Raw genomic sequence first — 88,789 nt, forward strand, 5'->3', positions numbered from 1 at the left:
GGACCCTGCGGACCGCGTGGGACCAGGCGCTCAAGCCGTTCCAGGACCCGCGCAACCCCCAGGCGAAGCGGCTGAAGGCGGCCGTCACCGTCTACGCCGACGAGCTGATCACGCTCATGGGGCAGGCGGGCGGCACCGGGCTGGCGGACCTGTCCGCCCAGTTCTCCCGGCCCCTGCCGCTGATGGTGGCCAGCCATCTGCTGGGCTTCCCCGGCTCGCAGGGCGACGACGCGCTGATGGACATGTGGCGGGTGCTGGACGCGGGGCCCGACGCGGGGCCCGCCCTGGACCGGCTGCTGGGCGCGCTGGCGGAGCTCGCCGAGCTGAAGCTGAAGACGCCGGGCGAGGACTTCCCGTCCTATCTGCTGGCCGCCCACCCGGACCTCTCGCTCGACGAGCTGGCCCGCGAACTGTTCATGCTGCTCGGCATGACCTCCGACCATGTCGGCATCCTCGTCTCCAACACGGTCGTCGAGGTCCTCTCCGGCGAGGACAGCGTGCGCGCCAGCCTCTCCGCCGGCATGGTCCGCGAGGCCATGAACCGGGTCGTCATGCGCAAGCCGCCGCTGGTGAACTTCGTGCCGAGGTTCGCCGCGGAGGACACGAAGCTCGGGGAGTACACCATCCGCGCGGGTGACCCGGTCTGGGTCTCCTCGGCGGCGGCCCACGCCGACCCGCTCTTCGCCGACCATGTGGCCCCCAGCACCACCGTCAGCACCCGGGCGCACCTGTCCTGGGGCGCCGGCCCGCGTCAGTGCCCCGCCCGTGAGCTGGCGTCGACGGTCGCGGCCGTCGGGGTGGGCCGGCTGTTCGAGCGGTTCGCCAACCTGGACCTCGCGCTGCCCGTCGACCAACTGCCGTGGCGTTCCTCGCCCTTCATGCGGGGCCTGCGCTCGCTGCCCGTACGGTACGAACTCGCGCCGACGGCGGCCCTGCCGGCGCCGGAGCCGACGCAGCCCGACACGGACACGACGACGCCGCCGGTGACACCGGACCCGTCCGCCCGCCAGCGCTCCTCCCTGTGGCGCTACCTCACCGACCTGATCCGCCCCGGCCGCTGACAGCCCCCCGTCCACGCCGAGGGGCAGGGGGGCGGGCGCGAGGCGCCGGCATTCGTCGGTCGGGCGCCTGGAGATGCTTGCCCGGCGCCGACGGGGGCTAGGGCGTGTTGCGAAAGTCCCGCTTGCCTCGCGACGCCATGCACGCACTCTCGCCGCGCCGGGCGAAAGCCCAAGTACATCCAGTACGAGGGCTTCCGCCCGGCACGCCGAGAGCACGCACCTGACGCCGCGAGGCCCGCCCTTCGGGCGAACGACGGGACTTTCACAACACGCCCTGGGGCCGAAGGCTGGGCGGGCGCGCCGGAGAGGCCTGCGTGCCTCCGACATCAAGGCGGTCAAGGGGCACGGGGCGTCGGAGCGCCGGGCACGTTCGGAGAGGGCGGCTCCCGGGGCCGTGACCTCGTCGACCCAGCTGTCCGTGCCGGCGACTTGGCCGGTCTCGCGCCTCCGCGTCGGCGGCCTCCTCGGCCGAAGCACCGCGCGCCGGTGACCACGCCTCGGCCGGTCTCACCCTCCCGCCGGGCCATGGGGCTGGTCGATCTCGGCCGACTGTGCTGTTCCGCCCCCCACCTCACCCCCGTGCCGTTCCGCCGACCGGTCTCAGTCCTTCGAGCCTCTCAGCAAGTGGCGTGGGTTCGTGATGCGGAAGGCGTACGCGGCTGCTCCGCCCAGGCCGAAGCCGGGCTGTTGGGGTGGTTCGGCGTAGGGGCGGTCGGAGCCCTGGACCACGGCGTCGACGCCCAGCGCGCGCACCACCGCCTCGACGGCCGTCGGCCCGTACGAGGACGTCTCCACGAACACGCCCGGGTCCACCCCGGCGTCGCGGCCGTCGCCGCGGGCCGCGAAGCGCTCGCCGTGGAGCGGGGCGAGGCCGGCCAGCAGGGCGAAGCAGACCCGCAACCGGGGGTGGCGGGGCCGGCCGAAGGCGCGGAAGGCGAACCAGGCGGCGTGCATCTGCTGGACGTAGGGGACCATCGCGGGCCACCAGCCGGGCCCCTCGGCACCGCCGGGCGCGGGGCCCGGATGGACGAACAGCGGGAGGTCGCGCTCTTCGAGGAGGTCGAGCAGCGGGGCGCAGCGCGCATGACCGGCCGCGTCGGCGAGGGCGTTCGCCGGGAGCTGGAGGCCGACGAAGCCCTGGTCGAGCGCCTCGGCGGTCGCCTTCGCGTCGATGTCACGTACACAGGCGGCGGCCCACGCGCCGAACGGCTCGGGGAGCGCCGCGGAGCCCTCGTGGTAGGCGTCGAGCAGGGGGCGTGCCTCCGCCGCGGGCAGCCACTCCACGCCGATCGGGGAGGAGAGCGACACCAGGGCCCGCCCCAGGCCGTCGCTCTCGGCCAGCGACGCACGGCGGGCGATGTCATGGTCGGCGGGCGGGAGCGCGTAGGGCGGCTCGCCGTCGAGGAAGAGGGTCCAGCCGTCCAGGAACGGCGGTTCGCGGCGTGACCTGAGGGCCGCCACCAGCGAGGGGGTCCACAGATGCTGGTGCACGTCGCAGTTGGTCATGACGCTCCTCCCACCAAGGCCGGCGCCTCCCTGGTCAGGGTGCGCGCGGGGACCGACCACCCGGTAGCGGGCTCGCGCCGAACGGTACCTCCCCGATGCCGTCGCCGTGGCCCCGCGCCCAGGGGAGCAAAGGCGCGGAAGGCGGGTGAATCGGTCACCCCGGGGCGCGGCCAGGTGTGAACGTAACGTGCCGTTCACGTAATCCCATTGACTGTCATTCAGGCACCGACAACTCTGCATGACCATATGCAGTCGGGTAAGGGGCAGTCTTGATCAGATTCGACACGGTGAGCAAAAAGTATCCCAACGGCACCACGGCGGTCGACGACCTGTCCCTGGAGCTGGCCGAGGGCGGCATCACGGTCCTGGTCGGTCCTTCCGGCTGCGGCAAGACCACCACCCTGCGCATGATCAACCGCATGGTGGAGCCGACCACCGGCACGGTCAGCCTGCGCGGCCGGGACATCCGGGAGGTCGACGCGCCCGAACTGCGCCGGGGCATCGGATACGTGATCCAGCACGCGGGTTTGTTCCCGCACCGCACCATCCTGGACAACATAGCCACGGTCCCGCTGCTGCTGGGCTGGGGCCGCAAGAAGGCACGCGCCCGGGCCGCCGAACTCCTCGAACTCGTGGGCCTGCCCGCCGAGATGGCCAAGCGCTACCCCAACCAGCTCTCCGGCGGGCAGCAACAGCGCGTGGGAGTGGCCCGGGCGCTGGGCGCCGACCCGCCGGTGCTGCTGATGGACGAGCCGTTCAGCGCGGTCGACCCGATCGTGCGGGCGGAGCTGCAGGCGGAGTTCGTCCGGCTGCAGAAGGAGCTGCACAAGACGATCGTGTTCGTCACCCACGACATCGACGAGGCGATCAAGCTCGGCGACAACATCGCGGTGTTCCGCACCGGCGGCAGACTCGCCCAGTTCGACACCCCCGAGCGGCTGCTCGGCAGCCCCGCCGACGACTTCGTGGCCGACTTCGTGGGCCAGGACCGGGGCATCCGGCGGCTCTCCTTCGTCGACGCGGCCCGACTGCCGCTGCGCGACGGCCCGGTGCTGCCGTCCGGGGCCGGCGTCGCCGAGGCACGGGCGGCGGACGCGCCCTGGGTGCTCGTCGTCGACGACGCGCGACGACCGCTCGGCTGGGCCGCCACCGCCGGCCTTCCGTCGTCCGGCACCCTCGCCGACGCCCCCCTGACCCCCCTCGGCCACACCTTCAGCCTGGACGGCGACTCCGCGCGGGCCGCCCTCGACTCGGCCCTCCTCTCACCCGCCCGCCTCGCCGTCGCCGTCGACGCGAGGGGCGCGGTCGCCGGAGTCGTGGACGCGCACGAACTCTCGAAGGCGGCGAGCACGGCGGCCGTGGAGAGCACGGCGACCGCTGCCACCGAGGAGAACACGGCGACCGCGACCGGTTCGGCCGGCACGGCGACGCGGAAGCCGAAGCCCCAGGCCGTGGCCGAGTCCGCGGCCGACACCCGGGGCGGTGGTGACCGATGACCGGTGACGAGCCACTCGTCCGGTGGCAGTGGATCGCCGACCACACCGGCGAACTCGCCGAGTACACCGGCATCCATCTCCGGCTCGGCCTGCTGCCCGTGCTGTTCGGACTGCTCGTCTCCGTGCCGCTCGGCGTGCTGTGCCACCGCTGGCGATGGCTCTACCCACCGGTGCTGACCGTGTCCAACATCCTGTACTCGATCCCGTCGCTCGCCCTGTTCATGATCTTCGTCCGGTACACGGGGCTGAGCGAACAGACCGTGATGATCCCGCTGACGCTCTACACCCTGTCGGTGCTGGTCCCCAACGTCGTCGACGGTCTCGCCTCGGTCCCCGAACCCGTACGGCTCGCCGCGACCGCGATGGGCTTCGGCGCCGTACGCAGGGTCGTCCAGGTCGAGCTGCCGATCGCCGTCCCCGTCGTCATCGCCGGTGTGCGCGTCGCCGCGGTCTCCTCCATCAGCCTCGTCGCCGTGGGACAGCTGATCGGGCAGGGCGGCCTCGGGTACTACATCACCCGCGGTCTCCAACTCGACTTCCCCACCCCGATCGTCACCGCGATCGTCCTGATCATGCTGCTGGCGCTCACCACCGACGCGTTGCTGGTCCTGGCGCAGCGGCTGCTCACCCCGTGGTCCCGGAACAAGGTGACGTCGGCATGAACGACTTCCTGAACCAGATGCGGCTCGTGGGGGACTGGCTGACCTCCTCGGCCCAGTGGCACGGCGACGACGGCATCCCCCGGCGGCTGCTGGAGCATCTCACCTACAGCGGACTGTCGTTGCTGTTCGCCGCCCTGGTCGGGCTGACCTTCGGACTGCTCGTCGGACACACCGGCCGGGGCGCCTTCGCCGTGGCCACCGTGGCGAACCTCGCCCGCGCGATCCCCACCTTCGGCCTGGTCGTCCTCGTCGTCACGCTCGCCGGGCTCAGCACCACGCCCGTCCTGGTCGCCCTCGTCGCGCTCGCGGTTCCGCCCATCCTCATCAACACCTTCGAGGGCGTACGGGGCGTGGACCCCGCCACACGGGACGCCGCGCGCGGTGTCGGCATGACCGAGTGGGAGGTCCTGACCCGGGTGGAGGTGCCGATGGCGCTGCCCCTGATCCTCCTGGGTCTGCGGGTCGCCGCGATCCAGGTCGTGGCCACCGCGACCGTCGCCGCGTATCCCGGTCTGGGCGGTCTGGGCCGCTACATCGTCGACGGACTCTCCCGCAACGACTACGAGTTGGTCATCGGCGGCTCCACGGTCGTCGTCGTCCTCGCGCTCGTCGTCCAGGTCGTGTTCACCGCGTTGCGACGCGTCGTAGTCTCGCCGGGCCTGCGGGCCTCGGCGTCGAAGTCCTGAACCAGAGAGGAACATCCATGCGAGGCACGTCCCGAGGCGCCGCGTTCGGCCTCATCACCGCGCTCACGCTCACGCTCACCGCCTGCGGCGGGGGCGGCGGCAGCGACGACAACCCGCTGACCGAGGGCGGCGGCAGTGGCGGAGGCAAGTCCATCGTCGTCGGCTCGGCGAACTTCCCCGAGAACCAGCTGCTCGCCGAAATCTACGCGCAGGCCCTGGAGAGCAAGGGCCTGAAGGTGACCCGCAAGTTCGACATCGGGGCCCGCGAGGTCTACTACGACCAGGTCGTCAAGGGCGGCATAGGCGTCTTCCCCGAGTACAACGGCGCCCTGCTGTCGGTGGCGGTCGACAAGAACAGCACCGCGACCACCACCGAGGACATCAATGCCGAACTGAAGGAGAAACTCCCCTCGTCGGTGGAGATCCTCGACTCCGCCGCCGCCGAGGACAAGGACTCGGTGACCGTCACCGCCGAGACCGCCGCCAAGTACAAGCTCAAGACGCTCGCCGACCTCGAGCCCGTCGCGGGCGACCTGACGCTCGGCGCCGGATCGGAGTTCAAGACCCGTACGCAGGGCGGCGTCGGCCTGGAGAAGGTCTACGGCGTCAAGTTCGGCAAGTTCCAGCCGCTCGACGCCGGTGCCCAGACCACCCTGGTGAAACTGCTCAAGGACGACAAGGTGCAGGCCGCCAACCTGTACACCACCGACCCCGCCATCGTCGCGGACAAGCTGGTGGTCCTGGAGGACCCGAAGAACCTCTTCTCCTCGCAGAACGTCACCCCGCTGGTCTACAAGGACGCCGTGGACGACAAGGCGAAGGAGGCGCTCAACGCCGTCTCCGCCAAGCTCACCACCGAGGACCTGCTGGAGATGATGAAGAAGCTCGTCAACGACAAGGAGGACGCCGACACCGTCGCCGAGGACTGGCTGACCTCCGCCGGCCTCGTCGGCTGAACCGGGGCGCGGCCGACCGGCTCGGCGGCGCCCGCACCGTCCGCCCCGCCCTGCCCGGCACCACGTACCCCGCCGGGCAGGGGGAGGGGACCGAGCACGACGACCGGCTGGAGGGCCGTATGACGGACGCCGACGGCGCGGCCGCGCGGCTTCAGCGGCTCTTCGAGGGCCGTCGGCTCACCCCGACCCAGCGTCGCATCGCGCGCTGCCTGGTCCGCCAGGCCGCGGACGTGCCCTATCTGTCCAGCGTGGAACTGGCCCGGCTGGCCGGGGTCAGCCAGCCGTCCGTGACCCGCCTCGCGGTCGCCCTCGGCTTCGACACCTATCCGGCCCTGCGCGACCACCTGCGGGCGGTCGCACCCCCCGGGCACACCGCCGACGAGCGGCCCGCCAACGTCTACCAGCGCGCCGTGCGGGCCGAGATCGACAATCTGCGGCATCTGGCGTCCCTGCTCACCGACCCCGCGCCCGTCCAGCGCGCCGGCCGTCTGCTCGCCGCCTCCCGGCCTCTCCCGGTCCTCGGCCTGCGCGCCTCCGCGGCCCACGCGCGCGGCTTCGCCCACGGCGCGGCGAAGATCCACCATGACGTACGCCTCCTCGACGAGGGCGGCTCCCTGCTCGCCGACCACGTCGACGCCGCCCGCCGGGCCGGCGCGAGCGCGCTGCTGTGCTTCGCGCTGCCCCGCCACCCGCGTGAACTCCTCGACACGCTCGCCCACGCCCGGGCCGTGGGCCTGACGGTCGTGACCGTCGCCGACGGCACCTTCGCCCCGGTGGCCGCCTACAGCGACCTGCTGCTCCCCGCCGCCGTCGGCACCGGACCGGTCTTCGACACCGCCGGTGCTCCGATGCTGCTGGGCCAGGTCCTCCTGGAGGCGATGTGCGACGCCCTCCCGGGCGCCCGGGCCCACCTGGAGGACTTCGACGCCCGGGCCGCCGCGCGCGGCCTGTTCGTCGACTGACGGGCCCGGCCGCGCCGGTGGACGGGCCCGGCACCGCGAGCGGCACGGCTCACTCGGTGGAGCGCAACGCCTTCCAGACGCGCGGTCGTACGACGCCGTCGGCGGCCAGGAGGCCCTTGTCCTGCTGGAAGCTCTGCACCGCGGCTTCGGTGTCGGCGTCGAAGTCGCCGTCGACGTCGACGACGTACCCGCGCTTGCTCAGCATGCACTGCGCCTGGAGGACGCGGTCGCCGCTGTCCCCGAGGCGGGTGCGGCCGTTGCCGTAGTAGTACGTGCAGTCCGTGAGCCAGGCCGGGGTCGAGGGCTCGGTGGACGTGTCGGTCGGCTCCTCGGCCGGCTCCGTGGGGGCGCCGCTCCCGGAGGCGGGCGCGGACGGGTCGGATCGCGGGTCGTCGTCCGTGCCCGCGCCCGTGCCCTTGCCGGGGTCGGAGGCCGTCGCGTCGGGGCGCTCGCGCTCGCCGTCGACGGAGGTCCGTTCGTCCTTGCCGGACACCTCCGAGTCGCTCGAACCGCCGTCCGGGGCGGCGTCCGCGCCGTCCCGGCGCGAGGCCGCCGACACCGGGGTGTCGTCGTCGGGGAGGGCGTCGGCGGACCGTGTCGTACCCCGCTGCGGTGAGGCGGTGGTCGTGGCGGGGCTCAGCAGGGTCAGGACGACGACCCCGGCGGTCGCCGTGCAGACGGCGACACCGGCGGCCCCGGCCAGCACCCGCTTGCTGCGCAGCCGGGAGCGGAGCGGTGCCGGAGCCGACGGCTGCGCCGAGGGGGCGGCGGGGGGACTCGGCGGTGCGTCGGTGACCGGAGCCTGTCCGGCGGCTCGCGCCGGGGCGGGCTGCTCCAGGGGGAGGCGGCGCAGGGTCTCGTAGGCCTGCTGGCGGGTGAGGACCCGGCCGGCCAGTGGTTCGGGCCAGTCGAACGCGTCGGGCGGGCGGGGGCCCTGGGCGGGCGGTGTGTCGGGCGCGGATTTTTCGCCCCCGCCGCCCCTACCCGTCCTGTCCTCAAGGGGCTGCGCCCCTTCGACCCCCCTGTGCGGGTTCGGTGGGGGCTGGTCGCGCAGTTCCCCGCGCCCCTCCGGGAGCGGGGGCTGCGCCCCGCTGCCCGCAGAGGCCATCGCCTCGATCAGCTGAATCGGGGTCGGGCGTTGGTCGGGTTCCTTGGCCAGGCACGCGGCGAGCAGGGCGGCGAGCGGGGCGTCGGCCTCCGCGATCTCGGCGAGGACCTTCGGGTTGGGCTCCTCGAACGCCACCCGGTGCATGACGTCGACGCCGGTGCCGTCACCGAACGGGGCGCTGCCGGTCGCCGCGAAGACCAGCGCGCAGGCCAGCGAGAACACGTCCGAGGCGGTGTCGCAGGCGCCCGTGCGCAGATACTCCGGCGACATGTAGGCCGGGGTGCCGACCCGGTTGCCCGTGCCGGTGATCGCGCTCGCGTCGGCCGCCTTCGCGATACCGAAGTCGATGACGTGCGCGCCCCACGCGGACAGCAGGATGTTGGACGGCTTCAGGTCCCGGTGCACGATCCCGGCGGCGGAGAGGTCGGCGAGAGCGCGTCCCAGCTCCGCCACCAGCCGCCGCACGGCGACGACGGGCAGCGGACCGTCCTCGTGCACGGCCACCGCCAGATCCAGCCCCGGCAGGAACTCGGTGGCCATCCACAGCAGTTCGTCCCGGAAGCCCGTCCCGGCCAGCCGCGGCATGCGCGGCGTGCGCACCCGGCTGTGGACCGACGCCTCCCGTTCGAACCGGCGGCGGAACCGCTCGTCCTCCGCGTACTCGGGCCGGATCACCTTCACCGCGAGGAGGTCGGGGCCGCCGTCGGCGGGACGCGCCAGATAGACGCGCCCCATACCGCCGCTGCCGAGCAGCCCCAGCGACACATACGGACCGATCCGGTCCGGGTCGCCGGGACGCAGAGGCAGCGCCCCCGCCTGCCGCAGCGCCGGAACCCTGTCCGCCGAACCCGGTGGCGGCACCGGCCGCTGGTCTGACACAACACCCCCGAATTAACTTTTGGCGTACGCCAGTTCGCCCCCAGAAGCTGAGGCTAGCTCAGCGACGGCTCGCGGTCCGGGTTTCGGTCACTTCCGGCCCCTCGACGGTTCAGGATCCCGTGCGTCGCACCTCCGTCGTGCCGGAGCCGACCGGACCGATCCGCAGCACCGTCCCCGTGAGATCGGTGAACGACTCGACCCGCACCCGGCCCCCTCCGCCCGGCGCGATGCCCTTCACCCGGTACGCCGCCGGGTCGGCGTCCCCGATCTCGACCTCCACGACGGCACGGGAGTTCGGCGGCACGGTCACCCGGGTGGTGTGCGTGTCCGCGGAGCGGCGCACCAGGACCGACACCGGTCCGCGCACGGAGGGCACCGTCCCCTCGACCTCCGTCAACGCCCCGGTCCTCGGCCGGACGTGGAACGCTGCCGCGCCCGGCTCGCTGACCTGGACGCCGAGGACGTGCCGGGCCACCGCGTTGGCGGGCGCGGAGGCCCAGGCGTGCGAGAGCGTCATGTTGGGCTTCAGCGCCGGGTCCCACGCCTCCGTGACGATCGTCGCCCCGAGCGCGTCCAGCATGTGCAGCCACGAGTTGGTCGCCTTGGAGGTGAGCAGGGCGAGGGCGGCGTCGGCGCGGCCCAGCCGGAACAGCGCGTCGAGCAGGAACTGCGCCCCGTAGACGCTCATCCTCATGCCGCCCGCGGCGAGGGTGTCGCCCAGCCCGGCCCGTACCTCCTCGTCCAGCGCGTCCGCGACACCGAGTGCCACCGGGAAGGCGGTCGCGTGCTGGGCGCTGTGCGTGGTCCCGACACCGTCGAGGAACCGTCCGCCCGCGCTGTCCAGCAGGGTGGTGCGCATGGCCGTGGCGAGGGTGTCGGCCCGGTCGCGCAGGGCGCTCGCGTCGGCGTCCTTGCCGAGGGCCGTCGCGCACGCGGCGAGGGCCACGAAGGCCGCGTACTGGAAGGCGTTGACGACCGTGTTGACGGGGGTGAACACATAGCCGTCACGGCTGGCGGCGGGCCAGTCGACCAGGTCGCCGAGGTCCTGACTGGTGCTGCCGGGCGCCTTGCGGACGAGTCCGGCGGAGTCCAGGAAGGAGGTGAGGTTCTTCGCGGTGAGCAGGTCGTAGTCCCTGGCGAGCTGCCGGTCGTCGCCGGTGGCGAGATGGTCCTCCCACGCGGAGATCGCACACATCAGCCGGTACTCGGTGGGCCAGGTGCCCTTGCGGACCAGATAGTCGTTCGAGAAGCGGGCGAGGGCGTAGGAGCGCTGGACGCCGTACTCCGAGAGCTGGTTGATCAGCGCGTCGCCCTCGTACGGGCCGCGCTCGCGGGTGGGGGTGTCCGTGTAGAGGTCGCCCCGGGTGGCCTCGATGGAGTAGCGGCACAGCTCCCAGACCCGGTCCAGGTCGGCGTCGGAGCTGCGGAACGAGGCGTGCGAGTCGTCCCAGTCGAGCTTCCAGGCGCGGCCGGTGACGACGGCCTTCGACAGGTCGAGCGTGGTGCGCAGTTCGGCCCAGCGGAAGCCGCGGTAACCCCAGTGCTCGAAGCGCTGCTCGCCGTCGCGCAGGGTCCACACCTCGCGGTAGGTGTTGGTGGCGCGCAGCTGGTACCGCACGGTGCCGTCCGTGTTCAGCTCCTCGCCGAGCCGCACCTCGACCGTGTCGCCCGCCGCACCGGTGATCTCCAGGGCCAGCCCGCCGACGATCTCCCGGCCCAGGTCGACCAGCCAGCGCCCGTCGGCGACCTGGGTGACGGAGGCGGGGGTGACGTCGTGCGGCCGTACCGCCTCGATCAGCGCGGGCACGAGACCGTCGATCGCCGTACGGACGGCGGGCGTCAGCCAGTCGCCGTCGTCGAAGCCGGGCCGCGTCCAGCCCACCGGCTCGCGCCGCAGGTCCCAGTACTCCTGCGGAACGGTGAAGTAGCTGCTGCCCGCACTGCCCTTCGCGGGCAGCAGCCCGGCCTGGCGGCGCGCTTTCCAGTGGTCCCCGGAGGCGACGGTCGACCGGCTGCCGTCGGTGTACGTGATCTCCAGCTGGGCCAGGAACTTCTGCTGTGAGGTGGTCCAGCACAGCGCGGCCAGCGCGTTGGACCTCCCGTCCGCCCGCAGCGTGGAGGTCACGTCGAAGGCCTGGTAGGCGGTTCCCTCGCCGGAGCGGACGGAGGCGTAGCCGACCGTGGTGCCGTTGCTCCACACCTTCGCGACGTACTGCCGGGCCGGATCGGGCGAGGTGGCCGCGACATAGAGGATCGCGGCGGCTATCTCCTTGCCGGCCTTCGTGTCGTACTCGTGGCGCAGCAGCGCCCAGGTGTCGTCGGCCCCGTAGGAGGAGAGCGAGGTCGCGCCGGTCGGGAAGGCCAGCACGCCGCCGGAGACGGTGCCGGCGGTGAAGGTGCCCTTGTCGGAGGCGAAGTCTTCGTCGAGGAGGACCGTGCCGTCGGCGGCCGTGAAGGTGACCCGGTCGTAGGTCTGGGACTCGGTGAGGCCGTTGCGCAGACCGATGTTGCCGGAGGCGTAGCGGCTGTCGGTGGTGGTGTCGACGACGGTGCCGTTCACGGAGGTGGTGAACGTCGAGCCGGTCATGGTGACGCTGAGGTCCACCCACTCCCCGGCGGTGACCGCGAACGGCAGCCGCACCTCGCCGAGCACGGTGTACGTGCCGCCCACGCAGACGTGCTTGCGCAACACACCGGTGGTGCCCGCGCGCAGCTGCCACAGGTAGTTGTTCGCGGTGTTCGTGGCCCGGAACCACAGCCCGGCGGCCACGGCGGTGATCTTCACGCGGACGGTGAGGGTGCCGTCGGTCATCACCGGCCCGGCCGGGGCCCAGATCGGCTTCGCCTCCCACTCGTCCTCGACCGAGGTGGCCAGCAGGGTCGGCTCCGACCAGGCGGACCGCTTCTCGCCCCAGCTGCTGACCCGCCACCAGTAGGCCGTACGGGGCTTCAGCGCCGGTCCGCCGTAGGGGACGGCCGTGGAGTCGGCGGACTTCCGCCTGCCGGAGTCCCACACCAGCTCGTCGTCCTCGAAACCGCCGGGGGTGGAAGCCAGTTGCAGCTGGTAGGCCCACTGTACGGTGCCGGCGCAGAAGTCGGGCACCTGCCAGCTGAAGCGGGGCTGCTGCCCGGCGCTCGTGCCGAGGGCCCGCGGCAGCAGATCGGTGAGCATCCCGGTGGGCGCGGGCGGCTTCCCTGCGGCCGTGGCCACGGCTCCCGGGCCGGGGGCGGCGACGGCCCGGGGCCCGGACAGGACGACGGAGGCGGCCACGGTGCCGCCGAGCTGGAGCAGTCTTCGTCGTGAGAAGTCCCGTGCCATGGTGCACCTTCGGATCGAGGGGTTCAATGAAAGGTTTCAGCGAGATTGCCCGGAGATTATGGTTCCGCGCGGAATCCGGTCAATGGGTGGGACGCGAGTGAACCCTGAGACTTGAAACGATTTAAATGGTCCGGCGGGGACGTCCGCCCGGCCGCGCCGCGACCAGTATCCGGACGAACCCGGCGTTCCGCTGTCACCGGGCTCGGCTAGAGTCTCGCCTCACCTCGGCCGGACGTCCTGGCCGGGGCTGTGCGCAGGGGGTACGGCACCATGGGGCCCGAAAGAACGGACCTGCCCGGCTACGAGATCCAGGAAGTCCTGGGCCAGGGCGGATTCGCCACGGTGTACCGGGCCCGGCAGTTGGCCGTGGGCCGGGAGGTCGCGCTCAAGGTGGACAGCAGGGTGCTCTCCACACCCCGCGACCGGCAACGCTTCCTGCGCGAGGTCACGGCCGCCGGACAGCTCTCCGGCCATCCGCACGTGGTCCCGGTGTACGACGCCGGGGTCCTCGCCGACAACCGCCCCTACATGGTGCTGGAGTTGTGCCCCGGCGGCTCCCTGGGCGACCGGCTGCACCGGCAGGGCGCGCTCCCCGCCAAGGAGGCGCGTGACATCGGCGTGGGCCTCGCCGACGCGGTGGCCGCCGCGCACGCCTCGGGGGTGCTGCACCGCGACATCAAGCCCGGCAACGTCATGGTCAACCGGTACGGGGGCGTCGCCCTCACCGACTTCGGCCTCGCCGCGATGCCCCGGCCGGGACGCGAACTGTCCGTCACCCGGGAGGCGTTGACTCCCGCGTACGCGCCGCCCGAGGCCTTCCACATGGCCGAACCCAGCCCGGCCGGTGATGTGTACTCCCTGGCCGCGACCGTCTATGCCCTGCTGTGCGGACGCCCGCCCCACTACCCGGAGGACGGCACCCAGCTCAGCCTCGCCGAGCTGATCGTCCGCCACACCTGGCCCTACGCCGACCTCCCCGGACTGCCGCCCGCCTTCAACACGGCGCTGCGCCACGCCCTCGCCGCCGATCCCGCCCACCGCCTGTCCGACGCCGGCGCGTTCCGCGACGCGCTCGCCGCGGTCGACCTCGACACCGTCGACCTGGGCGGTGGCGGTGTCGGTGGCGGCGGTGGCTTCGGCCCGGCGCCCGGCATGCCGACGGCTCCGGCGTACCGGGGCGGGCTGCCCACGACGATGCCGCCTTACTCGCTCACGCCGCCCACGACGATGCCGCCGTACGGGGTCACGCCGCCCACGACGATGCCGCCGTCGTACCGGGACGCGCCGACGGGCGGGGGAGGGGTGACCGTGGTTCCCGGGCCGGGCGGAGCCGGTGGGGCGGGAGGGACGACCGTCGTTCCCGGGCCCGGCGGCGACGGTGACGGCGGTGGGCGCAAGGGCGCGGCGCGACGCCGGCCGGTGCTGATCGCCGCGTTCGCGGCCGTGGCCGTCTCCGTGAGCGTGTCGGTCACCGTGGTGACGTACCAGGGCGACGACCAACGGGAAGGCGGCACGGACGCTCCCGCCTCGTCCGCCGCCGCGTCGCCGTCCGCCGGGACCGCCGACGACAAGGGCGCCGGGGGGTTCGGGGTGGCGACCACCACCGAGAACTGTCCCGCGACGGGGGTCGACGGCGTGGGCGGACGGTGCGTCGAGACCCCCGAGTGCTGGAGCGGCATCGTCGACATCTCCGGCATCGTCACGGTCAGCCGCGCCGACTGCCAGGCCAAGCACGTGTGGGAGACGTTCGCCATCGCCCCGCTGCCGAAGGACGGCCAGACCAACAACGCCCGCGACCTGATCAAGCACCCCGATGTGAAGGCGCTCTGCTCCCAGAAGGTCATGTCCGCTTCGATGGCCCCCGAGGGCCGCCGGGTCGCCGGGGAGTGGAGCGTCGACATCATTCCGCCCGGCTCCGCGGAGTGGGCCGAGGGCGTCCGCGTCTTCCGCTGTGTCGCGGCGGCGCGGACCGACGACGGCGAGAAGACGGGCAGCCAGTTCACGGTGGGGAGTTGACGGGAAAACGGCGCAAGGAGGCGACTCGTGTGGCACTGAGGGTCACACAAGGTGCAAGGCTGCGATGGCGCGATCGTCCCCGGGCGCGCCGACTGGGCGGAATGTCCGGCAGTCGTACAGTCTGGGCTTAGGAAGTGACTGGGCTCACATGGCACTGAGTGACACGATTCCTGCGGTGTGACGGCATCATTGCCGGAACCATGGTGTCCTCATGGCAGCTCGAAGGGATCAGGGATGCTCCGCAAGGTACTGGTCGCCAACCGCGGCGAGATCGCCATCCGCGCGTTCCGCGCGGGCTACGAAGTGGGCGCGCGGACGGTCGCCGTCTTCCCCCACGAAGACCGCAACTCGCTGCACCGGCTCAAGGCCGACGAGGCCTACGAGATCGGTGAACCGGGCCACCCCGTGCGGGCGTACCTCTCCGTCGAGGAGATCATGCGCGCCGCCCGGCTGGCGGGCGCCGACGCCGTCTACCCGGGCTACGGCTTCCTCTCCGAGAACCCCGAGCTGGCCCGCGCGTGCGAGGAGGCCGGCATCACCTTCGTCGGCCCCAGCGCCCACATCCTGGAGCTGACGGGCAACAAGGCGCGCGCGGTGGCCGCCGCCCGCGCCGCCGGCGTACCCGTTCTCGGCTCGTCCGAGCCCTCCACCGACGTCGACGAACTCGTCCGCGCCGCCGAGGAGATCGGCTTCCCCGTCTTCGTCAAGGCCGTCGCGGGCGGCGGCGGCCGCGGCATGCGCCGCGTCGAGGACCCGGCGACCCTGCGCGAGTCCATCGAGGCGGCGTCCCGCGAGGCGGCCTCCGCCTTCGGCGACCCGACCGTCTTCCTGGAGAAGGCCGTCGTCGAGCCCCGTCACATCGAGGTGCAGATCCTCGCCGACGGCCACGGCAACGTCATCCACCTCTTCGAACGCGACTGTTCGGTGCAGCGCCGCCACCAGAAGGTCATCGAGCTGGCCCCGGCCCCGAACCTCGACCCCGCCCTGCGCGACCGCATCTGCGCCGACGCCGTCCGGTTCGCCCGGGAGATCGGCTACCGCAACGCGGGCACCGTCGAGTTCCTCCTCGACCGCGAAGGCAACCACGTCTTCATCGAGATGAACCCCCGCATCCAGGTCGAGCACACGGTCACCGAGGAGGTCACCGACGTCGACCTCGTGCAGTCCCAGCTCCGTATCGCCGCCGGGGCCACCCTCGCCGACCTCGGGCTCTCCCAGGAGACCGTCACCCTGCGCGGCGCGGCCCTCCAGTGCCGCATCACCACCGAGGACCCCGCCAACGGCTTCCGCCCGGACACCGGCCGCATCAGCGCCTACCGTTCGCCCGGCGGCTCCGGCATCCGCCTCGACGGCGGCACCACCCACGCCGGTACGGAGATCAGCGCCCACTTCGACTCCATGCTGGTCAAACTGACCTGCCGGGGCCGGGACTTCACCACCGCCGTCAACCGGGCCCGCCGCGCCGTCGCCGAGTTCCGCATCCGGGGCGTCGCCACCAACATCCCGTTCCTCCAGGCCGTCCTCGACGACCCGGACTTCCAGGCGGGCCAGGTCACCACCTCGTTCATCGAGCAGCGCCCGCACCTGCTGACCTCCCGGCACTCCGCCGACCGGGGCACCAAGCTGCTCACCTATCTGGCCGACGTGACGGTCAACAAGCCGAACGGCCCCCGCCCCGACCTGATCGACCCCGCCACCAAGCTCCCGAGGCCCACCGCCGCCGAACCCCCGGCCGGCTCCAAGCAGAAGCTCGTCGAACTCGGCCCCGAGGGCTTCGCCCGCTGGCTGCGCGAGTCCCCGACCATCGGCGTCACCGACACCACCTTCCGCGACGCCCACCAGTCGCTGCTCGCCACCCGGGTCCGCACCAAGGACATGCTCGCCGTCGCCCCCGTGGTCGCCCGGACCCTGCCGCAGCTGCTCTCCCTGGAGTGCTGGGGCGGCGCCACCTACGACGTCGCCCTCCGCTTCCTCGCCGAGGACCCCTGGGAGCGGCTGGCCGCCTTCCGGGCCGCCGCCCCCAACATCTGCCTCCAGATGCTGCTGCGCGGCCGCAACACCGTCGGCTACACGCCGTACCCGACCGAGGTGACCGACGCCTTCGTCCAGGAGGCCACCGAGACCGGCATCGACATCTTCCGGATCTTCGACGCGCTCAACGACGTCGGCCAGATGCGGCCCGCCATCGACGCCGTACGCGCCACCGGAACGGCCGTCGCCGAGGTCGCCCTCTGCTACACGTCGGATCTCTCCAACCCCGCCGAGCAGCTCTACACCCTCGACTACTACCTCCGGCTCGCCGAGCAGATCGTCGAGGCGGGCGCCCACGTCCTCGCCGTCAAGGACATGGCGGGCCTGCTGCGCGCCCCGGCCGCCACCAAGCTCGTGACCGCCCTGCGCCGCGAGTTCGACCTGCCGGTGCACATCCACACCCACGACACCGCGGGCGGCCAGCTCGCCACCTACCTCGCCGCGATCCAGGCCGGCGCCGACGCGGTCGACGGGGCCGTGGCCTCCATGGCGGGCACCACCTCCCAGCCGTCGCTGTCGGCGATCGTCGCCGCCACCGACTACTCCGACCGCCCCACCGGCCTCGACCTGACGGCCGTCGGCGACCTGGAGCCGTACTGGGAGAGCGTCCGCCGTATCTACGCCCCCTTCGAGGCGGGCCTCGCCTCCCCGACCGGCCGCGTCTACGACCACGAGATCCCCGGCGGCCAGCTCTCCAACCTGCGCACCCAGGCCGTCGCGCTCGGCCTCGGCGACCGCTTCGAGGACATCGAGGCGATGTACACCGCCGCCGACCGCATCCTCGGCCACCTGGTGAAGGTCACCCCCTCCTCCAAGGTGGTCGGCGACCTCGCCCTGCACCTCGTCGGCGCCGGAGTGACCCCCGCCGACTTCGAGGCCACGCCCGACCGGTTCGACATCCCCGACTCCGTCATCGGCTTCCTGCGCGGCGAACTGGGCACCCCGCCCGGCGGCTGGCCCGAGCCGTTCCGCAGCAAGGCCCTCCAGGGCCGCGCCGACGCCAAGCCCGTCCAGGACCTCGGCGCCGAGGACCGCGCCGGGCTGGAGAAGGACCGTCGCGCCACCCTCAACCGGCTCCTCTTCCCCGGCCCCACACGCGAGTTCGAGACCCACCGCCAGACCTACGGCGACACCAGCGTCCTCGACAGCAAGGACTTCTTCTACGGTCTCGGCCCCGGCAAGGAGTACGCCGTCGACCTGGAGCCCGGTGTGCGCCTGCTCATCGGTCTGGAGGCCGTGGGCGAGGCCGACGAACGCGGGATGCGCACGGTGATGTCGACCCTGAACGGCCAGCTGCGGCCGATCCAGATCCGCGACAAGGCCGCCTCCTCCGACCTCCCCGTCACCGAGAAGGCCGACCGCTCCAACCCCGGGCATGTCGCCGCCCCGTTCGCCGGGGTGGTCACCCTCGTGGTCGCCGAGGGCGACGAGGTCGCGGCCGGCGCGACGGTCGCCACCATCGAGGCGATGAAGATGGAGGCCACCATCACCGTCCCGAAGGCCGGGCGGGTCTCCCGCCTCGCCATCAACAAGATCCAGCAGGTGGAGGGCGGCGATCTGCTCGTCGAGATCGTCTGACGCTCCGCGCGGTCGAGGCGCCCATGCCCTGGGCAGGGCATGGGCGCCTCCGCTGTTCGTCCGCGCCCGACCGATCAGACGCGGGGGAAGAACTCCAGCACCGCCGTGCCGGCCTTGAGGGACTTCACGCGGAAGCCGAGGCCGTTGAGACCGCCGGTGCCACCCTCGCCGATCGAGGAGCTGAGGTGCGTACCGGCTCCCGAGGACTGGAGCACGACGGTGTCGTCGGTGACCTCCGCGACGCGGAGATCGCCGACGCCGAAACGGCTGTCCACCTCGATGGACAGAGGCCCGGACACGGTGAGTTCACACCGGCCGTCGAAGCATGCCTCGGTGCCGGTGCCGGTGCCGGTGCCGGTGCCGGTGCCGGTGGCGTCGGCCGCGCCTCGGCCGCCGTCGGGGTCGCCCGTCTCGGCGGGGGCTTTGTCGCCGTCATCGGCTTCGGGCTCGGCGGCTGTCGCGGAGGCCGGGGTCGTTGTCGGCTGCGGTCGGGCCTCCGACGGTGGCCTGCCGCTGCCGTCGGAGCCGTCGTCCTGCACGCCGTCCCCGCCGCAGCCGGTGAGCGCCCACGCCAGGGACGCCGCCACCGCGACGCCGATCCGGCCCCTGCCCGTGCCCATACGTCAGCCCTTCAACTCGCACGCCCACACGCTCTGTTGATCCCCTTTGGCGGGACCCGTCCCTTTATACGGGGTACGCGGGCCCGCACGGTCCCTCGTCGTCGAACCTCACCCTTGGGCGTCGTCGAACCTCACCCTTGGGGGACGGGCGGCCGGGCCACGGTGGCGAGGAGCGAGGCCGTGAAGGGGTGCCGTGGTGCGGTGAGAAGCCGTCGGGCGGGGCCTTGCTCGACGATCTCCCCCGCGTCCATGACGGCGATGCGATCGGCGACGGAGGCGGTGTCCAGGTCGTGGGTGATCAGGACCAGCGCCGGTGCGGCGGGAGCCGTTGCGATGTCCGCGCCGGTGCCGAGCAGGCCCGTGAGGACGTCGAGGATGCCGCGTCGGCTGACCGTGTCCAGGCCGGAGGTGATCTCGTCGCAGATCAAAACACGGGGGTGGGCGAGGAGCGCGCGGGCCAGGGCGGCGCGCTGGAGTTCGCCGCCCGACAGTCGGCCGGGGTGGCGGTGGGCCAGTTCCGGGAGGAGGCCCAGGCGATCCAGCGTCGCCAGCGCCTCGGCCTCGGCGGTTCCGGCGTCGACTCCGCGCAGCCGGACCGCCGTGCGGGCGATCTGCCGCAGGACCGTGCGGTGCTCGTCGAACGCGGCGCGGGCGTCCTGGAAGACGTACTGCACGGCCGCCAACTGCCCCCGGGAGCGGTCGCGCAGGCTGCGGGGCAGTGGCGTGCCGTCGAGGAGGACCTCGCCGTCGTGGTCGCGGTGGAGCCCCGCGAGACAGCGGGCCAACGTGGTCTTGCCGCTGCCCGAGCGGCCGACGACGGCCAGCAACCGCCCGGCGTGCAGGTCCAGTTCGGGGGCGCGCACGGTCACCGGGGCGCCATGTGCGCCGTCGCGGTGGTGGGCGACGAGGTCACGTACGCGCAGCACCGGCCGGGTGTCGTGCGTGGTCGCCGTGCCGTCTCGACCGGCGGAGGCCGTCGGTGCCGTCGAGGCCGTGGAGGCCGTGGAGGCCGTGGAGGCCGTCGGCATGGTCGTCGCGGGGGCCGTTGTCGTCGCTGCCTCCGTGTCCCTCTCGCTGTCCGCCTGCCCGGCCGCCGCGCCCAGGTCGGTGAACGAGGCGTGTGCGTCCAGGAGTCGGCGGGTCCAGGGGTGCCGGGGCGCCGACCACACGTGCGTGGTCGGGCCCGACTCCACGACCCGTCCCGCACGCATGACATGGACCTCGTCGGCGAGCGCGCGGACGACGTCGAGGTCGTGGCTGAGCAGGACGACCGCGATGCCGCGCGCCGCGATCGTCGCCAGCTGCCCGACGACGAGCCCCTTGGTCAGCGCGTCCTGGCCGGTGGTGGGCTCGTCGGCGACGACGACCTCGGCACCGAGCAGGAGGGCCTGGGCGAGGACGACGCGCTGCTGCTGGCCGCCGGAGAGCTGGTGCGGGTGGCGGCGCAACAGGGTCTCGGCGTCCGGGAGCCGGGCGTCGGCCAGCGCTCGGAGCACCTGTGCCCGAGCTGCCGCCCGGCGTCGGCCGCGCGGCAGATGACGGACCTGTGGGCGGGCGATGTCCGTCAGGAGGGCGCTGATCCGGCGGGCGGGGTTGAGGACGGAGGCCGGGTGCTGCGGCACGTACCCGACGAGGCCCCCGGCCCCGCCGAGTCGCCCGGCGGCTCGGCGGACCTCGCCGGTGACGCGCGCGCCCGCCGGGAACTCGCCGAGCAGCGCCAGCCCGGTGGTGGTCTTCCCGCTGCCCGAGGCACCCACCAGCGCGGTGACCCTGCCGGGCAGCACCCGCAGACTCACCCCGTCCACGATCGCCCGCCCGCCCACCTCGACCCGGAGGTCCGTGAGTTCGGCCAAGGGCGCCGGGGCGAGTTCGGCCAGGGGTGCCGGGGCGGCCGTGCCGCTCCCGTCGTCGTACCGCGTCACGAGAGTCGTTCCTTCCGTGCCTGTCGCCCACCGGGCTTCTCCAGCGCCGCGTCGAAGAGGAGGTTCGTGCCCGTGGTGAGCGCGACGATCAGCAGGGCGGGCACGACCACGGCCCACGGCTGCACGAACAGGCCGGTGCGGTTGCGGTCGACCATCACCGCCCAGTCGGCCGCGTCCGGGGTCACCCCGACCCCGAGGAAGGCGGCCGTGGCGACCAGGTACAGCACCCCGGTCAGCCGGGTGCCGGCGTCGGCGCCCAAGGTGCGCAGGATCGTCCGGCCGACGTAGCCGACGGCCGTGCGCCACCAGCTCTCGCCCTGGAGGCGGAGCGCCTCGACGACCGGCCGGGCGGCGGCCTCCGTGGCGGCGGCGCGCACGAGGCGGGCCGCGTCGGGCACGTTGACCAGCGCGACGAGCAGGGCGAGGCCGACGGCTCCGGTGGTGAGCACCGACGCGACCAGCAGGATCAGCAGCAGCGACGGGACGGCGATCAGGATGTCCAGCGGACGCATCAGCAGCTCCTCCAGCCACCGCCGGTGCGTCAGCGCGGCGACCAGACCGACCGGCAGGGCGACGAGATAGGCCAGCGCTCCGGCGCCGAGCGCGGTCAGCACGACCGGCCGGCCGCCGTGGAGCACCTGCTGCCACACGTCCCGGCCCACGAAGTCCGTGCCGAGCCAGTGCCCGTCGCCGAGGGTGAAGGACGCGGCCCGTGCGGACGGTTCCCCCGCGAACACCGGTCCCAGCAGGGCGAGAAGGAGGGGGACCGCGACGACCGTGAGGCCGAGCACGAAACGGCCGGTGGGCCGCCACCGGGCGCGCGGGGCGGCGTCCGTGCCGGGCGGGCCGGTGTCCGTGGCCGTCGTCATGCCGCCACCTCCGCCCGGGGTGCCAGCCGTCGGGCGACCACGTCCGCGCCGAGGTTGAGCACGACGGTCAGGACGCCGAAGACCACGGCGAGGCCCTGGACCACGGGGACGTCGCGTTCGGCGACGGCGTTGAGGAGGACGGTGCCGAGTCCGGGAATCACGAAGAGGGCCTCCACGACGATGACGCCGCACAGCAACCAGTCGATGGTGCGGGCGAGTTGCTGGGCGGCGGGGGCGAGGGCGTTCGGGAGGGCGTGGGTGTAGCGGACGCGGGCGCCGGACACGCCGTACCGGCGGGCGTGGGCGACGTACGGGGAGGCGAGGGCGTCGACCATGCCGGCCCGGACCAGCCGGACGAGGGAGCAGACCGGCCGGGACAGCAGGACGAGGACGGGCAGGACGAGGGCGGCCGGGTGGGCCAGGAGGTCGGTGCCGTAGCCGACGGCGGTCGGCGGCAGCCAGCCCAGTCGCAGCGCGAACACGGTCACCAGCAGCACCCCGAGGGCGAACTCGGGGACCGCGTACACGGCGAGCGTCAGGGAGCTGACCAGCCGGTCGACCGGCCCGCCCTCGTGGCGGGCGGCCAGCACGCCGAGGCCGAAGCCGAGCGGGACGAGCAGTGCCACGGTGAGCGCGGCAAGCAGCAGCGTCGGCCCGAAACCGTCGGCGATGTACTGGGTGACCGGGCGGCCGGAGGTCAGCGAGGTGCCGAAGTCGCCGTGCAACAGGCCCGTCGCCCAGTCGGCCAGCCGTTCGTGCACCGGCCGGTCGAGGTGCATCGCCTCGCGGATGGCGGCGATGCGCGCCGGGTCGGGCTGGTCGCCGGCCAGCGCGACCGCGGCGTCGCCCGGCAGCGCCTCGGTGAGCGCGAAGACCAGCAGCACGACGGCCACGGTCTGGGCCGCGCCGAGCAGGAGGCGCCGGGCCACGAAGGAGAGGCGGGGCGTCGGACGAGTGCCGCGCCGTCGTGGCTGGTCGCGCAGTTCCCCGCGCCCCTTCGGGGCGCGGGCGAACCCTGGGATCACGTCAGCCACACCTTGTCGAAGCGGGCCCAGTCGAGGGTGTTGGCGGGGGCCTTGGTCTCCACTCCCTTCACCGTCTTGGCGGTGCCGAGGATCCAGTCGGCGAACCCCCAGATCAGGAAGCCGCCCTCGGCGTACAGCCGGCGCTGCATCCGCTCGTAGACGGCGGCCCGCTCCGTCTTGTCCCGGGTCGACTGGGCCTGCTGGTACAGGGCGTCGAAGTCCTTGTGGTGCCACTTGGTGGCGTTGGTGGTGGAGTCGGTGAGCAGCCGCTGCGAGATGTGGGCCTCGATGGGCATGGCACCGGACCGGTAGCAGGCGAGGGTGCCGGAGTCGAGGATGTCGCTCCAGTACGAGTCCTTGCTGCCCATCCGCACGTCGACGGTGACGCCCGCCTTCGCGGCCTGGTCCTTGAAGATGCTGGCGGCCTCGGTGAACCCGGCGGCCACGGCGGAGGTGTCCAGGGTGACCTTCAGCTTCTCCGCGCCGGCCTGCTTCAGCAGGGCCCTGGCCCGGTCGAGGTCCTGCTCGCGCTGCGGGAGGTCGGCGGCGTAGTACTCGTAGCCCTTGCCGAACAGGTCGTTGCCGACGACGCCCGCGCCGGACAGGGCGCCGTCGACGAGTTCCTGCCGGTCGGCGATCAGGAAGAACGCCTCCCGGACCCGCTTGTCGTCGAAGGGCGGCCGGTCGGTCTTCATGCAGAACCCCTGCATGGCGCTGCCCCGCAGCCGGACGATCTCGATCTGCCCCTTGCCCTCATGGGCGCGGGCGGTGGTGGGGTTCAGCTCGTGGGCGTACTCGACCTGGCCGCCGAGGAGCGCGTTGACCCGGGCCGACTCCTCGTTGGCGACGACGAACTCCAGTTCGTCGAGGTGCGGCGCGCCCTCCCAGTAGGCGTCGTGGCGGCGGAACACGGCCGAGCGGCCGGGGGAGAAGGAGACGAAGCGGAAGGGGCCGGAGCCGATCGGCTTCCTGTCGAAGTCGCCAGCGTTCTTCCCGGCGTTCTCCGGCACGATGTACGCGCCGAACGCGGCCAGCACATTGGGGAACTCGGCGGTCGGCCGCTTCAGCACGAACTCGATGGACCGCTCGCCGGTGGCCCGGCTCGCGTCGAGGTCGATGGGCTCCAGGGAAGCCTTCGCGCGGAACGCCTTCTCGGGGTCGGCGATCCGGCGGTAGCTGTAGAGGACGTCCTTCGCGGTGACCGGCCGGCCGTCGTGGAAGGCGGCCTCGCGCAGGGTGACCTGCCAGCGGTCCAGGGTCTTGTTCGACTCCCACTTGGTCGCCAGGCGGGGGCGGGCGGACAGATCGGCGCCGTAGTCGGCGAGCTTGTCGTAGAGGGCCTTGGCCCGGGCGACGTCGGCGAACAGGTTGGCCAGGTGCGGATCGAGGGTCTCGCTCGCGCCGCCGCCCGCGAACGCGGCCCGCAGCCGTCCGCCCCGCTTCGGGGCGCCGTCGTCGCCGCTCGGAGCGGAGTCGGTGCCGTCCGCGCCGCACGCGGTCAGGGCGAGAGCGCCGAGCGTGGCGGCGCCCGTGGCGGCGAGGAAGCCGCGTCGGCGCAGACCGGGGAAACGTTCGTCGTGCATGAGGGTTCCTTGGATGTCGAGGGGGAGGAGATGTGAGGAGGTATCGGCGGGTGGGACAGGGATCAGTGGGTGGAGGAGGCGAGGCGGGCCACGACGTGCAGCCGGTCCGCGTCCGCCGTCTCGCTCGGCAACCGGCCTTCCTGCCAAGCCGGTTCGGTGCGTGGGCCGGGCCCGTCGTGCAGTTCGAGGACCTCGAAACCGTGCGCGGTCAGGAGGTGGCGCAGCTCCTGCGGGAGCAACAGCCGCCAGGCGGACCGCTGTTCGACGGGGGGTGCGCCGTCGTCCGAGGTCCAGACGCGGACGCGGCGCAGCAGTTGGGCGGTGCGGTCCACGGTGAGGGTGGTGGTGGACCGGTAGGCGGTGCCCCGCCAGGTGAAGGCGTTCACGGCCGGGGTGTCGAGCAGGTCGGTACGGCCCAGGAAGTAGGCGCCGTTGCGCATCTCGGCGACCAGCAGTCCGCCGGGTGCCAGTGCCCGGCGGCAGGAGGAGAGGAAGCCGTCGAGTTCGGCGTTGGTGTGGCAGTACAGCGGGGAGCTGTCCAGGCAGACCACCGCGTCGAAGGCCGCTCGGCCCAGGTCGAAGCCGTGCAGATCGGCCCGTACGTAGGCCGGACCGGGATGCCGGGTGCGGGCGTGCGCGAGCATCGCCTCGGAGAGGTCGGCGCCGGTCACCGTACGGCCCACGGCGTGCAGGTGGGCGGCGTCGCGTCCGGTGCCGCAGCCCAGGTCCAGGACCCGTTGCCCGGCCCCGTGGCGCCGCAGACAGTCCTCGGCCCAGCGCCCGGCCAGCCGCTCGGGATCGGGGAAGCGGGCCTCGTACAGCTCCGGGTTGTCGGTGAGGAGGTTGGCGTCCGTCATGCGCTGCTCTTCTCGTCGGCCATGGCGGGGACGGCGGCTTCCGGGGGCGCGGGCAGCGCCCCCAGCCGGCGCAGCCAGCCGACACCGGCCGCCGACATCAGGCCGAACACGGCACAGCACACCCACGGCAGCCACGCGTGGCCGCCGCGCTCCCCGGTGTCCATGGCCCACCCGACGACGGTGTTGCCGACGGCGGCCGCTGCGCCGGAGACCACGTAGAAGATCCCGAAGTACGTGCCGGTCAGCTCCGGCCGGCCGAAGCGGGGGATCAGCTCCATCACGAACGGCGAGGCGATCATGAGGCCCAGGTAGAGGAGCAGCGCACCGAGGAGCACGGGTACGGCGGCGGTCCAGCCGGAGGCGCCGAGCCCGGTCCCCAGGGCCGGCGGCAGGAACGCCAGGCCGGTCACGGCGAGCCCGGCGCCGATCCAACGGGCCCGGTCGCCACGTGACTTGAGCGCCTTGGTGATGCGTAGTTGCAGCGCGAGGTTGGCGAGTGTCCCGACGAGGAAGACGAGACCGGCGGCCCCGTCCCAGCCGGTCGCCTCCCGGGCGCCGGCCGGCAGCAGCAGGTACAGCTGGTTCTCCAGGGTGAACATGCCGACCATGGCGAGCGCGAAGGCCAGGAAGGCCCGGTTGCCGAGCACCTCCCGCCAGTCCCCGAGGACACCGCCGCCGCTCGGCTCGGCCTTCCGCGCCGGCAGGACGAGGGCCTGGGCGACGGTGAGGACGGCGAAGATCCCGGCGGCCGTGAGCGCGGACGTACGGAAGTCCACCAGCAGCAGGACGCTGCCCAGCAGCGGCCCGATCAGCGCACCGGTCGTCGCGAAGACGTTGAACAGCGCGAACGCCTCCGCCTTGCGCTCCCCGGCCTCCTGCGAGAGATACGTCCGCACCGCCGGGTTGAACAGCGCCCCGGCGAGCCCGCTGAGCACCGATGCCGCGAGCAGCACCGCCAGTCCGTCACCGAGCGCGAACAGCGCGAACCCGACGCTCCGCAGGGCGCACCCGGCGATGATGACGCCCCGCGCGCCGAGCCGGTCCGAGGCGGAGCCGCCGATGATGAACAGGCCCTGCTGACTGAGGTTGCGGACACCCAGGACGATGCCGACGACGGCCGCCGACATGCCCAGGTTCTCGGTGAGGTGCGTGGCGAGGTACGGGATCAACAGGTAGAAGCCGATGTTGACGCCGAGCTGGTTGATCAGGAGCAGGCGGACCGCGAACGGGAAGCGGCGTATCTCATGCCACGTCTGCACGGCGTGCTCCTCCCGTCTCGTGGGCCGCGCGGAGCCGAACTCCGAGTCCGGGCGCGTCTGTTGTGCGGACGACGCCGTCGGTGCCGCCGATGCCGGTCCACGGGTCGTCGGCCAGCAGGAGATGTCCGTCGAGGTCCACCCAGCGGGCGCGGTCGACGAGGTGCACGGCCGGGGCGAGACCGAGGCTGCTGGCGGTGAGGCAGCCCAGCATCAGCTCCGTCCCGCTGCCCTCGATCAGCTCGGCGATCCGCAACGCCGCGTGGACACCGCCGCACTTGGCGAGCTTGACGTTGACCCCGTGCACCCGACCCGCGAGCCGCCGGACGTCCTCCAGTCCCACGGCGTCCTCGTCGGCGACGACCGGCAGCGGGGAGCGTTCGGCGAGGGCGGCCAGCGCGTCCGGGTCGCCCGGGGCCAGCGGCTGCTCGACGGCCTCCACGCCCAGCTCGGCGAAGCGCGGCAGCAGGGTGTCCGCCTGGGCCGGCGTCCAGGCGCCGTTGGGGTCGAGGAGGAGCCGGACCCGGGGCGCGGCCTCACGGACGGCCCGTACCCGTTCGATGTCGCTCTCGGGGTCGGGGGCCCCGGCCTTGACCTTGACGACCTGGAAGCCGCTCGCGGCGAGGCGGCGCGCCTCGGCCGCGGCCCGGGCCGGCGAGCTGATGCCGATGGTCCGGGCGGTCGCGGCCGCCGGCGCGCCCGGCGCGCCCAGCAGACGGTGCACCGGGGCCCCGGCCCGCTTGCCGACGAGATCGAGGAGCGCCGCGTCGACGGCGGCGGTCACGGCCGGGGGAGCGTCGGGAGGACCGACCGGTTCGCCGCCCCGCAGGGCCTCCAGGGCGCTCTCCGGATCGGGGTAGCGCCACAGGCCGGCGGCGGCGTCCGCGAGGAGCCGGTCCAGCGTGTCGGCGTCGAGGCCGTAGTAGACGCTGGTGACGGCCTCGCCGTGGCCCTGGACCCCGTCGTCGTCCCGCACGGTGAGCCACACCGCGTCCCGTGCGGCCATGGTGGAGCGGGAAATGCGCAACGGCTCGGTGAGTTCGAGGCGTACGGTGCGCCGGCTTGCCTTCACAGTCTCTCTTCCGAAGGGGGGACGTCGAGGGGGTCGGCGACCCTGCCGCACCGCACCCAGCCGACGGCCTCGGCCGCGCGGGGATGGGGGATCTCGACGGGCCGCGCGGCGGCGGAGGCCGGGTCGAGGCCGTGGGCGGCGGCGAAGTCGTCGTCGAAGACGCTGCCGAGGTAGCGGTGCGGGCCGTCCGGGAAGACGGTGGCGACGACGGCGCCCGGGTGGACGCGGGCCGCCCAGGCGGCGACGAGCGCGACGGCGCCGGTGCTCCAGCCGCCGCTGACGAAGCTGCCGCGGGCCAGCCGGCGACAGGAGTCGACGGCCTCCGCCGGGCCGACCCAGTGCACCTCGTCGAAGGCGTCGTAGGCGACATTGCGTGGATGGATGCTGCTGCCGAGGCCGCGCATCAGCCTGGGCCGGGCCGGCTGGCCGAAGATCGTCGAGCCGGTGGAGTCGACGCCGATGAGACGCAGCGCGGGCCAGTGCCGGCGCAGCGGGCCGATGATGCCCGCGCTGTGGCCGCCGGTACCGACACTGCACACCAGAATGTCCAAGTGGTCGAGCTGCACGGCGAGTTCGGCGGCGAGCGAGGCGTATCCGGCGGTGTTGTCGGGGTTGTTGTACTGGTCCGGCCAGTACGCCCCGGGCAGTACGGTGAGCAGTTCCCGCAGCCGGGCGAGGCGTGCCGCCTGCCAGCCGCCCCGTGCCGCCGGACGGTCCACCAGCTCCAGCCGGACGCCGTGCGAGCGCAGCAACTGCCGCATGGACGGCTCCAGTTCGCTGTCACCGACCAGCACGACCGGATGGCCGAGGGCCTGCCCGGCGAAGGCGAGCCCGATGCCCAGCGTGCCGGACGTCGACTCCACCACCGGTGCTCCGGGCCGCAGTTCACCACGCTCCCGGGCCCCCATCAGCATGGACACGGCGGCCCGCGCCTTCATTCCGCCGGCCGCGAGCCCTTCCAGCTTGGCCCAGAATCCCGGCTGCGGACCGGGCAGATCGGCGGTGATGCGCGCCAGCGGTGTCCGTCCGACGAGGGACAGCAGCTCCGGCCGGGCGACGGCGCGCAGGACGGTCGACGAGGTCACCGGCCCACCCCTGACACCGGACAGGACGCCGTACCGGCTGTCGCTGTGGAGCGCGGATCGTCCTGGTGGTAGCGGTGCAGGGTGCCCGCGCCCGCGTCCAGCCAGAAGAACGGATAGGGCTCCGCGCACACCGCGCTCACCCCGTGCCCGAGGAACCGGGGCAGCACCGCGCTGCCCGTCTGCGCGAACATCACCAACTGCTTGTCGTGGGACAGGGCGTGGCGCCGCAACGGTTCGAACGTGCCGTTGCTCAGTGTCATCCCGGAGACCAGCAGCGCGTCACAGCGCCCGGCCGCGCCCAGCGCGTCGGTGACGACCTCCTCGCCCCACTCGGTGACCCCGCCCTTCAGATCGCACGGCACATAACGCATTCCGCGCGAACGCAGCGCCTCCAGAAGGGAGTTGACGACGCCGACGACGAGCACGGTCGCGTCCGGCGGCAGGTCGAGCAGTTCGACGACGGCCCGCGCCCGCGCCCGCGACTTCTCCAGCGACGTACCGGCCGGCAGGGGGAACGGTCGTGCCCCGTTCTCGGTGGTGTGCGGGCCGATGTGCATCAGATAGGCGTCCAGCGCGGCGACCCGCACCGGCGGCAGCGGATGGTCCAGGAGCCGGGCGACATCGGCGCCGACGCACGTGTCGATCGCCGCGTCCGGCAGGGCCCCGGGCTCGACCGCGCAGGACCCCACGGCACCGGCGAGACGCAGACTGAGCACCTCGTTGCGGTAGCCGGTGCCCCGTCCGTCGTGCCGCACGGCCTGCCGGGTCACGAACGCCACCGCGATGCGCAGCGTCGCGGGATCCGGGCCGAGCAGGCCGGCGCGGACCCGCTCCAGCAGTTCGTCGTAGGTGACCGCCCCGGTCACCGGCCCGACGGTGCTCACCGGATCACCAGCCCGGCGCTCAACCCGGCCGCCAGCGCCTCGACATGAGCGCGGGCGCCGAGGCCGGTGGGGTCCCCGGCCATGACATGGCCGAGGTACTCGTTGTTGCTGCCGGCCGACTTGACCTGCCGGCCCGGCTCGGCGAGCTGCACCTCCAGCACGTTCTCGGCGTAGGCGAGGTCACCGCCGTCCAGGGAGGCGAGGGTGCCCGAGGTCTCCGGTACGAGGAAGGCGACGGCGGCGCTGCGCAGGCCGGTCTCCCGCCGCCGCAGGTCGGGTGCGCGGCCGAGGGCGACGTCCACGGCGGCCGCGGCGAGGTCGATGCCGGTGACATGGCGGACCAGTTCGGTGATGCGGTTCCCGGCGGGCCGGGGGTTGACCTCGACCACCCGCGGGCCGTCCGGGGTCAGCTTGATCTCCGTGTGGGCGACGACGCCGTCGGTCAGCCCGAGCGCCTTGAGCGCGCCCAGTGCGGTCTGTTCGGCCGCCTCGGTGTCGGCGCCGGTCAGCGCGGCGGGGAACATGTGCCCGGTCTCGATGAACGCCGGCGCCCCGCCGACGCTCTTGTCGGTCACGCCCACGACGTGCACCGCTCCCGCGTGGGACACGGTCTCCACGCTCACCTCGGGGCCGGTCAGCAGCTCTTCGAGGAGGACGGCGGGCACCCTCCGCTGCCCGCGCGCGTTCAGCGGGAAGTCGGCCAACGCCCGTACCGCTGCGGCGAGTTCGGCCGCGTCGTCCACTCTCCGCACATACATCCCCGCGCACAGGTCGACGGGTTTGACGACCAGCGGGTAGCCGATCTCCCGTGCCGCGCGGGCGATGTCGGCCCACTCCTCGTGGAGGGCGAAACGGGGGCCGGGCACACCGGCGTCGGCGAGGACCCGGCGGGTGGCGTCCTTGCGGCAGGCGTCCGCGACGGCCCCCGGGCCGGGCCCGGGGAGTCCGAGGTGCCCGGCGATCCGGGCCACCGTCGGCAGGTAGTAGTCGCAGGAGGAGATCACCCCGTCGAAGCCGAACACCGTGTGCAGGCGCGCGGTCTCCGGCAGCAGGGTGTCGAGGTCGTTGGTGTCGGCCGTGACCACGTTCCGCGCGCCCAGCAGCGGATGGGCCGTGCCCTCGGGGGCCGAGCGCAGATAGTGGTGCAGGTCGCGGGTGAGGAACGTGAACTCGTGTCCGCCCTCCCGGATGGCCCGTGGGAGCAGCCTGCTCATCGATCCGACCCAGCTCTCGACCACCAACAGATGAGCCACAGCTCCCCTTTTCGTGCGGTGCGTTCAGGCGTCAGGGCAGCCCGACGACACCTCGACAAGGAGGTGCCCGGCTTGACATGTGCACCTTATCGATAATCGTTTTCATTGTCATGGGGAGATCGTGGACGATCGTGGAGGAGGCCGGGAGCGACGCCGAGGTGTGTCTCCGGCCTAACCGATGTGGACCACACGGGCCCAGTCGGGCGGTGAGTCCGGTACGTAGTCGGGGTCGTCCTCGTCCCATGTGGTGTGGTCGTGCTGCCGGGCGAACAGGCCGACCACCGTCCGGCACGGGGGCCGGGAGTCGGGCCAGGGGGTCTGGCCGTCGGTGAGGACCACGACGACATCGGGCCTCGGGTGGCTGCGGAGCGCCTTGGTGAACCCGGCGCGCAGGTTCGTACCGCCGCCGCCCAGGAGCGGAATGCCCTCCGCCCGGCACAGCGGGTGGGCGATCCGGGCCGCCGCGTCGCACGGGACGACGGTGACCAGGTCGCGCCGCCCTCCCACGGCCCGCGAGATCGCGGTGACCTCCAGCAGCGCGCTGCCCAGCTCCGCGTCGCTGACCGACCCCGAGGTGTCGATGATCACGGAGACATGGGGCGGGCGGCGCCGCAGGCTCGGCAGCACCGTGCCCGGCACACCGGCGGAGCGCCGCGAGGGCCGGCCGTAGCTGTAGTCCTCGCCGGCGCCCGGCGCGGAGGCCGCCGACCGGACCGCCGCACCCAGCAGCTCCCGCCACGGCTGCGGCGGATGGAACGCCTCGTCCGCCCAGCGCTGCCAGCCCTCGGACGCGGAACCCGGACGGCCCTTGATGCCCTGGGCCACCCGGAACCGCACCGCGTCCCGCTCCTGCTCGCTCAGGGCGTGCGCCCCGTCCGGACCCAGCTCCCACTTCCGCACCAGACCGTCGGCACCGCTGCCGCAGTCCAGCCACGCCAACTTGCTGGTGCGGGGCCCGAGCCGGAACTCCCACAGGTACTCCTCCATCAGCTGTCCCGTGGGCAGCTTCAGGGACGAGGGCAGCACGGCCCCCGCGGGCGTGACCAGTCCGTCGCCGAACGCGTCGTCGTTGATCTCGCAGTCGGCGGCGATGTTCATCCGCAGCCGGTCCCCGGGGCCGGTCAGGTCCCGTTCCCTGGCGACCCGGTCGCTGCGCCCGTGATGGTCCCGCAGGAGATGCGACACCTCGTGCACCCACACCGAGGCCAGCTCCTCCACGGGAGTACGGTCCACGAAGCTCGGCGAGACATAGCACCGCCAGTACCGGTCCACGCCCATGGTGGGCACCTGCCGGGACTCGACGGTGTGCAGCGCGAACAGCGCCGTCGCCAGATACGGCCGGGCCCGCGCCGCCTGGAGCCGGGCGGTGAAGAGCTTGTCGAGGTCGAGGGTGCCCTCGTGGTCGGCCGTGCTCATCGGCGGACCTTCGTCGCCGCCTTCACCCGGGCCGCCGCCTCGTCCGCCCGCCGGGAGAGCAGGACGACCCCGGCGAGGTTCTCGATCTCCGTCGGGACGTCCCAGTCGTCGCGGCGCAGTGAGGCCAGGGTGGTCGCGGGGACGACCACCAGATCCGGCGCCCCCGTCTCCAGCGCCCGGACCAGGACCGCCCATGCCGCGTCCCAGCGCGCCCGGTCCGGCCGCGACCGGACCGCCGCCACCACCCCGTCGAGCACCGCCTGGCGCAGATCCCCGCGCTGGGGCAGTTCCTCCGCCAGGGGGTCGGCGAGCAGCACCTCGGGATCGGGCAGGTCCAGCCGGTCCAGGGCGGCCAGCAGCTCCAGCCCCGGCCCGTCGCCCACGGTGCCCCTCACCAGGAGGGACAGCACGTCGCGCGAGACACCGGAGGCGGTCGCGAAGGCGATCAGACGCAGCGTCATCTCCCAGCTCCGCGGCGACGGCCAGGGCCCGCCGCGCCGGCTCTCGCTGTTCGGCAGCTGATGCACCAGCTTGGGGCGCGCGGCCAGCAGTGTGCACACCGCGCGCCGGGCGAAATCCACCGCCTCCGCCAGCCGTTCCGGCGCCAGCCGCGGCAGGGTGGCCCGCGGCCAGGTTCCCCCGAGGCCCCGTACGACGACCTCGTGGTCGTGGGTCCACTGCAGATGGACGAACCGGTTGGCCAGCGGCGGGCTCAGCTCCCAGCCGTCGGCCGCCGAGGACCTGGGGTTGGCGGCGGCCACGATCCGCACGTCGGGCGGCAGTTGGAGCGTGCCGATCCGGCGCTCCAGCACCAGCCGCAGCAGCGCGGCCTGGACGGCGGGCGGCGCCGTCGACAGCTCGTCCAGGAACAGCAGCCCCCGGCCGGCCCGGACCAGGCGCACCGCCCAGTCCGGCGGAGCCATGGGGACGCCCTGCTCGGCGGGATCGTCCCCCACGATCGGCAGGCCCGAGAAGTCGGACGGCTCGTGCACGCTGGCGATCACGGTCGTCAGCGGGAGATCCAGGGAGGCCGCGAGCTGTGTCAGCGCGGCGGTCTTGCCGATGCCCGGCTCACCCCACAGCAGGACGGGCAGGTCCGCGGCGACGGCCAGGGTCAGCGCCTCCAGCTGGACGTCCGGGCGCGGTTCGGTGGTGGTGGTCCGCAGCAGGCTCAACAGATCTGCTGCCACGTCGAGTTGGGAGAGCGGGACAGTGTCGGAGGGCATGGCGAAAGGAGCGTGTGTGGGCATGTGTGATCACCTTGGGGTGTAGAGGGCTGAGGTCGGACGCGCGCGAGGTGCGCGGTCAGAAGAAGGTCGCCGTCCGGAAACGGCGCTGACGGGAGGGGCGACGGCCGACGTTGGAGCGGACCCGGCCGGGCAGGGGCTCGGCGAGGCCGGCCCGGTAGAGGCCGTAGGCGATCCGCCGCTGTGCGGCGGACTCCAGCTCGTCCCGCAGGGGGCCGTCGCGCAGGACCGCCTCGGGGCCGAGGAGCCCTTCGACGACCGCGAGCGCACCGTCCACGTCCCCGTGGTCCAGGCGTTCGCGCACACCGGACAGACAGTCCGGACGGCGATGTGCCTCGTCGATGGCCCGCAGACAGGGGAGCGGGGTACCGGTCAGCGCGACCAGCAGTTCCTCGCGCCGGAGTTCGGCCGGGTCGTGGTCGAGGGCCACCAGCACCCCGTCGACCAGACCGATCCGATGACGCTCTCCCCGGCACTCCACGATCCGCGGCTGCCCCGCCCGGTCCGGTGCCTCGGCCGGAGCCGACGGCACATGATCCGGTACGAGCACCGCCGCGACCAGCGGATGCAGCCGCCCTGCGTCGATCACGCCGGCCCGGATCAGCTCCAGGTCCGGCAGCACCCAGGTCGCGGCGTCGGGCAGCACCGGCAGCGCGCCGAGGGCACCGTCGTCGCCGTGCACGGCCGTGATCCGCGGCGCGGCCGGCCGGGTGCCGTCGTCCGCGTACGGGTGGACGCCCTCGGCCGGGCCCCGGCCCCTGACGACGTCCGGGCCCAGGTCCAGCAGGAGCCGCCGTCGGGCGCCGCATCGTACGAGGACGGAGCCGGTGGACCGCCCTTCGGCACGCAGCACGATCGCCGCTTCCGCCGCCCACCGCTCCACGTCGAGGCCGTGCTCCGCCGCCCACGCCCACAACTCGTCCGAAGCCGCCGCCGACGGCAGTGGCGGGTGCGGGTGCGGGTGCGAGTACGGGTCCGGGTGCGGCGGTGGTGTGCCGACGGCGGCCGGACGGTCCGCTCCCGCACGGGCCCGCAGTTCAGGGGCCCTTCGCGCATCCCAGAGATGGCGGTGCAGATCGAACCGGTGGCGACGGCTGGGCCGTGGATGCGGATGGCCACGGGCGTCGGGCCCGGACCGCGCGCCCTCCCACAGGGCGAGCCCGATTCGCTGACCGGCGTCCGCCCAGGCCGGGGGAGTGCGGGCCACCAGATGCACGGGCCCCGCCCCGGCACCGCCCGCCGCCCCGTAGGTGGCCAGGGTGAGGGTCAGGCCCGGGCGCAGCAGCCCGTCGGGGGCGATCCGCGGCATGTGCCACCGCAGCAGGTCGGGCGCCAAGTGCCGTAGATCCGCCCGGACTCGGGACACCAGCGCCGAGCCGTGACGGCCGGCCAGGGAACGCAGGTCGAAGTCGATGTCGACGGCCGCGGCGGCACACGCACCGGCCCAGTCGCCGACGGCACGGCGGGCGGCCGCCGCCTCGATCATGGAGGGTGGCACGGCGAACTCGCGCACGCGCAACCAGAAGGAAAGCCGGGGATCCCCGTTCGCGACGTCGGTGAGCATCAGCACTCACCTTGCGCGGACGGGACCCCCATTCTGCTGAGGGAATGAGTAGTCATCGCGGGGATCGTAACGCCAGCCCGCTCCCGTGCACACCCGTTTTTCGATCGGGTGCGCGATCGGGTGCGCCCGCGCACCCTCCCGACGGTCCCGGACGGGCGCCGTTCGCGCCTCCCGCGCCCAAGTGGTGCGGGTCCGGGTGGCGGCGTACCGTCGAACAGTGAACGCGGCGGTGGACGCGACCGTCCGCCGCACTCTGCCTCGGTGACACATCACCCTGCCTTTGCGACACGTCATGAGCGAATCGCAGCCGACCTCCCCAGCGCGGACCACCGCCTCGGAATCAGGTGGTGGCGGTAGCGCGATGGCGCTGTTCGTCATCGCCTCGTGCCAGTTGATGGTGGTGCTGGACATCACCATCGTGAACATCGCGCTGCCGGACATCCAGCGGTCGCTGGACTTCTCCACGACGAGCCTGGCGTGGGTGGTCAACGCCTACACACTCACCTTCGGCGGGCTGTTGCTGCTGGGCGGACGAGCCGGCGACATCCTGGGCCGGCGGCGGGTGTTCATCTTCGGCGTGCTGCTGTTCGTGCTGGCCTCCCTGCTCGGCGGTCTCGCCCAGAACGAGGCCCAACTCCTCGCCGCCCGCGCCCTCCAGGGCGTCGGCGGCGCCATCGCGTCCCCGACCTCGCTGGCACTGATCAGCACGACGTTCCGTGAAGGACCCGAACGCAACAGGGCGTTCGGGGTGTTCGCGGCCGTCTCGGCGGGCGGCGGCGCGATCGGGCTGCTCGCGGGCGGCATCCTCGTGGAGTGGCTGAACTGGCGGTGGGTGCTGTTCGTCAACGTGCCGATCGGACTGCTGATCGCGCTGGCCACGCCCCGCTGGATCAAGGAGTCCGAACGCCACCCCGGCCACTTCGACATCACCGGCGCCCTGACCTCCACCCTGGGCATGGTGCTTCTGGTGTACGGCTTCATCCGGGCCGCGCAGGAGGGCTGGCGGGACGGGCTGACCCTGGCGTCGTTCGCCGGCGCCGTCGTGCTGCTCGTGGTGTTCGTGCTGGTGGAACGGCGGTCCCGGCAGCCGATCACTCCGCTGCACATGTTCGCCGACCGCAACCGCGCCGGCACCTACGGGATCATGCTGTGCCTGGCCGCCGCGATCTTCGGCATGTTCTTCTTCCTGACGCTCTTCACCCAGAACGTCCTCGACTTCAGCCCGCTCGCCACGGGCTTCGCGTTCCTGCCGGTCAGCGCGGTCATCGCGGTCGGAGCCGGACTGACCTCACGGTTCCTGCCCGTGTACGGGCCCAAGCCGTTCATGGTGGTGGGCGCGATCCTCGCGGCGGCCGGCCTGGGCTGGCTGACCCTGACCGACGTGGACTCCACCTACGCCGGCAGTGTGCTCGGCCCGATGCTCGTCTTCAGCCTGGGCATGGGCATGGAGTTCGTGGCGCTGACCCTGATGGCGCTCTCCGATGTCACCCCGGCGGAGACCGGCGCCGCCTCCGGGCTCCTCAACGCCACCCAGCAGGTCGGCGGTTCCCTCGGTCTCTCCATCCTTGTGACGATGTACGGCACGGCCAGCACCAACGAGGCCGAGAAGCAGGTGCCGGACTTCCTCTCGCAGGCGACCCCGGCCGAGCGACTGGAGTTCCGGCGGACCGGGCAGTTGCCGAAGCCCTGGTCCGACGAGGTGCTCACCGCGGGTGTCTCGGCAGCCTTCGTGATGGCCGCCATCTTCACCGTGATCGCGGCCCTGATCGCCGTCCTGGCCATCCAGGTCCGGCCCTCGGACCTGGAGCGGCTCAAGGGCGGGGCGGGCCCCGGCGCGCCACCCGGCTGAGGGCGGCACGCCGACGCACTTCATGCTGCCTGCACGTCAACTCGACGTGCAGTCAGTCCCGTTGAGCGTGAACGCGGTCGGTGCCGGGTTGGTGGAGCCACGGGTCGCGGTGAAGCCGAGGGTCACCGAACCCGACGCGGGGATGTTCGCGGTGTAGGTGGCCGCGGCGACGGTCACGTCCGCGCCGGACTGGGCCGCCGTACCGCCCCACAGGTTGGAGACGCGCTGACCGCCGGCGAAGGACCAGCGGAGGGTCCAGCCGTTGATCGCCGAGGTGCCGGTGTTGCGGAGGACGAGCTCGCCCTGGAAGCCGCCGGACCACTCGCCCGTCACCCGGTAGCCGACGGCGCAGGCCGCGGTGGAACCGCCGGAGGGCGTCGTGAGGGTCACCGTTCCCGAGCGCGGCGAGCGGTTGCCGGCCGCGTCACGGGCGTAGACGGCGAAGGTGTACGACGTCGCGGGAGCCAGGCCCGTGAGCGTGGCGGAGGTGCCCGTCGTGGTCGTCGCGGCGGACTCGGACGTGCCGTTGACACGGACCACGTCGTAGCCGGAGACGCCGGTCGCGTCGGTGGCGGCGGCCCAGGTCAGCGTCGCCGACGACGAGGTCACCCCGGAGGCGGCCGGGGTGCCGGGCGCGGTCGGGGGAGTGGTGTCGCCGCCGGAGGCCGAGTAGATCGCGGCCTCCTTCGACGTGGCGGCGATGCCGTCGGCGCCGTTGAAGAGGCGCTGCCCCCAGCCGGTCAGCTGGTTCGGGTCGAAGCCCGTGACCATGTCCAGGTACTCGACGCCGCCGCCGTTGCCGCTCCAGGACCAGCCGAGGTAACCGAGGCCGAGGCGCTGGGCGGCGGCGAGGATGGCGTCCTCGTCGGGGTTGCCGTCGGAGTGGTCGTGCCCGAACTCGCCGATCACGAGCGGGAGTTTCGCGGCGACGAACCGGTTGAGGTAGTCGCTCACCTCGGCCGCCGTGTCGAAGACGCCGTACATGTGGATGGAGAAGACCGTGTTGGCGTCCGGGTCGGCGGCGAAGACCGACGCCGCGTTGTCGCGCATCGTGAACGCCCAGTCCTGGCCCCAGTTGGGGGCGTCGACCATGAGGGTGTGACGGAATCCGGCGGCGCGCAGCTTCTGGATCGCCGCCTTGGTGTCGGCGGTCCAGCCCGCGTAGTTGTTGTTGCCGTACGGCTCGTTGCCGATGTTGACGATGACGTGGTCCTCCTGGCCGGTGAGCGCGCTCTGCACACCGATCCAGTAGTCGGCGGCCCGCGACAGCGTCACGGCCCCGCTCTGTTCGCCGTAGCCCGTGGTGTCGTGCACCTCCAGGACACAGATGAGCCGGTTGCGCTTGCACTGGGCCACGACGTTCGCCACGTCGGCGGTGTCGTTCCGGGCCCAGCGGTCACCGCTGGCGAGCACCACGCGCACCGTGTTGGCACCCTTGGCCTTGATGTGGGCCAGTGCGCCGATCTGGTTCGGGTACCAGGTGTGGGCGTGGTTCACGCCCCGCATCACGAAGTCGTTGCCGGAGCGCTCCAGCAGGCGGCCGTTCTCGACGCGGAAGCCGGCGGGGGCGGCCTGCGCGGATGGGCCGGACATCATCAACAGGGGCAGGAGCAGCCCGAGGAGGGCTGCGGCGACCGTGGCCGCACGGCGGACGGTCGGCGTACGGGATCTCATCGCGGCTCCAGATGGGGTGGGGGGAGAGCGGTGGGGGGCCGGGCATGTCGTGCGCAGGGGCGCCCGACGGGTACGGCCGTCACCGAGCGGCGGCGGTCCGCACCGTGCAGGTGACGGTCGCCGACGGCGTCCCGGCCGTCGACGGTGTCTCGGCGATGAAGCCGAACGTGGCGCGGGCGCCCGGAGCGAGCGTGCCGTTCCAGCCGGCGTCGGAGACGGTGGCCGTCCCGTCGGCCGCCGAGCCCAGCGTTCCGTTCCAGACCTGGGTCAGCCGGGCCCCGCCGCCCAGTCGGACGGCCGCGGTCCAGCCCGGGACGGCGGACGCGGACGTGTTGGTCACCGTCACCTCGCCCTGGTAGCCGCCCTGCCAGACGTTGGTGGCGCGGAAGGCCGCCGCGCACGAACCGTTGCCCGGGTCACCGGGATCGCCCGGGTCTCCCGGCTCCAGCAGCGCGCTCAGCGCCGGATACCAGCGAGCGGCGATCTTGTCGTCGCCGGCGGCGTTCGGGTGCACCCCGTCATAGGTGTCGGCGGCCGTGTCGAAGCCCGTCCACTGGTCGACCACGGTCACCGGCGAACGGCTGGTGGTCGTCGCCTGCGCCCAGGCCGGGATCCGCGCGTTGAAGTCGACGGCGCGCTGCGCGCAGCCCGTGCAACTGCCGGGGTTCAGGGGGATGATCTGCGCGACGAGGATCTTCATGTCGGGGTTGGAGGCCCGCATCTGCCCGACGAGCTTGGTGTAGGCGGCGAGGATGCGGTCGGGGGAGATGCTGCTCCAGACGTCGTTCGTGGCGAAGTGCATGACAACGATGTCCGGAAGGGTCGCGGCGAGTCGTCCCGGCAGCAGGTTCTGGTCGGCCACGTTGGTGACGAGTTCACCGCCGTGGCCCTCGTTGTCGCCGTCGTGCGGCTGTCCGCAGCCCTGGGGGCCCAGGGTGCCGACGAAGTCGATGTCCGTGTAGCCGGCGTTCTGCAAGCGGTTCCACAGAACGGCCCTCCAGCAGCCGGGCGAGCCGGTGATGGAGTCGCCCAGCGGCATGACGCGCACGGGGTCCGCGGCCGTCTCCCGCGCCGTCGCCGCGGTGGCCGGCGGCGCGAGGGCCGTTGCGAAGGGGAGGAGCAGCGCGGCCAGGAGGAGGCCGAGCAGCGGAGGGATCCGTGAGGAGGAGTGGCGGGTGCTGCGCATGGATGTTCCCTTCCCTGGTGAGATGGGAGCGCTCCCAGGGGAACATGCCACTCTTGTCAATCACGCGTCAAGATGCGTGCGCCGAGCGGCCCGATTCCCTTGCGGTCAAAGGGAGTTGACCCTTCAGGAAGTGATCATCTGTTCGGTACCGTGACTCACGTCCCTTCGTTCACAGCGCCATCTCCTTCAACACCCCCCACTTCGAACGGAGTTCGCGTGACCAGACCACGTGTTCCGGCATGGGCGGGCGGCGCCCTGGCGGCCGTACTGCTCGTCACCACCCAGAGCGGGTCATCCACGGCGGCCACCCCCGCCGGCCCCGGGCCCACCTCCTTACCGGCCTCCGCCGGCGAGGCGGAGGCCGGACTCGCGTCCCTCAGGGGCAAGCGCTTCACCCTCGTCACCGGCGACGTCGTCACCGTCGGTACCGAACGGGGCGAGCCCAGCATCGACATCGAGCCCGGCAGGGGCCGCGAGGACATCGGCTTCGTGCGACGGGGCCAGGGCTCCGAACTCGGCGTCGTCCCGGTGGACGTGGCTCCCCTGATCGCCACCGGCCAGGTCGACGGTCAGCTCTTCGACCTGGCCGCCCTCAACCGCTTCGGCTACGACGCCGCCGCCGGCGACGACCGGGGGCTGCCCCTGATCGTCCGGCACCGCGGCCCGCGGCTGCCCGCCGCCACCCGCGCCGAGGCGCTGCCGGGGAACACGGTGACGCTGGAGTCGATCGACGCCACCGCCGTGACCCTGCCGAAGAACGACGGCGGCGCCCTCTGGCGGACGCTCACCACGTCCGAGGAGGGCAAGGACGCCGAACTCCGGCCCGCCGTGCGGAAGGTGTGGCTGGACACGCCCGTCGAACTCACGGGCGCACTCACCGGCGAAGGGAGCGCGGCCGACGAACCGGAGACCACCCCGGACGGCGATGTCGCGGTCTTGGACCTCGTCGGGCAGATCAACGCGAAGGGCCTCAGGGAGCGCGGCCTCGACGGCAGCGGCGTCAAGGTCGCCGTCATCGACACCGGCGTGCGCACCGCCCACCCCGACCTGAAGGAGCGCGTCTCCCGGGCAGAGAACTTCATCACCTGGGACGACGAGAAGAGCGATGTGGACGGCCACGGCACCCATGTCGCCGGGATCATCGCCGGGACGGGCGCCGCGTCCGGCGGCCGGTACGCCGGGGTCGCGCCCGGCGCCGAGATCCTCAGCGCACGCGTGCTGTCGGGCCCGCTCGGCTCCCTCTCCCACATCATCGACGGCATGGAGTGGGCCGCCGACGAGGGCGTCGACATCGTCAACATGTCCCTCGGGTCCACCGCGTTGAGCGACGGCACCGACCCCTGGTCGCTGGCCACCGACGCCCTGCTGGAGCGCGGTGTGCTGCCCGTGGTGTCGGCCGGCAACGACGGCCCCGGCTCCTCCACGGTCTCCCCGCCGTCGGCCGCCGAGGGTGCCCTGGCCGTGGGCGCCGCCGGCGGCGACGACGCCGTCGCGAGCTTCTCCAGCCGAGGCCCGCTCTTCGGCGACCACAGCGTCAAGCCCAACATCAAGGCCCCCGGTGTCGCCGTCACGGCGGCCCGCGCCAAGGACACCCCCATCGGCGACGTCGACCCGGCCGGCCCCGAGGGCCCGGTCGACGACGACTACACCCGCCTGTCCGGTACGTCCATGGCGTCGCCCGCCGTCGCCGGGGCCGCCGCCCTGGTGATGCAGGCCCACCCCGACTGGACGCCCCAACAGGTGGCCCTCGCGCTGGTCTCCAGCGCCCGGCCGAGCGCCGGAGAGAGCGTGTACGACCAGGGCTCCGGCCTCGTCGACGCGGAGCGTGCCGTGGACCAGCCGGTCACCGCGACGGTGTCCGCCCTGGACTTCGGCCGGCTGGCCTGGCCGCGCTCCGCGGAGGACACCCGGCGCAAGGTGGCCTTCGCCAACTCCTCCGACGAGGACATCACCCTGGACCTCGCCCTCGACGTCCGGTCCACCCGCGGCGACCTGCCCACCGCTCTGCTCGCCCTGGCCGAGGAGAAGGTGACCGTCCCCGCGCACGGCACGGCCTCCGTGGCCGTCGAGTTCCGTGACGACGGCGTCCGCACGGGCGGCGCCCTCTCCGCCCTGCTGACCGCCGGGAGCGGCTCCACGGCGGTACGCGTCCCGGTCGGCCTCAGTCTCGAACCCGAGAGCTACGACCTCACCCTCCACCTCCGCGACCAGCTGGGCGAGGGCGCCGACGGCTTCTCGCTCGTCGACCTGCTCCCGCTGGACCGGTCCCTGGAGCCGTTCGAGGAGCCGCAGCTCGCCACGCTCGGCTCGACGATCACGGTCCGGGTCCCCGCGGGCACGTACGGCGTCTCCGCCTTCATCGGCCGGCACGAGGAGGACTCGTACTGGTTCGACAGCGACATCGTCCTCGCCGGTGAGCCGCGCGTCCGGGTCGACAGGGCGACCGAACTGACCCTGGGCGGCACGGCGGCGCGCAGGCTCGCCCACCGGGTCGACAACGACGAGGCGGAGAACATCTACCGCCAGGTCGGGGTCGCCCAGCGGCAGGGCGAGACGCCCGCCGGGGCACGGACCCCGCTCGCGCTCCACACCGACGTGGAGTTCAGGCACCGGGCGCCGGACTACTGGGTGGCCCCGTCCACCACCCGCGCCGGGGACGCCCGGTACACGGCGTACTTCCGCGAGGATCTCGCCGAGGGCTATGTGTACGGCAAGGTGCCCGACGGCGCCCCCGACGACGGCGGCTACTCCTACCCCACGGCCACCGGGCCGGTGTACCACCTCGCCGCCTTCCGTGAGGGCCGTATCCCCGCCGACCTCACCGGACGGGTCCGGGACGCCCGGCTCGCCCGTACGGAGGCGCGTTACACCGCGGCCGAGCAGTCCGGGGCCTTCGACCGGCCCTTCCCGCTGAAGGCGAAGCTGGCCACCGCGACCGTGCGGGGCGTCCCGGCCGGCGGACGCCGCGTCAACGTTCCCTCGCCGGGCACCCGAACCGAGTTCTTCACCGCGTCGAAGGACATCGCCTGGGCGCAGGAACTGCGGTGGAGCTGGCAGAACGCGGACGGCCTCGACCCGCTCGAACACCGTGCGCTGTTCACCGAGCCCCAGGTCTTCCGGCCCGGTCCCCGCGCCGAGCACTGGAACCGTCCGGCGGGCGCCCCCGCGCTCGCGGCCGACGGCCGGCAGCTCACCCGGACCGGCGACACCGTCACCGTGGACCTGCCGCTGGGCGGCGACTCGGACCCGCGGCACCTGTTCACCAGCGACGACCTCTACGCCGACTACACCTACACCCTCAGCCGTGACGGCGAGCAGCTCGCCAAGAGCCGGGACGGCGCCGAGGAGTTCCCGCGCGACACCGCGCTCGCCGCCTGGGACGTGCCGACGGACACCGGCTCGTACACGCTCAGGGCCCACGCCGACCGCTCCCAGTGGAACAACGTGAGCACCGAGGTCGACGGGGTGTGGACGTTCCGGTCGGGGCGGGTCGCCGACGGACGGACGGCCGCGCTGCCCCTGACCGGGGTGAGCTTCGCGCCGCCGGTCGACCTGTGGTCGCGGGCGGCGGACGGCCGTACGGTGGCCGTGCCGTTCACGATCCGGCGGACGGGGGACCAGGCGCGCGGCAAGGTGCGTGCGCTGACCGTCGAGGCGTCCTTCGACGGCGGTGCGACCTGGCGGCGGGTACCGGTGGCCGAGAACCGGGCGCTGATCACGCATCCGGCGCTCGCCACGCTGCCCGCCGAGCACATCGACCGCAACGGGCACGGATATGTCAGCCTCAGGGTCAAGGGCGCCGACCGGGCGTCGACCTTCGAACTGACCGTGAAGAAGGCGTACAAGCTCAAGAAGTCCTGACCGGCTGAACCGCTAGACCGGTAGACCGCTGGAGGGCCGTCGCGCACCCGCGCGGCCCTCCAGCGGTGTTTCATGCCGCCGCGGCCCGGCGACAGGGCGGTACCGGGCGCCCTGAGTACCTCGGACGGGCGACTGAGTACGTGGTCGGATGCCCGGCGTCCCGGCCCGGTGATGCACTGTCGTCATGGACACGCACACCTCGCGCCCGCGGCCCCTCCGCCAGGTCACCGCCACGGCCACCGCCACCGGTTCGGCCCTCGCGGTGGTGCTGCTGCCGCTGGTGGTCGGGGCGCTGGTGGCGCGGACGGCCGGCGCCGACCCGATGGCGTCGGTCAACGCCCTGATCGCGGGCGGCGGCGAGCGCGCGAAGCTCTCCCGGAACCATCTGCCCGTCCTGCGGGACATGCGCTCGGCGCCCCGCAGGGTGGGCGCGCGGCTGACCCGGCGACGCCCGCCGGAGGGCGGTCCGGCGGGCCGCCGCCTGCCGGACCGCCTGACCGGCCGTCTGCCGGGTCGTCTGCCGGGCCGTCTCGCGGGGCGGCGGCTACTGGCCGGCCGTGAGGACGTACGTGTTGAGGTCCCCGACGGTCGTGAGCGGTGACGGTGAGCCCAGCTCGTAGCGGTCCACGGCGAGGTAGTTGGGCTTCTTGCGTGCGGCCGGGGTGCAGAAGTTCTGCGCCCGGTTGCCCAGTTTGGCGTTGTCCGTCTCCGCCGTGCCGCTGATCGTGTAGTCGCGGAAGTGGTTCATCACGAACAGCGGACGGAAGGCGGACGACTCCGTGGTGAGCGGTCTGGCCGTGCCCCAGCGGCTGTAGCAGGACCAGTCGGAGCCGCCGAGGCCGCCGCCCATGGACCAGTAGTTCTCGACGGTCCACTCGCGCTGGTACATCACGCCGAAGGTGTCACGGGTGACGTACCCGGCGGAGGTGTCGCTCGCGCGGGTGCGGTCGCTGAAGATCAGCAGCTGCTTCCCCCGGGCCGCGAGGTCCGCCATCCTCGGCCAGCCGCTCGTCGCCACACCCTCCTGGTCCGGGCGGTACAGCACGTCGGACAGGCCGCTCACGCTCGCCAGCGACGACTTGAGCACGTCGGAGGAGGTGTAGTCCTCCAGGAACACGGTGACGAACTGACCCGGGTTGGCCTTGAGGAAGGTGACCATCCGCTGGAGGTCGGTCGCGAGCGGGACCGGACTGCTCACCCCGTCACAGCTGTTGTGGCAGAGCCTCGCCTGCCCCGACACGGTGTAGGCGTCCAGCATGAACCCCCGTACCCCGTCGGTGAGTTGCTGGCTCACGCCGCGCGCCTGGTTGGGGAAGAGGCTGACGGGGAACGACGCGAAGTCTCCGTCGACGCCGTTGGCGTAGGCGTTGTGCGAGGTGAGGAAGGAGACCTGGTCGAGGGTGCGGGTGTCGGCGGAGGGCATGGCCGATGTCGCGTAGGAGACCGGGGTGAGGTGCCAGCGGGCGTAGGAGCCGCTGGATCCGAGCTGCACGAGGGAGGCGTCGGAGGACGTACCCGTCAGGTACTGCGAGGTCCCCGGCACGCCGATGGTGTACGTGCTGTTCCCGGCCTCGGTGACCGTCCACGTGGTGCCGTCCGCGCCGCAGGACGCGGTCACCGCGGAGGTGCCGCCGCGGCCCAGGCAGATCCCCGACTGGTCGGCACTGCGCAGCTGGTGGCCACCGGAGACCGCGACGGGCGTCCACTGCTGGTGGTCCTCGTTGCCCTTGGGGTTGTGCGCGGCGACCGTACCGCCGCTGTCCGCCGCGTTGAGGCCGGTGACGGAGTTCTGCAGGTACACCGAGTACGTGGGGACGGCCGCGGCGGCGGGGCCCGGGAACACGACGTGCACGCCGAGCGCCAGCGCGGCGACCGCGCCGAGGGCGCGGGCGCGGACACGCGGGCGGGAACGGGGACGGGGGCGGGGACGGCTCTGACTCACGGGGTTCCTTCCACTCCGGGCACACCGGGCGCGGCGTGTTTGATGTCAGAGGCATGACACACCGAGGACCGGGTCGTGCACCAGACCCGACGCATGAAGTCCTCATGAGCGTGAACGCGCCGTTCTGTGGCGGGACTTGAGTCAGCCTTCCGCTCTGGTTCGGGTTTCAAGCAAGTCTTGGCGATTCCGTGGAGAAGATCTGTTTAAATTCTGAAACCCCGTTCGAAGAGAGACCGCGCGTGAGTGAACCGACAGCCCGCGTCTGCCCGCGATGCGCGACGCCCCGGGCGGCGGACGGCACCCCGGCCTGTTCCTGCGGCCGCCTCGCGTCGGAGGCTCACCGGGACGTCCGGGCGGCACAGGCCGAGGCCGCGGAGGACTTCGACCCGGTACGCATACGCCCGTTCGTCCAGGTCGGAGACGACGGCGAGCCGCACGGCACACCGCACGTGGAGGGCGGGCCGCGTGGGGCTGCGGAGGGGGCCGAGGCGCCGGCCGACGAGCGGGGCCCGGCCGATGAGGGGGACGTGGCCGACGAGCGGGGCCTGGCCGATGAACGGGACGGGGCGGGGGAGCCGGATGCAGGCGACGCGTTCACTTCGGATGACGCACAGCTCTCGGACGGGCGCGCCCCGGGTGGTCGGCGGCGGCGCAGGGTCGCGCTGGCCGCGGGAGTGGGCGCCGCCGCGGTCGCCGTCCTGGTGACGGGCGGGATCATCGGAGGCCTCTTCTCGTACGAGGCTCCCTCGCGCGACGGCTCCGGCACCGACGACATCAGGGGCGGCCTTCCCGAGGCGGCGGGCGCCCAGGAGGAGTCGCGGTCGGCGACCCCGTCCCCCACGGGCTCCACGGCGTCCCCGTCCGGCACCGCGAGCGCCTCGCCGGAGGCCACCCCGACCCCGACCCGGACCACTCCCACCGCGTCGGCCGCCCCGACCAGGGTCCCCTCCGGCAGCGACGCCACCGTGACGGCGGCCCCCGCGCCGACGGCCCCCGACGGGCCGCCGCCCGTCCTCGGGCTCGGCGACCGGGGCGCGGAGGTCACCGAACTCCAGCTCCGGCTCCGCCAGGCCGGCCTCTACAACGGCGACGCGGACGGCGACTACGACCGCGAGGTCGAGAGCGCGGTCCGTGGCTACCAGCTGACCCGCGTCCTGCTGGAGGACGAGTCGGGCGTGTACGGCGAGGTCACCCGCGCCGCCCTCGAATCCGAGACTTCGGAGCCGTGATTTCGGAAGGGTGACTCCGGAGAGCCGGCCGCGAACAGACCGACGTCCCGGACCACGACGCCATCCCCAGGGGCTGCGCGCCCCTGAAGGGGCGCGGGGAACTGCGCGAGAAGCCCCACCGGGCGGACGGCTGGGGGGCGAAGGGGCGCAGCCCCTGGAGGATGGGACGGGTAGGGGCGGCGGGGGCGCTACCAGTAGTCGGGCAGGCTGTAGCGGTCGGTGTGGGTGGCGTGCCACTCGTGGTTGCCCGCCACCCAGGCCGCGAGACCGGCCGCATAACGCCCCACCGGCGGAGAGCTCGCGGACAGCGGCGCGGACTCCTCCTCGAACGCCTCCATGATCCGGTTGTGGATCTCGACGGCCTCCAGATACGCGGCCCTCAGCCCGCACCGCTCGTTCGCGGCGATGACGACGGGCAGATTGAGATGGCCCGCGTCGTTCGACAGCTCCCTGGTGAAGGAGTACAGGTCGTTGACGATCGTGGCCGCGTTCCCGGCCAGCGCGGTGATCCGCTGCACCTCGGGCCGGGCGTAGAGGGGCTCCGGCAGCTCCCAGCCGTCCACCGCGTCGACCACCGACAGACAGGGCCGGAAGTTGTTGAACTGCCGCATCACCAGGTACTCCCAGACGTGCGGCATATGGTCCGTCTCGGCCCAGGCCGCCTCCCCGAGGTAGCCCAGATGCAGCCGGGCGAGATCGTGCCGGAGCCGGTCGGTCTGGCTGGGCGTGGCGAGGGCGGCGTAGTCGCGCAGCGCGAAGTGGTACGACCGCAGCGGACCGTCGGCCCGTACGCCCCGCCTCCACCGTTCCTCCGCCCCCGGGGTGCTGTGCAGCGGGTCGAGCGCCGACTGGGCCGCCAGCAGCCGGGCACCGAGACCGCGCGGCGAGCCGCCCTTGCCCTCGTCGACCTCGCAGTAGACGTTGTCGACGAGATGCTCCGCGAGCAGCAGCTTCCCGGCTGCCGTCAGGTGGTCGAGGCCGGCCCCGCCCGGATGCGCCAGCACGATCGCCCGGCCCAGGCCGAAGCGGGCGAACTGCCCCCGCCACTCCCGGGGGAACAGATCGAGGCACTCCGCCCAGGTCTCCAGCCGGCGGTCCACCTCCGCCACCCGTACCGGATCGGCGGGCACGGCCGGCCGGTACCGCAGCCCGGGAATCACGCCCGACCGCCGTGCTTGTCGCGCCCGTGCGGGACTGGCCGGACCCGGCAGCCTCGTACGGGTGGTACTCGGAGGGCCCGGCTGTCCCGTACGCGGGACACTCGGAGGCCCCGGCAGCCCCGGGCGCGCGGAACCCGGCGGTTCAGGCGGCCGACTGTCGGGGGAGGGCGCTGCGGCCGTGGACGGCTCGTTCATTCCGGCATCCACCCCACCTGCACGTTCTCCAGGATCCCGGCCGCGTCGGGCACCAGGACGGCCATCGAGTAGTAGGCGGTGACCAGATAGCTCATGATCGCCGTGGTGTCGACGCCCATGAAGCGCACGTTGAGCGAGGGCTCGTACTCCTCGGGGATCCCCGTCTGGTGCAGCCCGACGACCCCCTGGTCCTTCTCGCCCGTGCGCAGCGCGATGATGCTCGTGGTGTGCTGCGGGGTGATCGGGATCTTGCTGCACGGCAGGAGCGGCACCCCGCGCCAGGCCGGCATCTCGTGGCCCTCGACATTCACCGTGCCGGGCACCAGGCCACGCCGGTTGCACTGCCGGAAGAACGCCGCGATCGCCTTCGGATGGGCCAGGTAGAGGCGGGTCCTGCGGCGCATCGACAGCAGTTCGTCCAGGTCGTCGGGGGTAGGCGGCCCGGAGAAGGTGCTGATGCGCTGGCCGTAGTCGATGTTGTGCAGCAGCCCGAACTCACGGTTGTTGACCAGCTCCCACTCCTGGCGTTCGCGGATCTCCTCGATGGTCAGGCGGAGTTGCTGCTCCGTCTGGTCCATCGGGTGGTTGTAGAGGTCCGCCACCCGGGTGTGGACCCGCAACACGGTCTGGGTGAGGGAGAGTTCGTACTCGCGGGGCGCGAGGTCGTAGTCGACGAAGCCACCCGGCAGCGTCAGCTCGCCCACATGACCGGCCTCCAGGGGGACATCGGCCTCGCCCTTGCGGTTCATGGGCTTGCGCTGCTGCTCGGCGAAGGCCTCGAACTGGGCCGCGAGGGAGGGGGTGCGCTCCACGAACGCCATCAGCGTGTCCCAGTTGAGCGCCAGCACCACCCCGGCCGTCTCGGCCCGCACCGAGCTGAGCCACAGCGGGTCGGCGTGTCCGATGGCCTCGTCGCCCAGCCCGTCGCCGTCGCTGATGACGCCGAGGACCTCCTCCTCGCCGTACTTGCCGGTGGTGTACCGGGTGAACCGGCCGTGCACCACGAGATACGCCTCGGTCACCGGCTGCCCCGCGTCCACCAGCACCTGGCCGGCCCGCACCTCCCGCACCCGGAAGCGGGCGGAGATCTCCCTGAGGGCCGGGAGGTCGGAGTAGCCGCGCAGCGCCGGGAGTTCGGTCAGGGTCTCCGGGATGACCTTGACGTCGTCGGCGCCGTTCTGGTCGAACTGCACCCGGCCGCGCCCGATCCGCAGCTGGAGCCGGCGGTTGACCCGATAGGTGCCGCCCTTGACGTCCACCCAGGGCAGTGTCCTGAGCAGCCAGCGCGAGGTGATGGCCTGCATCTGCGGTTCGGACTTGGTGGTCGTCGCGAGCTGCCGCGCGGCCCGGGTGCTGAGACTGGTGAAGTGCTGCTCGTCGGCGGGCTCCGGCGTGCTTTCGGAGGAGCTTACGGGGGCGGTCACATTCCCTCCCGAGAGGTTGAGCGGACGTGCGTGGACGTACGGGGGCGCGCCCGGACAGGGGCGGACGCCGGATGCGGTCGAGACGAGACACGGGGCTCGGGTGGCGCGCGTACGACGTGGCCGTGGGCGGATTCCGAGAGGATTCCGGGACGAAGGACGTCGGCGAGGCGGCGAGGAGAGGGGGTACACGCGGCTGGGCGGCGTGTGTCGCAGGTCAAGCCAAACAGGCGGGGTGGCGGTCGGGCACCGCGTGAAAGGGGCGGCTTCGCGTCCCGGGGATGCGGAAACCGACGACTGAGGCAGAGCACCGGCGGAGCCGCGCTTCCACGCCCGTCGCCCACCTCCCACGACCGGCGCGAAAGGCGCACGAGGCGGGTGGTGAGCAGGGCGCACGCCCCCCCCGACACGACAAGGGGCCGCCCGAAGGCGGCCCCTGATCAGTGGCGGTTCACCGGTGTCTCCGCCCCGGCCGGCTCACCAGCGCGGCAGGCGCAGCTCGTACCCCGGCTGGATCCGGCGCATGTACCCGGTGTCGTCGCGGGAGCGCATCCCCGAGTCGACGTAGAGCCGGTGCAGCCGGTCGAGGGCGTCGTGGTCCAGTTCCACACCCAGCCCGGGCCCCGTCGGCACCGCGATCTCCCCGTCCCGGAACTCCAGCACGCCCGGCACGATCACGTCGTCCGCCGAGTTCCACGGGTAGTGCGTGTCGCAGGAGTGGTCCAGATTCGGGATGGCGGCCGCGACATGGGTCATCGCGGCCAGGCTGATGCCGAGGTGCGAGTTGGAGTGCATGGACAGCGCGAGCCCGAACGCCTCGCAGACGGCGGCCAGTTCACGGGTGCGGCGCAGCCCGCCCCAGTAGTGGTGGTCGGTGAGCAGGACCTGCACCGCGTTCCGCTCGACGGCCGGCCTCAGATGCTCCCAGGCCACCACGCACATATTGGTCGCGAGCGGCATCGGCGACTCCTCGGCCACCTCCGCCATGCCGGGGATGCCGACGGTCGGGTCCTCCAGGTACTCCAGCACGCCGTCCAGCCGGCGGGCGACGTACTTCGAGGTCTCCACCGTCCAGGCCGTGTTGGGGTCCAGACGCAGGGGCTGCCCGGGGAAGGCCTCCGCGAGCGCCTCGACGGCGGCGATCTCCTCGTCCGGCGGGAAGACACCACCCTTCAGCTTGAACGACCGGAAGCCGTACCGCTGTTGCATCAGCCGGGCCTGCTCGACCACACCGGCCGGGTCGAGGGCCTCGCCCCAGTCGTCGCCGACCGCCGGGCGGCCGTCGAGGGCGGGGTGTTCGGCCCACTTGTAGAAGAGGTACGCGGCGAAGGGCACGGTGTCGCGGACCCGGCCGCCGAGCAGGTCGCTGACCGGGCGGCCGAGCAGTCTGCCCTGCGCGTCGAGACAGGCGACCTCGACCGCCGAGGTGGTCCAGCCGCGCTCGTGGGAGCCGGGCACGGTGGGCCGCAGGGCGGTGTCGATCGCGGCCGTGACGGCGGTCGTGTCGAAGACGTCCAGGCCGACCACCGCCTTCGCGGCGATGTCGAGCCGCTCCAGGCGGACGGTGCCGCCCGTCGACTCGCCGAGCCCCACCGTGCCGTCCTCCAGGACGAGTTGGAGGACGGTCCGCAGCGCGAGGGGCTCGTGGACGCCGTTGGAGTTCAGCAGCGGCGGGTCGCGGAAGGCGATCGGGGTGACGATCAGCTCGCGGATCCGGGTGCCGGTCGTGCCCGTCATACGCCCACCACCCCCAGCCCGTGGTCGATCAGTTTCGCGAGCCGGGCCACGTGCTCCGGCGTCGGGTCGACCAATGGCGCCCGTACGCCGCCGACGTCGAGCCCGCGCAGGGTCACCCCGGCCTTGATCAGCGCCACGGCGTAACCGGGCACCTCGTCGCGCAGTTCCACGAGCGGGCCGTAGAACTCGTCGAGGAGCGTGGTGACCAGCGTGTCGTCGTGCTCGGCGAGGGCCCGGTGGAAGGCGAGGGCGATCTCCGGGGCGAAGGCGAACACGGCGGAGGAGTACAGGCCGACGCCGATGCCCTGGTAGGCGGGTGCGGTCATCTCGGCGGTGGGCAGCCCGTTGAAGAACTGGAAGTCCTCCGTGCCCGGCACGGCCCGCACCGCGCGGACGACGCGGTGCATGCGCTCGATGTCTCCGATGCCGTCCTTGAGGCCGACGACCCCGGGCAGCGCGGCGATCTCGGCGGCGGTGTCCGGGGTGAGGCGGGCGGTCCCGCGCTGATAGAAGACGACCGGCAGGGCGGTGGCCTCCGTGACCTCCCGCACGTACCGGACCAGGCCCTGCTGCGGCGCGCTCACCAGATACGGCGGCAGCAGCAGGATGCCGTCGGCGCCGGCGCGTTCGACCCGGGCGGCCTGGTCGCGGGCGACCGGGAGCGGGCCCCCGGCGGCGGCCAGGACCGGGACCCGCCCGGCCGTCGTCGTCACCGCGACCCGGGTGGCGCGCTCGATCTCCTCGGGCGTCAACGCGTGGAACTCGCCGGTGCCGCAGGCGACGAACACGCCCCCGGCCCCGGCCGCGACCCCCGCCTCGATGTGCTGTGCGAGCCGTTCCTCGTCCACCGAACCGTCCGGAGCGAACGGTGTGACCGGAAAGAACAGCACTCCTTGGAACTTCATGTCTCCCTCGAATGTGGGGGTCGGGTCAGCCCTTGGTGGCGCCGGCGGCGATGCCGGTGACCAACGAGCGCTGGAGGAGCAGATAGACGATCAGACTGGGGACGAGGGCGATGACCGCGCCGGCGAGGACGACGCCCGAACCGACCTCGGGGTCGGTGCGCAGGATGGACAGGGCCACGGTGACCGTGTAGTCGGTCGGGTCCTTCGCGGCGATCAGCGGCAGCAGGTACTGGTCCCAGATCATGATGAAGCCGAGCACCCCCGCCACACCGAGCGCGGGCTTGCACAGCGGCAGGACGACCTGCCACAGCATCCGCAGCTCGCCGACACCGTCGAGGCGTGCGGCCTCCTCGATCTCGCTGGGGATGTCCTTCATGAACTCGGTCAGCAGCATCACCGAGAAGCCCCAGGCACCGAGCGGCAGGATGACGCCCCAGACGGTCCCCTTCAGGTCGATGCCGACCACCGGGACGTGGCCGAGGACCAGGGACAGCGGGATCGCGATGACCTCCTCGGGGAGCATCATCGTCAGCATGAACAGGGTCATGACCAGCGCTTGGCCGCGGAACCGGTGCCGGGCCAGGGCGTACGCCGCGAGCACGCACACCACGAGCTGCAGGAGCAGCCCGCCGCCCGCTATCACGAGCGAGTTGGTGAAGTAGTCCCAGATGCCGCGCTCCCCGGCCACCCGGAAGTTGAGCAGGGTGCCGTCGTGCGGGAGGAACGTCAGCGACGAGCCGCTGGGGTGGGTGCTCAGGGCGCCCGAGACGATCGTCAGGAAGGGCGCGGCGAAGATGCCGAGCGCCAGCGCGCACAGCAGGATCCGCAGGACCCAGGAGATGCCGGGCCGGTCGTTCCAGCCGAGCGCGGTGTCGAAACGGGCGGGTGTCGTCCGGGCCTGCTTTCCGGTTCTCCCGGACGACGTGACGGCCTCGTCGGACGACGGCGTCCGGACGGGGTCGAGGGCGGGTGCGCTCATCGCACGTCTCCCCTCTTGCGGAAGTGGTTGACGGAGACGGTGAGCAGCAGCGTCACCGCGAGCAGGACGACGGAGGCCGCCGACGCGCCGCCGATGTCGTTGCGGGTGAAGCCGAGGGTGTAGGCGCGGGTCATCCAGACCTCGGTGGACCCGGCCGGGCCGCCGCCCGTGAGGACGTACACCTCGGTGAAGACCCGCAGACCGCGGATGGCGGCCAGGGTGAGGACGATGCCGAGGGCCGGGCGGATCGCCGGCAGGGTGACGTACCGCAGCCGCTGCCACAGCGAGACGCCGTCCATGGCGGCGGCCTCGTACAGCGTGCGGTCCACGCCCGCGAGTCCGGCGAGGATGATCACCATGTTGTAGGGGGCGGTCATCCAGATGCCCATGACCATCGTGGCCCACAGCGCGGTGTCCGGGTTGTCGAGGAACGGGGTCGGGCCGAGGCCGAGGAAGCCGAGGGCGCCGTTCACCAGGCCGTCGGAGGTCGGGTAGTACATCAGCCGCCACAGTTCGCCGACGACGGCGGTCGCGGTGACGACCGGCAGGAAGACGGCCGTGCGGATGAGCTTCAGCGAGCGGGCCTGGCCCTCCAGGAGCAGCGCCAGGAGGAAGCCGACGGCGATCGCGCCGAGCGACTGCCCGATGCCGAGGAGCAGGGTGTGGCCGACCGCGTCCTGGAAGCGGTGGTCGGTCAGGACCCGGGTGTAGTTGTCGAGGCCGACCCACTGGTCGCCGAGGAAGGGCCGTACGTCGAAGAAGCTGAGCCAGATGCCCTTGCCCATCGGCAGGAACTTGAAGACGAGGGCGAGCAGCAGGCCGGGGGCCAGGAACAGCCAGGGGAGGAGGGTCTTCTTGCCGAAGAACCGCCTGGTGAGCGCTCTGCCCCGATCCGGTGCGGCGGCGGACGCGGAGGCCGAAAGGGCCGATGTGGTCGCGGTCATTTCAACAGGTCCTGGTCCTTGAGGTCGCCGGCGAGGGTGTCGTTGAGTTCCTTGAGGCCGGAGCCGACGTCGCTGCCGCAGTACGTGAAGACCGCGTTGAGGGCGTCGGCGGTGTCCTGTTTGATCGGCGCGAAGTCGGGCGCGTTGGGGAACTGCTCGGAGGCGTCCTCGTAGGCCTTCTGCACGACGCTCCAGCGCGGGTCGTCCCGCACCTGGGCGGCGTCGAGCGTGGAGTTGACGGGGATGCGGACCACGGGCTGGTTCTTGCCCGTCATGGCGAGCCGCTGGCCCTCTGGGGAGATCAGGAAGGCGGCGAGCGCCCGTTCCTGCTTCGTCTTGCCGGTCCGTGCGCCGAAGTAGATGTTCTCGCCGTCGGCCAGCACGGTGGACCCGGCCGGGCCCGCCGGGAAGGGGACGACTTCGTAGGTGTCCTTGCCGGGCGTGGTGTCGTAGGTGGCGATGTTGTACGGGCCGGTGAGGTACATCCCGGCGTTGCCGTCCTGGAAGTTGGTGGCGGTGCCCGTGACGGCGCTGATGGCGCCGGGCTGGATGACACCGTTGTCACCGCAGAAGAGGTTGTCCTTCATCCAGGTGACGGTGCGCACGGCGGCGGCCGAGTCCATGGTGGGGCGGTAGCCCTCGCCGTCCCGCTCGATGATCTTCGCGCCGCCGGACCAGAGGAAGCTGGCGCCCCACCAGGCGGCGTAGCCGTTCTGGGCGCTGCCCGGGACGACCATGCCGTAGGTGTCCTTCTTGCCGTTCCCGTCGGGGTCGCGGTCGGCGAAGGCCTTCGCCACGGAGAGCATCTCCGCCCAGGTGGTCGGCGCCTTCAGCCCGAGCCCGCGCAGCCAGTCCGAGCGGATCATCAGGGTCTGGGCCTGACGGGAGTACGGGATGCCGTAGTGCTCGCCGTCGATGCCCACGGTGGAGGCCCAGGTCTTGTCGGTGATCTGGCCGTGTCCGTCGATCGAGGCCGGATCGATCGGCTTCAGCAGGCCCTGGCCCTGGTAACTGCCCATCAGCGCCGTGTCGTTGATCATCACGTCCGGCAGATCCTTGGTGGACGCCCGGCTCTGGAGCTGCTGGTCGAAGTTGATGACCGGCTGATAGTCGATCTTGATGCCGGTCTTCGCGGTGAAAGCGGCGAACACCCGCTCGTACGTGGCGGCCGGGTCCGGGTTGCTCCGGGTCCAGACCTCCAGCGTGTTCGGGTCAGCGCTTCCGGCGCTGTCGGATCCCGGTCCGCAGGCCGCTGCCCCGAACGCGAGTCCCGCGACGGTGGTCATGGCGGCCAGGCGGCGACTTCGTCGGCGAACGCCCATGGGCACACTCCGTTGTTCCTCCGGGCCGTCCGCCCGGCTGTTCATATCCGTGAACGCGCTTCACGAATCTAAATGATCGGCCAAGCTACGGAGCGTTCCGTTTGCATGTCAAGACATGGGTAGGAGTTTTCACCGGTGCCACACCCCGCCTCTGCGGGATCCTGGGGAGCGCCTGAGGAGATCGGATCGGGAGGTGGTCAGCCGTGGCCGAGCGCACGGCACCGAGTGCCCTGGCGGCCCGGCTCACCGGCCGTACGGCGACCGGTGAACGCCGGCTGTCCGGCACGCTCACCGAGGTCGCCCTCGACGACGGCCGGAAGGTCCTCGTCAAGCTGGGCGACGGCCCCGGCGCGGCCCGGGCCGAGGTGGCCGGACTGCGCTGGCTCGCCGAGGCGGACGCGGTCCGCGTTCCGGCGGTCCACGGCCACCACGGGAACCGCATGGTGATCGACCTGGTGGACCAAGGGGCACCGAGTGCCGGAGCGGCGGCCCGCCTCGGCGCCGAACTGGCAGCACTGCACGGCGCCGGCGCACCCGCCTTCGGCGCCCCACCACCCGGCGGCCCGACGGAGGCGTACATCGGACGCGCCCCCATGCGGAACGTCCCCGCCGGCGAATGGCCCGCCTGGTACGCCGAGCACCGCGTCCTGCCGTATCTGCGCCGCGCGGTCGACGACCGCACTGTCCGCCCCGCCGAGGCCGCCCCGATCGAGGAGGTCTGCGCCCGGCTGCCCGACCTGGCCGGCCCCGCCGAGCCGCCCGCCCGGCTGCACGGCGACCTCTGGAACGGCAACGTCCTGTGGGGCGCCGACGGCCACGCCCATCTCATCGACCCGGCCGCGCACGGCGGCCACCGCGAGACCGACCTGGCGATGCTGGCGCTCTTCGGCTGCCCCCACCTGGCCCACGTCCTGGACGGCTACCAGCAGGCGGCACCGCTCGCCGACGGCTGGCAGGACCGCGTCGGCCTCCACCAGCTCTTCCCGCTGCTGGTGCACACCGTCCTCTTCGGCCGGGGCTACGCGGAACAGGCCCTCGCGGTGGCGCGGGCGGTCCTCGGGAAGTGAGTCACCCGCGGTCCGCCGCGTCGCGCCGGCCGCACACACCACCGGGAGGCGCCGCGTGGGCGCCTCCCGGTGGAAGCAGAGGGCGAGGAGAGCGAAGGAACTCGGTTTCATTTGGAGTGAATGAGAAGGAAGCCCCTTCATGGCCTCGCCACGGGCCACGCTAGCACTCAGCCCGGGACCAGGTCGCGCAGATTTTCGAGGGTGACGACCCGGGAGTCCGGGTGCAGTCCCTCGGGCCGTTCGAGACCGATGTACGTCACGGGCTCGTCCGGCACCGACACGCCGTCCCACAGGTCCACGACCGTGGTCTCACGCGTCATCAGGTCGACCAGATACCCCACCGTCAGCTGCTCGCGCTCCACGACGGCCCGCACCAGCCTGGACACCGACGCCTGGTTCTCCTCGACCCGGTTGGCCGACGAGACGCCCCTCAGATAAAGGTGCAGCCACTTCGCGCTCCACCGGCCGTCCTCCCCGCGCCGGAACACCAGCGGCAGAGCCACCCGGCCCGCCCCGCGCAGCTCCGACTTCATCCGCACGGTGCGCGGCTCGAAGGGCCGGCCCTTCTGCGCGCCGTCGCGCACCATGAACCCGAAGAACGACTCCTCGACCTGCTCGAAGCCCTCGCCCGCGTAGATGTTGACCTGCGGCACGATGAACGTGCCGCGCACCCGGTCCAGGGTCAGTTCGATGAACTCCGAGGCACCGTCGGGCGCCTCGGTGACATCGCCCGAGTGCCGGCCCCCGACAGCGGTGAGCGAGGTGTAGGAGAGCCAGGAGTCGGTGCTGTAGTCGCCGTGCAGGAGCAGCGCCGAGAGGTCGTAGTCGGTGCGGTGCTCGGTCTGCTTCCAGTACACGAAGAAGCGCAGCCGCTCGCCGTCGACCTCCGAGACCGACCCGCGCGGCAGCACACCGAGCCCGGCCGCCGTCGCCCGGCCGCTGAGCGGCAGCGCCACGTCCAGGACGTCGGGGTCGAGCAGCAGCCGGCCCGGCGCCGGGAGCCGGCGGCGCAGCTCCTCGTCGAGCGCGGCGACCAACCGGGCACGGTCGGCCGCCGGTACCGGCGGCCGGACGTCTGGCGTCACCCAGGCGCGGCCCCGGCGGTTGACGAAGACACGCAGCTCGTCGCTCTCCCGCTCCCGGTTGTGGAAGTGCTCGCGCACCGAGAGCACGACCCGGCCGGAGACCTCGGGCGCGACCCGCACCGCGGCGGCCACCACCGCGTCCCGCTCCGCCTGGTCGGCGGCCACGCGCAGCAGCAGGTCCAGCGCGCGGAACAGCTTGCCGGGGGCGGACTCCAGCAGCCGCGCCGCACCGCGCACGTCGAACGCGTCGAGCGCCTGCTCCACACGGCTGTCGAAGGACCGCGCCTCCTTCTCGCCGCGCGCGACCGCGAAGACGTCGGCGGCGTGGGGCCAGCGGGGGTACTCGTGCGGGTGGAGGCGCTCGCCGAGCCGCTTGAAGGGCTCCCGGTGGGCGTGCACGTCGGCGAGCTTCGCGGGGCTCGCCGCGACCACGGCGTCGAGGCCCGCGAGCAGCGCCCGGCGCACCGGACGCGACAGGGACCGGAACCGGGTCGGCTCCTGGAGCGTCACGTCGCCGCCCGACAGCGCCGCGGCCAGCCGCAGCACATCGGTGACGGTGTCGAGGAGCGGGTCCGCGTCGGCGGCGAGCCGTGCCTGGTTGACGACGGCCCGGTTCTCCCGCACCGGGATCCGCTCCGGCTGGGGACCGAGCGCGCACCGCTCCGCGAGGATGCCGAGGTCGCGCAGGTCGTCCTCGCCGAGCGGGGTCGTGCTGCCCGCCAGGGCCAGATACAGATCGGTGAGTTCGTCGTCCAGGTCCCGGCCCAGGTGCAGCACGGTGACCCGGTCGGCCGCCGACGCGATCAGCTCGTCCTGCGCGGCGAGCATCTCCTCGTAGGTGTGCTGGTACCGGCCGTACGTGGGGAGGCTGAGCAGGTCCAGCACCCCGTTCGCCAGCTGGGTCAGCACGCCCTCGCGCGCCTTCTCGTCGCCGAGGGCCCGCGCCACGCACCGCGTCCAGAACTCCTCGGTGCTCGGGACGCCGGCGGGGAAGTCGATGAAGTAGGAGTTGTGCCGGACGTGGTCGCCGACCATCTCGGCCACCGTGCGCAGGGTCCGCCGGGCGGTGTGCACGACGGCGGCCCCGGAGAGCCCCGACAGCCTCTCCAGTAGCTCGGTCGAGAGTTTGAAGCCCACGTCCATCAACGCGGCGTCGAACTGCCGCGCGGCGGCCGCGCCGTCACCAGCGGAACCCTTCGGGACGGGCAGACGATGCGTGTGCCGGACGACCAGCGATTCGAGACTCTGCGCCATTCCCGGATGATCGCAGAGGTGTACGAATCGACGCACGGGAGTTTTCCCGTACGCCGCCCGGCCCCGCCCCGGCCCGCTCCACCTTCGCGCGCGTCGCCAGCCGGTGCCGCGCGGGTGCGAGGAGACCGTCGAGGGCCGGCTCGAAGGCGGCGAGGTCCAGGGCCGAGCCGAGGACGACGTTCTCCAGGGCGGCCAGCACCGGCATCGCGTCCGGCAGCCCGAAGCCCGCGTCGAGCAGCAGCGTGACGGCCCGCTCGCACTGGTCGAGGACACACCGGGTCGAGCACATCGAGTCGGTGCCGGACGATCTGGCGGCGCGGGCCTGGCGACTGCGCGACCTGCGGGCCGACGGGGGCTGATCGCGCGGTTCCCCGCCCCCCTGACGGGGTGCGGGCGTCAGACCTCGGCGTCGCGGAGGTCCTGCACCCGCTTCAGCTTGCCGACCGAGCGTTCCAGGGTCTCCGGGTCGACGATCGTCACGTCCACCGTGACGCCCACGCCGTTCTTGACGGCCCGGGCGATCGCGGATGCCGCCGAGGTCCGCTGCTCGGCGGCGGTGTCCGGCCGGGCCTCCACCCTGACCGTCATGTGGTCCATGTGACCCCGGCGCGTCAGCCGGATCTGGAAGTGCGGGGCCACGGCGGGCGTCCGCAGCACGATCTCCTCGATCTGGCTGGGGAACACGTTCACTCCGCGCAGGATGATCATGTCGTCGCAGCGGCCGGTGACCTTGCGCATCCGGCGGAAGGCGGGGCGGGCGGTGCCGGGCAGCAGCCGGGTCAGGTCGCGGGTGCGGTACCGGATGACCGGGAGGGCCTCCTTGGTGAGGGAGGTGAAGACGATCTCGCCCTCCTCGCCCTCGGGCAGGACGGTGTCCGTCAGCGGATCGACGACCTCCGGGTAGAAGTGGTCCTCCCAGATGTGCAGACCGTCCTTGGTCTCCACGCACTCCTGCGCGACACCGGGGCCGATCACCTCGGAGAGCCCGTATATGTCCACGGCGTGGAGGGCCGCCCGCTCCTCGATCTCCCGGCGCATCTCCTCCGTCCACGGCTCGGCTCCGAAGATGCCCACCTTCAGGGAGCTGCTGCGCGGGTCGACCCCCTGTTTCTCGAACTCGTCGAGCAGCGTGAGCATGTAGGACGGGGTCACCATGATGATCTCGGGGCGGAAGTCCTGGATGAGCTGCACCTGGCGGGCGGTCATGCCGCCGGAGGCCGGGATCACCGTGCATCCGGCGCGCTCGGCCCCGTAGTGCGCGCCGAGACCGCCGGTGAACAGTCCGTACCCGTAGGAGATGTGCACCTTGTGCCCCGGACGGCCGCCGGCGGCCCGGATCGAGCGGGCGACCACGTCCGCCCACACCGACAGGTCGTTCTCCGTGTAGCCGACCACCGTGGGGCGCCCGGTGGTGCCGCTGGAGGCGTGGACGCGTCGTACGTCGGCCATGGGCACGGCGAACATGCCGAAGGGATAGGTGTCGCGCAGATCGGCCTTCGTGGTGAAGGGGAACCGGGCGAGGTCGCCCAGCGTGCGGCAGTCGTCGGGGCCGACTCCGGCCGCGTCGAACTTCTTCCGGTACAGCTCCACGTTGGCGTAGGCGTGCCGCAGCGTGGCCCGCAACCGGCTCAGTTGCAGGCCGCGCAGGTCTTCCGGGGTGAGGCGTTCGCCGCTGTCCAGGAGGTCGCGGGGGAGGGGCTCGCCCAGGGTGCTCATCGCGACTCCTTCGCGCTCACCGACCCGGTGAGCCGACCGACCATTCGGTTGCTGTGCGTCATGGTCATGTAACCCAGCCGTGACGGCGCCTGTCAAGGAGTCGCCGGGGTGCGCGGGGGGCGGGAGGGTCTTGCCCGACCGCTCGAATCACGTCACACTGGTACCGAACGAATGGTCGGTTGGGAAGCTGGTATCGATGACGACGACAGACTCCGCCGGGGCGCCGTCCCGGGGCACCGAAGGGACCCCGCCCGCCGAGGACGCCCTCCGGCAGCACTTCGAGGCGACGATCGCGCGGGACCAGCGGATCGAGCCGCGTGACTGGATGCCGGAGGGTTATCGCGGGACGCTGGTCCGGCAGATCGCGCAGCATGCGCATTCGGAGATCATCGGCATGCAGCCGGAGGGTGAGTGGATCACGCGTGCGCCGTCGTTGCGGCGCAAGGCGATCCTGTTCGCGAAGGTGCAGGACGAGGCGGGTCACGGGCTGTATCTGTACTCGGCGGCGGAGACGCTGGGTGCGGACCGTGGGGATCTGACGGCTCGGCTGATCGAGGGCCGGCAGAAGTATTCGTCGATCTTCAATTACCCGACGGCCAGTTTCGCCGATGTGGGGGTGATCGGCTGGTTCGTGGACGGGGCGGCGATCTGCAATCAGGTGCCGTTGTGCCGGAGTTCGTACGGGCCGTATGCGCGGGCGATGGTGCGGATCTGCAAGGAGGAGTCGTTCCATCAGCGGCAGGGTTATGAGTTGCTGTTGACGATGATGCGTGGCACCCAGGCGCAGCGTGGGATGGTGCAGGAGGCGGTGGACCGATGGTGGTGGCCGTCGCTGATGATGTTCGGGCCGCCCGATGACGCCTCGCCCAACTCCGCGCAGTCGATGGCGTGGAAGATCAAGCGGCACAGCAACGACGAGTTGCGGCAGCGTTTCGTCGACATGACCGTGCCGCAGGCCGAGAAGTTGGGTGTGACGCTGCCCGACCCGGAGCTGCGGTGGAACCAGGAGCGGGGCCGGCATGACTTCGGCACTCCCGACTGGGACGAGCTCAAGCGTGTGATCTCCGGCGACGGACCGTGCAACGACGAGCGTGTCGCCCGGCGGCGCACCGCTCACGAGGAGGGCGCCTGGGTGCGTGAGGCGGCCACCGCCCACGCGGCGAAGCGCGACGAGCGAGCCCGGAAGGGGACGGCGGCATGATTGGCACGAACAAGGGCGACTGGCCGCTGTACGAGGTGTTCGTGCGTGGCAAGCGCGGCCTGAACCACGTCCATGTGGGCTCGCTGCACGCCGCCGACGACCAGATGGCTCTCACCCACGCCCGCGACCTGTACACGCGGCGCAATGAGGGTGTCTCGCTGTGGGTCGTGCGTTCCGCGCACATCGCCGCCTCCACCCGCGACGAGAAGGACCCTTTCTTCGAGCCCAGCGCCGACAAGGTGTACCGCCATCCCACGTTCTACGACATCCCCGACGACGTCCCGCACATCTGAGGAGCAGGGAATGAGTGACGACCACGTCTACCTGACCCTCGCCGAGGGACACGAGGACGACACCCGCTGGGCGTACGGCACCGGTTTCGAGGACCCCCTGCACGGGGTCGACACCACGGTGCCCGAAGGCGTGGCCCCTGCCGAACTGGCCGCCGAATGTGTGGCGTTGGCCGACGACGCCCTCGTCAGCGCCCAGCGGCTGGCCGAGTGGACCACCCGTGCGCCCGAGCTGGAGGAGGAGGTGGCCCTGGCCAACATCGGCCTCGATCTCCTCGGCCAGGCCCGTCTGCTGTACTCCCGCGCCGGGCAGGTCGACGGCACCGGACGCGGCGAGGACGCCTACGCCTACTTCCGCGACGCCGCCGACTTCCGCAACGTACGCCTCGCCGAACTCCCCTGCGGAGACTTCGCGTTCAGCGTCGCCCGGCTGCTCGTCCTGTCCAGCTGGCGCCTCGCCCACTTCGAGCGGCTGGCCACCCACCCGGACCCGGTCCTCGCGGCGATCGCGGCGAAGGGCGTCAAGGAGCTGACGTACCACCGGCAGTACGCCGCCGAATGGGCCGTACGCCTCGGCGACGGCACGGAGGAGTCGCACCGGCGCATGCGCAGGGCCATGGAGCGGATCGCCCCGTACTTCGGTGAGTTGTTCACCGCCTACGACGTACGGGACGAGGTCGCCGCCGTGCTCCGCCAGGTCACCGAGGCCGCCGGACTGCCGATGCCGGTGTACCGGCCGCTGGCGGGGGCGGGCCGTACGGGCGACCACACGGAGCATCTGGCGCCGCTGCTGGCCGAGTTGCAGAGCGTGGCCCGCGCCCACCCGGAGGCGACATGGTGACCACCCTGACCGACGCCGCGCGGCGCGCCCGGCACATCGCCGAGCAGGTGCCGGACCCCGAACTGCCGATGCTCACCCTGGCCGACCTCGGTGTCCTCAGGGAGGTGCGGCTGACGGCCGACGGCACGGTCGTCGCGAGCCTGACCCCGACGTACTCCGGCTGTCCGGCCATGGCCGAGATGCGCGCCGACGTGGCGGCCCGGTTGCGGGCGGCCGGCTACGAACGCGTGGAGATCCGGACCGTGCTGAACCCGCCGTGGACCACGGACTGGATCACCGACACCGGCCGCCGCAAACTGACGGAACACGGCATCGCCCCGCCCGGCGCGGCACCCCGGGGCCCGGTGCCGCTCCTGCTGTCGCCCACCCGTCGGACGGTCGCCTGCCCGCGCTGCGACTCCACCGACACGGAGGAGACCTCCCGCTTCGCCGCCACGTCCTGCAAGTCCCTGTGGCGCTGCCACACCTGCCGCGAGCCGTTCGAGCACGTCAAGGAGATCTGATGGAAGGCCTCAGCCAGCAGCCGACACGAGGCCTGCGGGACGAGCCGACGAGGACGGCGGCTCGGACGGAGCCCTACGCCCCCGCCGCCGTTCCCGAGTCGGCCGGGGCCGTTCTCCGGGGCGGGGCGGGACGGGTGCGTGCGCGTCGGCGTCCGGCGTTCCACGCCCTGCGGGTCGCCGCGGTCCAGCCGCTCTGTGAGGACGCCGTCGCCGTCGGGTTCGAGGTCCCGGCGGACCTGGCGGAGGAGTTCGCGTTCGCGCCGGGGCAGTCGCTGACGCTGCGGCGCGAGATCGACGGCCGTGACGAGCGGCGCTCGTACTCGATCTGTTCCCCGGCCGGGACGACCCCCCGCATCGGCGTACGCGTCGTCCCCGGCGGGCTCTTCTCGTCGTGGCTGGTCAACGACGTACGGCCCGGCGACACCGTCGAGGTCATGGCTCCCACCGGCTTCTTCACCCCGGACCTCACGGCCCCCGGCCACCATGTGCTGATCGCGGCGGGCTCCGGCATCACCCCCATGGTCTCCATCGCCGAGTCCGTGCTCGCCGCCGACCCCCGCTCCACCGTGACCCTCTTCTACGGCAACCGCCGCACGGGCACGGTGATGTTCGCCGACGAACTCGCCGACCTGAAGGACCTGTACCCGGCCCGCTTCCAGCTCGCCCACGTCCTCTCCCGCGAGCCGCGCGAGGCCGAGGTGCTCTCCGGCCGCCTCGACGCCGACCGGCTCTCGGCGCTGATCGACTCCCTGGTCGACGTCGGGACGGCGGACCACTGGTGGTTGTGCGGCCCGCACGGCATGGTCCGCGACGCCCAGCGGGTCCTCGACGGGCTCGGCGTACCCGCCGACCGCGTCCACCAGGAGCTGTTCTACGCCGACGACGAACCCGTCCGGGAGACGCGGCACGAGGAGGTCGCCGCGGAGGGGCCCGTCAGCGAGGTGACGGTCGTCCTCGACGGCCGCACCACGACCGCCGCGCTGCCCCGCGAGCGCAGCGTCCTCGACGGCGCCCAACGCACCCGCCCCGACCTGCCCTTCGCCTGTAAGGGCGGCGTCTGCGGCACGTGCCGCGCGCTGGTCACGGACGGCCGAGCGGAGATGCGCCGCAACTTCGCGCTGGAGCCGGCGGAGGTCGAGGCGGGGTACGTCCTGACGTGCCAGTCGTATCCGGTCACGGAGAGGCTGACGGTGGACTTCGATACGTGAGGTTCGGGGGCCGACCGGTTGTTCGTCGTCTGCGGGTGAGTGGGCGCTGGTCTTCCAGGGGCGCGGGGAACTGCGCGAGAAGCCCCACCGGACCCGCACCCACCCACGACCGAACCACCCCCCGCCCGACCCCACTCCACGTCACCCTCGATGCAACCGATCCACCAAAACGTCGATCACCAACGGCGTACGCGGCCCGAAACCGAGCAGCACCCCGTCCTCCAGATCCACCACCCGACGATCCATCCCGGCCGGCGTCTCCCTGATGCCGGGGATGTCCACCAGCCCGTCCACCCCGCCCACCGACTCAAGTCCCTTGCTCATCATGAGGATCACCTCGGGCTGCGCCTTGACGAGGGCCTCGCTGGTGATCGGGGTGAACGGCTTGTCCAGCCCGGCCGCCACCCCCGCGTCCTCCGCCCCGGCCGCGTCGATGAGGGAGTCCGCTCCCGATCCCTTCCCGCCGATGAGATAGACCGCGGCCGACCCCCGCATGTACAGGAACGCGACCTTCGGCCGGCTCCCCTCGGGCACGGCCGCCCGCGCCGCCTTCAACTCGCCCGCGAAGCGCTCGTTGAGGGCCTTGCCGGCCGCCGGGACCCCCAGCGCCTCCGCCACCCGTGTCGTCCGTGTGCTCACGTCGGAGAGTTCGTCGGCCGGTTCGAGGACGACCACGGGAACCCCGGCGTCACGGATCTGGTCGACGGCCTCGCCGGGCCCCGTGTCGGTGTCGGCGAGCACCACCGTCGGCTCCAGCGAGAGCACGCTCTCCGCGCTCACGTCGTGCGCCTTGGTCACCTGGGGAAGGTCCGCGGCCTCCTCGAAGGTCGCGGTGATGTCCCGGCCGACGACATGGTCACCGAGGCCGAGCGTGAACACGATCTCCGCTATGCCCCCGTTGAGCGGAAGGATCCGTGAGGCGTCCTCGACGGTGACCTTCCGGCCGTCCGACGAGTCGACGGTGACGGGCAACTCGGGCGTGGGCGCCGCGCCCTTCAAGGGGACGAGGGAGTTCGTCCTCAACTGCTTCTGGGCGGCGGCCGCCCGTTCGCTCGCGGACGGCGCCGAAGACTTCGCCCCTGTTGCTTCACCGTCCCCGTCACCGCCTGCGCATCCGGCCGCCAGCATCGCGAAAGCAACGGCGAGTGCGGCAACTCCCCTACGCGCACTGGTGAGTTGAGGTCTTCCTGACCTACGCATCGAACCGCCTTCCATGTCTACCGCTCGAACCAGGTGTTGGTTACCTTAGGTTAGCCTTACCTGAGTTTCCTATGGTGGGAGTGCTGACACCGATGCACAGATGTGGCCTACGAGCCCTGCGCGCAGCCCCGGCGGCCCTCGCCGTCGCGAGTGCCCTGATCCTGTTCCCGGCCCCCTCGGCGATCGCCGCCGGCGGCTCCGCGACCGGTCCCGAGGGTCAGAGACTCACCGTCTCCAAAAGCTCCGGACTCGACCCGGACGGCGAGACGGTCACCGTGTCCGGCACCGGTTACAACACCGAGAAGGGCATCTACGTCGCCTTCTGTGTGGACAACGGCGCCGGCAAGACCCCCACGCCCTGCGTGGGCGGCGTCGACATGTCCGGCGACTCCGGTGCGTCGGTGTGGGTCTCCTCCAACCCGCCTTCGTACGGGGAGGGGTTGGCGAAGCCGTACCGAGGCAACGGGCACAAGGGCACCTTCTCCGTGCAGATCAAGGTACGGGCCAAGGACGCCAACACCGACTGCGCCAAATCCGGTGTGACCTGTGCCGTGATCACCCGCAACGACCACACCAGGGGCGGCGACCAGAGCCAGACGGTCCGCGTCCCGGTGACGTTCGCCGGAGCCGCGGGCTCGGGCGACGGCAAGGGCGAGGGCGAGGGCGACGCCCAGGGCACCGGCGGCTCGGCGACCCCCTCGGCCGGTTCGAGCACGACGGCCACCGGCGGCACGGGCGGCACATCCAGCGGCACGGGCGGCTCGGACGAGCCGCTGGCCAGCACCGGCAGCGCCGCCGTGCCGCTCGGGGTCACCGCGGCCGGGCTGGTCGCCGCGGGCGGGGCGGCCTGGGTCTGGGCGCGCCGCCGCCGTACGGACTCCGCGTCCGCCGAGGCGAGCTGACGGTCTGTCGACGACAGCCGTCCACAGATCGGTCGACGCCCCCGGGGCGGGGCGTCCGGTCGGCCGCCCGGTCGACCTTTCAGGGAGGACTTCGAGGTGATGAACAGACCTGGTGCCGCCGTGACCGCGGCGGGCGCCTTGCTCGCCCTGCTCTGCCAGGGCACGGCGACGGCACGCGACGGGGGTGGGACTCCACGCGAGGTGTCCGGCGGATTCGCGAGCTGGGGCCCGGCGTTCGAGGCGTCCACCGGCACCGATGTGACGGTGACGGCCGGGGCGCCCGCCGTGCGAGGCTCCGGCGGCCGGACCTGGTTCCCGGTCGACGGCGGCAGCGCGACCCCGAGCGCCGGGGACGCGGACGTCGCCCTCGTCGGCTCGATCCGCCTCGGCGGAGCCGGCACCGACACCCTGACGCTCGACCGGCTGCGCCTGCGGCTCGACGGCGGCACCGGGACGCTCCGGGTGCGGGCCGAACGGGCGGGGGAGACCGGCGATCTGACGCTGGCCGAGATCGGCACGGGTGCCATCGCGCCGAACGTCCGCAGCGGCGGCGCCACTTGGTCGGGCCTGCGGGTGTCGTTGACCGCCGAGGGCGCCGCACTGCTCACCCGGTGGAGCGGGCGGCCGTACGCGGCGGACGACGAACTCGCCCCGCTCGACGTGACCGTGGGAACCGGCACGTCCGGGCCCACCGCTCCACAGGACGGACCGCCCGGTCGGTCCGACGGCGACTCCTCCTCGTCACCGCCGGGCCGGACCGACACGCCGAACGGCTCCGCCGACGCGGGCACCGATGTGGACATGGGTGGCGGTACGGGCGCGGGCCGGGAGGAGGGGGAGTCTCCGTCCGTGGCCGTGGGCCGCGCGAGCCTCGCGGCGGGGGAGGGGCAACGGGTCACCGGCGAGGGCTTCGCGCCGGGTGAGGTCGTGCTCGTCGCGATCGACGACGACACCCGCTACCAGGCCGTGGCCGACGCGTCGGGCCGGGTCGCCCGTGACTTCCCCGTGTACGACACCGCGACCGAGGGCGCGCACACCGTACGGCTGTACTCCGTCACCGGGGGGCGTGAGGCCGTCGCGGAGTTCACCGTGCTCGTCGGCGGAGCGGTTTCGTGAGCCTCGCGGGCCTCGTCAACACGGGCCATACGCAGGTGCGTTGCAGGTTCTTTGCGTTCTGTTGACAAAGAGATCACGAGCAAGATTAGGTAAGCCTTGCCTAAGCTGGTCTCGGCCTCCTCGTTCTCGAGAAAGGTGCTCTCCCTCATGAGAGTCGTTCCCTCCGCCCGTACCGCCGCCCGCGCCGGTCTCGCCGTCGCCGCCTCCGCCGCTCTGACGCTGGGCCTCGCGACCTCGGCCTCCGCCGCCACCTCGACCCGCACGATCGTCGACGGCGCCACCACCTACAACCTGTCCCTGACCGCGCCGAACACGGCCGCCGCGTCGGGCCAGGTCATCACCGTCACCGGGTCCGGCTACAACGCGAGCCAGGGCGTCTACGTCGGCCTCTGCGTCGTCGACGGCGCGCAGGGCGCCAACAAGCCGACCCCCTGCTTGGGCGGCCAGGACGAGTCCGGCTCCACCGGCGCCTCGCACTGGATCAACAACACCTTCGGCGGCCTCTTCGCCAACAGCTCCAAGTTCGGCACCGGCGGCACCTTCAGCGTGAACATCTACGTCCAGGCCGCCCTCGAGGACGGCAGCGTCTGCGGCGAGGACGTCACCTGCGCGGTGGTCACCCGCGCCGACCACTTCGACTCCAACGACCGCAAGTACGACGTCCACGCCCCCCTCACCTTCCAGTAACCACCCACCGGGCCGGGCCCCTTCGCCACGGGGCCCGGCCCTCGGCGTCCCCCGGGTGCGGGGCGCACCCGACGAATGAGGTACCCATGAGAGACGACACCACGGGCCGGCGGCAGGGGCGTCCGGCCGGACCGCGGCTCGGACGCCCCGCGGCTCTCCTCGGAGCGGTCGCCCTGGTGGCTGCCACCGTCACCGCCGTCACGGTGAGCACCGCCGCCCAGGCCGCCGACACCCCGAAGACCGGCCTGGGCGCGAACGGGCAGCGACTGACCGTCTCCGCCTCCGCCAACCTCGATCCCGACGGCGAGAAACTGCGGGTCACCGGTTCCGGCTACGACACGACCAAGGCCGTCTACGTCGCCCTGTGCAAGGACAACGGCGACGGCAAGATCCCCTCCCCGTGCATCGGCGGCGCCGACGAGACCGGCACCGGCAGCTCCTCCCACTGGATCGTCCCCAAGGGGGACCCGTACGAGGGCAGCCTCGCCATCGCCTGGGGCGAGGGCGGCACCTTCGACGTCGAGATCGACATCGAGGCCGAGGACAACGGGGTCGACTGCGCCGAGGTCGGCTGTTCCGCGGTCACCCGCGTCGACCACCGCGACTCCGGCGACCGCTCCCAGGACGTCCGTGTCCCCGTCCGGTTCGCGGGCCAGGACACCGGAGGCGGTGATGGGGGCGGCGAGGGCGAGGACGTCCCCGCCGGCACCGTCGACTACGTCGAGTCCGCCGCGTTCCCGGCGGCCGGCAAGGTCAACGACCTGCTGCTGCACCCGGAGTCGGGGAAGCTGTACGCGGGTTCGGACAACTTCGCCGCCTCCGGAGCGGTCGACGAGCGGGGGCTGCACGCCCTCGACCCGGCGAACGGCAAGAGCCTCGGCCACACTCCCCAGTTCCCGGGCACGACCGGCACGCTCGGCCCGCGCGCCGTCGTACGGATCGCCGCCCCGCTCGCCGGCGACGGCGCCGTGTTCCAGTTCGCCCTGCGCGGCATCGGCACCGCCAAGGCCGGCGACCCGGCGGCCGCGGGCAAGTGGATCGCGGGCGCCAACATCACCGGGATCGGCCCCGGCACCAAGGGCTCCACGGTCCTGGTGGCCCAGGGCGCCCAGCTCTCCGAGGTCGACATCGCCACCGCCGTCCCCCTGGAGAACCGCACCCTCACCCTCGACGGCGGCTCCCTGCTCGGCGTCGACACGGCACGCGACGCGGCATGGTCCGTGGGCGCCGCCGGCGGCACCCTGCGCCGGATCGACACCCGCACCTTCACCGTCACCGCCTCGGCCGAACTCACCGCCCCGAGCGTCGAGTTCGTCGAGGCCGACCCGGCCACCGGCAACGTCTGGGTGGGCAGCGGCGACTCCGTCCTCGTCCACGACAAGGACGGCAAGCTCCTGAAGACGATCGAGGGGCCCGACGAGGCCACCGACATCGCCTTCGACACCGCCACCGGCCGGGCCTTCGTCGTCTGGCAGGACGACGGCACCCTCGGCGACGGCAGCGACGGCGTCAGCAACCTGGGCGTGTACGACACCACCACCTACGCGGAGACCGCCACCCGGACGAAGCTGGACGGCAACGACTCCCAGAACGGCGCCGCCTCCGTCGCCGTCGCCCCCGGCGGCACCACCGTCTACGTCAGCAGCCCCACCGAGGGCGAGATCACCAAGCTCGACCGCCGGATGTCCCCGAAGGTCACCCAGACCCCGACCGACCGGACCGTGGCACCGGGCGACGAGGTCTCCTTCGTCGCGGCGGCCGAGGGCACCCCGGCACCCACCGTGACGTGGGAGGTCAGCACCGACGGCGCCCAGACCTGGTCCGCGGTCGAGGGCGCGACGAAGCACACGTACACCTTCAAGGCGAAGGCGGCGCACGACGGTTACCGGTACCGTGCCGTGTTCAAGAACGCCGTGGGCACGACCCGCACCGCCGCCTTCACGCTCACCGTCACCGAGGCCGACGACAGCACCGGCGGTGGCGACGGGGGCGGCGACGGCGGGAACGACGAGCCCTCCGGCACGAAGACGGTCACCGGTTCCGACGGCCAGAAGCTCACCGTCACCCCCGTCAACAACCTCGCCACCGAGAACCAGACCCTGAAGGTCACCGGCTCCGGCTACGACGAGAACAAGGGCGTCTACGTCGCCCTCTGCGTCGACAACGGCGCGGGCGAACTCCCCTCCCCGTGCGTCGGCGGCGTCGACATGACGGGCGAGTCGCACTCCTCCGCGTGGATCTCCTCCAACCCGCCCGACTACGGCGAGGAGTTGGCCACACCGTACGAGGACGGCGGCGCGTTCGAGGTCGAGCTGACCGTCGACGCCAAGGACGAGTACACCGACTGCTTCAACGCCCGGTGCGTCCTCGCCACCCGCGCCGACCACACCCTGTCCGGCGACCGCTCGCAGGACGTCAAGGTGCCGGTCGCCTTCGTCGGCCAGGACCCGGTGGACACCGACGACGACGGCGGCGACACCGCCGGTGGCACCTCCACCGGCGGTACCTCCAGCGGAGGTTCGGCGTCCGGCGGCACCGGCGCCACCGGCACGACCGGCGCCTCCGGCAGTACGGGTGGCACCACGACCACCGGAGGCGGCGGGAGCCTCGCCTCCACCGGCCTCACCGTCCTCGGCGCGGCCGCCTCGGCCGCCGCGCTCACCGTGACGGGCTGGATCCTGCACCGGCGGGCCCGCAAGGCGGGCCAGGGCACGACCGCCTGAGCCGCCCGACCCCGGCCCCCTCGACCGGAGCCCGGTCCGCCGACACCCTCGGCGGACCGGGCTCCGACGCCACGAGCCACCCGACGCCACGAGCCACCCGACGTCATGAGCCACCCGAGGCCGCGATCCAGTCGTACGCCTCCCGCGCAGTGAACTCCTCCTGCCCGCCCCGCACGAGCAGTCCCGCCGTCGCGAACGCCGGGTCGTCGGCCTGCGCGGCGAGATACGGCACCGCGACGCACCGCATCCCGGCCGCGTGCGCGGCGGCCGCGCCCGGTGCCGCGTCCTCCAGGACGACACAGTCGGCCGGGTCGGCCCCCAGCCGACGGGCCGCCTCCAGGAACACGTCGGGAGCCGGCTTGCCGCGGTCGACCTCCTCCGCCGACACCACGGTCCGCAGAGACCCGTCGAGTCCCGTCGCGCCGAGGATCACCTCGATGGCCTCGCGCGACGACCCCGAGGCCACGGCCATGGGGACGCCGTCCGCCGCGAGCAGCTCCACGAACGTCCGCATCTCCGGGTAGACCCGGGTGCCGGTGCGCGCCAGCTCCAGATAGTGGCGGTTCTTGGCCGCGACGATCGCCTCGACGGGCGCTGCCAGGTCGTACCGCTCCTTCCAGTCCGAGACCGTCTCCTGGATGCTGATGCCGATGTACCGCTCGTGGTCCGCCCAGGTGAAGCCGGTGACACCGTGTTCGGCGAGGATGCGCACGCTCGCCTCGTAGTAGTTCGGCTCGCTGTCCACGAGTGTTCCGTCGAGATCGAAGATGACCGAAGTGCTTCGGGTGGTGTGACGGGTAGTGCTCATGAACGCCAGGATGTCATCGCTCAGTTCCGGGCCGGCCGGCCCGCCGCCGAGCCGATCGACTCCACCAACGGCGCCAGCCGGTACGGCACCCGCTCCCGCAGCGCCACCTCCGTACGCGTGCGCACCACGCCCGGCAGGCTGATCAGCGCCTGGATGACGTCCTCCAGATGCGCGTTGTCCCGCGCCACGACCCTGGTCAGGAGATCACCGCCGCCCGTGATCGAGAACGCCTCGACGATCTCCGGTACGGCCGCCAGCGCGTCGCCCACGTCGTCCAGGTGCCCCTGGGTGACCTCGATGTGCACGAAGGCCAGCACCGGGTGACCGAGCGCGGCGGGGGAGAGCGACGGGCCCGTGCCGGTGATCACTCCGTCCCGCTCCAGCCGGTCCAGCCGGGCCTGGAGTGTGCCCCGGGCGATGCCGAGGACGCGGGCGTACTCCCGCACGCTGGTGCGCGGCTGCTCCAGCAGCAGCCGCAGGATCCGGGTGTCGAGTTCGTCCACGGCCATGGCCCCTCCGCCTCCCGTGTGCTGTCGCGGTGATCATGAAGACTGTACCGATGGCCCAGTGAACCGCACCTCGCCCGAGCCACGTCACCCGCCCGCTCATCAGTCCCGTAGCCACCCGCACCGGTTGATCAGTTGGCCCAGCCGGTGCGGACTGCCCCTCCCCACCACTGGGCCAATGGCTCAGCCGGGGAGCGGCCTGTTGAGCCATGCGGGTCCGAGGTGGTACCTCTGCCGTATCCACGTAACTCAGGGCGCCGCGCGGTGCCGGAGCGGCGACGAGGCCGGATCCGGAGCGCGGCGCCTTCGCCGTGCCCGTCGCACGCCGGAGACCCCGGCCCGCGCGGGCGGGGCGGGCACCACGGCAAGGGGGCGGCACACGGTCATGAAGAGGATGTTCACGGCTCCCGATCCCGGGCACCTGCGGCTGCGGACCGCACTGCGCGCCGTCATCGGCGTGGGCGCCGCCGTGACCGCGTCCGAACTGGGCGGCCTCTCGCTCCCGGCGTCGATCACCGGGGGGCTGGCGGCCCTCCTCGCCCTGTTCACCGTCACCGACGCGGACGTCCCCGCCCAGCGGCTCACCACCGCGCTCCTGCCGGCGGCCGGGTTTCCCGTCCTCGCCGTGGCCGCCGTCCTGCACGACGCGCCCGCCGCCCGTGACGCCGCCTTCGTGGCCACCGTCTTCTGCGGTGTCTACGCCCGCCGCTGGGGGCCGCGCGGCCAGGCGCTCGGGATCTTCGCGTTCATGAGCTACTTCATCACGCAGTTCCTCCACACCGTCCCCGCGGACCTGCTCGGCCTGTACGCCGCCATGACGCTCGCGCTGCTGGTCGCGGGCGTGGTGCGGTTCCTGCTGTGGCCCGTCGAGCGCCGCCTGCCGCCGGTCGCGCTCCCCGCCGGCCCGGCCGGAGCGGGGCTGGCGCGGCCCACCACCCGGCAGGCGTGCCAGGCCGCGGTCGCCTGCTGCTGCGCCCTGCTCGTCGGCCAGGCCTTCTCCGAGGACCGCTGGTACTGGGCCGTCGGCACCGCCTGGTGGATCTTCGTCAACACAGCGTCGCGCGGCGAGACGCTGGTCCGCGGCTTCCGCCGGGTCCTCGGCACCGTGATCGGCGTCGCCGTCGGCCTGCTCGTCGCCGTCCCGCTGGACGGGGCGCCCGCGCCGTCCGCCGCGCTCGTCGCGGTCTGCGTCTTCGGAATCTTCTACACCGCGGCGGTCTCGTACTCCTGGATGATGCTGGCGGTCACCGTCATGGTCAGCCTCCTCTACGGCCTGCTCGGTGTGCTGGACCCCGGTCTGCTCGCGCTCCGGCTCGTCGAGACGGGGGTGGGCGCGGTGTGCGCCATGCTGGCCGTGGTCCTCGTCCTGCCGGTCACGACGCACGCGACCAACGACGCCTGGATCCAGCGGGCCCTGCACTGTGTGCACGCCGCCGCGACCGCCACCGCCGCCCGGCTGGAGGGCGTCCCCGGGGCCGACCCGGCTCCCCACGCCGCCGAACTGGAGCTGCTGTTCGGGCGGGCGCGGATGGCGCTCGCTCCGCTGGTCCACCCCCTGCACCCCTTCCGCGCCCGCAAGGCCCGCGCCCACGCGGCCCTGCGCCTCCTGGACGACTGCGTGGGCGAGGTCCGCGCCCTCGTCTCCGCCACCGCCGACCCCTCCGGTACGCGCGAGGCCTCCCTGATCGCCGCCTGCTGGCGGGTGAAGGCGGCCGTGGAGGCGCTGACGACCCCCGGTGCGCGGGCGACCGCCTCCGGCCCCGAGACGGTCGCCCCCGCGGAGGCCGGAGCCGCCCTCGGGCACCTGCACAACCTGGAGAGGGCCCTGTCGGAACTGGCCCACCCACTCGGCACGCCTCCCGGCTCGCGCACGGCCGCGTAGCCGCCCGCCGGTCGAACGTCCGTCAGCCGCCCGCCCGGCCGTCAGGCGCTCGCCCGGCCGTCAGGCGCTCGCCCGGCCGTCCGCCGCTCGCCCGGCCGTCCGCAGGCCGCCCGGCCGTCCGCAGGCCGCCCGCCTGCCCGCCGTCGCTGTGGCCCGCCCGCCGCCCATCCGCCCGCCGACCGAAAATCCGCCGCCCTCCTGCCCGGCCGAACCTCCGTGAGCCGTCCGCCTCCCCGTCGCCCGTCGCGTACTCCCGCCGCGCGCCCTCACCGCGCGTCCCGGGCGTCGCGCTCTCCGGAGCGAGGGCGGCCCGGGGGCGCACGTGGCTTCTCCCGCGCCGAGCCGGGGACTTTGGTCTAGACCTGCTGCTAGTGTTCGCCCGCACACGGGCGAGCGGGAGGGGACGGCAGTGACAGCGGAAGTGGACGCGGCGGGCAGGGGCACGGTGGGCGGGCCGCGACGTCGACGTGCGTACATCGGGTCGTTCACCTCGGCTGGGGGCCCCGGTGTCCTCGTCGCCGACATCGACGACAGGACCGGCGCGCTGACCGTCCTGTCGGACGCGGACGACGTCCCCGACCCCAGCTATCTGGCCCTCGCGCCGGACGGGCGCACCCTGTACGCGGTCAGCGAGCGGCCCGAGGGAGCCGTAGCCGCCTATCGGGTGACGGGCGACCGGCCCGAGTTGACCGGGCCCCCGGTGGCGGTCGGTGGCGGCCCCACCCACCTCGCCGTCCTCGCCGGTCACGTCCTGACCGCCGACTACGGCTCCGGCAGCGTCACCGCCGTCCCGCTGCGCCCCGACGGCACCCTCGCGGCCTCCGCGTCCGGGACCCTCCGGCGTGCCGCGTCCGGGCCCGGCCTCCGCGACGGGCGGGTACCGCATGCCCATCAGGTGGTGCCCGATCCGTCCGGCCGCCGGTTCCTCACCGTCGACCTCGGCACGGACTCGGTGCGGGTGTGCGCGGTGCGGGACGGTGTCCCCGTCGCGCACCACGAGACGACGCTGAGGCCGGGCTCGGGGCCGCGCCACCTCGTGCTCCACCCCGGCGGACCGGACGGATCGTATGTCTATGTGCTGAACGAACTGGCTCCCACGGTCACCGTCTGCCGCTGGAAGGCCCCTGACGGCCCGCTGGAGCCGTTGGGAGAGACCTCGGTGCTCCCGGAGCCCCCGGAGGGCGACGCGTACCCCTCGGGCCTCGCCGTGTCCCCCGACGGCCGCTTCGTGTGGACGGCCACCCGAGGCACGGACGTGCTCTCCGTGCTCGCCGTCGAGGGTGACGGACTGCGCCTGGTGGCGACCGTGCCCTGCGGCGGCCACTGGCCCCGCGCCCTCACCTACGCGGCGGGCACCCTCTACGTGGCCAACGAGCGCTCCGGCGACGTCACCTGGTTCACGGTCGACCCGCGCACCGGCCTGCCGGTGCGCGGCGGCTCGATCGAGGTGCCCGCGGCCTCCTGCGTCGTTCTGGCCGACTGAGGCCGCCCCGGGGGAGAGAGGGCGTGCGGCCCGGCGCGCGCACGGCCGAGGGCCCGCTCCTGCGAGAGGAGCGGGCCCTCGGGCGTCCGGTGCGCCGTCCCGCGCGGTGCCGGAGTCAGCGGACCGGCATGCCCTGGGGCTGCTGCGGCGCGATGCCGAGCGCGGTCGTGTACTTGCCCAGCGCCAGCTTGCCGATCGCCGGGTAGGGCCCGAGCGCCTCGGCGGCGGAGCAGCCCGCCTCCTTCGCGGCCTCCTCGATCAGACCGGCGTCGATCTCCGGCCCTATCAGGTACGGCGCGAGAGCCAGCTGCTGCGAGCCCGACGAGCGCAGCTGCTCGGCCACGGAGGTGATCGAACCCTCCTGGTCGAGGGCGGCGGCCATCACCGGCACCGCGAGCCGCGCGGCCAGCAGCATGCCCGTGATCCCGGCGGCCTGCACGGCCTCCTCGCCGCCCACGGTGGCGAGGACGATGCCGTCCGCGGCGGTGGCGACGGTGAACAGCCGGGCCCGGTCGGCACGTGCCAGTCCCGCCTCGGACAGGCGCACGTGCAGCGCCTCGGCGAGCAGCGGGTGCGGGCCGAGGACGTCGGTCAGCTCGGCCGCGATACGGCTCTCCATGACGGCCTGGCGGACCTGGCGGAGCGTGGCGCTGTCCGGACCGGCCAGCAGGGGCACGACGACGGCGACGAGGCCCTCCGGCTCCTTGACGTCCAGGCCGGCGGCGCGTGCCTGCTCGTAGCGGGCGGTGCGCTCCTCGGCGGCGCGCGCGAGCACCGACTGCAGCGTGGGGAACTCGTCGGCGCCCCCGTCGACGTAACCGATGCGCGCGTCGAGGCCGGGGAGCTCGGAGCGTGCGATGCTCACGACCTCCTCGGCGAGGCTGCGCGTGGCGGCGCTGGGCGTGCCCGGCACCGCGAGGACGAGCGCGGGCGCGCCCTCGGGAGCCGCCAGCGGCTCGGGACGGCGGTGCCGCCCGGGCTGGCGGGGTCGCGGCATTCGTACAGGCAGGCCGGACGCGGGCCCAGTGGGGGAACTCATGGCGCCGCATGTTACTGGCTTCTTGGGCTCCCCTGTTCGGGGAGGGTGCAGGTGAGCGGTATCCGTCCTGATTTGTCTGATGAGTTACGTGCCGATCAGGACCGATCGATACCGCATTAATCTGCTGAGCGGTGCACTTGGGTGACCACGGCGACGCTTGTCCGACAGGCTGGATTACTCCCTGTTTCAGGTACTACTTTTCGGCCACCACGTACAACATCCTCTCGTCGTACGGCAAGCCGAGCCCGCCGGCCGCCAACGCGGCGGCGATCCGCACGGCACCGGCGAGCGGATCCCCCTGCGCGGGCACCAGCGGCGCGTGCGGCAGCCGGTCGGCCAACTCCGCCGTCAAGGGGGCCAGGAGCGGGGCGCCCAGTGCGAACAGGCCGCCGGTCAGTGCCACTCGGGGCCCGCCCGAGGCCGGGCAGACGGCGGCCGCCGCGTCGGCCATGTGCCGGGCGGCCTCGCGCAGGATGCCGGCCGCCACCGGGTCGTCCCCGGCGCGGGCGGCCACCTCGGGCGCGAACGACGCGAGGACCGCCGGGCGGTCGGCCCTCGGGTAGATCCGGCCCGGGATCCCGGCCGGCGGGCCGAACACCTCCTCCGCGCGCGCCAGCAGCCGGGCCGAACCGCCGTCCCGCCCGTCGTGCGCCCGCATCGCCGCCTCCAGCCCGGCCCGCCCGATCCACGCGCCGCCGCCGCAGTCCCCGAGCAGGTGGCCCCAGCCGTCCGCCCGACGCCAGGCGGTCAGATCCGTACCGATCGCGATCAGCCCCGTACCGGCGGCGATCACCGCACCCGGCCGCGCGCCGAGGGCACCCGTGTACGCGGTGACCGCGTCGGCCACCAGCGCGACCCGGCGTACCCCCCACTCGCGCCTCAGCGCGGACGGCAGCTCGGCACGCAGCTGCTCGCCGAGCGAGGCGAACCCGGCGGCTCCGACGGCCACCGCGGCCGGACCCGCGTACCCGGCGCCGGCGAGCAACCGCCGCGCCATCGGCACCAGCAGCTCCAGCAGATGACCGGCGTCGATACCGCGCGCACCGGTCCGCACCGCCTCCCCGGACACCAGCGGCTCCCCGAGCACCTCGGTGCCCCGGGCCAGTGCCGCCCGCAACCCCGAACCGCCGGAGTCCACGGCGAGCACGACGGGAGCCTGGTCCTCGGCGGGCCCGGAGGGGCCCTCGTGACGGAGCAAGCCCCGCTCCTTCCTGCCTTGCCGCTGGACGAGCAGGAAGGGTAGCGCCTGCGCGAGGGGCCGTGGGCGGAACTTCCCTGGGTATGCGGGGTGTCTGTGTGTGCCAGTAGAGTGACGCGCCGTGGCACCACGACCTTTGCATGAACTTGTTGAAGCGGGCTGGGCGAAGGCCCTTGAGCCGGTTGCCGAACGCATCGCCGGTATGGGCGACTTCCTGCGGGCCGAGATAGCGGCGGGCCGGACCTATCTGCCGTCCGGGGCGAACGTCCTGCGCGCCTTCCAGCAGCCCTTCGACGACGTCCGCGTCCTGATCGTCGGTCAGGACCCCTATCCCACGCCGGGCATGGCGATCGGGTTGAGCTTCGCGGTGGCGCCGGAGGTGCGTTCGCTGCCGGGCAGCCTGGAGAACATCTACCGCGAGATGCACTCCGACCTCGGACTGCCCCGGCCGTCCAACGGCGACCTGACCCCCTGGACCCGGCAGGGCGTGCTGCTGCTCAACAGAGCGCTGACGACGGCCCCGCGCAAGCCGGCCGCGCACCGCGGCAAGGGCTGGGAGGAGGTCACGGAGCAGGCGATCAGAGCGCTGGCCGGGCGGGGGAAGCCGCTGGTGTCGATCCTGTGGGGCCGTGACGCCCGCAACCTCCGTCCCCTCCTCGGCGAGCTGCCGGCGATCGAGTCCGCACACCCGTCCCCGATGTCGGCGGACCGGGGCTTCTTCGGCTCACGCCCCTTCAGCCGCGCCAACGACCTGCTGCTGCGCCAGGGCGCCCAGCCGGTGGACTGGCGACTGCCCTAGGGCCCTTCTGATGGATCTCCGCGGCGTCGCGACGCCCGGCACGCACGCTCGCCGCACGCCGCGAAGGGCCAGGTGGCTCCGCCACAAGACCCTCCATGCCGCACGCCGAGCGCACGCACCGAACGCCGCTCCTTCTCCCACGGAGATCCATCAGAAGGGCCCTAACCCACGCCGCCCCTGACGGCCACGCTCCTTTCGAACCGCCGCCCGAGGCCCGGCCCGCCGACGCACCGACGGTGGGCACGAGGCAGGGAGCCGGCCCCCTCCCCATGCCCGGCCGCCGGCCCTCTCCCCGTGCCCGGCCGCCGCCACCGCCGCCGACAGCCGGATCGCTGTTCCTCCCGTCGGGGGATCTCCCGAGGGAAGCCCCGTCGGGTCTCCGGAGGGAGGCCCGGAAGGGTCTCCCGGGAATCCTCCCGAGGGGACTTCGCCGGCTCCGTCCCGGCGCACCTTCATCGCGACCACCACCACCACCACCGTCGGCGCGGTAGTGGCCGGTGGCCTCGTCCCCGGGCCGTCCGTGTTCGGCGCGAGCCCCCCGACGCCGTCGAGGCGGCGCCCGGCAGCCGTGGCTCCCCGACCGTCAACGGCGAGCGTCGCACCCTCACGGTCGACAACCGCTTGAAGCCCTCGACGCGCACCGCGCCGGCGGCCGTTACATCGCCGACGGCACGACCCTGGTCGACCTGATGCGCGAGACCGTCGAACGCCCCGACACCCTGGTCGACATCAGCGCGGGCTGCGCATCGGCGCGCTGGTACGAATGTCCGAGGCCGCCACCCGCCGGGGAGTGCGCGCCCTGTACCCGGTCGTCTCCGAGGCGCTGGAGCTCAGCGCGTCGGCTCAGCTGCGCGACATGGCCACCACCGGCGGCACATTCTGCGACTCATCTTGCTACTCGGTATCAGCGCTGACCGAGGTCCAAGGTCTTCACTCGCCCAACTCGCGGCATGCCGCTTGCGCTTGCCCTTGCGCTGGGAAACCGATCGGTTTACTGTGATGCAAAACCGATCGGTTTCCGATGTGTGGAGGTAGTCATGACCGCTCTGGCGGTGGCGCCGGAGGTGACGGACCCGGCGTCCGTGGCGGCGGCCGTCGTGAGGGCGCAGGATGTCACCCCGTGCTGATCGACAACACGGGTGCCGCGGTCGGCGCGTCCTCCTCACCCAAAAGCACCTCCACCCCCACGCACACCCCCAACCAGTCAGCCGGCAAATCAGCCGAGGGAAGGCAGCCCGACATGCCCAGCCAGGAACCGCGCCCCACGATCCACATCGCGGGGACCACCACCCACACTCTCGCCCCGCGCGCGGGACACCACGGCCGGGAGGGAACCCTGCGCTACCTCAAGGCGGGCACCGGCGCCCCTCTGGTGCTGCTGCACACCGTCCGCACCCAGGCCGAACACTTCCGCCTCCTCATCCCGCTGATCGCGGAGCAGTACACGGTGTACGCCCTCGACCTGCCGGGGATGGGCTACTCCGAGATCGTGCCCGGAGCGTCGTACGACGAGCCGGCCATGCGCACCGGCGTCGAACGCCTCCTCACCGAACTCGACCTGCACGACGTGACGTTGGTGGGGGAGTCCATGGGAGCGGTGCTCGCCCTGACGGCCGCTGCCGATCTCCCCGAGCGGGTCCGGCGCGTCGTCGCGGTCAACGCCTACGACTTCCCCGGCGGGATCGCCCGCTCCAGCCTCCTCGCCCGCGTGGTGGTCAGCGGTGTCCTCGCCCCCGGGGTGGGCCCGGCGATCGCCGGGGTGGAGCCCAAGCCCGCGCTCACCAAGATCTTTGAGGGCGGCCTGGGCGACAGGAGCGCGCTGCGCGAGGACTACGTCGACGAGTTGCTCCAGGTGGGCAGACGTCCCGGCTATCCGACCGTCGCCAGGGGCGTGTACCAGGCCCTGCCCAGTCTGATCGCGGCCCGCGAGCGGTACCCCGAGGTCAAGGCTCCCATCCACCTCGTCTACGGCGAGAAGGACTGGTCCCGCCCCTCGGACCGGGAAGCCAACAGGAAGCTGCTGCCCGCCGCCGACTTCACCCAGGTGGCGAAGGCCGGCCACTTCATCGCCCTGGAACGGCCCGAGGTGCTGGCCGACCTGCTGAACGCGGTGGCGTAGACGTCCCGGGACCGCCGAGGTCACCCCCGATCGGGGGTGCCGGGCGGGTGGGGACACGGTCGACCATGGTCCCGCGAAGGCGTCGTGGCAGGCAGAGGAGCAGCACATGACGGAGATCCGGATCGAGTTCGACGTACCCGCCGAGATGCGTGACGGCACGGTGCTGCGCGCGGACGTCTACCGGCCCGGCGGCAGCGGACCGTGGCCGGTCCTGCTGAGCAGGCTGCCGTACGGGAAGCAGATGGCCCTGGCGATCGCCGTACTCGACCCTCTGGCGGCGGCTCGGCGTGGCTTCATGGTGGTCCTCCAGGACACCCGCGGCCGGTTCGCCTCCGAGGGGGAGTGGGAGCCGTGGACGCACGAGGAGAACGACGGGTACGACACCGTACGGTGGGCCGCGGCGCTGCCCGGCGCGAACGGCTCCGTCGGCATGATCGGTGCCAGCTATTTCGGCAACACGCAGTGGATGGCGGCGCTGTCCAAGCCGCCGGAGCTGAAGGCGATCGCCCCGATGGTCACGTGGTCCGATCCGGACGACGGACTGTGGACGCGCGGCGGTGCGATCGAACTCGGCATCACCGCGCCCTGGACGCTCATGATGGGCGCCGACGCGCTGATGCGCCGGCACGGCACGGACCCCGCCGCGCTCGTCGGCGGCGTCGGCAGGCTCGTGGAGGATTTCGACGGCCTGGCCGACGGCGGCTACGGCGAGCTGCCCGCCGGGCGGTTCCCCGCGTTCGTCCGGCACGACCTTCCCGAACTGGGCTACGAGCGGTCCCGGCGGGAGCCCGAGTGGGCGCGGGCCTGCCGGGTCGAGGGCCGGCACGACGAGGTGGACCTGCCCACCCTCCAGGTCGGCGGCTGGTACGACATCTTCGCCCAGGGCACGCTCGACAACTTCACCGCGATGCGCCGCGCCGGCCGCTCCGCCACGCTGATCATGGGCCCGTGGACTCACGCCAACCAGCAGCATGTCATCGGCGACGTCAACTTCGGGTTCGGCGCGAACTCCGCCTTCATGGGCATGCGCGGACCTCTGCACGGTCTCCAACTCGACTGGTTCCAGCGCACGATCGGGGACGGCAACGGCGAGGAGCCGGAGCCGGACACGGGCAAGGTGCTGCTGTTCGTCATGGGCGTCAACCAGTGGCGCGAGGAGACGGAATGGCCCCTGGCGCGGGCCGTCGACACGGACTTCCACCTCCGCGCGGAGGGAGGCCTGACCCCTGAGCCGCCGTCCGCCGCCGAGCGGCCCGAGGAGTTCACCTACGACCCGATGAACCCGGTCCGTACGGTCGGCGGCGCCTTGTTGCTGACCGACGACTTCCGTCCCGGGCCGCTCGACCAGACGGCCGTGGAGGCGCGCGAGGACGTCCTGGTCTTCACCACCGAACCACTCGCCGAGGACATCGAGGTGACCGGCCGCGTCAAGGCCGTGCTCTTCGCCGCCACCGACGGCCCCTCGACCGACTGGGTGGCCCGCCTGTGCGACGTCGACGAACACGGTGTCTCCCGCAACGTGACCGACGGCATCGTGCGAGTCCGGGAGGCGACCCCCGGCGAGCCGGCCGAGCATGTCGTGGACCTGTGGTCGACCAGCATCGTCTTCCGGGCCGGGCACCGCATACGGGTCCAGATCACCTCCAGCAACTTCCCCCGCTGGGACCGCAACCTCAACACCGGCGAACCCGAGGAGAGCGCGACCGAGGCCCGAGTCGCCCGCCAGCAGGTCTTCCACGACCCCACCCGCCCCTCCCGCATCGTCCTGCCGGTGGTGCCGCGGGCCTGACAGGAAGCAGCGGGGCCGAGGACGTCACCACACTGATCGCCACTGATCGCCACCCGGGCGCCCGGTCCTCAGCCTGACGGCGTAGGCAGGATCACGCGGGAGACCGCGCCGCTGTCGTGGTGGACGGTGTGTGTGCAGGGCCGCAACTTGCTTCCGGTGCCGGGGAGTTCACCGGTGCCCTCGTTTCGTGCGTACCGGGGGTGGGAGCCGCCGGCTATGAGCAGGCGTATGCGGTGTCCGGCCTTGACCTGGTGGGCGCAGGCGTCGAGGCGTACGCGCACGGTCTGGGCCTGGTCGAGGGGCGAGGCGGGATCCAGGCGCAGGAGTCCTTCGGCGACGTTACGGGACACGCCTTTGGGGTTGACGTCGCAGAGCCGGACGAAGACGTCGGCGTGCGGGTTGCTCCTGGTGTGCGCCAGTTCGACGACGGGTGTTCCCATGATCTCCAGCGGCGCGGTCAGCGGGTCGGTGGTGAAGGTGAGTACATCGGGACGGCTCTCCAGTTCGGCGTTGTCCTTGCTTCCGGCGTCGAGGGTGAGCAGTGGGCCGCCGAGGGTGGGTGTGGGGTCGGCCGGGTCGTAGAGGTAGGTGGAGGGCGGGCCGTCGTTCGGCGCGTCGGCCAGGAGCCTGCCGCCCGGCTGGAGGTGGCGCACGGTCTCGCCCGTCGCCGGCGGCCATGCGGCCAGCTGCCGCCAGGCGCCCTGCCCGGTGACGTACACCTCGACGGGGAACGCGGAGCGTGGCTGGGCCGGTCCTTCGCCCGCGAGGTGGGTCTCCAGCCATGCGAGGTTGCCGCGGAGCAGACGGCCCATGCCCTTCTGGCCCCCTTCGTTGTGGGTCCAGGGGCCGACGGTGAGCGAGACGTCGATGCCACGGGCGCGCAGTGACTCGTACTGGTGCAGGGTCTGGTCGAGGAAGAGGTCCTGCCAGCCCGCGGTGAGCCGCACCGGGACGTGCGCCCTTTGGAGGGCGTCGTCGAGCTTGAGCCGCTCCCACACCGGAGCGCCGCGCTCCGGTGTGGTCAGCCATTCGCGGAACCACGGCGCGCGGTGCCCGGTCGCCGCGTCGGCCTCGTTCGCCATCGGGGAGAAGTCGCCCGTGGAGCCGAACGTGCCGCGGCAGCTCTGCAGCACGACGTGATACCCGCGGTCCGCGTAGACCCTCGCCTCCAGGTCGTGCGGGAAGCCGCGTCCGTACGGGGTGCGCACGAGGACGGTGCCCTTCGGCCGGCCGGTGACAGGGGCGTAGTGGTCCGTCACCAGCACGGCGCCGTCGCGCGCGGGCGTCGGGATGTTCCGCTCGACCCGATAACCGTGCCGGGTGCCCGGCAACCGCATCAGGCGGGTCAGGAGCCGGTCCGTCGCGCGGACGGCCGGGCTCGGGGGCGTCGGGCCGGTGGGGCGGGGAAGTGTCGTGGTCATCGCCTGGTCTCTGGTTCTACGAAGGGCTGGTGTCAGGGGTGAAGCGGCGGAGCCCGGCTTTCACAGGCAAGCACGCAGCGCGCGGCTGAGCGCGTCGGCCCGGTCGTCGGGGAGGCCGCCGGGCTGTGCGGTCTGGTAGGCGAAGGCGACCTCGTACTCCGGATGCGCGAAGCCGAGACAACCGCCCAGGCCGTCGTGGCCGAAGCTGCCGGGGCCGATCATCGGCCGGTGGGCGGAGCTGGTCATGAAGCCGGTGCCCCAGCCGCTGCTCACATCGGGACCCACGAACGGACGGCCCTCCGAGCGCACCACGAGGGCATCGCGGACGATGTCCGGCCCCAGCAGCCTGACTCCGTCGACCTCGCCGACCGTGGCCGCGTACAGCCGCGCCAGGCCGCGGGCGTCGGTCACTAGGTTGCCCGCCGGTATCTCGGCCGACAGCCACGCCTGCGTGTTGGCGACCTGGGCGATCCGGGCAACGTCGATGAGGCCCCCCAGGCCGATGGAGCGTTCGATCATCGGCGCGGCGAGAGCTTCGGCCATCATCGCGACGGCCTCGGGGTCCGTGCTGGGCAGCGGGTCCGCCAGGGGATGGAGGTCGGCGGACGCGGGGTCGGCGCCGAACGTCATCGTCAGGCCCAGAGGCTCGGCCACATGCTCGCGCAGCCACTGGCCGGGGCGCAGTCCCGTGGCCCGGCGCAGCACCTCGCCGGCCAGCCAGCCGAACGTGAGCGCGTGATAGGCGTACGCCGTCCCGGGCGGCCAGGCCGGTGCCTGCCGGGCCAGCGCGTCCGCGACCGGGTGCCAGGCGCGCAGGTCCTCCCACGTCAGTTCCGCCTCGGGCGCCACCAGGCCGGCCCGGTGCGCGAGAAGGTGCCGTACGGTCGTCGCGTCCTTGCCGTTCTCGGCGAACTCCGGCCAGTACTTCGCCACCGGGGCGTCGAGGTCGATCAGGCCGCGCTCGGCGGCCATCAGCACACAGACGGTGGTGACGCCCTTGCTGACCGAGAACACCACGGTGCGGGCGTCGGGCGTCCAGGCACCCCGGGCGGTCTGCCCGGCCCAGATGTCCACCACCGGCGCTCCCTGGGCGTACACCACACAGGAGGCGGCCGTATCGCCGCGGTGGCGGAAGTTGTCGGCGAAGGCGTCGGCGACGGGTTCGAAGCCACGGGAGACGTGGCCGTTCACCGGTGCTGCTGTCATGTCACGCACTCCCTCGTGCCGCGTTGTCCCGAATCTGGGTGATGATCTGTGGCCAGAGCGGACGGGGGAGCTCATGACCCATGCCGGGATAGATGGTCAGCTTCGAGTCCGCGATCAGTTCGTGCATGAGCCGGGACCCTTCGGTGCCGATCAGGCGGTCGCCGTCGCCGTGCAGGATCGTGGTGGGCACCGTGATGTGATGCAGGCGCGGCGTGCGGTCGGGGGAACGGTCGAGCGACTCCACCTGTCGCAGGACGCCGTCGGGGTCGTGGCCGCGGTCGTACATCTGGCCGCCCAGCTCGCGCAGCCACGCGATGTCCTGGGGGTATCCGGGTGAGGCGCACACCGCTTCGTTGTCCAGGTACAGCGCGATCGCCTCGTCGCGGGTACGGGCCCGTGGGCGCCGAGTCCGCTCGTCGACCAGGTCGCGTCCGCCGATGTAGGCCGTGCTGGGGGCCGTGTAGACCAGGGCGAGGCTGAGGACCCGGGTGGGGTGGTCGAGGGCGAGCTGCTGGGCGACCATGCCGCCCATCGACTGTCCGACGATGTGCGCGGCGGTGATGCCGAGCGCGGTGAGCAGGCCCGCGGTGTCGTCCGCCAGGTCGGCCAGGGTGTAGCCGCCCTGCGGGAACTTCTGCGACAGGCCGACGTCCCGGTTGTCGAAGCGCAGGACGTGGAAGCCCGCGTCGGCGAGTCGCCGGCACAACTCGGCGCGCCAGCCGAGCATATGGGCTCCGAGTCCCTGGATCAGCAGCAGCGGAGGGTCGTGGGGATCGCCGAAGGTGTCGTAGCCGATCGACACCCCTTCTGGCGTGGTGACGATGGTCATGGGCGTCTCCTGTCGGTCGTCGGGTCGAGCGCGTGCGGGTGACGGCGGTCGCCGGGCCGAGGGGGGCCGGTGGCGACGTCGGGCCCGCGTGCGGGTTCCGGCGCCGGCGCGCCGCCGAGCTCCCGCCACCGGTGGCAGGCGACGGTCGTGCCCGCCGGGGTCTGTTCGAGCGGTGGCCGTTCGGTGTGGCACGGCGGGGCCGCGTGGAGGCAGCGGCCGGCGAAGGGACACCCGGTGCCGGAGACCGGGCCGGTGTTGTCGTCCGTGCGTACGCGGCGCATGCGGCGTTCCGCCTGGCGCACCGGGTCCGGGACGGGCGCCGCGTCGAGCAGGGTCCTGGTGTACGGGTGCGCCGGCGTCGCGTGGACCGCGTCGGCGGGGCCCTGCTCCATGATCTGTCCGCGGTAGAGGACCATGATCCGGTGCGAGAGGTGCCGGACCACGTCCAGGTCATGGGCCACGAACACGTAGCCGAGCGCGAACTCGTCCTGCAACTCCCGCAGCAGATTGAGCACTTGGGCCTGCACCGAGAGGTCCAGCGCGCTGACCGGCTCGTCGCAGATCACCAGCCGCGGTCGGGCGACGAGGGCACGGGCGATGGCGATGCGCTGCCGCTGGCCGCCGGAGAAGCCCGACGGGTGACGGTCCGCGGCGGACGCGGGCAGTCCGACGCGTTCCAGCATGGCGACGACCCGCTCACGGACCTCGTCCCCGGCCAGTTTCTCGGCCCGCAGCGACTCGCCCAGCGTCTTGGCGACGGTGCGGGTCGGGTTCAGGGAGCTGTAGGGATCCTGGAAGATCACTTGCAGGTCGCGGCTGAGCGCGCGGCGCCGTCTGTGGTCGGCCCGGGTGATGTCCTCGCCCGCGAACTCGATCCGGCCGTCGGTCGGCGGCACGAGTCCGAGCACGGCCCGGCCGATGGTGCTCTTGCCGGAGCCCGATTCGCCGACGACACCCAGCGTCTCCCGTTCGGCCACGGAGAAGCTGACGCGGTCGACGGCTCGCAGGACGGGTGAGCCGTGGCCGCGACGGAAGTGCACCGACAGATCACTGACTTCGAGGAGGTTCGTCTCGTCGTTCACGACGTGCCTTCCGTCCGGTGGGCGTGGAGGCAGCGGGCCTCGTGGGAGGCACCGGTCTCGACGAGGGGGATCCCGCCGGTGCCGCACTGGTCGGTGGCGTGCGCGCATCTCGGCCGGAAGTGGCAGCCGCGCGGCCACGCCCCCGGCATCGGGACCGCGCCCGGGATGGTGGGCAGCACCGCCGAGCCGTGCCTGTTGTGCGGGTTGGAGGCGAGCAGCGCCCGGGTGTAGGGGTGGCGCGGGGTGCCGAACAACTCCTGCACGCCCGCACGTTCGGCGATCTGCCCGGCGTACATCACCACGACCCGGTCGCACATGTCGGCGACCACGCCCAGGTCATGGGTGACGAGCATGATCGCCATGTCCCGGTCGCGCTGCAGCGCGCGCAGCAGATCGAGGATCTCCACCTGGATGGTGACGTCGAGGGCGGTGGTCGGCTCGTCGGCGATCAGGAGCTTCGGCTCGCCGGCGAGGGCCCGCGCGACGACCACGCGCTGGGCCATGCCGCCCGACAGCTCATGCGGGTAGCGACGGGCCACCAGATGGGGTTCGGGGCCGCTCCCTGGGCGTGGCCGGTTACACCTGCGTGTACCTCCACCACGACGAGACGGCCACGCCGCTGGCCGACCTCTGGCAGCACGTCCAGCCGGCCGTGGTCGTCGCGTTCGGCAGTCTGCCGCCCGCCGACGCGCAGTCGCTGCGGCGGGCGGAAATCCCGCTGCTCGACGGTGTGTTCACGCCGGACGGCGCCCGTCTGACCGGGCTGCGCCAGGAGGACATCGGGCGCCTGCAGATCGAGCATCTCGCGGCACGGGGCCACCGGCGCATCGGATACGCCGCGCTGGACGACCCCCGGGAGCGCCCCTTCTGCCGGCCGCGCCTGGAGGGGGCCGCCCGGGCCTGCGACGAGCTGGGTCTGCCGGCCCCGCAGGTCGTCAGCATGCGCTACTCACGGGCCAGTGCCCGGGACGCCGTGGTGGAGTGGACGCAGGGCGGCACCCCGGTCACCGCGGTCGCCGCCTTCAACGACCTGATCGCTCTCGCCGTCCTGGCGAGCTGCCGCACGCAGCACATCGCGATCCCGGACGATCTGGCGCTCATCGGCGTCGACGACCTCCCCGTGAGCTCACTCGCCGTACCGGCCCTGACCACCATCGGGATGGACCTCACCGCGGCGGCCGACAACCTCACCGCCGGTGTCCTCTCGGCGGTCGGGGCCCCGGCCCCGGCGGCGTCCGGCGCGGGCGACATCCTCGCCCTCATCCACCGCGAGACGACATAGCCGCCACGGCCCGGCCGCCGAAGTGCACCGCACCGGCCGTTCCGGGACACCGAGCGGTCACCCCGTCCCGGTGAAACGAAGCCGGCAGGCACCGCGTGGAGGCGGTACCTGCCGGTCGGGCGTGGGGGCGGGTGTGAGGGGGGTGCCTCTATGTCCTTCGTCAAGGCACCCCTGTCGGGTTTGGGGTGATTCAGGCTTGCTGGGGTCATGCGGCGAGTTCGACGTCCGCGGGCGTG

General features: G+C 72.8%; 68 protein-coding genes and 1 pseudogene (1 of these 69 running past the window's edge). 30 read left to right on the top strand and 39 right to left on the bottom strand.

Translation table 11 applies throughout. From position 1 onward, the window contains the following. Positions 1-1,061: the 3' portion of a cytochrome P450 gene (locus HW837_RS36805; RefSeq protein WP_093792022.1), read on the top strand. 355 nt of this gene lie to the left of the window's left edge; the window shows 1,061 of its 1,416 coding nt (coding positions 356-1,416); the start codon falls outside the window, past its left edge; it ends in the stop codon at positions 1,059-1,061. A 600-nt stretch (positions 1,062-1,661) separates the two neighbouring features. On the opposite strand, the gene HW837_RS36810 is transcribed toward HW837_RS36805, so the two are convergent. Further along, entirely contained in the window at positions 1,662-2,567 is a 906-nt protein-coding gene (locus HW837_RS36810; RefSeq protein WP_045560466.1) for an amidohydrolase family protein, read from the bottom strand. Positions 2,568-2,836: 269 nt separating this feature from the next. On the opposite strand from HW837_RS36810, the gene HW837_RS36815 reads away from it, so the two are divergent. From HW837_RS36815 to HW837_RS36835, 5 genes are all read left to right on the top strand, one after another. Then, positions 2,837-4,063: an ABC transporter ATP-binding protein gene (locus HW837_RS36815; protein WP_045560467.1), complete on the top strand. Its 1,227-nt coding sequence runs from the start codon at positions 2,837-2,839 to the stop codon at positions 4,061-4,063. After that, positions 4,060-4,725 (top strand): ABC transporter permease, encoded by a 666-nt coding sequence (locus HW837_RS36820; protein WP_045560468.1) that lies wholly within the window; start codon positions 4,060-4,062, stop codon positions 4,723-4,725. The genes HW837_RS36815 and HW837_RS36820 overlap by 4 nt, the downstream gene beginning before the upstream one ends. Then, positions 4,722-5,411: an ABC transporter permease gene (locus HW837_RS36825; RefSeq protein ID WP_045560469.1), complete on the top strand. Its 690-nt coding sequence runs from the start codon at positions 4,722-4,724 to the stop codon at positions 5,409-5,411. Before HW837_RS36820 ends, HW837_RS36825 begins: the two co-directional genes overlap by 4 nt. A gap of 17 nt (positions 5,412-5,428) precedes the next feature. Next, complete coding sequence (locus tag HW837_RS36830; RefSeq protein WP_045560470.1) at positions 5,429-6,367, top strand: ABC transporter substrate-binding protein; 939 nt, start codon at positions 5,429-5,431, stop codon at positions 6,365-6,367. Positions 6,368-6,486: 119 nt separating this feature from the next. Then, complete coding sequence (locus HW837_RS36835) at positions 6,487-7,329, top strand: MurR/RpiR family transcriptional regulator (RefSeq protein ID WP_193381219.1); 843 nt, start codon at positions 6,487-6,489, stop codon at positions 7,327-7,329. A gap of 49 nt (positions 7,330-7,378) precedes the next feature. Here the strand turns inward: HW837_RS36835 and HW837_RS36840 are convergent, their stop codons facing one another. Both HW837_RS36840 and HW837_RS36845 read right to left on the bottom strand, forming a co-directional pair. Then, positions 7,379-9,316: a protein kinase domain-containing protein gene (locus tag HW837_RS36840; RefSeq protein WP_313895633.1), complete on the bottom strand. Its 1,938-nt coding sequence runs from the start codon at positions 9,314-9,316 to the stop codon at positions 7,379-7,381. A 109-nt stretch (positions 9,317-9,425) separates the two neighbouring features. Continuing rightward, positions 9,426-12,635 (bottom strand): family 78 glycoside hydrolase catalytic domain, encoded by a 3,210-nt coding sequence (locus tag HW837_RS36845; protein WP_193381220.1) that lies wholly within the window; start codon positions 12,633-12,635, stop codon positions 9,426-9,428. A gap of 270 nt (positions 12,636-12,905) precedes the next feature. On the opposite strand from HW837_RS36845, the gene HW837_RS36850 reads away from it, so the two are divergent. Both HW837_RS36850 and HW837_RS36855 read left to right on the top strand, forming a co-directional pair. Continuing rightward, the gene (locus tag HW837_RS36850; protein ID WP_193381221.1) at positions 12,906-14,651 is read left to right on the top strand and encodes a serine/threonine-protein kinase; all 1,746 of its coding nucleotides are present in this window, start codon (positions 12,906-12,908) and stop codon (positions 14,649-14,651) included. Positions 14,652-14,885: 234 nt separating this feature from the next. Further along, a complete protein-coding gene (locus tag HW837_RS36855; RefSeq protein ID WP_093792036.1) occupies positions 14,886-18,260 on the top strand; it encodes a pyruvate carboxylase in 3,375 nt (1,124 codons plus the stop codon). A 74-nt stretch (positions 18,261-18,334) separates the two neighbouring features. Here HW837_RS36855 and HW837_RS36860 read toward each other — a convergent pair whose 3' ends face one another. From HW837_RS36860 to HW837_RS36925, 14 genes are all read right to left on the bottom strand, one after another. Continuing rightward, positions 18,335-18,880, bottom strand: coding sequence for a hypothetical protein (locus tag HW837_RS36860; RefSeq protein WP_193381222.1), 546 nt, complete (start codon positions 18,878-18,880; stop codon positions 18,335-18,337). A gap of 131 nt (positions 18,881-19,011) precedes the next feature. Beyond that, positions 19,012-20,802, bottom strand: a complete 1,791-nt coding sequence (locus HW837_RS36865; RefSeq protein WP_390623609.1) for an ABC transporter ATP-binding protein — start codon at positions 20,800-20,802, stop codon at positions 19,012-19,014. Next, positions 20,799-21,671 (bottom strand): ABC transporter permease, encoded by an 873-nt coding sequence (locus tag HW837_RS36870; RefSeq protein WP_045560476.1) that lies wholly within the window; start codon positions 21,669-21,671, stop codon positions 20,799-20,801. The genes HW837_RS36865 and HW837_RS36870 overlap by 4 nt, the downstream gene beginning before the upstream one ends. Then, a complete protein-coding gene (locus HW837_RS36875; protein WP_045560555.1) occupies positions 21,668-22,600 on the bottom strand; it encodes an ABC transporter permease in 933 nt (310 codons plus the stop codon). The genes HW837_RS36870 and HW837_RS36875 overlap by 4 nt, the downstream gene beginning before the upstream one ends. 92 nt (positions 22,601-22,692) lie before the next feature. Next, positions 22,693-24,279 carry an ABC transporter substrate-binding protein gene (locus HW837_RS36880; RefSeq protein ID WP_045560477.1) on the bottom strand — a complete coding sequence of 529 codons (1,587 nt, stop codon included), beginning with the start codon at positions 24,277-24,279 and terminating at the stop codon, positions 22,693-22,695. 62 nt (positions 24,280-24,341) lie between these two features. Further along, positions 24,342-25,136, bottom strand: coding sequence for a class I SAM-dependent DNA methyltransferase (locus HW837_RS36885; protein ID WP_045560478.1), 795 nt, complete (start codon positions 25,134-25,136; stop codon positions 24,342-24,344). Then, positions 25,133-26,395: an MFS transporter gene (locus HW837_RS36890; protein WP_193381223.1), complete on the bottom strand. Its 1,263-nt coding sequence runs from the start codon at positions 26,393-26,395 to the stop codon at positions 25,133-25,135. The genes HW837_RS36885 and HW837_RS36890 overlap by 4 nt, the downstream gene beginning before the upstream one ends. Beyond that, positions 26,379-27,464: a mandelate racemase/muconate lactonizing enzyme family protein gene (locus HW837_RS36895; protein WP_045560480.1), complete on the bottom strand. Its 1,086-nt coding sequence runs from the start codon at positions 27,462-27,464 to the stop codon at positions 26,379-26,381. The genes HW837_RS36890 and HW837_RS36895 overlap by 17 nt, the downstream gene beginning before the upstream one ends. Continuing rightward, entirely contained in the window at positions 27,461-28,549 is a 1,089-nt protein-coding gene (locus tag HW837_RS36900) for a PLP-dependent cysteine synthase family protein (protein ID WP_060885713.1), read from the bottom strand. Before HW837_RS36900 ends, HW837_RS36895 begins: the two co-directional genes overlap by 4 nt. Beyond that, entirely contained in the window at positions 28,546-29,433 is an 888-nt protein-coding gene (locus HW837_RS36905; RefSeq protein WP_193381224.1) for a Rossmann-like domain-containing protein, read from the bottom strand. Before HW837_RS36905 ends, HW837_RS36900 begins: the two co-directional genes overlap by 4 nt. Next, complete coding sequence (locus HW837_RS36910; protein ID WP_177262116.1) at positions 29,430-30,686, bottom strand: ATP-grasp domain-containing protein; 1,257 nt, start codon at positions 30,684-30,686, stop codon at positions 29,430-29,432. Before HW837_RS36910 ends, HW837_RS36905 begins: the two co-directional genes overlap by 4 nt. 171 nt (positions 30,687-30,857) lie before the next feature. Then, positions 30,858-32,102: a vWA domain-containing protein gene (locus HW837_RS36915; protein WP_193381225.1), complete on the bottom strand. Its 1,245-nt coding sequence runs from the start codon at positions 32,100-32,102 to the stop codon at positions 30,858-30,860. Beyond that, positions 32,099-33,352: an AAA family ATPase gene (locus HW837_RS36920; protein WP_193381226.1), complete on the bottom strand. Its 1,254-nt coding sequence runs from the start codon at positions 33,350-33,352 to the stop codon at positions 32,099-32,101. Before HW837_RS36920 ends, HW837_RS36915 begins: the two co-directional genes overlap by 4 nt. Before the next feature lie 55 nt (positions 33,353-33,407). Beyond that, positions 33,408-34,913, bottom strand: coding sequence for a hypothetical protein (locus tag HW837_RS36925; protein WP_193381227.1), 1,506 nt, complete (start codon positions 34,911-34,913; stop codon positions 33,408-33,410). Positions 34,914-35,274: 361 nt separating this feature from the next. Here HW837_RS36925 and HW837_RS36930 point away from each other — a divergent pair, with 361 nt between their 5' ends. Beyond that, positions 35,275-36,762: an MFS transporter gene (locus tag HW837_RS36930; protein WP_045560486.1), complete on the top strand. Its 1,488-nt coding sequence runs from the start codon at positions 35,275-35,277 to the stop codon at positions 36,760-36,762. A gap of 36 nt (positions 36,763-36,798) precedes the next feature. Here HW837_RS36930 and HW837_RS36935 read toward each other — a convergent pair whose 3' ends face one another. Continuing rightward, positions 36,799-38,436 carry a cellulase family glycosylhydrolase gene (locus tag HW837_RS36935; RefSeq protein ID WP_193381228.1) on the bottom strand — a complete coding sequence of 546 codons (1,638 nt, stop codon included), beginning with the start codon at positions 38,434-38,436 and terminating at the stop codon, positions 36,799-36,801. Between the two features lie 79 nt (positions 38,437-38,515). Then, a complete protein-coding gene (locus HW837_RS36940; RefSeq protein WP_093792050.1) occupies positions 38,516-39,622 on the bottom strand; it encodes a GDSL-type esterase/lipase family protein in 1,107 nt (368 codons plus the stop codon). Between the two features lie 216 nt (positions 39,623-39,838). On the opposite strand from HW837_RS36940, the gene HW837_RS36945 reads away from it, so the two are divergent. Continuing rightward, positions 39,839-43,483: a S8 family serine peptidase gene (locus HW837_RS36945; RefSeq protein ID WP_193381229.1), complete on the top strand. Its 3,645-nt coding sequence runs from the start codon at positions 39,839-39,841 to the stop codon at positions 43,481-43,483. Positions 43,484-43,667: 184 nt separating this feature from the next. Next, a complete protein-coding gene (locus tag HW837_RS36950) occupies positions 43,668-44,084 on the top strand; it encodes a hypothetical protein (RefSeq protein WP_064744303.1) in 417 nt (138 codons plus the stop codon). Here the strand turns inward: HW837_RS36950 and HW837_RS36955 are convergent. Continuing rightward, complete coding sequence (locus HW837_RS36955; RefSeq protein ID WP_052683053.1) at positions 44,028-45,425, bottom strand: phosphoinositide-specific phospholipase C-related protein; 1,398 nt, start codon at positions 45,423-45,425, stop codon at positions 44,028-44,030. The genes HW837_RS36950 and HW837_RS36955 overlap by 57 nt on opposite strands. Before the next feature lie 239 nt (positions 45,426-45,664). Here HW837_RS36955 and HW837_RS49090 point away from each other — a divergent pair, with 239 nt between their 5' ends. Next, positions 45,665-46,654 (top strand): peptidoglycan-binding domain-containing protein, encoded by a 990-nt coding sequence (locus tag HW837_RS49090; RefSeq protein ID WP_193381230.1) that lies wholly within the window; start codon positions 45,665-45,667, stop codon positions 46,652-46,654. A 188-nt stretch (positions 46,655-46,842) separates the two neighbouring features. Here HW837_RS49090 and HW837_RS36965 read toward each other — a convergent pair whose 3' ends face one another. From HW837_RS36965 to HW837_RS36995, 7 genes are all read right to left on the bottom strand, one after another. Continuing rightward, positions 46,843-48,009, bottom strand: a complete 1,167-nt coding sequence (locus tag HW837_RS36965) for a family 2 encapsulin nanocompartment cargo protein terpene cyclase (RefSeq protein ID WP_390623608.1) — start codon at positions 48,007-48,009, stop codon at positions 46,843-46,845. Continuing rightward, positions 48,006-49,433, bottom strand: coding sequence for a family 2B encapsulin nanocompartment shell protein (locus HW837_RS36970; protein ID WP_045560491.1), 1,428 nt, complete (start codon positions 49,431-49,433; stop codon positions 48,006-48,008). The genes HW837_RS36965 and HW837_RS36970 overlap by 4 nt, the downstream gene beginning before the upstream one ends. A 474-nt stretch (positions 49,434-49,907) precedes the next feature. Next, the gene (locus HW837_RS36975; protein WP_193381231.1) at positions 49,908-51,167 is read right to left on the bottom strand and encodes a glucarate dehydratase family protein; all 1,260 of its coding nucleotides are present in this window, start codon (positions 51,165-51,167) and stop codon (positions 49,908-49,910) included. Next, positions 51,164-52,072: a 5-dehydro-4-deoxyglucarate dehydratase gene (locus tag HW837_RS36980; RefSeq protein ID WP_093792055.1), complete on the bottom strand. Its 909-nt coding sequence runs from the start codon at positions 52,070-52,072 to the stop codon at positions 51,164-51,166. The genes HW837_RS36975 and HW837_RS36980 overlap by 4 nt, the downstream gene beginning before the upstream one ends. A gap of 25 nt (positions 52,073-52,097) precedes the next feature. Then, positions 52,098-53,051: a carbohydrate ABC transporter permease gene (locus HW837_RS36985; RefSeq protein ID WP_045560494.1), complete on the bottom strand. Its 954-nt coding sequence runs from the start codon at positions 53,049-53,051 to the stop codon at positions 52,098-52,100. Further along, the gene (locus HW837_RS36990) at positions 53,048-53,995 is read right to left on the bottom strand and encodes a carbohydrate ABC transporter permease (RefSeq protein WP_093792057.1); all 948 of its coding nucleotides are present in this window, start codon (positions 53,993-53,995) and stop codon (positions 53,048-53,050) included. The genes HW837_RS36985 and HW837_RS36990 overlap by 4 nt, the downstream gene beginning before the upstream one ends. Beyond that, the gene (locus tag HW837_RS36995; protein ID WP_390623607.1) at positions 53,992-55,281 is read right to left on the bottom strand and encodes a sugar ABC transporter substrate-binding protein; all 1,290 of its coding nucleotides are present in this window, start codon (positions 55,279-55,281) and stop codon (positions 53,992-53,994) included. Before HW837_RS36995 ends, HW837_RS36990 begins: the two co-directional genes overlap by 4 nt. A 239-nt stretch (positions 55,282-55,520) precedes the next feature. On the opposite strand from HW837_RS36995, the gene HW837_RS37000 reads away from it, so the two are divergent. After that, a complete protein-coding gene (locus HW837_RS37000) occupies positions 55,521-56,384 on the top strand; it encodes a fructosamine kinase family protein (protein WP_234442690.1) in 864 nt (287 codons plus the stop codon). Between the two features lie 167 nt (positions 56,385-56,551). Here HW837_RS37000 and HW837_RS37005 read toward each other — a convergent pair whose 3' ends face one another. After that, a complete protein-coding gene (locus tag HW837_RS37005) occupies positions 56,552-58,723 on the bottom strand; it encodes a TerD family protein (protein ID WP_193381232.1) in 2,172 nt (723 codons plus the stop codon). Positions 58,724-59,119: 396 nt separating this feature from the next. After that, complete coding sequence (paaK, locus tag HW837_RS37010) at positions 59,120-60,439, bottom strand: phenylacetate--CoA ligase PaaK (protein ID WP_193381233.1); 1,320 nt, start codon at positions 60,437-60,439, stop codon at positions 59,120-59,122. A 196-nt stretch (positions 60,440-60,635) separates the two neighbouring features. Here paaK and paaA point away from each other — a divergent pair, with 196 nt between their 5' ends. From paaA to paaE, 5 genes are read left to right on the top strand one after another with little or no spacing between them, the layout of a single operon-like run. Next, positions 60,636-61,640, top strand: a complete 1,005-nt coding sequence (gene paaA / locus HW837_RS37015; protein WP_193381248.1) for a 1,2-phenylacetyl-CoA epoxidase subunit PaaA — start codon at positions 60,636-60,638, stop codon at positions 61,638-61,640. Continuing rightward, positions 61,637-61,933, top strand: a complete 297-nt coding sequence (gene paaB, locus HW837_RS37020) for a 1,2-phenylacetyl-CoA epoxidase subunit PaaB (protein ID WP_193381234.1) — start codon at positions 61,637-61,639, stop codon at positions 61,931-61,933. The genes paaA and paaB overlap by 4 nt, the downstream gene beginning before the upstream one ends. A gap of 10 nt (positions 61,934-61,943) precedes the next feature. After that, positions 61,944-62,771, top strand: coding sequence for a 1,2-phenylacetyl-CoA epoxidase subunit PaaC (gene paaC, locus HW837_RS37025; protein WP_193381235.1), 828 nt, complete (start codon positions 61,944-61,946; stop codon positions 62,769-62,771). Next, positions 62,765-63,274: a 1,2-phenylacetyl-CoA epoxidase subunit PaaD gene (gene paaD / locus HW837_RS37030; protein WP_045561690.1), complete on the top strand. Its 510-nt coding sequence runs from the start codon at positions 62,765-62,767 to the stop codon at positions 63,272-63,274. The genes paaC and paaD overlap by 7 nt, the downstream gene beginning before the upstream one ends. After that, positions 63,274-64,482, top strand: a complete 1,209-nt coding sequence (gene paaE / locus HW837_RS37035) for a 1,2-phenylacetyl-CoA epoxidase subunit PaaE (protein WP_093790627.1) — start codon at positions 63,274-63,276, stop codon at positions 64,480-64,482. The genes paaD and paaE overlap by 1 nt, the downstream gene beginning before the upstream one ends. A 141-nt stretch (positions 64,483-64,623) precedes the next feature. On the opposite strand, the gene HW837_RS37040 is transcribed toward paaE, so the two are convergent. Further along, positions 64,624-65,682: a heme/hemin ABC transporter substrate-binding protein gene (locus HW837_RS37040; protein WP_193381236.1), complete on the bottom strand. Its 1,059-nt coding sequence runs from the start codon at positions 65,680-65,682 to the stop codon at positions 64,624-64,626. A gap of 92 nt (positions 65,683-65,774) precedes the next feature. On the opposite strand from HW837_RS37040, the gene HW837_RS37045 reads away from it, so the two are divergent. From HW837_RS37045 to HW837_RS37060, 4 genes are all read left to right on the top strand, one after another. Next, positions 65,775-66,584: a neocarzinostatin apoprotein domain-containing protein gene (locus HW837_RS37045; RefSeq protein ID WP_093790642.1), complete on the top strand. Its 810-nt coding sequence runs from the start codon at positions 65,775-65,777 to the stop codon at positions 66,582-66,584. Between the two features lie 99 nt (positions 66,585-66,683). Further along, positions 66,684-67,700 (top strand): HtaA domain-containing protein, encoded by a 1,017-nt coding sequence (locus HW837_RS37050; RefSeq protein WP_078853822.1) that lies wholly within the window; start codon positions 66,684-66,686, stop codon positions 67,698-67,700. A 147-nt stretch (positions 67,701-67,847) separates the two neighbouring features. Beyond that, positions 67,848-68,387 carry a hypothetical protein gene (locus tag HW837_RS37055; protein ID WP_045561694.1) on the top strand — a complete coding sequence of 180 codons (540 nt, stop codon included), beginning with the start codon at positions 67,848-67,850 and terminating at the stop codon, positions 68,385-68,387. Positions 68,388-68,473: 86 nt separating this feature from the next. Next, the gene (locus HW837_RS37060; protein WP_193381237.1) at positions 68,474-71,110 is read left to right on the top strand and encodes an immunoglobulin I-set domain protein; all 2,637 of its coding nucleotides are present in this window, start codon (positions 68,474-68,476) and stop codon (positions 71,108-71,110) included. A 103-nt stretch (positions 71,111-71,213) separates the two neighbouring features. Here HW837_RS37060 and HW837_RS37065 read toward each other — a convergent pair whose 3' ends face one another. Together HW837_RS37065 and HW837_RS37070 are read right to left on the bottom strand one after the other, a co-directional pair. Continuing rightward, positions 71,214-71,918, bottom strand: coding sequence for an HAD family hydrolase (locus HW837_RS37065; protein ID WP_045561696.1), 705 nt, complete (start codon positions 71,916-71,918; stop codon positions 71,214-71,216). Between the two features lie 20 nt (positions 71,919-71,938). After that, on the bottom strand, positions 71,939-72,427 hold the full coding sequence (locus tag HW837_RS37070; RefSeq protein WP_045561697.1) for an Lrp/AsnC family transcriptional regulator: 489 nt from the start codon (positions 72,425-72,427) through the stop codon (positions 71,939-71,941). 391 nt (positions 72,428-72,818) lie between these two features. Here HW837_RS37070 and HW837_RS37075 point away from each other — a divergent pair, with 391 nt between their 5' ends. Together HW837_RS37075 and HW837_RS37080 are read left to right on the top strand one after the other, a co-directional pair. Then, entirely contained in the window at positions 72,819-74,306 is a 1,488-nt protein-coding gene (locus HW837_RS37075) for an FUSC family protein (protein WP_193381249.1), read from the top strand. A gap of 409 nt (positions 74,307-74,715) precedes the next feature. Further along, entirely contained in the window at positions 74,716-75,789 is a 1,074-nt protein-coding gene (locus HW837_RS37080; protein WP_313895680.1) for a lactonase family protein, read from the top strand. A gap of 115 nt (positions 75,790-75,904) precedes the next feature. Here the strand turns inward: HW837_RS37080 and HW837_RS37085 are convergent, their stop codons facing one another. After that, positions 75,905-76,828 carry a sirohydrochlorin chelatase gene (locus HW837_RS37085; protein ID WP_086786183.1) on the bottom strand — a complete coding sequence of 308 codons (924 nt, stop codon included), beginning with the start codon at positions 76,826-76,828 and terminating at the stop codon, positions 75,905-75,907. 193 nt (positions 76,829-77,021) lie between these two features. After that, entirely contained in the window at positions 77,022-78,026 is a 1,005-nt protein-coding gene (locus HW837_RS37090) for an N-acetylglucosamine kinase (protein WP_196789826.1), read from the bottom strand. Positions 78,027-78,147: 121 nt separating this feature from the next. Between HW837_RS37090 and HW837_RS37095 the strand changes: the two genes are divergently transcribed. From HW837_RS37095 to HW837_RS37120, 5 genes and pseudogenes are all read left to right on the top strand, one after another. Next, the gene (locus HW837_RS37095; protein ID WP_078853824.1) at positions 78,148-78,825 is read left to right on the top strand and encodes a uracil-DNA glycosylase; all 678 of its coding nucleotides are present in this window, start codon (positions 78,148-78,150) and stop codon (positions 78,823-78,825) included. A 454-nt stretch (positions 78,826-79,279) separates the two neighbouring features. Continuing rightward, positions 79,280-79,450 carry a hypothetical protein gene (locus tag HW837_RS49100; RefSeq protein WP_234442756.1) on the top strand — a complete coding sequence of 57 codons (171 nt, stop codon included), beginning with the start codon at positions 79,280-79,282 and terminating at the stop codon, positions 79,448-79,450. After that, a pseudogene (locus HW837_RS48200) lies at positions 79,449-79,699 on the top strand (FAD binding domain-containing protein); the annotation flags it as partial. The gene HW837_RS49100 and the pseudogene HW837_RS48200, both read left to right, overlap by 2 nt. A 366-nt stretch (positions 79,700-80,065) precedes the next feature. Then, a complete protein-coding gene (locus tag HW837_RS37115; RefSeq protein WP_193383047.1) occupies positions 80,066-80,944 on the top strand; it encodes an alpha/beta fold hydrolase in 879 nt (292 codons plus the stop codon). Positions 80,945-81,050: 106 nt separating this feature from the next. Next, positions 81,051-82,733 (top strand): CocE/NonD family hydrolase, encoded by a 1,683-nt coding sequence (locus HW837_RS37120; RefSeq protein WP_193383045.1) that lies wholly within the window; start codon positions 81,051-81,053, stop codon positions 82,731-82,733. 68 nt (positions 82,734-82,801) lie between these two features. On the opposite strand, the gene HW837_RS37125 is transcribed toward HW837_RS37120, so the two are convergent. The 5 genes from HW837_RS37125 to HW837_RS37145 are packed head-to-tail and all read right to left on the bottom strand — an operon-like array spanning position 82,802 to position 87,810. After that, complete coding sequence (locus HW837_RS37125; RefSeq protein WP_193383046.1) at positions 82,802-84,154, bottom strand: CocE/NonD family hydrolase; 1,353 nt, start codon at positions 84,152-84,154, stop codon at positions 82,802-82,804. Positions 84,155-84,214: 60 nt separating this feature from the next. Continuing rightward, positions 84,215-85,360, bottom strand: a complete 1,146-nt coding sequence (locus HW837_RS37130) for a serine hydrolase domain-containing protein (RefSeq protein ID WP_177261979.1) — start codon at positions 85,358-85,360, stop codon at positions 84,215-84,217. Position 85,361: 1 nt separating this feature from the next. Continuing rightward, complete coding sequence (locus HW837_RS37135) at positions 85,362-86,189, bottom strand: alpha/beta fold hydrolase (RefSeq protein WP_093790639.1); 828 nt, start codon at positions 86,187-86,189, stop codon at positions 85,362-85,364. Beyond that, positions 86,186-87,271 (bottom strand): ABC transporter ATP-binding protein, encoded by a 1,086-nt coding sequence (locus HW837_RS37140; RefSeq protein ID WP_313895679.1) that lies wholly within the window; start codon positions 87,269-87,271, stop codon positions 86,186-86,188. Before HW837_RS37140 ends, HW837_RS37135 begins: the two co-directional genes overlap by 4 nt. After that, positions 87,268-87,810 carry an ABC transporter ATP-binding protein gene (locus HW837_RS37145; RefSeq protein ID WP_272897469.1) on the bottom strand — a complete coding sequence of 181 codons (543 nt, stop codon included), beginning with the start codon at positions 87,808-87,810 and terminating at the stop codon, positions 87,268-87,270. Before HW837_RS37145 ends, HW837_RS37140 begins: the two co-directional genes overlap by 4 nt. 29 nt (positions 87,811-87,839) lie before the next feature. Here HW837_RS37145 and HW837_RS49105 point away from each other — a divergent pair, with 29 nt between their 5' ends. Further along, positions 87,840-88,553 (top strand): substrate-binding domain-containing protein, encoded by a 714-nt coding sequence (locus HW837_RS49105; RefSeq protein WP_313895678.1) that lies wholly within the window; start codon positions 87,840-87,842, stop codon positions 88,551-88,553. Positions 88,554-88,789: the final 236 nt, after the last annotated feature.

This window comes from Streptomyces caniscabiei (assembly GCF_014930365.1).
Lineage (GTDB): Bacteria > Actinomycetota > Actinomycetes > Streptomycetales > Streptomycetaceae > Streptomyces > Streptomyces caniscabiei.

What these genes read in the sequence shown, in the direction of transcription:
- HW837_RS37065 (WP_045561696.1), bottom strand. Translation starts at nt 71,918, where the DNA reads ATGAGCACTACCCGTCACACCACCCGAAGCACTTCGGTCATCTTCGAT.
- HW837_RS37075 (WP_193381249.1), top strand. Translation starts at nt 72,819, where the DNA reads ATGTTCACGGCTCCCGATCCCGGGCACCTGCGGCTGCGGACCGCACTG.
- HW837_RS37005 (WP_193381232.1), bottom strand. Translation starts at nt 58,723, where the DNA reads ATGGCGCAGAGTCTCGAATCGCTGGTCGTCCGGCACACGCATCGTCTG.
- HW837_RS37130 (WP_177261979.1), bottom strand. Translation starts at nt 85,360, where the DNA reads ATGACAGCAGCACCGGTGAACGGCCACGTCTCCCGTGGCTTCGAACCC.
- HW837_RS36985 (WP_045560494.1), bottom strand. Translation starts at nt 53,051, where the DNA reads ATGAGCGCACCCGCCCTCGACCCCGTCCGGACGCCGTCGTCCGACGAG.
- HW837_RS36880 (WP_045560477.1), bottom strand. Translation starts at nt 24,279, where the DNA reads ATGCACGACGAACGTTTCCCCGGTCTGCGCCGACGCGGCTTCCTCGCC.
- HW837_RS36930 (WP_045560486.1), top strand. Translation starts at nt 35,275, where the DNA reads ATGGCGCTGTTCGTCATCGCCTCGTGCCAGTTGATGGTGGTGCTGGAC.
- HW837_RS36925 (WP_193381227.1), bottom strand. Translation starts at nt 34,913, where the DNA reads ATGCTCACCGACGTCGCGAACGGGGATCCCCGGCTTTCCTTCTGGTTG.
- HW837_RS36845 (WP_193381220.1), bottom strand. Translation starts at nt 12,635, where the DNA reads ATGGCACGGGACTTCTCACGACGAAGACTGCTCCAGCTCGGCGGCACC.
- HW837_RS36885 (WP_045560478.1), bottom strand. Translation starts at nt 25,136, where the DNA reads ATGACGGACGCCAACCTCCTCACCGACAACCCGGAGCTGTACGAGGCC.
- HW837_RS37135 (WP_093790639.1), bottom strand. Translation starts at nt 86,189, where the DNA reads ATGACCATCGTCACCACGCCAGAAGGGGTGTCGATCGGCTACGACACC.
- HW837_RS37055 (WP_045561694.1), top strand. Translation starts at nt 67,848, where the DNA reads ATGAGAGTCGTTCCCTCCGCCCGTACCGCCGCCCGCGCCGGTCTCGCC.
- HW837_RS37060 (WP_193381237.1), top strand. Translation starts at nt 68,474, where the DNA reads ATGAGAGACGACACCACGGGCCGGCGGCAGGGGCGTCCGGCCGGACCG.
- HW837_RS36975 (WP_193381231.1), bottom strand. Translation starts at nt 51,167, where the DNA reads ATGACGGGCACGACCGGCACCCGGATCCGCGAGCTGATCGTCACCCCG.
- paaE (WP_093790627.1), top strand. Translation starts at nt 63,274, where the DNA reads ATGGAAGGCCTCAGCCAGCAGCCGACACGAGGCCTGCGGGACGAGCCG.
- HW837_RS36990 (WP_093792057.1), bottom strand. Translation starts at nt 53,995, where the DNA reads ATGACCGCGACCACATCGGCCCTTTCGGCCTCCGCGTCCGCCGCCGCA.
- HW837_RS36830 (WP_045560470.1), top strand. Translation starts at nt 5,429, where the DNA reads ATGCGAGGCACGTCCCGAGGCGCCGCGTTCGGCCTCATCACCGCGCTC.
- paaK (WP_193381233.1), bottom strand. Translation starts at nt 60,439, where the DNA reads ATGAGCACCCTGGGCGAGCCCCTCCCCCGCGACCTCCTGGACAGCGGC.
- HW837_RS36920 (WP_193381226.1), bottom strand. Translation starts at nt 33,352, where the DNA reads ATGCCCACACACGCTCCTTTCGCCATGCCCTCCGACACTGTCCCGCTC.
- HW837_RS36810 (WP_045560466.1), bottom strand. Translation starts at nt 2,567, where the DNA reads ATGACCAACTGCGACGTGCACCAGCATCTGTGGACCCCCTCGCTGGTG.
- HW837_RS37040 (WP_193381236.1), bottom strand. Translation starts at nt 65,682, where the DNA reads ATGCGTAGGTCAGGAAGACCTCAACTCACCAGTGCGCGTAGGGGAGTT.
- HW837_RS37125 (WP_193383046.1), bottom strand. Translation starts at nt 84,154, where the DNA reads ATGACCACGACACTTCCCCGCCCCACCGGCCCGACGCCCCCGAGCCCG.
- HW837_RS36870 (WP_045560476.1), bottom strand. Translation starts at nt 21,671, where the DNA reads ATGACGACGGCCACGGACACCGGCCCGCCCGGCACGGACGCCGCCCCG.
- HW837_RS36950 (WP_064744303.1), top strand. Translation starts at nt 43,668, where the DNA reads ATGGACACGCACACCTCGCGCCCGCGGCCCCTCCGCCAGGTCACCGCC.
- HW837_RS37070 (WP_045561697.1), bottom strand. Translation starts at nt 72,427, where the DNA reads ATGGCCGTGGACGAACTCGACACCCGGATCCTGCGGCTGCTGCTGGAG.
- HW837_RS36820 (WP_045560468.1), top strand. Translation starts at nt 4,060, where the DNA reads ATGACCGGTGACGAGCCACTCGTCCGGTGGCAGTGGATCGCCGACCAC.
- HW837_RS36825 (WP_045560469.1), top strand. Translation starts at nt 4,722, where the DNA reads ATGAACGACTTCCTGAACCAGATGCGGCTCGTGGGGGACTGGCTGACC.
- HW837_RS37115 (WP_193383047.1), top strand. Translation starts at nt 80,066, where the DNA reads ATGCCCAGCCAGGAACCGCGCCCCACGATCCACATCGCGGGGACCACC.
- HW837_RS36860 (WP_193381222.1), bottom strand. Translation starts at nt 18,880, where the DNA reads ATGGGCACGGGCAGGGGCCGGATCGGCGTCGCGGTGGCGGCGTCCCTG.
- HW837_RS37045 (WP_093790642.1), top strand. Translation starts at nt 65,775, where the DNA reads ATGCACAGATGTGGCCTACGAGCCCTGCGCGCAGCCCCGGCGGCCCTC.
- HW837_RS37050 (WP_078853822.1), top strand. Translation starts at nt 66,684, where the DNA reads ATGAACAGACCTGGTGCCGCCGTGACCGCGGCGGGCGCCTTGCTCGCC.
- HW837_RS36855 (WP_093792036.1), top strand. Translation starts at nt 14,886, where the DNA reads ATGCTCCGCAAGGTACTGGTCGCCAACCGCGGCGAGATCGCCATCCGC.
- HW837_RS36915 (WP_193381225.1), bottom strand. Translation starts at nt 32,102, where the DNA reads ATGAGCACGGCCGACCACGAGGGCACCCTCGACCTCGACAAGCTCTTC.
- HW837_RS36935 (WP_193381228.1), bottom strand. Translation starts at nt 38,436, where the DNA reads ATGAGATCCCGTACGCCGACCGTCCGCCGTGCGGCCACGGTCGCCGCA.
- paaC (WP_193381235.1), top strand. Translation starts at nt 61,944, where the DNA reads ATGAGTGACGACCACGTCTACCTGACCCTCGCCGAGGGACACGAGGAC.
- HW837_RS36940 (WP_093792050.1), bottom strand. Translation starts at nt 39,622, where the DNA reads ATGCGCAGCACCCGCCACTCCTCCTCACGGATCCCTCCGCTGCTCGGC.
- HW837_RS36965 (WP_390623608.1), bottom strand. Translation starts at nt 48,009, where the DNA reads ATGAACGAGCCGTCCACGGCCGCAGCGCCCTCCCCCGACAGTCGGCCG.
- paaA (WP_193381248.1), top strand. Translation starts at nt 60,636, where the DNA reads ATGACGACGACAGACTCCGCCGGGGCGCCGTCCCGGGGCACCGAAGGG.
- HW837_RS37120 (WP_193383045.1), top strand. Translation starts at nt 81,051, where the DNA reads ATGACGGAGATCCGGATCGAGTTCGACGTACCCGCCGAGATGCGTGAC.
- HW837_RS36995 (WP_390623607.1), bottom strand. Translation starts at nt 55,281, where the DNA reads ATGACCACCGTCGCGGGACTCGCGTTCGGGGCAGCGGCCTGCGGACCG.
- HW837_RS36835 (WP_193381219.1), top strand. Translation starts at nt 6,487, where the DNA reads ATGACGGACGCCGACGGCGCGGCCGCGCGGCTTCAGCGGCTCTTCGAG.
- paaD (WP_045561690.1), top strand. Translation starts at nt 62,765, where the DNA reads ATGGTGACCACCCTGACCGACGCCGCGCGGCGCGCCCGGCACATCGCC.
- paaB (WP_193381234.1), top strand. Translation starts at nt 61,637, where the DNA reads ATGATTGGCACGAACAAGGGCGACTGGCCGCTGTACGAGGTGTTCGTG.
- HW837_RS36980 (WP_093792055.1), bottom strand. Translation starts at nt 52,072, where the DNA reads ATGAAGTTCCAAGGAGTGCTGTTCTTTCCGGTCACACCGTTCGCTCCG.
- HW837_RS37085 (WP_086786183.1), bottom strand. Translation starts at nt 76,828, where the DNA reads ATGAGTTCCCCCACTGGGCCCGCGTCCGGCCTGCCTGTACGAATGCCG.
- HW837_RS36850 (WP_193381221.1), top strand. Translation starts at nt 12,906, where the DNA reads ATGGGGCCCGAAAGAACGGACCTGCCCGGCTACGAGATCCAGGAAGTC.